The following is a 111458-nucleotide window of genomic DNA, read 5'->3' on the forward strand; positions in this document are numbered from 1 at the left end:
AGGTCCGCATCGAGGGATTTGGCCTCAAGGCCAATCTCACCGGCGACCTGCGGGTGGTCCAGCAGCCGGGCGACGTGACCACCGGCACCGGCGAGATCCAGATCGTGGACGGGTCGTACAAGGCTTACGGCCAGAACCTGGATATTCAGGAGGGCCGGATCCTGTTCGCGGGCGGGCCGGTGAGCGAACCGGGCCTGGACATGCGCGCCGCGCGCTACCCGGCCGAGGACATCACCGTGGGTGTGGAAGTGCGCGGCAGCGTGCGCAGCCCGCGCCTGACGCTGTTCTCCGAGCCGGGCATGAGCCAGTCCGAACAGCTGTCGTGGCTGCTGCTGGGCCGGCCGCTCGACGGCGCCAACAGCCAGCAGTCGAGTCTCGTCGCCCGTGCCGCTTTGGCACTGGGTAACAGCCGCGCCAACCAGACCCTGCAGAACGTGGGTGATCGCCTCGGTGTGGACGATATCGGCATCGGCAGCGGCGCTGGCGAGAGCAGCGACGAGGCCGCATTCACGGTCGGCAAGTACCTGTCGCCCAAGCTCTATGTGAGCTACGGCATCGGCCTGTTCAACCCGGTGTCGACCTTGTCCCTGCGCTATACGCTGAGTTCACGCTGGCGGCTGGAGACTCAGTCCAGCGGCGTGGCCACCGGCGGCGACCTGATCTACTCCATCGATCGCTAGCGAGCTGTTCGTGTCGGCCCGTTCGGGCCGGCACGGTTAGGACGTAGTGTTCCGCCGCATGCGGTAGTAACCGAAGGCGATGGCACCGCCGACGAGCACGACCGCGACCAGCACCTTCTCGATTTCCTGGATGTGATTGAGCGCGACGTCGACCGCGCCTGCCAGATGCACGCCGACGAAGGTAATGGTGCCGACCCAGATCAGCGTGCCGAGGGTTGCGAAACAGAAGAAGCGCAGCGGCGAGATACCCAGCGAGCCGAGCAGGAACGGCGTGACGTAGCGCAGGCCGTAGAGAAAACGAAAGCCGATCATCACCGGCGCGCCGTGGCGTTCCAGCAGGCGTTCGACCCGGGCGATCTTGGGTTGCCAGCCTGGGCGTCGATCCAGCGCCGGCCGGCCCATGCGGCGGCCGATATGGAAACAGACGTTGTCGCCGATGATCGTGCCGACGACGGCAGCGATCACCACGGCTTCCAGCGGGAACATGCCGCGATGCACGGCGAACACGCCGAGCAGGATGGCGGTTTCGCCTTCCAGCAGGCAGCCGATCGCAACCGCGATCGCGCCGTAGTCGCTCATCAAGCCCTGCAGCGTTTCAATCATGCCGGCAGGCGTTCGGTCAGCCAGCGGCCGATGGTCGCGATCTGCGGCATGCAGACCTGGTGCTGCATCGGATACTCGTGCCAGCCGACGTCATAGCCCGCTTCGAGCATGTGGTCACGGCTGGCCTCGCCAAGCTGCATCGGCACCACCGGGTCCTGGCTGCCGTGGGCCTGGAGAATGGACACGCCGCGATTGGCTTCGCTGGCTTCGGCCGGCAACGTCTCGGCCAGCGGCAGATAGGTCGACAGGGCCATGAGGCCGGCCAGCGGGCTGGCATGGCGCAGTCCCGCATGCAGGGCAATGGCGCCGCCCTGGGAGAAACCGGCGAGCACGATGCGCTCCGGGGCGATGCCGCGCTCGCCCTCGCGGGCGATCAGCTGCTCGATCTCGTCGGCGCTGGCGCGGATGCCCTCGGCGTCCTGCTTGTCGGCGATCGCCATGCCCTTGATGTCGTACCAGGCGCGCATGGGCATGCCGTTGTTGATCGTCACCGGGCGTACCGGCGCGTTCGGAAACACGAAGCGTACGCCGTGGTCGGCGCCCAGGCCGAGTTCGTCCACGATCGGCACGAAGTCGTTGCCGTCGGCGCCCAGGCCGTGCAGCCAGATCACGCTGGCGGTGGCGGGACCGTTCGGTTCGATTTCGATACAGTCGAGCATTCGCACAGGGTCCATGGAAATTCAGATGCGGAAGTCTGGACAGCGAACGTTGCCAGCGCAAGGAATTCTTTGGTTGCGTATAAGCCAGATCAATGCGCTAGACTCGAAACCCTGTAGATTACCGACATAAATGAACAGTCGACTAGTTGAATAACGAGGAGAAGCCATGAAAAGCCGTGCTGCAGTAGCCTGGGAAGCGGGCAAGCCGCTCACCCTGGAAGAGATCGATGTGGCGCCGCCGAAGGCCGGTGAAGTGCTGGTGCGTATCGTTGCCACCGGTGTCTGTCATACCGATGCCTTCACCCTGTCCGGCGCGGATCCGGAAGGCTTTTTCCCGCGCGTGCTCGGCCATGAAGGCGGCGGCGTGGTCGAAGAAGTCGGCGAAGGCGTGACCAGCGTGTCACCGGGCGATCACGTGATCCCGCTCTATACGGCGGAATGCGGCGAGTGCAAGTTCTGCAAGTCCGGCAAGACCAACCTCTGCGGCGCCGTGCGTGACACGCAAGGCCAGGGCCTGATGCCCGATGGCACCACCCGCTTCACCAAGGACGGCACCGAGCTCTACCACTACATGGGTACCTCGACGTTCTCCGAGTACACCGTCGTGCCGGAAGTGTCGTTGGCCAAGGTGAGCAAGGAAGCGCCGTTGGACAAGGTCTGCCTGCTGGGTTGCGGCATCACCACCGGCATCGGCGCGGTGTTCAATACCGCGAAGGTCGAGGAAGGCTCCACCGTGGCCGTGTTCGGTCTCGGCGCTATCGGCTTGGCCGTGATCCAGGGCGCGCGCATGGCCAACTGCAGCCGCATCATCGCCATCGACATCAATCCGTCGAAGTTTGAGTTCGCCAAGCAGCTGGGGGCGACCGAGTGCGTGAACCCGAAGGACTACGACGATCCGATCCAGCAGGTCATCGTCGAGCTGACCAGCGGCGGCGTCGACTACTCCTTCGAGTGCATCGGCAACGTGAACATCATGCGCAGCGCGCTCGAGTGCTGCCACAAGGGCTGGGGCGAATCGACCATCATCGGCGTAGCCGGTGCCGGCGAAGAGATCTCCACCCGGCCGTTCCAGCTGGTCACCGGTCGCGTCTGGCGTGGTTCCGCCTTTGGCGGCGTGAAGGGCCGCACCCAGCTGCCCGGCTATGTCGAGCGTTACATGAACGGCGAGATCAATATCGACGATTTCGTCACCCACGATCTGCCGTTCGAGAAGATCAACGAAGCGTTCGATCTCCTGCATGAAGGCAAGGCCATTCGTTCGGTCCTGCACTTCTAGACGCCACAGACGATCGTCATAGCGCCGTGGTGTCGAGACCCGACATCGCGGCGTTTTTTTACGACCCGATCCGAAGAGAGCCGACCCATGGAAAAGATTGACGAACACCGGGCATTCGGCGGCGTGCAACGCCGCTATACCCACGCCTCGAGCACCTGCAACTGCGACATGACGTTCGCGGTCTATCTGCCGCCGCTTGCCGATACCCGGCGTGTGCCGGTGGTGTACTGGCTCTCGGGTCTGACCTGTACCGACGAGAACTTCGTCAACAAGGCCGGCGCGCAGCGCGTGGCCGCAGAACTGGGCATTGCCATCGTCGCGCCTGACACCAGTCCGCGCGGCGAAGATGTCGCCGACGAGGACAGCTTCGACATGGGCAAGGGCGCGGGCTTCTATGTCAACGCCACCGAAGCGCCCTGGGCGAAGCATTATCAGATGTACGACTACGTGGTCAGCGAATTGCCGGCCCTGCTGGCTGACGAGCTGGGCACTACACTGGACCTGTCGCGTGAAGCCATCTTCGGCCACTCCATGGGCGGCCATGGCGCGCTTGTGATCGGCCTGCGCAATATCGATCGCTTTGCCGCGATTTCGGCGTTCTCGCCGATCTGTGCGCCGACCGAGGTGCCGTGGGGCCACAAGGCGTTTCCCAAATATATCGGCGACGACAAGCAGGCATGGCAGCAGTACGACGCCACCTATCTGCTCTCCAATGCCGACAACGCCCAAGCGCTGCCGCCCATTCGTGTCGAGCAGGGTTTGGCAGACAACTTCCTCGACGAGCAGCTGCACCCGCATCGGCTGGAAGAAGCCGCCGATCAAGTCGGCGCCGATGTCACGGTCCATCGCCGTGAAGGCTATGACCACAGCTACTTCTTCATCGCCAGCTTCATGGAAGATCATCTACGCTTTCTGGCCAAGCATCTGGGCGTCTGACGGACTGCTAGACTAGGCGTTCAATCCACGGTTGCGAACGACAATGAAGGCGTTTTCCAGCGCGCTGTTCCTGGCGCTGTTCTCGGTACTCCTGCTGGCCGGCTGTGGTCAGAAAGGGCCGTTGTATCTGCCGGGCAATGCGCCCGAATCGCAGACCGACGGGCCGTTCGGTCTGGATGAAGACCAGAACGACGAGCAGTCCAGCACGCCGGACCAGGCGGCCGACGAAGACAGCAACGCGCAGTAACCATGGATCATTTCGAGTATCGCGACGGCGTTCTCCACGCCGAGGACGTCGCTTTGTCTGCTATCGCCGAGCGTTTTGGTACGCCCTGCTATGTCTATAGCGCGGCGACCATCCGCCGGCATTACCGGGTATTCGACGAAGCGCTTGCGGGTATCGATCACGATATCTGCTATGCGGTGAAGGCCAACGGCAACCTGGGCGTGCTTGGTCTGCTGGCCGATCTGGGCAGCGGTTTCGATATCGTGTCGGTCGGCGAACTGGAACGGGTCATCACGGCCGGCGGCGATCCGGCGCGGGTGGTCTTTTCGGGCGTCGGCAAGCGGGTCGACGAGATCGAACGCGCGCTGGAAGTCGGGATTGCCTGTTTCAATGTCGAATCCGAAGCCGAACTCGAGCGCATCGACGCTGTGGCCCAGCGCATGGGCGTACGCGCACCGATCTCGCTGCGGGTGAATCCCGACGTGGATGCCCAGACCCATCCCTATATCGCCACCGGGCTGAAAGAGAACAAGTTCGGCGTCGACATCACCCGCGCCGAGACGCTCTATGCGCGCGCCGCAGGCATGGAAGGTCTGGCCATTCGCGGCGTTGACTGCCATATCGGTTCGCAGCTGACCCAGCTTGCGCCGTTCCGGGATGCGGTCGAACGCGTGCTGGCGCTCATCGATCGGCTCGCCGATCAAGGCATCGCCATCCAGCACCTGGATGTCGGCGGCGGCCTCGGCATTCGCTATCGTGACGAGCAGCCGCCGTCGCCGGCCGCCTATGCCGAGAATATCCGCGATCTGGTGGCCGGACGTGATCTCAAGCTCGTCTTCGAGCCGGGTCGGGTGCTGGTCGGTAATGCCGGCGTGCTGCTTACCCGGGTCGAGGTGCTCAAGCCTGGGGCCGAGGACGCAGACAAGCATTTCGCGATTGTCGATGCGGCCATGAATGACCTGCTGCGGCCTGCGCTTTACGACGGCTGGCATGCGATCGTGCCGGTGGCCGAGGCCAGCGACACCGTGTCGCGTACGTGGGAGATCGTCGGCCCGATCTGTGAGACCGGCGATTTTCTCGGCCACGACCGCGACCTCGCGCTCCAGACTGGTGATCTGCTGGCGGTGCGTACCGCCGGCGCCTATGGTTTTGCCATGGCATCGAGCTACAACGCGCGCCCGCGTCCGGCGGAAGTGATGGTCGATGGCGACGCGGTTCATGAAGTCCGCGCCCGCGAGACCGTGGCGGATCTCATGCGCGGCGAGCAGCGGCTGCCTTTCGCCTAGCGACTGCCAACGCGCAATCCGCGCGTTAAGCTGTGCCCAGCCATTTTCCCGTCGTCGGCATGGCCGGCGACCGCCAGGGCTTTATTGCCATGTCGAAAGATTCCAACACACCCCGCGGCCCGTTGATTCTCATCGATGGCTCCTCGTGGCTGTATCGCGCTTATCACGTGCTGCCGCCGCTCACGAACGCCGCGGGCGAGCCGACCGGCGCGATCTACGGCATGACCAACATGCTGCGCAAGTTCCTGCGCGAGTACGAGGCCGACCGTATCGTGGTGGTCTTCGATCCGCGCGGCGGTACTTTCCGCAACGAGCTGTTCGCCGACTACAAGGCCAACCGCCCGCCGGTACCCGAGGAACTGTCGGCCCAGTTCGAAGGCATTCGTGACGTGGTGCGTGCGCTCGGCCTGCCCCTGCTGCAGGTGCCCGGCGTCGAGGCCGACGATGTGATCGGTACGCTGGCGTCACGCGATGATGGCGAAGTGCTGATCGTGACCGGCGACAAGGACATGGCCCAGTTGGTCAACGAGCGCGTGAACCTGCTCGATACCATGCAGGACAAGCGCACCGACGTGGCCCGCGTGCACGACAAGTTCGGCGTGGGCCCGGATCTGATCACCGACTATCTCGCCCTGGTGGGCGACAGCTCGGACAACATCCCGGGCGTGGCCAAGGTCGGGCCCAAGACGGCCGCGAAATGGCTCGAACAGTACGGCTCGCTGGAAGCCGTGATCGAGCACGCCGACGAGATCGGCGGCAAGGTGGCTGAGAACCTGCGGGCGACGCTCGACCAGCTGCCGCTCTACAAGGATCTGACCACGATCCGCTGCGATCTGGATCTTGATGGCGCCGACGCGGTACTCACGCGTAGCGAAGCGGACGCCGAAACCCTCGCTACGCTCTATCGCAACTACAAGTTCCATCGTTTTCTCGACGATCTCGATGCTCCGCCCGCCGAATCTGCGGCCCCTGCTGCGCCGGTCGAGACGAACTACCAGACCGTACTCGACACTGAGGCGCTCGAGGCCATGATGGCCAAGCTCGAGGCGGCCGCGCTGATCTGTGTGGATACCGAGACTGATGCGCTGTCGGCGATGCAGTCCGGCCTGGTCGGCCTGTCGTTCGCGGTCGAACCGGGCGAGGCCTGGTATGTGCCGGTGGCCCACGACTATATGGGCGCGCCGACGCAGCTGCCGATGAAGACCGTCATCGAACGCGTACGGGGCGTGCTCGAGAATCCCGCTATCGCCAAGCTCGGCCAGCACATCAAGTACGACATCAACGTGCTCAAGCGCCACGGCATCGATGTCGCCGGAGCCGATCACGACACCATGCTCGAGTCCTATGTGCTCAACAGCACGGCCACCCGTCACGATATGGACTCGCTGGCGCAGAAGTATCTCGAACGCAGCACCACCAAGTTCGAGGAGGTGGCCGGCAAGGGCGCCAAGCAGATCACCTTCAATCAGGTGTCGCTCGAGGAGGCCACGCCTTATGCCGCCGAGGATGCCGATATCACCCTGCAGCTGCATAACCGGCTGTACGGCGAGCTGGCCGAGATTCCGCGGCTGAAACATCTCTACGAAGAGATCGAGATGCCGCTGATGCCGGTGCTGGCGCGGGTCGAGGCCAACGGCGTGCTCGTTGACCGCGAGCTGCTCGGCCGCGTCAGCCAGCAGATGGCCGAGCGCATGCACGAGATCCAGACCGCGGCCTTTGAAGCCGCCGGCGGCGAGTTCAATCTCGGTTCGCCGGCCCAGCTCAAGGACATTCTCTTCGATCGTCTCGAACTGCCGGTGATCCGAAAAACACCCAAGGGCGCGCCGTCCACCGCCGAGGACGTGCTGCGCGAACTGGCCGACCAGCACGAACTGCCGGCGCTGATCGTGTCATGGCGCGAGTTGTCCAAGCTGCGTTCGACCTATGCGGACAAGCTGCCGGGCCAGATCAATCCGCAGACCGGTCGTATCCACACCTCGTATCACCAGGCGGTGGCCGCGACCGGGCGGTTGTCGTCGTCCGATCCCAATCTGCAGAACATTCCGATTCGCACCGAATCGGGCCGGCGGATCCGTGAGGCGTTCATTGCGCCCGAGGGCCATCAGATCCTGGCGGTGGACTATTCGCAGATCGAGCTGCGGATCATGGCCCATCTGTCGGGTGATCCGGGGCTGGTCACGGCTTTCAACGAAGCGCGTGATATCCATGCGGCTACCGCTGCGGAAGTGTTCGACACCCCGCTGGATGAAGTGAATACAGATCAGCGCCGCGCGGCCAAGGCGATCAACTTCGGGCTGATGTACGGCATGTCTGCCTTCGGGCTGGCCAAGCAGCTCGACATCACGCGCGAGAATGCCGGCCGGTATATCGATACCTTCTTCGAGCGCTTTGCCGGCGTACGCCGCTATATGGACGAGACCCGAAAGCTCGCCAAGGCCGAAGGCTATGTCGAGACGCTCTACGGCCGCCGTCTCTACCTGCCGGAAATCAATTCACGCAACGGCGCGCGTCGCCAGGGCGCCGAACGGGCCGCGATCAACGCGCCGCTGCAGGGCACGGCGGCAGATCTGATCAAGAAGGCGATGATCGATGTGGATGCCTGGCTGCACGAAACCGGCGAGCCGGCGCGTATGATCATGCAGGTGCACGACGAGCTGGTATTCGAGGTGCCGGATGCCGAGGCCGAGCGTCTCGGCAAGGCAATCAGCGAGCGCATGGGCGCGGTCGCGAAGCTCGATGTGCCCCTGCTCGCAGAGGCCGGCGTCGCGGTCAACTGGCAGCAGGCGCACTAGGCTGTCCTGCGGCGGTATGCGCCAACGAAAAAATTTTGAACCGATTGGGAACTCGGCTCGGGAAGCCGGGTCTGACCTTCCATGAGCGTCGTGCAACGCTCGACCGCTTTTCTCCCTGAGCGGTAATCCAAATCCGGTTTCCCCCAAGAACCGGAAGACTTACCCCGACGGCGTTCCCCCGCGCCCTCGGGGTTTCTTTTTTGCGCGTTCTCAATAGCCCCGCGCTTGCAGGCGCTGTAGCCAGTCGTGGGTAGGGTCGTTCGATATTGCGCCGTCTTTCAGGCGTCTTGGCATCAGGCAGAAAATTTCTGCGCCGCTCGCGGAACTCTGTCGATCCGAGCGCGGTCTGAACCTGAGCAAGCAACAGGCTTGCCCGCTTTTCTCCCTGAGCGGTAATCCAAATCCGGTTCCCCCCAATGACCGGTAGAATTGCCCCGCCAGCATCTCCCCCTTGCTGACGGGGCTTCTTTTTGTCCGGGTTTTGCCCGCCGTTCGAACGCCGCGAAGCCCCCTTGCGCCGCGTTCGACCTGCCGATCGGAAATTCGTGAAAATTTTTTTCGAATTTCCGGAACAAATACCCGAAGGCCCGGTCTGACCTTATGTAAGCGCAATGCTTACCCGCTTTTCTCCCTGAGCGGTAACCCGATCCGGTTCCCCCCAAGGCCGGATCACTCGCCCCGGCGGTATTCCCCCTACCGCCGGGGTTTTTTATCCCTGAGCAATCAGACCCTTGTTGGACATACTTTATGCCATAGAAAAACCGGCGCGTCGATTCGACACCCCGGTTTTCCGATAAGTGGTCATTTTGTCTAGATGAGTGCGTCAGCGGCGCGGCAAGGCACGGTCCATGCGGGTGAGTTCATCGCGCACGCTCAGCAACATGAGATCGTGAAACAGATCCTTGATCGCCCGCGAGCGGTCGCCGCGACCATCCCAGGCCACGCGCACGCTGCCCGAATCGATATCGATGATCTCGAGCTGCGGGGTGCCCTCGCGATCAAGCCATGCCCGTATGTCGTATCCCATCGTGTCGGCCCTGTTGAGACATCGCTCTTCGAGCATATATGGGAATGATTCTCATTTACAAGTCGGATTCCGTGGGCAGACTATTGGCAAGTTCCGCAATGGCGTTGCGGGCTTCGTCTACGCCCAGGCGCTTGAGAGCAGAGAAAAGCTGTGCCGTTGCCTCGGGCATCTCCCGTTCGACCGCGCGCAACGCCTTGATCTGTTGATTGCGCGAGAGCTTGTCGGCCTTGGTCAGCACCAGATGAAAAGCCAGGCCCTGTTGTGAGCCCCAGTCGATGAGCTGGCGGTCGAAGTCCATGAGAGGCCGACGCGCGTCCATGATCAACACCACGCCCGCCAGCGTTTCGCGGCTGCTCAGGTAGCCCTCGATCAACGCCTGCCATTGTGCCTTGACCGCCGGCGGCACCCGCGCGAAGCCGTAGCCGGGCAGATCCGCGAACTGCAGGCTTTCGCTGGTGAAGAAATTGATCGCCTGGGTGCGCCCGGGCGTTTTGCTGGTGCGCGCCAGCCCGGTCCGCGAGCAGATGGTGTTGAGCGCGCTCGACTTGCCGGCATTCGAGCGACCGGCAAAAGCCACTTCGGCAACGCTGGGCGCTGGAAACGCCCGGGGCGTCGGCGCGGAGCACACGAATTGCATCGCGTTGAAATCGGCTGGCGTAATCGCTGTCATGGGCAAGGACCGGATGTGGCGGGTCTGGCAGGTGGAGTCGAGCGCTCGGGTGCGCACTGTGGCGCGCGCACCGGGTGGTATACAATAAAGGCTATTTCCAGTGGGCAGCCAAAATCCGGTACGGGCATCGGATAGCGCCATTGTGCTGCCGTTTTGCGTCGGGGACGACTACGACATGACCAAGCGCTTTTTTGTGTTGTTCGGTTTGATGATCTGTGCAGGGGCAGTCTCTGCCGAGCCGCTTGTGGACGGAGACGTCGAGGCGGGCAAGACCAAATCGGGCCAATGCGCGGCCTGCCATGGCCCACAGGGCAACATGCAGTCCGGTCAGTTTCCGAAGCTTGCAGGCCAGGGCGCGCCCTATATCTACGAGCAGCTCAAGCTGTTCAAGTCCGGCGATCGCCAGAACGGTGTCATGGCCGGGCAGGTCGCGGGCATGAACGACCAGGACATGAAGGATCTGGCCGCCTATTTCGCTGATCAGCAGACTCGCCCCGGCGCGGCAGATGTGAAGGTGGCACCGGCTGGCGCCGCGATCTATCACGGCGGCGATCCCGAGAACGATATCCCTTCCTGTGCCGGCTGCCATGGCCCGAGTGGCCTGGGTAATGCCGCGGCGAAGTTCCCGCGCCTGTCCGGCCAGTCACCGCAGTACGTCGCGGCCCAGCTCAAGGCGTATCGCGACGGCAAGCGCAGTGGCTATCGTAACGCTACGATCATGAATGGCGTAGCCGAGAACCTGTCCGACGACGACATTCAGGCGCTGGCTTCGTATGTCGCCGGTCTCGGGCCGATGACCGATCAAAGCAAGGGCAAGGAGTACGGCGCGCTGATGCAGAACGCGGGTGGCCCGGCTGCGGCGGCCGGCGCAGCTGGTGGCGACACGGGCGGTGACGCATCCGGTGACGGTGGCGACACGTCGCAGGCCGATGAGCAGGCAAGCGACGAGGAATCGGGCAAGGCCGACGCTGCCAGCAAGGAAGAAGCTGGCGCGGCAGCGGGCGAGGATTCGTCTGCCGATGACCAGGCCACCGACAGCGCTTCAGGTGAACAGGCAGAGTCCACAGGCGAAGACGCGCCCTCGGACGGCGACTCGTCGTCATCGCAGGATCAGCCGGCCTCGGATGCCGCTCAGAACAACGACAACTCCGAAGACAACGCGGACGCCTCAGCCGACGACTCGAACACGCAGTAGCCGTTGGCGGCGCCCGCCGCAATCGAAAGGCAAAGCATGAGAGCATCCCGCATCGCGGCAGCCGCTGTGCTGTTATTGGCCGTGTTCGGCGTGGCAAGCGCGCAGGGCCTGGTGTCCCGCTATGTTGCCGGCGAGCATTACCGAGCCGCCGAAGAACCCGTGGCCCAGCCTGACGACGGTAAGATCCATGTCGTCGAGTTCTTCCTTTACAGCTGTCCACACTGCGAAGATCTTGAGCCCGACGTCGAGGAATGGCGTGAATCGCTGGCCGATGACGTCGAGTTCTCGCGCGTGCCGGTGCTGTTCGGTGCAGGCGGTCAGGCCTATGCGCGGCTGTATTACGCCGCCGAGAAGCTCGGCGTGCTCGAAGACGTGCACGGCAAGATCTTCAGTGCCATCCATGATGACGGTCGCCGTCTGCTATCGGAAGCCGATATGCGAGCATTCATGGAAGATCAGGGCGTCGACGGCGAGCGCTTTGTCGAGGCCTTCGAGAGCGACGAAGTCAGCGCGAAGGTCCGTCAGGCGGGCGAGACCATGCGCGGCTATCGTGTGACTGCCACGCCGAGCCTCGGCGTGGCCGGGCAGGCTTACGTCAGTGGCCGTACCGCCGGCAGCAATGATGAGATGTTCGACGTCGCGGACTTTTTGATTCGCCAGCAGCGGCACAAGAACGGCGGTTGAACCTGCGGGGTGGCGCGGCCGGCTGTGGTCGGCTTCGCCACAACGTCTTGAATGCGCCGGCTGTGCTGGTGATATCCGGCGTTTTCCACGACGCCTCGTTCGAAGCTCGCTGTTCGCCGTGCGACTGGCCTCGCTATCCTTCAATGCTTGTCGATCCCGCCTGTCGGGCGTCGCGGATCACGGTAGCGGCGCTTGATGGCGGCGTGAATCCTGTTCGAGCGATCGCCTGCGTTCGTAGACAGACGGGCCAGGGTCGACTCAGTCCCTCTCGGTCTCGAGAACGATCTGCCAGTCGCCATCTTCGCTCTGCTGCCAGTACTGGGTCTTGCGGTCTTCGGCCTGGTAGTTGTTGCTGGTGTAGTTCTGGTTGAACGTCACCTTCACCATGCGATCTTCGCCGGGGTAGCGGAAGATGCTGATATTGTTCAGATCGACCGAGATATCGGTTTTCGACGCATTAACCTGCTTCTTGTAGGCAGCAAAAGCAGGCTTGTCCCGGCCATCGTCGCTGACGAAATCTGGCGAGTAATAGGTCAGATAGGATTTGGTATCGATCGCCTGCCAGCTGTGACGCCAGGACTCCACCGCTGAAAGCACTTCCGTGCGGCGTTTCTCGACGTCCGCAGCCGGCACCCAGTCGATCCCTGTGGTCAGCAGTACAGGCGTCGTACCCACGTTGACATGGTCACGGATGGATTCGAAGTCATCGTTGGCGATCACCACGCAGCCTTCGCTGGCGCGCGGCGTGCGTGAATAGGTCGTGCGAGGCACGCCGTGCAGCCAGATGCCGTAGCCGGTGCGGCCGCGGGCGCGATCAAGCGCATTCGGGTAGTTCACCGGCAGCGCGCCCACGCCGTAGAGCTCGGGCAGGCCGTTATCGTTGATATAGCGGGTGATGTGGTAGATGCCGATCGGCGTACGCATATCGCCCTCGACCTGCTTGCCTGCACCGCCACGGCCGATGGTTGTGTAGAAATCGGACACCAGCCGCGGCACGCCCTGCTCATTGGCAAACAGATACAGGCGGTTGTTTGCCAGGTCGACCACGATCGCGTGCTCGTATTCCGGTGCCATCTGCAGGATCGCAGCCGGTACCTTGCCGTCGGTGGCGGCCGACACGCGGTGGGCCCAGCGGGTCTTGGCCTCGTCGAGCAGCGCCTCGCGCTGGTCGCGCATCTGGTCGCTTATGGCGGGTTCGATACTGCGTCCCGAGCGGGCGACCATGAGCTCGCCGTAGACGAGCTGTGCCAGACGGAAATTCGGGCGCGCCTCGATCAGATCCGACAAATCGTTGATTGCCGTGTCGTATTCACCTTGCTGGGCCAGGTTGAGCACCGCCAGCAACTGCGACTCGGCATTCGAATGCACGCGCGCATCGGCCGCGGCTGCCTCGGCGCCGGCGATCGCGAACAGCGACCATAGACAGCAGGCGATCAGTACACAGGTACGGGCGTGAAGGTTACGCATGGGTTCAGTTCTTGCCACTGGCTTCCCGCAGGATGCGCCAGCCAGCGTCCTTGCGGACCAGGATCATGTGCTTGTCGACTCGATCACTGTAGCGCGGTGATTCGTATTCCTGGGTGAAATCCACACGAACGGTGCCGTTCGCCAAGCGTGTGATCGACGGATCCTCCAAGCGGATATGAATATCTTCGGGCGTACCCAGGCGGGCGCGCCGCAGGCTCAACCACTGGGCACGGCTCATGCCGTCCCCCGGGTCGTACTCGTCGGCGTAGAAATCCGTGTACGCATCGAAATCCTGCGATGACCACGCCAGCGCCCAGGCTCGTATCGTCTGTACGATGCTCCGGCTGTCCTGGTCACTGATCTTGTTCTTGTTATCCGATTCAGGCGTGGCGGGTCGTTTCGCCGGCGCCGGTGCCGGCGCGCTCCCAGGTGCAACCGACTCCTGTGCGTAATATAGACGATCCAGCATCGTCAACGGTAGCCGCTTGTCGCTGTCGTCGCTGCCCAGTGCCTTGCGATAGGCCAGCTGCGCGAGTGCGGTGTAGACGTCGCCGAGATTACGGTGCGCGGTGGCATAGGCCGGCTGCGTGGCGAGTGCTTTTTCCAGCCATGTGCGGGCCTTGTCGTATTCGCCCTGATCGGCGTGGAGAACCGCCAGGTTGTTGGCCGGCTCAACGCGCAGCGGGAAGTCCGCAGCCAGTGACTCGTATGCGGCGATGGCCTTGTCGGTATGGCCCTGTCCGGCGAGCGCACGGGCGTGCAGGAAACGCGCGTCTCGATTGCCGGGGTGCGCATCCAGATAGCTCTGCGACTGACGCGCGGCGGCGTCGAATTTCCCGGCATCGATCTCTTTCTGCAGATCGTCGAGGGTCACGGCCGCGGCCACCGACGTCACGAAGATCAGCACGCCCAGCAGGGGCGCGAATGGCTTCGTCGATGTTCGTCGTGTCACGAGTACGTTGTCCTGTGCTGCATGGTCGCGTCCAGGCCGGCCTGCTCTGATGCGAAACCGTCCCCCAGCCTTCGCCTTGGGAAATTATACTAGACAAGTTGGCCGGCCTCGTGGGACGCGCGCGTGACCGCAACGGTCTGTTATAAAACCCGCTTCGGGCCGCGTGCCCGGGCGCTGCGATAATTTCATGCCACGGGTTCCGCGCACGCGAACCCACGGGAGAGTAAATGCTGGTACCTGTTCTGCTCGCCGGCGGTGCCGGCACCCGCCTGTGGCCGCTTTCCCGCGAAAGCCGCCCCAAGCAGTTTCTATCTTTGACAGGTGAGACAAGCTTGCTCGACCAGACGCTGTCGCGTCTGGTCCGGCTGCGCGATCTTGGCCCGGCGCTGTTGGTTGGTAACGCCGAGCATCGCTTCGTCATGGCCGAACAGCTGCGCGCCTCAGGCGTGGAAGGCAAGGTGCTGGTCGAACCCGCGCGCCGCAATACCGCGCCCGCTGTGGCCGCGGCCGCCTTCGACGCGCTCGCCCAGCACGGAGAGGACACCGATCTGCTGGTACTGCCAACCGACCATGCCATAACCGACGACGAGGCCTTCGTGGCCACGATCGAACGGGCGCGAGAGAGTGCGGCCGCCGGGCGCCTGACATTGTTTGGCGTCAGGCCGGATCGCGCGGAAACGGGATATGGGTATATTAAGGCCGGCGAGACCGTCGCGCCCGGCGTGCGCGACGTGAACGCATTCGTGGAAAAGCCGGATATGGAGCGAGCCAAGGCTTATGTCGCGGATCGAGACTACTACTGGAACAGCGGCATGTTCCTGTTCCGGGCCCGCGATTATCTGGACGCGCTCGAACAACAGGCGCCCGCCATCCATGCCGCGGCGCGCAGCGCACATGCGCAGGCCCAGACCGACATGGACTTTCTGCGCCTCGACGAAGCCGCGTTCGCGGCTAGTCCCGTGGATTCGATCGACTATGCGGTGATGGAAGGCGCGGATCGGGCCGTGATGGTCGAACTCGACGCCGGCTGGAGCGACTTGGGCAGCTGGTCGGCCGTCGCGCAGGCTAACGGAACGGATGCCGACGGCAACAGCGTGCACGGCGATGTGATGCTTGAGAACACGCAGAACTGTTTCGTGCACAGCGAAGGCCGGTTGATCGCCGCGCTCGGCGTGCGCGATACGATCATTGTAGAAACCGGCGATGCCGTACTGGTCGCCGATCGCGGCTGCGAACAACAGATCCGCACACTAGTGGGTCGTTTGACCGATGAGGGCCGGGAAGAGGCGACCCAGTACCGCAAGGCCTACCGGCCCTGGGGCAGCTACGAGCAGATCGCTGTCGGCGCGCGTTTTCAGGTCAAGCACATCCGCGTGAAGCCGGGTGGGCGGCTGTCGCTGCAGAAGCATCATCATCGCGCCGAGCACTGGGTGGTCGTACACGGCACGGCCCGTATCACCTGCGACGGCCGTGAGAGCCTGCTCACCGAAAACCAGTCGACCTTCATCCCCCTGGGCGCGGTGCACCGGTTGGAAAACCCCGGCAAGGTCGATCTCGATCTGATCGAGGTGCAGTCGGGCAGCTATCTCGGCGAGGACGACATCGTGCGCTTCGACGACGTGTACGGGCGCAGCGACGCTGAACCCGACACGGAAATTGCTGTCGACTCCACGTCGAACAACGTGCCGGACGCGAACGCGGCCGGCCGCAAACCAGACTGAATTCGGTAACCAAGGAGCGACCCGATGGGTGAGTACTACCCGTTCTTCAAGGCCTACGACGTGCGTGCGAAAGTGCCCGACGAACTCAATGCGGACCTCGCGCGGCGTATTGGCCGCGCCTTCGTCGCCGAAATGGGGGCCGAAACGGTGGTAGTCGGGCGCGACATGCGTCTGTCGAGCGAGGAACTCACCGATGCCCTGATCGATGGTCTGACCACCGGCGGCGCGGACGTGCTCGATATCGGTCTGTGCGGCACGGAAGAGGTTTACTACGGTACGTTTTCGCAGAACGCGGATGGCGGCATCATGGTCACCGCCAGCCACAATCCCAAGGATTACAATGGCCTGAAGTTCGTGCGCGAACAGGCCAAGCCGATCTCGAGCGACAGCGGACTGTTCGATATCGAGAAGCGGGCGTACGACAACGATTTCCCCGAGCCGGCTCGTAAAGGCGAACGCAAGCCGCTCGATCAGCGCGCCGACTATGTGCGTTTTCTCCTCGACCAGATCAAGCCGGAGAATCTCAAGCCGCTCAAGATCGTCGCCAACCCGGGCAACGGCTGTGCCGGCCTCGTCGCCGAAGCGCTGGAGCCGCATCTGCCGTTCGAGATCGTGCGCAAGCACTTCGAGCCGGACGGCAATCTGCCCAATGGCATCCCCAATCCGCTGCTGCCGGAAAACCGCGAAGCCACCGGCTCGGCCGTGCGCGAGCATGGCGCCGACTTCGGCGTGGCCTGGGACGGCGATTTCGATCGTTGTTTCTTCTTCGACGAGCGCGGCGAGTTCATCGAGGGTTATTACATCGTCGGCCTGATCGCCGAGATGCTGCTGAAGATGAATCCGGGGGAAGCGATCGTTCACGATCCGCGCCTGACCTGGAACACGCTCGCTCAGGTCGAGGAGAACGGCGGCAAGCCGGTGCAATCCAAGTCGGGCCACTCCTTCATGAAGCAGACCATGCGCGACGCCGATGCCCTCTACGGCGGCGAGATGAGCGCGCACCATTACTTCCGCGATTTCTCCTATGCCGACAATGGCCACCTGCCCTGGCTGGTGCTGGCCCAGCTGGTCAGCGAGACCGGCAAGCCGCTATCCACGCTGGTGGAAGAGCGCATCGCTGCGTACCCGGCCTCGGGTGAAATCAACCGCGAGATCGGCGATCCGGATGCCGCGCTGGCCGACCTCGAGTCGCATTACGGCCCCACCGCGCAGGCGGTCGAGCACGTCGACGGATTGTCGATGGACTTCGGCGACTGGCGTTTCAACCTGCGCAAGTCGAACACCGAGCCCGTCGTACGCCTGAACGTCGAGACGCGTGGCGATATTGCCCTCATGCAGGAAAAGACCGACGAACTGCTCGAACGCCTGTCGCAGCACTAGCGCGGGCGCCGCGTTTACGGAGGATCAATGCAGGATCGTGAATGCCTGGCGCTGCGATTGCAGAGCGACCGGCTGCAGCTGCTCGACCAGTCGCGCCTGCCGCAGGTTCAGGATTGGTTCGCGGTCGACGATGTCGACACGCTGATCGAGGCCATCCATGCGCTGCGGACCCGCGGCGCGCCAATGATCGCGATCGCTGCGGCGCTGCTGGTTGCCGTACGCGTACAGCACGGCGACGAGCACGCCGCGATTGCCGATGCGATCGAACGCTTGCGCACCGCTCGGCCGACCGCGGTCAACCTGATGCACGCCATGGACGCGCTGCGTGCCGCACTCGACGGCGACGACTGGCGCGTCGCCGTCGTGGCGACTGCCGAAGCGCTGTTCGATGACGACCGTGCGTTATGCAACGCCATGGCCGAGCACGGCGCGGCGCTGGTCGCGCCCGGCGAGCGCATCCTCACGCACTGCAACACCGGCGGGCTCGCCACGGCCGGCATCGGCACCGCGCTCGGCGTGATCCGGCGCGCGCATGAGCAGGACAAGGGTATTTCGGTGTGGGTCGACGAGACCCGGCCGCTGTTGCAGGGCGGACGCCTGACCGCCTGGGAGTTGGGCGAGCTCGGAATCGACTATCGCCTGATCGCCGACAGCATGGCCGCCAGCTTCATGGCCGCCGGCCAGGTCGATCGCGTGATCGTCGGCGCCGATCGGATCGCCGCCAACGGCGATTTCGCCAACAAGATCGGCACCTACGGTCTGGCGGTACTCGCCCGTCACCACGGCATTCCCTTCGCCGTGGTCGCACCGCATACGACGGTCGACCCGGCCTGTTCGAGTGGCGACGCGATTCCGATCGAGCAGCGTGATGCAGCCGAGGTTCGGGGCGTGACCGGCGCCGCCGGCGAACTGTGCTGGGCGCCGGCGAATGCACGCGTCGCCAACCCGGCCTTCGATGTTACGCCCGCTGCACTGATCGACCACTGGGTGCTCGATACCGGCGTCTACGAGCATGCCGCGGTAGCCGAGGGCGTGTTCGGACCAAAGACGACGGCCGCCAGGCGCAATATGGGCTGAGCATCGTCATGCGTTGCGTCAGGCTGTGGACGTTTCGTCGAGCAGGCCTCGCTCGGCGAACACATCCTTGGCGACCGTCATGCCGTTGAGCGCGGCCGGAAAGCCGGCATAGACCGCCATCTGGATGATGACTTCGATAATCTGTTCGGGCGTCACGCCGACGTTGAGCGCGCCGTGGATATGTACCTTGAGCTGCGGCGCGCAATGGCCAAGCGCGGTTAGCGCCGAGACCGTCGCGAGCTCGCGGCTTTTCAAGTCCAGCCCCGGGCGCTGGTAGATATCGCCGAACGGGAATTCGATCGTGTAGTGGGCCAGATCCGGCGCGATGATCTGCAGGCTCTCGATAACGGCTTCGCCGGCAGCGCCGTCGATCTCCTTGAGCTTGGCCAGGCCGGATTCATAACGCGTGTTGTGCATGATCACTCTCGGTAGCGGGATGTCGAAACAGGACAGCCTCAAGCTACAAGTTGGAGTGAACTCCAGGTCAAGCACGGCCACAAGCGCCGTCTAGCACTGGCCTAGCGTCGTTTATAGAAATCGATCTTGGCGTGAATGCCGGCGAGATGGCGACGATCTTCGGCAATACGCGCTTCCAGGTCGCGCGCATGGGCTTCGAGCAATGCCTGGCGCTCGCCCGCGGTCGCCGTGCCTTGGCTACGCAGTTCAGCATACCGGCGGATATCGGCCAGCGGCATGCCGGTCGCCTTGAGCCGCAGTACGAACGCGATCCAGTCGAGATCGCTGGCGTCGAACTGCCGATGGCCGCTTGGGTTGCGCCCAATACGGCGCAGCACGCCAATCTTTTCGTAATAGCGCAGGGTGTCGGTCGAGACGCCGCTGCGCTGGGCAAATTGCCCGATGTTCACGGCAATGGGTTCATGAAAACGGACGGGCGTACGCGATGACGCCCATCCAGAAGGACTGTCTCAGCCCTGGCCGAGCATCTGTTCGCCGGACGGCCGGAAATCCTTGGCGATCTCCGTACCGGTGAAGTTCGCCACCCAGCCTTCCTGGTTGTTGAACAGGCGGATCACCTTGAAATGCGGCTTGTCGCCCATGTCGAACCAGTGCCGGGTGCCGGCGGGCACGCTGATCAGGTCGTCGGCTTCGCAGAGCGTTGCATACACCTTGTCGCCGATATGCAGGGTGAAAAGGCCGGCGCCATCGACGAAGAAGCGCACTTCGTCCTCGCTGTGGGTATGTTCGTCGAGGAACTTGGCGCGCATGGCGTCTTTCTGCGGATGTTCGGGGTGCAGGCCGATCACGTCCCAGGTCGCGTAGCCGAACTGCTGCTGCAGACGTTCGATGTCGTCGGCATAGGCCTCGCCGATTTGTTCGGGCGTGGCGTCAGCCGGTAGCGCGTGGCTGGCGGGCCAGCGCTCGAACAGCACGCCCACGGTATCGAGCTCGCGCGCGATCTCGTCGGCGTCGCGGGTCTCGAGGATCGGGGTGTCGGTATCGTTTTCGTTATAGACGGTCAGTTGGCTCATCGCATCGCTCCGCGCGTTGGTCCAGTCCAGCGTTGTGGCCATCCACGTCAGATCAGTTCGATATCCTCGAACGAGGCGACCACGGGATGTCTTTCATTCATTCTAGCTTTTTCCTGCGTGTCTTCATCACGCGCGACCCAGCAGGTCTGCAGGCCGGCCTCGGCCGCGGCATCCAGTTCGTCGCCGACGTCCGAGAGGAACAGCAGCGACGACGGTGGCTCGCCCAGTTCGGCGGCGATCGCCTTGTAGCTGCGGATCTTCTTCTTCGGCCCGATCCGGGTATCGAAATAGCCGGAGAACAGATCGGTGAGATCGCCGTGGTCGCTGTAGGTGAACAGTAGTCGCTGTGCGGTCACCGAGCCGGAGGAATAGACATACAGCGCGCGCCGGTCGTCGGCCCAGGCCTGCATGCTGGCGACGGCATCGTCGTAGACATGGCCGGTGAAATCGCCGTCGGTATAGCCCTGTTGCCAGACCATGCCCTGCAACGCCTTGAGGGGCGTGGACTTCCGATCCTCGTCCATCCACTGGCCGAGGATATCGATTACGCGGTCGAGATCGACGTCGGTGGCGTCCGCCTCGTTGCGCACGTCCTCGACCAGCGCCGCCACTTCGGGGTCGTCGGCGCGGGCCCGCACGAACTCCGGCAGGTATTCGCGCGCATAGGGAAAGAGCACGTCGTGGACGAAGGCGATATCCGAAGTTGTGCCTTCGATATCGGTGATGATCGCGCGTACGTCCGGCGTGGGCTCTTCCAGGCGCAGACGGTCGGGATCGTTCATGTATTCATTCATCGGATGTTCTCCAGTTGCCGGCGCTGCAGTTCGCAGGCGAGCAGAAATTCCCAGCCCTCCAGATGGCGGCGGGCGCTGGCCAGATCGGCGCCCCAGGCATAGATGCCGTGGCCGCGGACCAGAAAGCCGTAAGCCGGCGTGGCCTCGTCGTAGCGTTGTGCGAGCGCGCTGGCGAGTTCGTCCATGTCCTGGCTGTTATCCAGCACCGGCAGGGTGATCCGTGTCGCGTGGGTATGGTTACCGGTGATCGCCTTCTGCATCTCGTAACCTTCGAAACGCAGCTGCTGCGGCATGCCGATACGCGACATCAGCGTGTTCGCGATCGAATGCACGTGCAGTACCGCGCCGATTGCCGGGTCGCGCTGGTAGAGCGCGAGATGCAGGCCGGTCTCAGCCGACGGCTTGCCGTCGCTCAGCAACGCGCCCTCGACGGTCATCGGCAGCAGGTCGGCCGGTGTGAGTGCGGTCTTGTCCACACCGGAGGCAGTGATCAGTAGACGTTCGTCATCCACGCGCAGCGAGAAATTGCCGCCGGTGCCAGGGCAATAGCCGCGTTGCGCGAACCAGCGCACGGTTTCGCAGAGGGCTTCGGCGCCGGCGGTCGTCGCCGCGTCTTGGGTCATTCGGGTGGCTTTTATCGAACGTCAGGCGGGCATGCTAGCGCTGTGTTGGCAGGGTGGCCAATGGTGGCTTTTCGACTGGCCTAGGTGGCTCTTAAAAGCGGGCCTGAGTGGGGGCGTGTTTGCGTCGGTTCGGCTTGGAGTTTCGTTCAACTGGTGAGTGGGGAAGACGCTCTGGCTGCGGTTCAACGGTTCTTGAATCAACTACCTAGGCGAGCGTTGCTTGGGGTTTCGCACTGCTGTGCGAGTGTCTTTTATTTGCTTGTCCAAATAAAAGGCACCAAAACAAAGGCCCCCCCGTCTTGCCCCGATGCTTCGCATCGGTGCCCTGCGCGGCTCCGGCCGAAAGCGGGCCAGCCGGAACCTCGCCGCGCTACGCGCGACTCAGACATCCGGCTGTCTGATCCGCTTTCGGCCTCCACTGCTCGGCGCTGCGCCCAAGGGGCCCCAATACAGGCAAGCTCGCTGAAGGTCGCCTCTCGATCTATGTAGGCCGGATTAGCCCAAGGCGTAATCCGGCCGGAACGAGGCACCCGCGCCAGCTTCAACTTCGCAGTTGCTAGGGCTTGGGGTACGGCTGTATCGCCTGTATTGACCCCCTTGCACGGCGACGGAGACGCGCAGTGGCGAAGGGTGTCCGGCGCACTGCGCCGGTGCGGCCAGCTGTCTGAGGATCGCCAAAGCGATCCGAGTTCTGGCCGCATCCCTTCGGCGCGAGCATCGGAGTGCGCCGGCGCCGTGCCGGGTGTCTTTTTCTTTGCTTACTTTCTTTTGGACAAGCAAAAGAAAGGGAGTCGCACAGCAGTGCGAAACAAAAGGTGCGATTTACTCGTGAGTGCCGAAAAACTCGTGGCCCGAACCCGCTGATTTTTTAGTTAACGCCCGAGACTCAATCGACTTGAGGTTTCGCACCGATGCCCCGCGTTGTTCGCCCGGCATCGCGCAGCAGGAACGCGCTAACGCTCAAACGTGCAGCTGTTTCAGGCTGGTCTCTCTGCTGCTCAGCGCAACGCCAGGGGGAATACAGACAAAGCCTGCGCGCCGTCGCGTCGAGACGGCTCGCTGCTTCACCCCCTCGGCATGCGGCTATTTTCAGGCCTTAGCGCTCGCCCGCGCCGAAACGCTATCGTGCCAGCGCTTGAGATGGGTCTGCTCCTCGCCGATACGCAGCTTCACCACGCGGGCAAAGTCGACCGTACACAGCGCCGTGATATCGGCCACCGAGTAGGACTCGCCGGCGATGTATTCGCTATTGGCCAGATGCTTGTTTAGAAAGCCGAACATCTTGGTAGCGCGTTCGAAACTGATCTCGCCGTATTCGGTCGAGCACGTTTCGCGATCCTCGAAGGCGCGACTGAGGTTGCGGAAGGCCATGGCGACCGGGAACAGGAGATTCAGCTCCATGCGCCGGTTCCACATCTCGATGATGGCTTTTTCTTCCGGGTTGGTGCCCATCAGCGGCGGCTCGGGGTGAATTTCCTCGAAGTAGCGGCTGATCGCCATCGACTCGGCGATGCAGGTGCCGTTGTCGAGTTCCAGCGTGGGCACGCCGCCCAGCGGATTCTTTGTCTTGTATTCGTCGGTGAGGTTCTCGCCGGCCATGATGTCGAGATTGATGATCTCGACCTGGTCGAGGTCGATGCCTTTCTCCGCCATGAACATGCGCGCGCGGCGCGGATTCGGGGCGCGGTCGCTCTGGTACAGCTTCATATCGATACTCGCGGTGGGTTCGTCGTTGTTCTAGGTGTCGCGTGGGCGTTTCAGGCGGCGTCGATCACGCGCTCGCACTGGTCGTGCAGCACGTTCACGGCATGGCCGAAGCTGGCGAAGCGCTTGTCGGCGGTCTTGCCTTCCACATAGCGCTTGTAGATCTGCTGCAGGATCACGGCCAGCCGGAACAGGCCGAAGACCTGATAGAAGGGCCAGTCTTCGATGGCGTGGCCGGTCTTGTCGCGGTAGCGCGCGAGCATCTCGTCACGCGTGAGCATGCCGGGCAGATGGGTCGGGCCCATGCGGATATCGAGCATCGGCTGCGGGTCGTCGGCCTGCACCCAGTAGGCCATCGAACAGGCGAAATCCATCACCGGGTCGCCGAGGGTCGCCATTTCCCAGTCGAGTACGCCGATGATGTCGTTGAGCGACTCATCGAAGACGACGTTGTCGAGCTTGTAGTCGTTGTGGATGATCGCGCGCCGGGTGACGTCGGGTATGCGCGCCTCGAGCCACTGCATGAGCGCTTCGCAGTCAGGGACATCGTCGGTGCGCGCGTTGCGATAGCGCTTGTTCCAGCCGGTGATCTGGCGCTCGATATAGCCTTCGGGCTTGCCGAAGTCGGCCATGCCGGCGGCGTCGACATCGGTGGTGTGCAGGGCGGCCTGCACGTCGAGTAGCTGTTCGCACATCCGCGTGGCGGCGGCCGGCGACAGCGATACATCCTCGGGCAGGTCGCGACGCAGAATCACGCCGCGCAGGCGTTCCATGACATAGAACTCGGCGCCGATCACGTCTTCGTCGGTGCAGTGCACGATCGGCGTCGGGCCGTAGTCGTAGACGCCGTCGAGACGCGACAGCACGCCGTACTCGCGGCCCATGTCGTGGGCGGATTTCACCTGACTACCGAAGGGCGGCCGGCGCAGCACATACTCGCGGTCGTCGACCTTGAGCAGATAGGTCAGGTTCGACGCGCCGCCCGGGAACTGGCGGATGATCATATCGCCGGATGCCGGCACCAGCGTCGGCGCGTGCTCGCGGCACCACGCGGTAAGCCCGGCGGCGTCGATATCCTCGCCTTCGCGGATGGTCTGCGCCTGATCGATAGCGGTCATGAGATCTCCTCGTTATTCGGTTTGCTGCCCAGGCCCGGAATGGCCAGCATCGCCTGAGCGGCCGCGGTGACCGTGTCGGCATAGGCGGCGACATCCAGGCCGCGTTCGGCATGTTTGTTCCGCTTGAGATACCAGTCCTGGAGCATGGCCTTGATCAGGCCCGCCGCGATTTCGGGCTGCACGCCGGCATACAGCGACTGCGCCTGACCGGCGCGGATGATGTCCGCGAAGATGCGCTCCGATCCCTGCTCCATCACCACCGCCTTGCGGCGTTCATCGGGCGCCAGGTGATGGGCTTCCATATAAAGAAAGAAAAACCATTCGCGCAGGGCTTCCGTAGTCAGCAGGTGCGCTTCGATGGCGGTCGCCAGACGTGCGTGGTTGTCCTCGATATCCTCCAGCGCGCTGTCCATGACCTGACCGAGGGTTAGCGAAATACGCCGCTGGATCAGCCGTGCGAGTTCGTCCTTGCTGCCGATATAGGCATACAGACCGCCGAGTGACAGGCCGCTTTCACCGGCGAGTTCACGCAGCGTCATGGCAGCGAAGCCCTTGCGGTTGGCCAGCCGCAGCGTTGCCTCGATGATGCAGGTGAGGTTGTCGGTGGCAGCCTGTGGGCTGCGTACCGCGATCGAACCCTCGCGGGCTTCCACAATCGCGGCGCACAGGGCGCGGCTGTTGAGATGGTGGCGGGCGATGAAGGCGTCGAGCGTGAGGCGGTCCACGAATAGCCCTAGCGGAAGGTGATCAGGGAGGCATCGTCGGCTGCGTGCAGCGCCGCGATGTCGTTGAAACCGAGCATACGCCAGCCGTCGCGGGTCGAACGCAGTTCGCTGATCGCGGCGTTGTACACGCTCCAGTTGAGCTCGATGGTCTTGGCGTGGCTGGCGTCGGTGGCGGTCGCGATCGAAACCGCGATGGGCCCGCCGGAGCTGAACACGCCGATCCGTGCATCGCGCGGATAATCGCTGCGTAGCCGTTCCAGGCCGCGCTGTACCCGGGCCCGGAAATCGACCCACGATTCACAGTTCGGTGTGTCGTGCGGGGTGCCGGCCAGCCAGTGGCGAGTGACCTTTTCGAAGACTTTCTGGAACACGCGCCGATCGGTCTTCAATTGGTCGCGTGCCTCGCCCAGTTCCGGATGCTCGTCGAAAACGCGCGGCACATAGGCCTTGAAGATGGCGTCGGCGTCGTATTCGTTGAAGTCCGTGTCGGTCGCCAGCTCGGGCGCGTCCGGCAGGGATTCGCGGGCGAGCTCGCCGGTACGGCGCTGGCGCTGCATGTCGCCGGCCATCAGCACGTCGAATTTCTGGCCGCGCGCGGCCAGATGCCGGCCGACCAGACGGGCCTGTCGTTCGCCGGTCTCGGACAGGCGGTCGTAGTTCGCCGCGCCAAAGCTGGCCTGGCCGTGGCGAATAAGAATGAGTTGAGTCATGGACGCGACTATAGGCAGCCCCTGATTACAGGGTCAACGGGAAACGGACGTTCGTTCGTTATACTCGCCGGCTGTCGAATCGATCGGGCGCACACGGCGCGTCATCAGCATGGGCCAGGCATGGCTCACACATGAGCTACACATGAGCAATGACAGCACATCGGACCGGCTTGCCGGCAAGCGTATCGCGATCACCGGCGCCGGCAGCGGCCTCGGTAGAGAACTGGCGCTGCGTTATGCCCAGGAAGGCTGGCGCGTGGCGGTGACCGATATCCAGACCGGGCGCGCCCGTCGCGTCGCCGGCGAAGTGAACGAGGCCGGGGGCGAGGCCATCGCGCAGACGCTGGACACCACCAAGGTCGAGGATTTCGATGCCCTGCTTGCTCGGATCGAGCAGGAGTGGGGTGGGCTGGACGTGTTCGTGAACAACGCCGGGGTATCGAATGCCGGCTCGGTGGTCGATACGCCGCTGGCGGACTGGGACTGGATGCTGGATATCAATCTCATGGGTGCGGTCCGGGGCAGCCGCGCCGCGCTCCCGATGCTGCGCGCCAGCCGTGGCCATCTGATCAATATCGCCTCCTTCGCCGCGGTTGCGAACGCGCCCGGCATGGCGGCCTACAACGTCGCGAAATCGGGCGTGCTGTCGCTGTCGGAATCGATCCGTGGCGAGGAGCACGACAACGGCGTGGGCGTGACCGTGGCCTGTCCGGCCTTCTTTGCCACCAACCTGCTGGAATCGTTTCGCGGCACCAACGATCGCCAGCGCGCGATGGTCGACAAGCTTATGCAGCGGGCCAAGGTCAGCGCTGCCGACGTGGCCGACGATATCCACCGTGCCGTACGCGAGAACGAGTTTCTTGTAATCTCGCACCGCACCGCCCGCTGGCAGTACCGCATGAAGCGCCTGTCCCCGGACACTTTCTTCAATGCGGTACTGAAAGCGACGCGCTCCTTCACCCGCTAGAGCCGCGGTCCGGCCCCGCCGTCGACCGCCCGCTCGATTCGAGACCGACGATGACCAACCCCGTGTTCATGATCTATGGCGCCTACGGCTATACCGGCGAGCTGATCGCGCGCCAGGCTGTTGCCCAGGGCCTTTCGCCCGTGCTGGCCGGCCGTAGCGAGGACCAACTCAAGCCGCTGGCCGATTCACTGGGGTTGGGTTACCGGGTGTTCGCCATGCGCGAGGCCGGCGATATCGCCCCGTATCTCGACGGTATCGATGTGCTGCTGCACTGCGCCGGGCCGTTCTCGGCGACCGCACCGCAGGCGATTGCGGCCTGTATTCGCTCGCAGACGCACTATCTCGATATCACCGGCGAGATCAACGTTTTCGAGCACGCCTTCGGCCGCCACGAGCATGCTGCCCAGGCCGGCGTGGTGCTGTGCAGCGGCGTGGGTTTCGACGTGGTGCCGACCGACTGTATCGCTGCCTATCTCATCGAGGCCTTGCCGGACGCGGCGGAACTGGCGCTGGGGTTCGACTCGCGCTCGGGCTTTTCGCCGGGCACGGCCAAGACCTCGGTCGAAGGCCTGGCCGACGGCGGCAAGATCCGCCGCAACGGGCGCATCACCACCGTGCCGCTTGCCGCGAGTGTGCGCGAGATCGATTTCGGCAACGGCGCCAAGCAGGCGATGACCATTCCCTGGGGCGATGTCTCCACGGCCTGGCATACGACCGGTATCAGCGATATCGAGGTGTATATGCCGATGTCGCCCAAGCGCATCAAGCAGGTCCAGCGGCTGAACTGGGTTCGCCCGCTGCTGGGGCTTGCGCCGGTGCAGTCGTTCCTCAAATCGCGCGCCGCGCGCGTGGCCGGCCCGGACGAAACCAAGCGCGAGAAAGCGACCACCCATGTCTGGGGCGAGGTGGTGAACGACCGCGGCGAGCATCGCGTGGCTCGCGTGCATGTCGCCAACGGCTACGAAGTCACCATCCACGCCAGCCTGGCGATCGCTGAGCAACTGTTGGCCGGCGCGCCGGCCGGCGGCGCCTATACGCCATCGCGGCTGGCGGGCAAGGAACTGGTCGAGCGCCTGCCCGGCAGCGGCCGGGTGGAGATCAGCGAGGAGTAGACGCGCTGAAGTCGGGCGCCGTGGCTGCCGTGTCGAGATCGAAATAGGCGGCCATGAGCTGATGGATGGCCGGGTGGGCTTCTTTCAGTGCCGCGCCGCGCTGGAAGAAGGCCTCGACCGCCACGGCAAAGAACTCCGTGGGGTTCTCGGCGCCGTAGATATCCAGCACCGGTGAGCCTTCATCGCGAAGCTGTTCGAAAGCCGCGCCGAACGCCTGCGACCAGCTGTCGACATCCGCCATCGGCGGAGCGCCCTCGTTCTGCGGTGCGGCGAAATCCAGCAGGTGCGCGAACTCGTGCAGGATCACGTTGTGGTCGGCGCCCGCCAGCGCCTGTTCGATCTCGGCCCAAGCCAGAATCACGCGCCCGCTATCCCAGGCCTCGCCCGAAGCGAGCATGGGCAGATCGTCCACCAGGCCCTGTTCATCGGGCAGCGTCTGGGGGATATAGAAGGCGTCCGGGTAGATCAGGATCTCGCCGGGCAGATCGAACACGCCGGGCTGGGCCCCCAGACACAACAGGCTGGCCTGGCTTGCGATCACCAGCTCCATGTCGCGGGTGACGTCGAGCCCGTTGCAGCCGACAAAGCGCACCTCGGCGAGCATTTGCGCGGCGAGCATGGCCAGCCGATCTCGCTGACGGTCATCCAGCAATGCGGCCCACGGCAGTCTTTCGAACAGGCGGGCGTGTTCGTCACCGGCCAGCGTTGGCGTGCCCCGCCCGAGCGCACGCAAGCGCGGATAAGCGATAATGCCTGCAGCAACGACCAGCGCGCCGGCCAGGACAAGGGTCGCGCCAGCGATATTCATTCAGAGGCTCCGACAGCGCTGTGCGCGAGGTGCGGCCATACAGACAAGGGACGGTGACCGCTCGTGAGCTGGTTCGAAATAGGGCAAAGCATTCTCGGCACGGTGACCTCTTTCGTGATCTGGTCGATGCTGGTCTATGCGTTTTATGTCCTGCGTAACCGCAGCCTCGAGTACAAGCTCAAACAGCTCGTGCAGCCCGAGCGCAGCGACCCCGACGAAGACCGCGTACACATCATCTGCGCTAACGGTACCGGCGTTCGGGTAACCATCCGGGACGTGCGCCTGATCACCGATGACGACGTGCATGTGAGCCTGACCTATATCGGCGATACAGGCGACGTCATCCGGCCACGCAAGCCCAACGACATCATTGCACGCCGGCGTAATCCGGCGACAACCCAGCACGAGAAGGCCGGCCTCATCGAGCGCAACTTCGTTGCGCTGCCGGCCCAGACGGCGGGGCTTTGGGCGTTGACTGCCCAGCAGGTGGAAAACGCGCGCTGGAATTTCACGAGCTGCCTGCTGGTGATCGATTACCCGACGCTGCTCAATACCCGAAAGCTGATGGTCGTCTATGCCAAGCCGGATATCGTCCAGGCGCTGAACGACGACTTCAATCGGTATATCGTCAACGCCCGCCGGCGTCATGAGGAATAACGCGCGCGCCTGCCTTGGTTATTCGTTGGCCACGCCGTGGGGCACATGCCCGGCCGCGATCCGGCCGGCGGCCTTGCCGATATGGGTCGCCTGATCGTCGAAGAAGATATCGGCACCGAAGGCCTCCAGGAACTCGGCCTTGGTCATGCCGCCCAGGAAAAGCGCCTCGTCGATACGGATATGCCAGGCGCGCAGCGTGCGGATCACGCGTTCGTGCGCCGGTGCACTACGAGAGGTCACCAGCGCGGTGCGAATCGGGCAGTCGGCAGGGTCGAATTCGGCCTGGATGCGCGTGAGCGCTTCCAGGAACGCCTTGAACGGCCCGCCCGGCAGCGGGTCGCCGGCCGAACTGACTTCGCTGGCCGCGAAGGCTTCCAGACCCTGTTCCTTGAAGATGCGCTCGGCGTCGTCCGAAAACAGCACCGCGTCGCCGTCGAAGGCGATCTTGAGCGCGCCGTCCGCGCCGGCCAGCGAGTGGCCGGGCACGATGGTGGCGGCAGCGCAACCGGCCTTGAGTGCAGCGCGCACGTCGTCCGGGTCGGCCGACAGGAACAGATCCGCGCCGAAGGCGCCTACATAGCGATACGGCGAACTGCCGCTGGTAAAGGCCGCGCGGGTGATCGGCAGCTTGTGGTGGGCGATGGAGTTGAACACGCGCAGCCCGGTATCGGCGCTGTTACGCGACAGCAGGATCACTTCCACGCGTTCGCTTTCCGCCTCGTTGAGCGACAGCAGCTTGCGTACCAGCCCGAAGGCGACGCCCGGTTCCAGCACGTCTTCCTCGTGCTGGATCTGGTAATTGCAGTAGGCCTCGCGGCCGTCGGTCTCGAATACTCGGTGGCTTTCCTCGAGATCGAACAGCGCGCGCGAGGAGATGCCGATGACCAGCTTGTCGGGGTGTTTGCTCATGGCGGCAAGTGTAGCGTTCGTTGCGGTGACTGTATCCCCGCGGGCGAAAAGGCGCCTTTCAGGCTTGGTCAGCTGCTTTTCTATCGGCTGAGACTAAAGTCTCAAGCGTTGGCGGATCCGATATTTCAACGGATTCAGCAGCCTGGCCAGAGGCCTGTTTTTAGCAAAATTCGCTGATTGTGTGAGAAATCAGGTCATTTTTCGCCTGTAAATGCCCCTTTTGGCAGGTTGTTTGCTTTACACTCGTCTTCGAGCTTATGGCTCGGGTAACCGGCCGACCGTGGCGTACGCGCTCGCGGTGGGGTACGGTCTATATAGCCGGTTCGTGGTGGGACACGAACCGTGGGGAACAAGCTTTTCAGGGAGAAAACCGATGGGGACTCATCCGTTCAATTCAGGCAAGGTGCGCGCGTCTGTGCGTAACGTGATCGGTACGGCAGTCGCCGTTCCGCTGCTGTTCTCGGCAATGCCCGCCATGGCGCAGAGCCAGCAGGAAGAGATGCAGGATCTGCGTGACCAGATCCAGCAGATGCAGCAGCGCTTCGATGAGATGCAGCAGCAGCAGGAACAAATGGCGCAGGAACAGTCGTCGCCGCGTTCCGACGACCAGTTGGTATCCAAGTCGGAAGACGGCGAAGGCTTCATGGTCGGCGACACCAACATCAAGGTGAACGGCTACTTCAAGTTCGACGCCATCTACGATTTCGAAGACGACCACGACGCCTTGCTGGGCCCGTCTGATGCGATCGGCACCCTCAACGCCAAGGGCACCGACTCGCCCGGTGACGGCGATTTTGGCGTTACCGTCAAGCAAACCCGTCTCAAGATCGCGACCACCACTCCCACTGAGTTTGGCGATCTGGGCGGTTATATCGAGATGGACTTCTATGGCAAGCCCTACGATGAGTCGTTCGACAGCGCCCCTTCTCCGCGTGTGCGTCGTGCCTATCTGACGTTTGGCAACTGGTTGATCGGCCGCGACTGGTCCACCTTCTCGGACTTCAACTACGGCACCACGCTGAACTTCTACGGCCCGCAGGCGCAGCTGTTCGAGCGTCAGGCGCAGGTCCGCTACACCATGGACGCGGGCGAGAACACGACGGTCGATTTCTCGCTTGAGAATCCGGGTGGTGGGACGGTTCTGGCTGGTGATGACACCGACGTGGACTTCCGCGGCCTCGAGGATGGTACGGCCACGGAGAACACCGTTCCGGACATGGTCGTTCGTCTCCAGAGCTCGAGCGGCCCGCTGAGTGTCCAGGCAGCGGCCATCGGCCGTTATTTGAAGGCCGATATAAATGACGTCACCGGCACTGGCGATTCTGATGAGGATTCCGTGGTGGGCTACGGTCTTGATCTAGGCGGCTCGTTCACGATGCCGACCGGCACAACGATCATGGTCTCGGGCGTCTACGGCGAAGGCATCGGCAAGTACTTTTATGCCCCCGCAGGTGGCGCCGATGCATACGTGACTACCGACGGCCAGCTCGAGGCCATCGAGCGCTACGGCTTCATCGGTACGATTTCGCAGGAGCTCACCCCGACGCTGACGACCAATGTCATCTACGGCAAGGGCTTCTCCGAAAGCCCAGATGACTTTGTCGGCGCTACGGATGAGCTGCATGACGAGTCTTCGACTCTGGCCGTCAACCTGCTGTACACGCCGGTCGATCCGCTGACCTTCGGTATCGAGTACAACCGTGCCGAGTACGAGCAGCAGAACGGCGTCGATGCCGACGCGCAGAACGTGCAGTTCTCGACGATCTACAACTTCTAGTAGCCGTCGCTGCGTGATTTTGCCCGGCCTTGTGCCGGGCGACTTGAAGCCCCGGTTCGCCGGGGCTTTTTTGTGTCCGCTCGTTCTTCAGCCAAGTTAGGATGAACGGATGAGCCGTCATGCATCCTCTCGTTCCCAGGCCGGGGCCAAGGTCGCGTCATCTGCCCTCAGTGAAGGCGTGGCGTTGCACCGCGCCGGCCAGCTCGATGCGGCCGATGCCTGCTACCGACGCGTCAAGCGTCGTGACCCGGATCACGCCGAAGCACTACGCCTGCGCGCGCTGATCGCCCATCAGCGTCGCCAGCCGGAGGCGGCGATCAAGCTGCTGCGTCGGGCGGTCGAGCACCAGCCGGCGAATCCGGTCTATCACCACAGCCTGGCCGAGCTGCTGCGTGTCAGCGGCGATAGCCGCGCCGCCATTACGGCCTACCGACGCGCGTTTGCGTTGCAGCCCGAGCGCGTGCAGAACGGTCTGGATCTCGGGGATGCGCTCTCGGGAGCGGGCTTCAGCGAGGACGCCCTGGCGGTCTATGCCGATGTCGCCAATCGCCATCCGGCGCATGTCGCGGCCTATCTGCGTCGCGCGATGCTGATTTTCGAGCGCGGTGATCCGGCCGGCGCAGGGGCCGAGCTGGAGCAGGCGCTCGCGCACGTATCAAACGATGCGGGTACGCAGTGTGAACTGGCCGCGGCCTGGGGCGGCATCGAAGAATATGACCGGGCCGCCGAGCGTTACGAAGCCATACTGGCTGATGCGCCCGACAACGTGCGTGCACTCGCGGGCCTGGGCAGTGCCTGCCAGAGCCGCGGTCAGTTCGACGCATCGGCGAGCCACTTCGAGCAGGCGCTCGATCGCGATCCGGGGCTGGGCTGGGTCTATCCGGCGCTGATGAATAACCGCCGTTATGCGATGAGCGGGCACCGTATCGATGCCATGAAACGGCAGGTGGCGGACAACAGCGTGGGCGACACGGTGCGCAGTCATCTGCATTTCGCGCTGGGCCACCACTACGATGTGCAGCAGGCGCCCGAGCAGGCGTTCGCGCATTTCGAGGCCGGCAACCGGCTGCACGCGCGGCGCCACGTGTTCGCGCCACAGATGTTCGACGACCGGATCGAGCGCATCGTGCAGCACTGCGATCGCGAATTCTTGGCGGCGAACGCGCATGCAGCCGATGGCTCGGCGGGTCGCAGTGAGCGGCCGGTTTTCATTGTCGGTATGCCGCGCTCCGGCACCAGTCTCGTGGAGCAGATAATCGCAAGTCATCCGCGCGCTTTCGGCGCCGGCGAGTTGAACGATATGCGCCGCATGTCGCGCGAGCTGCCGGCCCTCGTGGGTAGCGACGGTTCCTATCCAGAGCCTCTGAGCCGCCTGACGCCCGCCCAGGCCGACACGCTCGCGCAACGTTATCTCGGCGCGCTGTCGGCACGTGCGCCCGAGGCCGAGCGTGTGACCGACAAGATGCCGTTCAACATGCTCTGGCTTGGCCTGATTGCGCGGCTGTTTCCCAATGCCCGCGTGATCTATTGCCGGCGCGAGCCGATGGACAACTGCCTGTCCTGCTATTTCCAGCTGTTCAATCAGGGGATGCGCTTCGCCTACGATCTGGAACATCTGGGCGGTGTCTATCGCCAGCACGAACGCCTCATGGCGCACTGGCAGACCGCGCTGCCGTTATCCATGCTCACGGTGGACTACGAGGCCCTGGTTGCTGATCCGGAAGCTCAAAGCCGACGGTTGATCGAATTCACGGGCCTGGACTGGGACGACCGCTGCCTGGATTTTCATCGCGCCAGGCGCGATGTGCGTACCGCCAGCGTCTGGCAGGTGCGCCAGCCCGTATACCGGTCGTCGGTCGAGCGCTGGCGCGCCTACGCGCCGTGGCTTGGGCCGCTGGAGGCTGCGCTGGCGGATTAGTGCCGGCGCCCGATGTTCCATAGGAGACCGCGATCGCCATGCCTGCCGTTATCGAGCTCACCGACAAGGGCCTCTATTGCGCGGCCGGCGATTTTCATATCGACCCGTGGCGACCGGTCGAGCGCGCCCTGATCACCCATGCCCACGCCGATCATGCGCGCAGCGGTCACGACCACTACTGGGCGACAGAGCAAAGTGCGCCCATTCTCTACAAACGCCTGGGCCGCCAGATCGAACTGACCCCGGTGGCGTATCAGGAGCCGTTGACGTTTGGCGATGCACGGGTCTCGTTTCATCCGGCCGGGCATGTGCTGGGCTCGGCCCAGATCCGGGTCGAGGTGAATGGCGAGGTCTGGGTCGCCTCGGGCGACTACAAGCGCGATGCCGATCCGACCTGTGCCGACTTCGAAGTCGTGCCCTGCGACACCTTCATCACCGAGGCGACCTTTGCGCTCCCGGTGTATCGCTGGGCAGACACAGCCGAGGTGGCAGCCGACATCCATGCCTGGTGGCAGGCCAACGCCGCGGCAGGGCGCACCAGCGTGTTGTTCTCGTATTCGTTGGGCAAGGCACAGCGCCTGCTGGCGGAGCTCGCGCGCTATACCGACGAGACGGTCTACCTGCACGGTGCCCTGGTCCCGTTGACCGAGATCTATCGCGAGGCGGGCGTGCATATGCTGCTGACCGAGCCGGTGAGCGCACAGGATCGCAAGGCAGATTTTGCCGGCTCGCTGGTCATGGCGCCGCCGTCGGCGGCCGGGTCGCGCTGGATGCGCCGCTTCAAGCATCACGAAACCGGCTTTGCCTCCGGCTGGATGCGTATCCGTGGCAATCGGCGCCGGCGTGGCTACGACCGCGGTTTCGTGCTGTCCGACCATGCCGACTGGCCGGGACTGATCCGTACCATCGAACAGACCGGCGCGACGCGGGTGCTGGCCACTCATGGCCGCACCGATGTTCTGGTCGCCTATTTGCGCAATCGGGGGCTAGATGCCGCGCCGCTGGCTACCGAATATGCCGACAGTCTGGAAGCCGAAGACGGCTGAACACGCCGGTACGAGACTGCCAGCGGCGCGTGTGTCTGCGTTATGCTGGCGAAATAGTTCCCAATCAGGAGGCGCGCCGTGGCGCTAGCCACCTTTGCCATGGGCTGTTTCCGCAAGCCGGCGCTGTTGTTCCGTGATGTCGATAGGGCGACTGACGTCGCGATCGGCAATGCCGGCGCTGTGAACACCGCCGCCCATGGCCGCCACCCGTTCGACCGCATCGGCCGCGTGTGTTGCTGAGCGGCGCAACAGCGAAGCCGCGTCTATTGGGGGCTGGCCGCATCGCAGGGGGCATGACATGAGCAATGCCCCCGCCGCTGTGGTTGGCACGCGCTCGACCGATCCGGTCGCGGTGGACCGCGACGAGCGGGAACGGCTGCAGCTGCAACGCATGGAACGTGCGCTTGTACGCGCCTGGCTGGCCGCGCCGGAGGCCATGCCGCAGGCAGACTATGAATGCCTGCGCTATGCCTTCGGGTTGGCGAAGCTGCATGTGTTTCGTGTTCCCGGTACGCGCCACGAGATCACGGTCGACGCATCGCGTATCGCGCCGCTGCGCGCCTGGCTGCTCGAACACCTCTACGACCGCCTGCGTGGCTCGGCGACCGCGGACCAGAAGCTCGCTTTCTGTCTCGAGGCGGCGCCGGATGCGCGCCGGCGTTGTATAGAACTGCGTCGCGACCTGCTAGCGCTGCACGGCGACGAGTTCAGCGCCGAGGATCTCGACCGCGAGGCGGGCAAGCGCGCGTTGGTAATCGTCGCCGGCGGTGGTGGCGGTGCCGGCTATGTCTATGCCGGCGCGTTCGCGCGTCTGATGGAAGCCAACCTCATACCCGACTACATGGTCGGCAACTCGATCGGTGCCATTCTCGGTCTGTTCCGGGCCCAGCGCCGGCACGGGGACGTGAACGACTATCTCGACTTCGCCAGCAAGCTCAAGAACGGCGATATCTTCACCGGCGCACGTCGGCGCAGCGAGTTCTGCCTTCCCGGGCTGCTGCATCTGCACCTGCGTGCGCTGCACCAGCGCATGGCCACCGGTGATCTACGCCGCCCGCTGCGTCTGGACGAGATGGAGATCCCGCTGGATCTGGTCGTCGCCGGGATCCGGCGCCGTCCCTATGAACGGCTGCCGTCCGATGTGCGGGCGCCGAGCCAGGGCGCCGAGCGCTGGCTGCCGATGTGGATGCAGGTCGCGGCACGATTCGCGCGGTTATTGCAGTTCTTCAGCGCCGATGTGGTGGAGCCCATCGTGCTTGGCCGTGATACCGACACCCGGCAGGTTCATGCGGTGGATGCTGCCGGTTTCTCGGCGGCCGTGCCCAGTATTCTCCAGTACGAACCCGGCCCCGGCGCGGGCGTGACGCGCGAGATATTCTCCGAGCTGATGGCGACTCGCGAACTGGCCGCAATCGTCGACGGCGGCGTGGCAGACAACGTGCCCGCGCGTGCCGCATGGCGCGGTATCGCCGCCGGCCGCGCGGCGACGCGCAACGCCTACTACCTGGCTTTCGACTGCTTCTTTCCGCGGGTCGATGCCAAGAACTTCTGGCTCTGGCCGATCACCCAGACCGTGCAGATGCAGATGCGCGTCAACCGCGTCTATGCCGACACCATGGTGCGCTTCGATCGCACGTTGTCGCCGCTGAATATCGTGCCGAGCCCGAGCGCGCTGCACCTGTCGGTCGGTTGGGGCTATCAGGAGATGGATGAGCGCATGCCGGAAGTCGAAGAGATGTTGCGCCCGGTGAGTCTTTTTTCGAAGCAGGCAGAGGCGCGCGCGTCATGAGCGACGAACCCACGCAACGCGAAGGCAGCAGCCCGTTCGATCTGGTTTCGGGCGACCGCACCTTGCGCGAGCGGCTGTTTCTGTTCTGGGATCTGGGCATTATCGCGCTGGTGTCGCTCAACCTGGCGCTGATCATCTTCGATACGCTGTTCGCGATCGGCCCGCTCGCCAACGTGTTCGAATCGGTCTGGTCGTCGGGCCACGGTTGGTACGAAAGCAACGTTCACGAGAATTTCGTGGCCATCGACCTGGTGTTCGTCGCGATCTTCATCACCGACGTGCTCGCCGGCTGGGCCCTGGCTATTGCGCACAAGCGCTACTACCGCTGGTATTTCTACCCGTTCGTACGCTGGTACGACGTGCTGGGCTGTATTCCGGTCGCGGGTTTCCGTTTCCTGCGTGTGTTGCGCGTGATCACCATCACCATGCGCCTGCAACGCCTGGGCGTTATCGATATCCGTAACTGGGCGGTCTACAAGACCGCCATGGTGTATTACGACATCGTGGTCGAAGAGATCTCCGACCGGGTCGTGATCAAGGTGCTGTCGGGCGCCCAGGAAGAAATGCAGAGCGGCGGCCAGGAGCTCTCGCATCGCGTGGTGCGCGAAGTGATCCAGCCGCGCCAGCAGCGGCTTGTGCAGGCGGCCAGCACGCATATCGAGAACGCCATCACCAGCGCCTACCAGGCCAACCGCGAGGAACTGCAGGCCTATATCGCCAACGTGGTCAATCGCGGCGTGGACAACAACGCTGCGCTCAAGAACCTGGAACGCGTGCCCATGCTGGGCAGCTTCGTGTCGCGCGCGCTCGACGAGGCCATTACCGACACGGTGAACAACGTGCTCGACGAGGCCGTCAACGGCCTGTCCTCCGAGGACTTCGACGCGCTCGTGCAGAACATCACCGACAGCGTGGTTTCACGCCTGCTCGCCGACGATATCGGCCAGACCTCGGAAGTGCGCGACGCCGTTGTCGAGATCCTCGATCTGGTCAAGGAACAGGTCGCGGTGCAACGCTGGCGCGAGCATTTCGAGTAGGATCGAGAACGATAGAAAACAGCGAGGTCCCGTCGCGATGTATTCATGTTCGACTCGGCGCAAGACGCCCCGCGCCATTGCCGTGCTGTTGCTCTGCCTGCTGGTACTGGCGGTCAGCGCCTGTGAATGGACCGATCTCGTCGACGGTGATGACGACGAGGACGACGACAGCAACAGCGACAACACGCCGCCGGCCACCGAGACCCGCGTTCCGGGCCTGAGTGTGGCCGTATCCAGCTCCGATTTTCAGACCACGTCGGACACGCTGGTCGACTCGATCAACGCGAGCGCGAATTTCGTCGCGCTGGCCCGCATCGACCACCAGGCGAATGCCGGCAGCAGCTCGAGTCTGCGGCCGACGACGGTCGTGTTGTTCGACGATGCCAACCGTTCGTCGCCCCTGATCCTCGCCGACCCGCGCGTGGCGCTCGACCTGCCGGCGCGCGTACTGGTCTATCGCGACAGCGAAAACGATATCGGCGTGGCGTATACCAACGGCGACTATCTCGACGCGCGCTACGATCTGGGTGACGCAGAGGATGGCGCGCTTGACGGCTTCGATGCCGATATCGAGACGCTCGTGAACGATGTGGCCGGCGACGACCCGAGCAGTGGCGCGGCCAGTGGCGTCAGCGAGGGCGAAGGCATCGAGAGTGTCGAGAGCAGCCAGGATTTCAATAGCACGATCAATGCCTTGATTGACGCCATCGAAAGCCGTACCGAGCTGACCCGGCTCGACCCGATCGATTTTCAGGCGCGCAGTACTCGCAACGGGGTGAACCCGAATACCCTGATGATCTTCGGCAACCCGGATGCCGGCACACCGCTGATCCGAGCCAGCCAGACGACCGGCGTCGATCTGCCGCAGAAGATGCTCGTGTCCCAGGCCGACGACGGCACGGTAACGATCTATTACAACGACCCAGGCTTTATTGCCGATCGCCACGACATTACGGGCCGCGATGACGAGATCGACGCGATTGGCGACCTGTTGGCGGATCTGGCCGACGAGGCGGCCGGCAACGGCTCGACGTCCGGTAGCGCGAGCACGAACGCTGCGAACGGTTCAACGAATGCAACAGAGGCGGCTACCACGGATCAGTCCGGCGCTTCCGCCACGCCCTAGCCGGGCGTTGGGTCATCCGCGCCGCTGGGACGCGCTCGTCTACCAGCGCGCCGGCACGCCGCGCACGTCGATATGCACGAACGGCCCGTGGCGGCTGTTGGCGGGGTAGACGCTCAGCCCGCCCTGCAGTGCCGGCGTCTCCGCGGTGATCGTTTCCACGAGGTCGGCCAGCCAGCGCGCGTCGGCGCTATCGATCGTGCCGTCGCCGTTCAGGTCGTCCATGCGATCGTCGCCATCGGCATCGACGAAGATATCCGCCGCGCTGCCAAAAAGATGCTGGCTGTAGACCGTAGTGTTGCCGATATCCGCGTTGTACCAGGGCGTGCGAAAACCGCTCATCACCGTGATTGACGGCGCCGTGACGCCCGCCGCGACCAGGGCTGAATGCAGGCGTTCGAGCTTGTCCAGCAGCAGTGGTCGAACGAGTACGTACTTCGGCCAGTGGTCGGGTTGCTGGTGGCAGAGAAATTGGCCGAGGGTGAAATGCGGTGAGATTCGTGTATCGCGGTTTTCCGGGGTGACTTGCACCAGCCCGGGCGGTGGCGCGCTGGCCGCATCGCCCGGCCGTGGCTCGGGCACGTACCCGCCGATGCGGTATTCATCGAGCGTGTCGCGCGTGTTGTCGAACGGCGTCTTCACGAAGACATTGAGCCGAAGTCGGGCTCGTCTTTCAGCGTCGTGGATCGTGAGCGTATACAGGCCCGGCGTGGCCGGTGCGCGCCAGGTCCAGCCTTGCGCCTGCGCGGTCTCGATCACGCCGTGGCCGCCGGTTTCCAACGTAAGCCGGGCGTTTTCGGCTGCGCCTTGAGCATGGAGCGTGAGTACTGCATCCGGCATCACGAACGCCGCGGCGACCTGGCCCTGGGTTTCTCGCGAATCGATACGCAGGCCGAAGCCCGACGTAACGCTCGAGTCGTCGGCGGCTGACGACGCTGCGGCGACTGGCCCGCTCAGCACGAGGGCGAACAGCAGCAGCCAGGCTATTCTGGTTATCACGGCGTTGATGATTCGCAGATCGAACACGAAGCTCGCGAGAACGCCGCTCTAGCCAAGTCGGTCAGCTGGCGTTGTCGATCTCGACCATCGGCCGGATACGACGCAGGCGCTCGAGCGGGTCGTTGGTGGCCAGCAGGTCGTGCTTGGTGGCGGCATCGAAAGGCAACAGCTCGGTAAGCCGCGCGGACAGCCAGCTGGCCGAGTCGTAGGCGGTGCCGCGTTGTTCGTAGGGCAGGCCGATCTCTTCGATGAGGGCGGCCGCGACCTGTTTGAGCTGCGAGAACTCGATCGGGCAGGCGCTATCCGCCGCTTCGTCGATGAATTCGACATTGCCCCACCACAGGCCGTTGTCGGACTGGCGTGTCGCGTTCACTTCGAACCGGCGCCGGCCTTCCACGGTAATGCCCAGCGTGCCGTCGTCGAGCCGGTCGAAATCGATGATATCCACCAGCGTGCCGACCGCACGGGGCCGGCTGAACTCGTGGTCCTTTTCCGCCGGCTCGGCCGCGCAGACGCCGAACCCGGTCTGGCCCTTCATGCACATCGAGACCATGTCCAGATAACGCGGTTCGAAAATGCGCAACGGCATGATGCCGCCGGGGAAAACCACGGTGGTCAGCGGAAAGAGCGCGTAATCGGGTTGGTCCATAAGGCCGTCAACAGGGCAGTCGTGGGCATGGCGCGGCGGTGGCCGCTCTTGTTTCATCTTACGCGCTTGAGCTTTCGGGCGTTTTCGCCCGGTTCAAGATGCGTGGACAGTCGCGCGGGTGCGGGCTATGGTCGCGCTGCATGAATGACCACACTGATCTGCGCGACCCGGCCGTACGCGAGCGCGTCGCGGCTGGCTTCAACCAGCGTATTGCCCATAATCAGGCCATCGGCCTGCGCGTGGTCGATGTGCAGACCGATCGTGTGGTGACGACACTCGCCTATCGCGAGGAATTTCTCGGCGACCCGGTGGCCGGGCTCTGGCATACCGCGATCGGTACCACGGCCGCCGACAGTACATGCGGTCTGGCCGTCTTTCTGAGCCTGCCCGCGCTCGAATCGATCGCCACGCTCGATCTGCGCATGGACTATCTGCGTCCCGCGGTGGCAGGCCACGATCTCTGGGTCGAGGCCGAGTGCTATCACCTGACCCAAAGCGTGGCCTTCGTGCGCGCCACGCTGCACCAGAGCGATCGCGAGAAAGCCGTATCGCTGTGTACTGCCGCCTTCATGCGCACCGGTCGGCCGCCGGCCACGACGGCATGAGCGAGGTCGCCGAGAGCCTGCAGAAGGCGCTGGATACGGGCGATCACGAGGGCGTGGTCGCTTGTATTCCCTATGCCCGCTATCTGGGTATTCGTGCCGAACAGGACGATTCAAGCGGCGGGCGGATCTATCGCATGCCCTTTCGCGACGAGCTGGTGGGCAATGCTCGGCTACCCGCCTTGCATGGCGGCACCGTCGCGGGGCTGCTGGAGCTGGCCATGCAGATCGAGGTGCTGATTTCAGAAACCCAGCCGCGGCTGCCGTACCCGATCGATTTCTCGATCGACTACTGGCGTTCGGCCGGTGCGCAGGATTGTCTGTGTCGCTGTCGGTTGATCCGGTCCGGCCGGCGTATCGCCCAGGTTCAGGCCGAATGCTGGCAGGAGGACGCCGAGCGTCCGGTCGCCTTTGCCCGCGCCGATTTCCTGCTGCGTGCGGTGGACGACGCCAGCGTCTGAAGCGAGGCGCGCATCCCGCGCATTCCCGGATTGCATGCACGATGAATTAGACTAACGGCTTAGACGGCGGCCGCCGGCCGTCGAATCCGGCATTGCAAGACACAGTCCGGCCCGCATGACGGACCGGCAGGGAACGAGACGCGTTATGGCAGGGGATGGGGAACGCCTGGTCCAGGATCTGCTCGACCAGCTCAATCTGGAAGCACTCGAACAGCGGTTGTTCCGCGGCAGTTCGCGGGATATCGGCGGCAAGAGCGTGTTCGGCGGTCAGGTCGCCGGGCAGGCCATGGTCGCGGCTACGCGCACGGTCGATCCGGCCCAGCAGGCGCATTCGATGCACGGCTATTTTCTGCGTCCGGGCGACATGCAGGCTGCGATCGTCTACGAGGTGGACAACATCCGCGATGGCCGCAGCTTCGCGACCCGCCGCGTGCAGGCGATCCAGCATGGCCGGCCGATCTTTTCCATGCTCGTGTCGTTCCATGTCGCCGAGACCGGCTACACCCATCAGATGGCCATGCCGGACGTGCCCGGCCCGGAAGAGCTGACCAGCCACGACGAGCTGCGCCACGCCTGGGTCGATTCACTCGACCGGGTGCCGGAGTCTCTGCGCGAGGCGGTCGGCCGCGAGGTCGCGATCGACATGCGCGCGGTCAAGCCGTGGAACATGCTCGACCCGGACGAGCGCGAGCCGGTCCAGCACGTCTGGTTCAAGGCCAAGGCGCCGTTGCCCGACGATCAGGCCCTGCATCGCGCGGTGCTGACCTATGCCAGCGATTTCGGCCTGCTGGCCACCTCGCTGTTTCCGCATGGCGTGTCGTTCTTCACCCCGGGCATGCAGATGGCCAGCCTCGACCACGCGCTGTGGTTCCATCGCGATCTGAAGGTGGATGACTGGCTGCTCTATGCCATGGACAGCCCGGGCGCCCAGGATGCGCGCGGCCTGTCGCGCGGGCTGATCTTCAATCGAGAGGGCCAGCTGGTGGCCTCGGTCGCACAGGAAGGCCTGATTCGCCAGCGCGAGCCGCAGCCGAAAAAAGACCCCTAGCAAGCCGGCACGGCGGGTCATCGGCCCGTCATGCCGCGCGGCTAGCGTGGATGGCATCGACCGGAAAACCCGAGGTTCACGATGCGTTCAAAGGCCCACTTTTCGCTCCACGCTGTCCTGCTACTGTTGCTGCTGTGCACGGCGTTGGCCGCCAGCGCGGCGCCGCCGGCCAATGCGCCCGCCCACGGCCGGCATGACGGGCCGGGCAAGCATCACGGAAAACATCCGGGCCAGGAGCGTGGCATGAAAGACGACAAGATAGTGATCGCCCATCGCGGTGCATCCGGCTACCTGCCCGAACACACGCTGCCGGCCTATGCGATGGCCTATGCGCTGGGCGCCGACTATGTCGAGCCGGATCTGGTGATGACCGCCGACGAGCAGCTGATCTGCCTGCACGATATCCATCTCGAATCCACCACCGACGTCGAGCAGCAGTTCCCGGATCGCGCCCGTGCCGACGGCCGCTGGTATGCCGCCGACTTCACCCTCGACGAGATCCAGCAGCTCAATGTCACCGAGCGCACCAACCCGGATGGCACGCGCGTGTTTCCGGGCCGGTTCAAGGCCGACGCCAAGGGCTTCAAGGTGCCGACCTTCGTGTCGATGGTCGAGCTCGTGCAGTCGCTCAATCGCGAGACCGGTCGCGATGTCGGCATCTATCCCGAAACCAAGGACCCGGTCTTCCACGACAACGAAGGTCTGCCGATCGAACGCGTACTGCTCGACACGCTGGCCGAGTACGACTATGCAGGCCGCGATGCCAGGGTCTATATCCAGAGTTTCGGCTTCGAGAACCTGCGCGAGATGCGCGAGGCGATGGGTTCCGATCTGCCCATGATCCAGCTCATCGGTGGCGGCGAAGCCTTTGACGATCTGGTCACGCCGGCCGGCCTCGACGAAATCGCTACCTATGCCGACGGCATCGGCCCGGACAAGAACCGGATTGCCGATACCGACGGCGCGCTGGTCACGCTTGCCCATCAACGCGGTTTGAAGGTGCACCCCTATACCTTCCGTGCCGATCAGCTGCCCGACGGCACGCGCCGGCTCGAAGATGAACTACGGCGCTACTATTATCGTTATGACGTGGACGGCCTGTTCACCGACTTCACCGATATCGCGGTCGGCGTGGTTCACCCGGAACGCCGGGTTCGGCTCTACCCGAAATAGGGTGGCTGGATTGCGGCGCGTCCCGGCTGCTGGTGGTCAGCGGGCGCGTCGGGCCAGATTCTTGCGCCATTCCGGCGCCAGTGTGGGCAGGGCGGCAAGCGTCATCATCACCCGGCGCTGATCGGCATCGGGTCGGCGTGCGCCACAGGCCTTCCACATCATGGCCAGGGTGATGCCGTGATCGGCCCGCTCGATCCGCTTGAGCGTATCCCCGGCCTGTACATGGCCGGGTTCGAGCACGCGATAAAGCCAGCCAGCCCGTCCTTCGCCGGCCACCGCCCGGGCCAGCCCGGCGACGCCGGTACGTGCGCCGATCTTCCAGCAGGGCTGGCGTGGTTGGGCGATCTGGATCACCGCCTCGCCGAGCGCAAACACATCGCCGATGCCGACATCGTCCTCGGTGATGCCTTCGGTGGTGATGTTCTCGCCGAACACGCCGGGCACGAAGATATCGTCGTGGCCGGGGTATCGCTTGCGCCACACGGCATAGTGCTCGGCGGGGTAGTGGTTGAGCGCACGCTCGGCGCCGCCGTGATGGACATGGTCGGCCTGTACGTCGCCCGCTACGCCGTTCGCGTCGAGCCAGCGCGCGTCGCTGACCCCACGCTTGTCGATGCCGGTCGCCGCGCCGTCACAGGCGAGCGGGCCGAGCGCGCCGACCATCAGCGCATCGACAGAAACGGCGAGTTCGTCGGCGGTAATGTCCATGACCTGATCCTAGCAGGCGCGTGGGCCGTCCGCGCCTGTTGCTGCGGGAAGCGTTGCAGCGACAGGCATGGCACACTCGCGGGCCTCGATTGCTGTACAGAACAACGATGAATCGAATATCGGCCCACCAGCTCGGCCTGGCCGGCGGCGTCTGTACGCTGATCGGGATCGGCATGGCGCGTTTTGCCTATACGCCGCTAATCCCGGCGCTGGTGGAGGCCGGCTGGTTCTCGCCGCACGACGCAGCCTATCTGGGCGCCATCAACCTGTTGGGTTATCTGATCGGCGCTGCGACTGCTCATCGTGCGACGCTGATCTTTGGCGTGCGTGCGGTGCTCGGTGCCTGTCTCGCTATTACCGTAATCAGCTTCTATGCCTGCGCGCTGGACGCCGGCGTGTACTGGTACGGCTTCTGGCGTCTGGCCTGTGGAATTACCGGTGCGATGCTCGTTGTGGTCGGCGCGCCGGCCGCGCTATCCCGTGTATCGATCGCCGAGCGTGCCGGCACCAGCGCGCGCGTGTTCACCGGCATTGGCCTGGGTGTGATGGCCAGCGGCACGCTGGTGCCGTGGCTGGCCGATATCGGCGTCGCCGCGACCTGGATCGCGCTGGCGCTGGTGGCGACCGCCCTGAGCGCCTGGGCCTGGTTTGCGGTATTGCGTGATCTGCCGCCGCTGCCGGCCACCGACAGCCGTAACGGAGCGTCGACGCGCCTGCCGTGGCTTGCGCTCTGGCTGGTGATCGGCGCCTACGGGCTGGATGCGATCGGCTTCGTGCCGCATACGCTGTTCTGGGTCGATTACATCGCCCGCGAACTCGGCCAAGGCCTTGGGACCGGCAGCGGCTACTGGGTGGTGTTTGGCGTGGGCGCGATGTGCGGGCCGATCGTGGCCGGCATGCTCGCCGCGCGGGTGAATTTCCGACCGGCGCTGGCGATCGCGCTGACGATCAAGACCGCGGCGGTGAGCCTGCCGCTGATCTCGAGCCATTATCTGTCGCTGGGGTTGTCGTCGTTTCTGGTCGGGCTTCTGGTGCCGGCCACGGTGACGCTGACGTCAGGCTCGGTCGCGTCCCTGTCCACGCCCGAACGCCAGCAACAGCTCTGGGGTTGGGCCACGCTGGCGTTCGCGCTGGCCCAGGCGGCGTCGGCCTATGGCATGTCCTGGGGCTATGAGCAGTTCGGCAGCTATCGGCCGTTGTTCGTGATTGCGGTCATCGCGCTGGCGGCTGCCGCCGCGAGTGCGGTCGGCGGCGCGGTTCGGCGGGTGCCGTGAGCGCTCGCGCGGCTACCCGCAGCGAAGCGATCGAATCCGGCGGCTGGCGTCTGCCATTGGCCGGCGCGGTCGCGCTGCTGCTGGGGATTGGTCTCGGGCGTTATGCATTCACGCCGCTGATCACCCCGCTGGTCGAGCAGCACTGGTTCAGCGATGCCCAGACCGCGCGCCTGGGGGCCATCAACCTGTTGGGCTATCTGTGCGGCGCGGCCAGCGCGCATCGAATTGGCCGCCGTTTCGGCGAGCGCCGCACGATCGCCGTCTGTCTGATCGCGGTGGTGGCCAGCCTGTTCGCCTGTGCGCTGGACTGGGGCATGGTCTGGTATGCGCCCTGGCGGCTGATTGCCGGCTGGGCCGCCTCCACGCTGACCATCGTTGTCACGCCGGCGATCATGGCGCGTATGCCGGCGCGTGCCCGCCCGGGCGCCTCGGCGGTGATCTTTACCGGCATCGGCGTGGGCACCATCGCATCCAGCCTGATCGTGCCGTGGCTGGCGGATGCGAGCATCGCCGCGGCCTGGTGCGCGGTGGGCGTGGTCGGCGGTCTGCTTGCGGCATGGAGCTGGTTCGCCGTCTGGCGCACGTTGCCGGACCTGCCGGCGCGCGAGACCGGTACAGCGCACGCCGTGTCTGGCGTGGCCGTGCCGTGGCTGGCGATCACGCTGATCGTGGTGGCCTACGGGCTGAGCTCGGCGGGTTACGTGCCGCATTCGCTCTACTGGGTGGACTATATCGCCCGCGAACTGGGGCGCGGCCTGGGCAGTGGCAGTGCCTACTGGCTGTTGCTGGGTGTTGGCGGTGTGGTCGGGCCGGCCGCGGCCGGCATCACGGCCGCACGACTGGGCTTTCGTCCGGCGCTGGTGGCCTCGTTCGTGCTGATGACGCTGGCCACGGCCTTGCCGCTTGTTTCGACGCAGCCGTGGGCGCTGACGTTGTCGTCATTTTTCGTCGGTGCGATGGTGCCGGCGATCATCACGCTGACCGCTGGCGTGGTGGTCGATCTGGTCCCGATGGGGCGCCAGCAGCAGATCTGGGGTTGGGCGACGCTGAGTTTTGCTGCGACACAGGCCATCGGCGGTTTTGCCATGGCCCGGTTGTACGAACAGATCGGTCGTTATATCGACCTGATCGGTATGGGTGCTGCGATTCTGGTGATCGGCTGTGCCTGTGCGATGGCTGGCGCCGTTGCCGCGGCACGTGCCGAGCGTTAGGTTTGCCAGACGAGCGATAGCGCGGGACCCGAAATGTTCGATTATTCCTATGCCCACTGGCTGGCGTTTTTCGGTGCCGCGGCGCTCCTGAACCTGTCGCCCGGGCCGGATATGGCCTATATCCTCGGCCAGTCCGCGCGCCGCGGCGTGCGTTCGGGATTTGCCGCCATGCTGGGTGCCTGGAGCGGCACCTTCGTGCATGTGCTGCTGGCGGCACTCGGTCTGTCGGCACTGCTGGCCGCGTCGGCGCTGGCGTTCGGCATCGTCAAATGGGTCGGGGCCGCCTATCTGGTCTGGCTGGGTATTCAGGCCTGGCGCTCCGGCGGCGACACGCTGGTGGTCAATATCGACAATGCGCCGATCACCGATGCCGCCATCCTGCGCCGCGGGATACTGATTGCCGTGCTCAACCCCAAGGTCGCCGTATTCTTTGTCGCATTCCTGCCGCAGTTTGTGGTGGTCGGCGCGGGCCCGGTGCCGGCCCAGTTGTTTCTGCACGGCAGCCTGATCATCGCGGTGGCCGCATTCATCGAGCCGCCCATGGTTCTGCTCGGTGGACGGCTGGCGCGGACGGTACGCAATCATCCACGTGTCGGGCAGTGGATGGATCGTGCGCTGGGATCATTGTTCATCGCGCTGGGACTGCGCCTGGCGGCCAGTGGGCGCGCGGTCTAGCGTTCTCCGTTAGCGCTTCGGGCGGCGGATCTGCGGTCGAAAGCCCGCTGGCTTGTCGGCCAACCAGTCGATGAACGTGGCGATCTCGGGATGTTCCCGAAGAGCGGCGCGGCTGTTGTAGGTCTCGGCCAGTTCCTTTTCGCCGAGTACCGCATGGATATGGCTGTGGCAGGGCCGGCAGATATGCAGGATCGCGGTCAGGCGCTCCTCGCGGTCGAAGCGTTTGCGGATGCGCTTGAGCCGGTGGGTGCGGCGCGGGATCAGGTGGTGGCGCGTCGTGCGCACGCCGACCCGGCCGCAGAGTTCACAGCGCTTGTCGGTATCGGGCGGTGTGTCAGCCACCGTCCGCAGCGACGCCGTCGCGTCCGGTGTGGGCGAGGTCGGTGGGTTCCAGGTCGTCCAGTGCGTCGGACAGGAACTGCAGCATGTGCTGCATGCTGGGCACCGAGCGCCGGCAGGCGATCAGGCCGAATTCGAGTGAATCCCGATAGCTGACCATGCTGATATTGAGCGCCTGGCCGTCGAGCACGATCGACACCGGATACATGCCTTCGAGCGTCGCGTCGCCGTAGTAGAGCGTCTCGCTCGGCCCCGGCACGTTGGAGATCACCACGTTGAAGGACTGATGTTTCGGCGCGATGCCCGTGAGCAGGTTCATGCCCATCGGGGTGCCGAGTGCGGCCGTGAAGCCCAGGATCTGTTCGCTGGTCATGGCCTTGTAGCGACGTTTCCAGTGATCGACCGAGCGCTGGATGGTGGCCAGCCGCTCGATCGGATCGGCCACGTCGGTGGCGAGGCTGGCAAAGATCATGGCGATGTTGTTGCCGGCATCGCTATCGGCCGTGTGCAGGGACACCGGCAGCATCGCCACCAGCGGCGCGTCGGGCAGGGCGTCCTGTTCGATCAGGTAGTCACGCAGCGCGCTGGCGCACATCGCGAGCACGATGTCGTTGACTGTGGCCTCGTAGTGCTTGGCCAGCCGCTTGATCCGGTTAAGTGAATAGGACTGGGCCGCGAAACGCCGCGAGCCGCTGATACGCCGGTTGAGCATGCTGCCCGGGGCCTGGCTGATCGAGGTGAAGTCCGGGCTCTCGCGCGAATCCTGCCAGGCGCGCAGGATCTCCTGTCCGACGCGCGGCATCGCTGCCACCTGCCGGCCGGTGGCACCGAGAGCTTTGACGGCCGAGCGCCAGGGCGTGGGTCGGCTGCTCGGCTTGTTGTCTTCGCGTGGCAGATTCCAGGGCACGCACAGGCTGCCGGGTGTGGCCTGCTCGTTGAGTGATTTGCGTAGGACCCGCATTGCGCTGACGCCGTCCATGATCGAGTGGTGGAACTTGGTATAGATCGCGAAGCGATTACCGGTCACACCCTCGATGACATAGGTCTCCCACATCGGCCGCGAGCGATCCAGCAGCGCGCCATGCAGCATGGACACGAGTGCGAGCAGATCACGGATCGCGCCCGGCTGCGGCAGCGCCAGATGGCGCACGTGGTATTCGAGGTCGAAGCTGTCGTCGTCGACCCAGAACGGCTGGCCAAAGCGATATTTCAGCCGTCGATTGAACGGCGGCTGCACATCGGTGAAACCGCGCGCGGCATCCACGACTTCGCGGACGTATTCGCTGCCCGCACCCTCGGGTAGCGAGAACAACTGCAGCCCGCCTACATGCATGGGCTGGTTGCGTCGCTCGAGGCGCAGAAAGATCTGGTCGACGGGGTTGAGCAGCCGCATGGCGCGCCTCCTGACTGGAATCGTGCGAGCGTAGCGCCTGCACCATGGTCGCGCATAGCCCGAGCGATTACCGAGCGCGCGGCATGGCGATCAGGACAGGTCGATCGCGTGCGCCTTGAGGTCGGCCATGTCGATGATTTCGAGCGCGGCTTCGTCGGTCGCCGTCAGTGCGACTCGCGGCGCGACGCCGGCCTCGTGAGCCTCGGCCCAGCGATCCGCGCACAGGCACCAGCGGTCACCGGCCTTGAGGCCGGGGAAATCGAACTCGGGGTGCGGCGTGGCCAGGTCGTTGCCACGACTGGCAGAGAACTCGAGGAAGTCGTCGGTGACCACGGCACAGACGACATGCCGTCCGATATCGGCTGTGCCCGTGCGGCAGTATCCGTCGCGATAGAATCCGGTCAGCGGTGCATCACAGCAGCCGGCCAGTGGCTCGCCGAGAACATTGCGGGCCGGGGTGTCGGTCATCGTCTGGCTCATTGTTGCTGCATCTCCTGCTGACGCATGGGCATCTGGTCGATTTCGCCGAAGAAGGCGTCGACATCGAGTTCCTCGGTCTGACGCGATTTCACGCCGCCGTCCTTGCCGACCAGTACCGCCTCGAAACCGTCGGCTTCGTGCAGCGCCGTCAACGACGCGCGATCGATCGACCGGGATTGGTTGGATTGCACGGCCTCGGGGGTGACCACAAACCACGCAATATCGCGATTCTCGATACCGGTGGTGCGATTCAGCGTATCGGCCGCGTTCTGGCCGGCGGTCTGTGTGGGCGTGAATACCGCAATCACGCGGTAGTCCCATTTCAGGCTGTCCAGCGTTGCGGCTCCGGCCGTACCGGCACCGGCTATCGCGGAGAACAGGCTCGCGAACAGGAATCTACGCATGGCGGGTCTCGCGGATCGGGACAGGTTCGAGCCGGGCGGAACGGGTGCCGGGGACCGGCGCGTTGTCGCTGCCGTAATAGGTGGTGACCATCGACAGCTTGCGTTCGTCGGTGGTGTTCGCGCCGGCCGCATGCAGCAGGCCAGCATCGAAGAACAGCACGTCGCCGGGGGCAAGCTGTGCGTCGATAGCGCTCTCGATGAGGCGGGCGTTGTCGTCGCGGTCTTCGCGCAGGAACTGGTCGGCGTCCATCTGCTCGGCATCGAACGGCATGCGATGGGTGCCCGGCAGCACGCGCATGCAGCCGTTGGCCGGGGTCTCGTCGCCGAGTGCGAGCCAGGCGTTGACCAGGCGCGGGGTCTCGAAGGACCAATAGCGCAGATCCTTGTGCCAGGCCGTGGCCGTGGAATAGCGCGGCGACTTGGTCATCACGCAGTTGTGGTGATTACGGCTGAGCCAGACGTCGTCGCTGTCCAGCAGTTGGGCGACGATGGCGCTCAGACGCGCGTCCGCGGCCCAGTCGGCGAACAGCGGATCGCGGTCGTAGGCCTGCAGCAGGCGCCGTGGCGTATCGCCGCCTTCGGCGTCGCGGCTGGCCGGTGCGCCGGGGTAGGCGACATCGGCCTCGTACTCGATCGGCGCGACATGGGCGCTGGCGTGTTCGACGGCGGTGGTGCGCATGGCATTCAGGCGCTCGGCGCTGGCCAGTCCACGCATGATCAGAAAACCGTCGACCTTGAACAGTTCGCGCTGGGCCGGCGTGAGTGCCGGCTGGGTGGGCCTATCGATCGTCGCATTCATGCTCATGATTGTAGACTTGCGGGCTCACCAACGCCTACGCAAGGACAGACAATGAAGTTGCCCGACATCCGCTCGATCTATGCGCTGCCGGGCGGTCGGCGACTGTTGTCTCGCGGGATCGGCTGGGTGGCACCGTACTCGGGCAGTATCGGGGCGAAGGTCGAGGCACTGGCTGATGGACATGTCCGGCTGCGCATGCCGGATCGCCGTGCGAATCGCAATCATCTCAACAGTATTCATGCCTGTGCGATGGCGACGCTGGCCGAAACCACGGCCGGGTTGTCGGTGCTCTACAGCCTGCCGGCCGACATGCGCGGTATCGCCGTACATCTGGGCACGGATTATCACGCCAAGGCGCGCAGGCCGATCACCGCGACTGCGCGCTGGTCGGTACCGGCGGCGGGCGAGACGGTCGAGCGCGATATCGAAGTGCTCATGCACGATCGCAACGATGTCCTCGTGGCAGCGTCTATCGTGCGTTATCGCATGGGCCCACGCGGCTAGCGCGGACGGCGCGCTCATCCGTTGCGGCGCGGTTGACGTAGAGTCATACAAACCCCTTCCACGGCGGTGTGGATATGAAACGACGTTATTTTCTGGGTGCGATGGGCTCGGCTGCGGTCGGCGCGACCGTGATCGGTCGTGCACTGGCCGGTTCGTCCGAGGCGCCTGCCGGTGCCAAGACGGGCGACGCGCCCTCGGATGTGGAGGTCTATACCGTGGAGAAAACCGAAGCCGAATGGCGGGAACAGCTTTCGCCGGAAGCATTCGACGTGCTGCGCAAGGCTGGCACCGAAGCGCCCGGATCGAGCGAGCTGAACAGCGTGAAGGCCGACGGCGATTACATCTGCGCCGGCTGCGATCTGCCATTGTTCAAGAGTGAGTGGAAATACGAGTCCGGCACGGGCTGGCCCAGCTTCTACGAGTTCGTCGAGGGCCATCTCGACTTCAAGACCGACTACAAGCTGATCTGGCCGCGCAAGGAATACCACTGCGCGCGTTGTGGCGGCCATCAGGGCCATGTCTTCGACGATGGCCCGAAGCCGAGCGGCAAGCGCTACTGCAACAACGGCGTGGCGTTGAAGTTCGTGCCCGCGGGAAGCGGCGCCACCGGCTGAGCGGCGGCCGCTGCCTGATGAGCGCTGGCTGAAACGAAAAAGCCCCGGCCGAACCGGGGCTTTTTCATGTCCGTCGCGTCAGTAAATTACTGGCTGGCGCCGGCCGATTGCAGCAGATCCTTGTGCACGTTCGGCGCATCGGCCTCTACGCGCTTCCAGGTCTGCGATTTGCCGATCAGGCTGATGCCCATATAGCCGCGCACGTCCAGCGAATCGGCGCCGGTCTGGGTGGCCTTGGCCTTGTAGGTCTTGCCGTTGTCGGGCGAGTAGATATTGCCGCCCTCGAACTTGCCGTCGCCGACGTATTCGAGTCCCTTGAGCACGGTAACGCCGAGCAGACGGCGATCCTGCTTGGATTCATCCGGATTGTTCTTGTCGTAACGGGCTTCGCCGCTCTTCGAGCCCACGATGGTGCCCTTGTAGGTGCCGCCGTCCTCGTAGACTTCCACATAGCCGCCGGTGGCGGTTTCCCAGACGCCTTCGGCATCCGAGGCCTTCATTTCGGCGGCCATCGCGGTGCCGGCGGTGAGCAGCAGGGCGCTGGCCAGAAATGCACTCTTGAACATGGTTTTCCTCCTCATTGAAAACTGAAGATAGCATGCCGTACGAACCCGTACGGAAGATGAACGAAACGCGCTTGATAGCCGTCAAATGCCCGTCAATACAGCAATGCTAGACTGCGCGCTCATTCTGGCCGTGCCGTCTTCGTGGTGCGTGCCGCAGTAGGAAAGCCCATGTCCGGCGAAGCGCTGATTGCCGTATTCATCGATTTCGAGAACCTCGCCCTCGGCGTGAAGGATCTGCCCGGCGGCGAGTTCGACATGGGGCTTATCCACAAGCGCGTGCTGGAAAAAGGTCGACTGGTGTTCAAGCGCGCCTATTGCGACTGGAGCGCCTACCGCAACCAGATGAAGTCGTTTCACTCGATGGGCATCGAGATGATCGACATCCCGCAGACGCGTATCTCCGGAAAGAACAGCGCGGATATCCGCATGGTCGTCGACGCGCTGGATCTCTGTTACGCCAAGGACCATATCGATACTTTCGTGCTGGTCTCGGGCGATTCCGATTTCTCGCCGCTGGTCTCCAAGCTCAAGGAGAACAACAAGCGTGTGATCGGCTGCGGGGTGAAGTCCTCGACCTCGGAACTGCTGGTCGCCAACTGCGACGAGTTCATCTACTACGATGACCTGGTGCGCAAGTCCGGCCGGGCGCGCAAGCGCAAGGCAGAGTCCGGCCAGAAGCAGGACAAGGGGGCGGAAGCGCGCGACAAGCTGCTCGAGATCGTGTCGTCGCTGGAATCCGACTACGACCCGGTCTGGGGGTCGTTGGTGAAGCAGACGATCAAGCGTGTCTACCCCGGCTTCAACGAAAGTTACTCCGGCTTCAAGAGCTTCACCGATCTGCTCAAGTCGGCCGAGCAGCACGGTCAGATCACGCTGGAGTACGACGCCGAGCGTGGTAACTACAAGGTCGCGGTAACCTAGCACCGCACGACGGATTGGCGCTTTCTTTCAGCCGCCCGTAAAAAAAGCCCGACGCCGGTCTCGGCGTCGGGCTTTTTGTTATCCGGTCCTAAAGCCGGAACGCCGTGACTACATGGCGTCTTCGCCGCTCTCCATGCTCGAATCCGAGCCGGATTCGGCCGAACCCGAGGCACTGCTGCCGGATTCCATGCTCGAGCCGCTGCTGTCGCTCGACGCATTGCCGGACTGCGGCTCGGCGATGCCGACCACACCACAGGCCTGACGCGAACCGGCAGCGCCGATCGGCGGCTGGCTCGGATCATTGGCTTTGGCGTGGATGATCACACCGCGGCCGATGATCGCCTTGGCACCGGTGAGCGAGGCGCCGTCGAGCATGCCTTCGTGAGTGGCGCTGCCGTCTTCGCCGGCGTTCAGGTCGCCGAGATCACCGGTGATGTGGTCGATGTCCTCGGGCGGGTTCTTCGAGCTGCCCTTCAGGTTGAAGTGCGTGCCGGCCGACTTGCCGTCGCCGGACGAACAATCGCCATAGAGATGGAGATGGTAGCCGTGCTTGCCGGGCTCGAGACCTTCGGCCTCGGTTTTATAGGCCAGGCCGCCATCCTTGGGCGTGAAGCGGATCGTGGCCGACACGCCGTCGTTGCCGTTGGTGGCGTTGAGCACCGCGACCGCGGCCCGAGGCATGTCCTCGCTCGTGGCGCCGCCCGAGGCGCTGGCGCTCTCACCTGAAGCGCTGTCGTCGCTGGTCGCCATATCCGAGGACATGTTGTCCTGCGATTCGCCGGCGGCATCATCGCTCATCTGCGAGTCGTTGCCGCTTTCCATGGCGTTGCTGTTCTGGCTCGCGGTGTTGGTTTCAGGCGCTTCGCCGTTGTTGGCGGCGGCGTTGTCCTGTTCGTCGTTGTTGCCACATGCGGTCAGGCTCATGGCCAGAAGCATGGCGGCCGAGATGGAGACTACGGATTTCATCGTTTGCCTTCCTTTTCGTTTGAAAACATATGCGTGGTGGCGGTTCTAGCCACGTCGCGCGGCAATGCGGTCAACCATTGCCGCGGCATCGGTGTCGTCGGCGAACAGTTCGCCGTAATGGGCCTGCATCCATGGACCGAGATCATTGTCTTCACCGTCGCCGAGCAGACTGGCCAGCGCGTCGATATGCTCGCCGCCGCCGGTCGCGGCTTCACGGCTGAGCGGGTCGCGCTGGGAATCGACAAAGGCGACCGCCTGTCGATGGCGCGGGGTGTTCGGCTCGGTGACCGAGGCATCGGTGGAGGCGCGGCTAGAGGCCAGCATGCCTTTCGTGGCCGTGCGGGCCACATCCGCGGCGGTATTTGTCGTACTCGTCACGGCCGAGCAGCCGCCCAGCAAGAACGCGAGCATGGCCGCCGCCGCGGCGAGGTACAGGCGTTGCGGCCTGAAGAGAGAATAGCTGATCACGATAACCCTGATGACTGTTGTATTTTCTGACACGCTAGCGCCTGCGTCGTGCCAGCACAATACGTGGCTTTCGCCAGTCGCGCTGCGGCAAAACGCTTTCGAGCGATGCGGCTCGCGGTTTAATGTGGCGTTCAGCACAGGCCCGTCAACTTGATGGCGGTTCGCATGTGTTCGCTTACTCGAGTCCAACCGCCCGAGCCCAACCGCCAAGGAGCCCGCGTGACGCGAGAGGTCTTACGTACCCCCGAGGAACGCTTTTCCCGCCTGCCGGGATTCGCCTATGCGCCGCACTATGTCGAGGTGGACGGTCTGCGCATGCACTACGTGGATGTCGGTCCGCGCAATGGCCCGGTCGTGGTGCTCATGCATGGCGAGCCGACCTGGGCGTATCTCTATCGGTTCATGATCGAGCCGCTGGCGGCGGCCGGCTATCGCGTGCTGGCGCCGGATCTGATCGGCTGCGGGCGCTCCGACAAGCCGGGCGCTGTCGCGGATTACAGCTACGCCAAACACGTGGCCTGGACATGGGCCTGGTTCGAGCAGCTCGAACTCGCCGACGTCACGCTGTTCTGTCAGGACTGGGGCTCGTTGATCGGCCTTCGCCTGGTGGCCGAACATTCGGATACCTTCGCCCGCGTGTTCGTCGGCAACGGCTTTCTGCCGACCGGCGATCAGACCATGCCCAGGGTGTTCTCGCTCTGGCGGGGATTTGCCCTGCGCAGCCCAGTGTTTCCGGTGGGCGCGATCCTGCAGGCCGGCAGCAAGCGCTGGCTGTCACGCGACGAACGCGCCGCCTATCTCGCGCCGTTTCCCGACAAGCGCTATATGGCCGGAACCCGCGCCTTTCCGGCGCTGGTGCCAATCGCTCCGGACGACCCGGCCACGCCGGACAACCGTGCGGCATGGGAATCGCTGGAGAAATTCTCGCGCCCGTTTCATACCTGCTTCGCCGATGGCGATCCGATTACGCGAGGTGCCGACAAGGTCCTGCGCCGGCGGGTGCCGGGCGCGGCCGATGCCGAGCACACCACCATTCGCGGCGCGCGGCATTTCCTCCAGGAAGATCAGGGCGCGGCGATCGCCGAATTCATGCTCGCCCAGATGGGGCCTGCACGCTGAGCCGGTAGCCGCTCTGCGATCGCGCGAGTCAGTGCCAGCGCTGAATCAGCGGATTTCCTTGTAGAGCGCCTTGTACTGCGCCGCTGCCCGGCTGCGCGGTGCGAACGCTCGGACCGGCGCACGATGCGCGCCCATCTGTTCGACATGGGTGCTGTAGTCGATGAACGTCTTGGGCGCCTTCTTCATGATGTCCGGCGGCGATTCGATCATTTCGCGATGCATCTTGCGACGCCGGTCGGCCATGGAGAAGAAAGGCGTGACGCGCGTCTTGCCCACCTTCTTGTCGTCGACGTGCTCGAGTACTTCGTCGAGCGCACGTAGCGACAGCGGTGTGGGTACCGTCGGTACCAGCACCCGATCGGCTGCCCGCAGCACCGAAGTGGCCAGCGCACCGATGCCCGGTGGGCAGTCCAGCACCAGCACGGAATAACTTTCAGAGAACGGTTCGATCAGGCTTTCGAGCACCTTGCGGGGCTGTTTTGCCGCATGGATCTGTGCGTCCCAGTCGCGATAACCGCGGTCGCCCGGCAGGACCGACAGGCGGTCATGTTCGGTCGCCTGCACATGCCGGCCGAGCGCTTCCTTTCCCGAGACGATGCGTTTTGCAGACATCTCGGGGGACGAGTCGACACCCAGGTACCAGCTCGCCGCGCCCTGCGGGTCCAGGTCCCAAAGCAACACATGCTTGCCGGCTGCGGCCGCTTCATAGGCTAGATTGACCGCAGCGGCAGTCTTGCCGACGCCGCCCTTGAGGCTGTAAATCGCGTAAGTCTTCATGCGCTGAATCTTAACCAGAAAATCAGCGACGCATCTATCGCGCGCGCGTGACGCGGGCGTGTCGATTGACTGCCGCCGCGCAGCGGTTAGTCTGCCGTCCATGCGAATAGCCTTGATTGCCGATACCCACGGCATGCTCGACACGCGTATTGCCGAAGCCGTGGCTGGCGCCGACGTGCTGGTTCATGCCGGCGACGTCGGCAACGACGTGGTCGCCGCGATGACGCCGTTGTCTGAGCGACTGGTGATCGTGCACGGCAATAACGACCCCCAGGATTCAGGCTGGCCGCAAAGTGAAACGCTCGACCTGCCGGGTGGCCAGCTCGTCGTCATTCACGGGCATCAGTGGCCGGCCAAAACCCGTCATCGCAAACTGCGCGAACAGTTTCCCGACGCCGGGGCTGTCGTCTGCGGCCACAGTCACCGCCGGGTCATCGATCAGGACGTCGAACCGTGGGTGCTTAATCCAGGAGCGGCCGGGCGTACGCGGGCCTATGGCGGGCCGGGTTGGCTCGAGCTGATTGCCGGCACCGATGAGTGGCAAGTACGCGGACACGACTTGGCGCCAATGAAAAACAAACGGCGCTGATCAACCAGTTCGTTACGTTTCGCAGCCTAAAAATAGACGGGCGGCCAAGAGGCCGCCCGTCTATCACTCGATCGCCAAGGCGCCCTGAGTCAGGAACCGTGGCTCTGGTATCTATCTATGACGGCGACGGGACATGGCGACGAATCCGACACCGAAAAGTCCCAGGCCGAGTAGCGCCAGGGATGACGGCTCGGGGACGTCGTTCATTGCCACGTTGCCCACGTTCACTCGAATGGCCGACTCACCGAGCAAGGCGCTGTTCATATCGAATGCCCGCAACGAGAACGTGTACAGGCCAGCGACTGTCGGATCAAAGGGAGTGAACGAGGGCGCCCGATCCAGGAAGGGGTCGCCCGAAAGATAGTCGAATCCGAGATTCTGCGACCCTTGCGCAACGCTCGTGCTCGCGGCGAAGGCACCGGCATTGAAGAGGCCGTGTTCGCCTTCATCCGTGCCGCCCGCCGGATCAAAGTCATAGAGTAGATCGAAAGAGTAGTCCGCCAGTGATCCGTTGCCGCCGTATACCTCGCTGAAAAAGCTGAAGTTCCAGAGGGAACGGTTCTGGTCGCCGGTCGGTTCGGACGATCCGGGGTCGGCAAAAAAAGTACCTGCCCCGTCATTGGTTACCGGCGGTGCGGTCGATCCGCGAGGCGTAGCCGTCAGGCCCAGCGTGATGTTGTTGCCGTTGTTTTCGATACGCGTGATCGACACGGCGTCGTTGGGAATGCCGTCACCGCCGAATTCGACGTTGTCGCCCGTGCTGTCGTTGAGTTCGCCGAAGGTGTCGAATTGCGGTGTGATGGCCGCGGCCTGTGCAGTCACCGCAGCGCCTGCGCTCAAAACAAGCGCGAGCGCGCTGCCGGCTAGATAGCGGATACCTGAGTTGGTCATGATGCCCCCTGTGCATGGTGTAGAGGCAAGAACCATCGTGGGTCGCCTGCCGCGTTTTGTACGTCGCCTCGGGATGGAGGCGAACAAGGGGTTGCAAGAAACAAGCCTTGTGGAAATATCGTTAAATATCAGATTCTTGAATATAATTTTCAGTTTTTCTGACAAGGGTTGTAATCGTATCCGACGTCTAATTGGTCGAAAATTCCCGCCAAACGTGCTCGTGCCGTTTATCGGGTCGAAAGCGGGTGCAATAATTCCCGACAGGCGCGTCAGCTGTCGTCTGGCTCGAACGGATTGAGTCGCACTCACGGATCAGGACAAAGAAATCTTTTCGGCTTTTCCCGGAATCGGTCCGGCATGCGTCGCGTGGTGTGACAGGTGCAACTTGCACACTCGAATCCCGGTCTGGAGCGTGCGCCCAGGCGTTTGGACGTTGCATCCGGCCCTTGCGCGATGACTCAGACCAGCGCGTTGAGCGATTGCCGCAGCTGGTCGGCTTCACCGGGCGCGAGCGCGGCTTCGAGTTTGCGGTGAGTCTCGCGCCAGATGGGCACCGCCTCAGCTAGGAGAGTGCTGCCTTCCGCGGTGAGCGACAGGCGACGTGTGCGGCGGTCTGTCGGGTCGGGCTGTATCTCGATCAGGCCGCGTCGTTGTAGCGGTTTCAGATTGGCGGTGAGCGTCGTGCGGTCCATCGCAAGCAACTCAGCTACAGCACCGATCGGCGGCGGCTCGGGCCGATTCAACGCGATGAGCAGCGAAAACTGGCCGTGCTTGAGTGAGACGGGTCGTAATGCCTGGTCGAACCGCCGCGCCAGCGCACGGGCACTGCGTTGAGCGTGAAGACACAGGCAGGTGTCGCGAACTTCGAGCGTGGTTCCATGAGGAACATGTGTATTCGTTGACATGCGGTAATTATGTTGATATCAACATTAATGTACAAGCTGAGATCAACGCTTGGTTGAGGCAGTGGTTGGGTGAAGCGGGCGCCGAGCCCGTATGAAGTGCCAAGGGGCGTTCGGCCCCGCAGGAGGCTGTATGGGTTATATCCAAGGCTTTGTCATGGCAATCCCCGCGGAGAACCGGGATGCGTTCTCCACGCATGCGGGTCGCGCCTCGCCGCTGCTGCGCGAATTCGGCGCCGCCCGTGTGGTCGAGACATGGGGCGACGACGTGCCCGAAGGCAAGATCAACGATCTGCACGGCGCGGTGGCGGCAACCGCCGACGAGACCGTGTCGTTTGGCTGGATGGAGTTTCCGGACAAGGCAGCACGAGACGCCGCGTTCGACCAGATGATGTCTGATCCACGCATGCATGCGATCGGCGACATGCCGTTCGACGGCCACCGTATGATTTTCGGCGGTTTCGAGCCGCTGGTCGATGTCGGTGACGCCGGCGTGCCCGGTTATATCGACGGCTTCGTGTTGCCGGTACCGAGAGACAACAGGCCGGCCTATAAAGCCATGGCCGAACAAGCAGCGGTCGTCTTCCAGGAACACGGCGCCAAACGCGTGGTCGAGGCCTGGGGAGACGATCTGCCGTTAGGCGAGGTGACGGACTTCGCGCGTGCAGCCCATGCCGAGTCGAATGAAGAAGTGGTCTTCGCGTGGATCGAGTGGGCCGATCGCACAGCCCGCGATGCCGGAATCGCGGGCGCGATGGCGGATCCGCGGTTGGGCGAGACGCCGCCGGACATGCCCTTCGATGGCAAGCGGCTCATCATGGGTGGCTTCGAAGTGTTGCTTGTCGACGCCGATTGAGCCATCGACAGCAGGTGTTGCCTAGTAAATGCGATCGTCGCTGACCGGCGCGGCCGCTTCCCGCCCGGTCGCTCGGCCCGCGCTTTCTCCAGTGCAACCCAATGCATCGAGCACGAAGGCGTAGATCAGCGCCGTTTCCTCGAGCGCGGTGAAGCGCCCGGGCAGGCCGCCATGGCCGGCAGCCATATGGGTCTTGAGCAGCAGGGCGTTGTTGTCGGTCTTGTGGGCGCGCAGCTTGGCGACCCATTTCGCCGGTTCCCAGTAGGTGACACGCGGATCGGAGACGCCGGCGATCACCAGCGTCGGCGGGTAATCCTGCGCGCTGACGTTCTGGTAGGGGCAATAGCTGCGAATGGTCTCGAAGGCCTGTGCGTCGTCACGCGGGTTGCCCCATTCGGGCCATTCCGGCGGCGTGAGCGGCAGGGTTTCGTCCATCATCGTGTTGAGCACGTCGACGAAGGGTACGTCTGCGATCGCGGCGCCCCAGAGATCGGGGCGCTGGTTGAGCACCGCGCCCACCAGCATGCCGCCCGCGCTGCCGCCGTGGGGCACGATCGCGCCCGAATGCGTGTATCCGGTTTCGACGAGATGCTCGGCCACGGCGACGAAGTCGCTGAAGGTGTTCGGCTTGTGTTCGAGCTTGCCGTTGGCATACCAGCGATAGCCGCATTCCTGGCCGCCGCGCACATGGGCGATGGCGTGCACGAAGCCGCGGTCGACCAGCGAGAACCGGCTGGAGGCGAATGCCGCGGCTTCCGAGATGCCGTAGGCGCCGTAGCCGTGCAGCAGACAGGGAGCGCTGCCGTCGATGGGCGTATCCACATGATGGATCAGCGTAATCGGCACTTCCGCGCCGTCGGCGGCGGTGGCGTGCAGGCGCTTGACCACATAGGCGGCGGGCGTGAAGCCGCTGGGCACCGTGCGGCGCTTGCGCAGGCGCCGGGTGCGCTCGCCCATGTCGTAGTCGTAGGTCTCGTCCGGTGTATTCGGTGCGCTGTAGACGAAGCGCAGCGTATGCGTGTCGTGCTCGTAGCCGGGATCCACGCCCAAGCTGTAAGCCTCGGCGTCGAAACGGATGGCGTGATCCTCGCCATAGTTCTGGCCGCTGCGCTTGTCGGTCAGCACGATGCGCGGCAGTGCGTCGGCACGTTCCATACGCACGCGAAAATCGGCGAACTCGATATGATCGAGCAGCAGACGGCCGGGTTCGTGGGCGACGATCGTTTGCCAGTGCTCGCGGCCCGGGGTGGCGATCGGCGTGCGTACGAGCTTGAAATCCTCGGCGCCGTCGGCGTTGGTCATCATCACGAAGTCGTCGCCGTCGTCTTCGACGTCGTATTCCTGCCCCTCGATGCGTTCGGCAAGCAGGCGCGGTGCATCCCATGGCGAGGCCGAGTCGATGAAACGCGTTTCGCTGGTCGCGTGATCGTGGGCGTTGATCAGGATGAAGCGATCGCTCTGGGTCGTAGCTACGGAGACGAAAAAGCCCGGATCCGGTTCGGCATAGACCAGCTCGGCGGCCTCCGGCGCGTCGCCTAGGGCCAGCCGCCAGACCTTGCAGGGCCGGTGGTTGTCGTCGAGCGTGGTGAAGAACAGCGTGGCGCTGTCGGCCGACCACATCAGGTTGCCGGTGGTGTTGGTGATCGGCGGCTGGATTTCCTCGCCGCTTTCTATATCGCGGACATGCAGGGTGTAGGCCTCGGAGCCGCGCTCGTCGAGAGCGAAGGCGAGCAGCTTGTGGTCACAGCTGTGATTGACCGTGCCGAGGCTGAAATAGGCGCGGCCTTCGGCTTCTACGTCGCCGTCGAGCAGGATCTGTTCGTCGGGCAGCGGCTCGCCGGCCGGCGTGTCGGCGCCGCCGGTACGCGGGGCGCGACAGAAGATCGGGTGCTGGCCCGATTCGCGAAAACGCACGTAATAGAACCAGTCGCCGTCCGGCGTTGGCACGCTGGCATCGCGCTCCGCGATACGCCCGCGCAGTTCGGTGACCAGCGCCTGGCGCAGCGGGGCGAGCGGCGCCATATGCGCGTCGGTATGGGCGTTCTCGGCATCCAGATAGGCGGTGATGTCGGCGCCGAGCAGCTCGGGCTCGTGCATGGCCTCGCGCCAGTTCTCGTCACGCAGCCAGGCGTAGTCGTCGACAAGCGTCACACCGTGGCGGGTTTCGCTTACGCGCCGGCGCTCGGCGACGGGCGGCAGGCTGGAGGCGTGGCGGTTGTCGGTCGGTTGGGACATGCGGCGTCGATTGGGAACAGCGAACCGCCGATGATCGGGCCCGGGTCGGCGGTAATCAAGCCGGCCGATCGGACGTTTGCTCCGCTAGACGGCGTTGCGCTGTGCCAGCAACCGAAGCGCGCGCCGATAGGCCTGTTCCACGGCCGTACGATCCAGTGCGCTGGTCATGGCCTCGCCGGCGGCTTCGTAAAGCGCTTCGGCCTGTGCCTGCATGAGTTTGCGTTGATCGGCGTTGCGCAGGAATTCGCCGCTGTCGCCGATGCGCTTGAACATGTGCACGGCGGCGTTGCGGTCGCCGGCGAAGTATGCCCGCAGCTGGTCGAAGACAGCCGAGACCAGCGCGGCGAAATCGAAACCCCGCGCCCACACGCGCAGCTTGTCGTCGCTGTCGAAGCCGTGGCGACTGGAGATGTCGTCGCGGGCAACGCGATTGATCGCCACGCTCAGCCAGTCGAGACAGCCCATGGCGGTATACGGGTCGTTGATGCCGGGCGACAGCGCGCGGGCGGCGATCTCGACGAGTTCGTTGACCAGAAAGAACACGTCCTGCGACTGGGTGCGCTGGCGGCCCCAGGCATAGGCGTCGATGAGCCCGCTGGTCACGTCGTCGTCCACCCGCGCGGCCGGCCAGGCCCAGAGCAGCGTCTGGCCCGCGGCCACGAAATCGCCCGGCGAGCGCTCGATACGCAGCACCAGATCGTGGGTCGCCGCCTGGCGCACCAGCGAGCCGAAGATCAGGTTCTGGATATAGCCGTCGCCATCGGCGCGCACGGCGACCGCTTGCTCGGCAAAATCCGCCGGCAGATTGGCCGGCGGCTTGTCGCGGTCGGCTTCGACCCGGCGCTGGTATTCGTCTATGGCGCCGTCCAATTCGCTGGCGACATTGGCGACCACGTTGGAAACGTGCAGCGACTCGGTGATGTGATGAATGAAATAGATCAGCACCGCGAGGCTCGCCACCGCCATGCCCACCGCGAACAGCAGCGACAGATGCGGCACGAATGCTGCGCTGCCCTCATGGCCGGCCTGTACCACGCGCAGCAACAGCAGGCAGTACACGAACGTCGACACGAACGTACCGAGGGTGATCTGGTTGCCCCGGTCGTGCATGAAATTGGTCAGCAGGCGTGGGCCCAGCGTCGAGGTCGTGTAGGACAGCGCCGCGATGGTGATCGAGAAGGTCACGCCCGCCACACCGATCATCGAGCCGGCTACCGTGGTCAGCAGTCCGCGCGCGCCCTCGGCCTGGATGCTGTAGATCCAGGGGATGTTGGTGACCCAGGCCGCGCCGATGCGGCTGTCGATCGCGGTCAGCGCAAACGACAGCAGCGCCGCCATGATCGACATCACGGTGGGGATGAACCAGTAGCTGCCCTTGAGCGTGTTCCAGTACTTGATCAGTTGCGCCACTTGGCCTGATCCAATCGCTTGCGGATGATGGACGCACCTTACCCCATGCGAGGTCGAATCATGCAGCACGCCACGCAACGTCAAGTCGCCGGCATCACTATCGAATGCATCAAGGGCGACATCACTGACCAGCCGGATATCGACATCATCGTCAACGCCGCCAACAAGCAGCTCAAGGGCGGCGGCGGTGTGGACGGCGCGATCAATCGTGCCGCGGGGCCGAAGCTGGTCGAAGCCAGCCTCAAGCTCGCGCCAATCGAGGCCGGCGAGGCGGTGATCACCGAGGCCTTCGAACTGCCCAATCGACACGTCGTGCACTGCGTTGGCCCGGTCTACAGCCAGAGTCAGCCGGTGGCGGCACAGCTCGCCAGTTGTTATCGAACTGCCATGCAGCTCGCCGAGGACAACAGCGTGGGCTCGATCGCCTTTCCCGCGATCTCCTGCGGCGTCTACGGCTACCCACTGGACGAGGCTGCGAATATCGCCATCGACACCATCGTCGACTACGCATCCCAAGCCCAAAACGTCGAGACCGCGCGGTTCGTGCTGTTCTCGGACGACGCGCTGGCCGCCTTCGAGCGAGCGCTCGACGCGCATTGATACGTAACGCCGGGTGGCGCCAGCGCCGGCTTCACCGAAATGTCATGCAAGCCGTCTAGCGTGCGGTGGGGCTGCAGCGTGCCGGAAGTGCGCGCGCAGGCATTCCACCGAACAACACCACCGAGGGCGGGCCATGAGCGAGGAAATCGAAGACCATCGTTTGTTCAACCAGAGCGAGAACGAGCCGTTCTCTTCTGTGCTGGAGCGTCGCATCGCGCGTCGCAGCGTATTGCGTGGCGGCCTGGGCGTCGCGGCCGCGACCATGCTGGGCGGCTTTGGCCTGGCTGGTTGCAGCAGTGACAGCGATGGCGGCAACGACGATGCCGACGACGACATGGCCGCAGCCATGAGGCTCGCTTTCGAGGCCATCGCCGGCTCCCAGCAGGATGCCGTTGTCGTGCCGGCCGGTTATACCGCCCAGGTGCTGATTCCCTGGGGTACGCCGATCAACGCCTCCGCGCCGGCGTTCAGCGAGGAGCTGAATTTCACGCCCGAAATCCAGGCCAACACGGTGGGCATGCATCACGACGGCATGTACCACTTCCCGCTGAGCGAAGAGACCGCGTCGAGCGACTTCCTGCTCGCGATGAACAACGAATATATCGACCAGGGCGCGCTCTGGGCGCCGCAGGGTGGGGCGACCAACGCCAGTAGCGGCGTACGCCCGGCCGACGAGGTCCGTACCGAGATCAATGCCCACGGCGTGACGATCGTACGCATCACCAAAGACGACAATGGCAGTTGGGGGCTGGCCGACGACACCAGCTACAACCGTCGTATCACCACCGCCACCCCGATCGACCTGGCCGGGCCGGTTGCCGGCAGTGCGTACGCGGTAACCGCCTACTCGCCCACGGGCATGGCCACGCGCGGCACCAACAACAACTGCGCGAACGGCTACACGCCCTGGGGCACCTACCTGACCTGCGAAGAAAACTGGCCGGCGGTGTTCATCAAGGACAGCGATCGCGAGATCGACGATAACCGTATCGGCGTGTCCAGCGGGCGCGGTCGCTACGCCTGGGAAACGGCCGCCGGCGATGCCACCGAAGTCGATGGCGAGTTCGCTCGCTTCAACGCCACCCCGAGCGGCGCGACGGCCGCCGACGACTATCGCAACGAGCCGCGTACCTACGGCTATAACGTCGAGATCGACCCGTACACCAACACCTCGCGCCCGGTGAAGCGCACCGCGATGGGCCGTTTTCGTCACGAAGGCTGCTGGGTCGGCAAGCTGGTCGAAGGCGAGCCCGTCGTGTTCTATTCCGGCCACGACGCACGCAACGAGTACATCTACAAATACGTTTCGGACGTGATGTGGAGTGCTGCCGACGCGGTTGATCCAGCCGCTACGGGCGTGGATCGCCTGGCGCTGGGCGACAAGTACCTCGACAACGGCACGCTCTACGCCGCCCGCTTCAACGCCGACGGCAGCGGCGAATGGCTGGCGCTCACGCCGGAAGCGATGACCCAGGCCGGCGACCAGACGCTGGCGGCCGCGCTCGGCCTCGAAGCCGACGACCTGGCGGGCATCATCATCAACACCTGTGACGCGGCCGATCTGGCCGGCGCCACGCCGATGGATCGGCCGGAATGGGGCGCGGTCGATCCGGTCTCGGGCGATGTCTACATGACGCTCACCAACAACTCCGACCGCACGGCCGAGGGAACCGACCCGACCTATACCAACGATGGCAGCAATATCGAGGAAGCCGGGGTCGGGTTTGCTTCGGCACCGGTGAATGCGGCGAATCCGCGCACGTTGACGACGTTCGATGATGACGACGAGCCGGATGGCGAGAACAACCGCGACGGGCACGTCATCCGCTGGCGCGAACCGGCGCCGGGCGAGACCACGTTCAACTGGGACATCTTCGTGTTCGGCGCGCTGGGCCTCGACAACGAGCCCGACGATTACAACCAATCGGGGCTGACCGCGCAGAACTATTTCTCCAGCTGCGACGGCCTCTGGTATGACGATCGCGAAGACGGCAACGGCATCCTCTGGATCCAGACCGATACCGGCGGTACCGAAGTGACCAACGATCAGGTCCTGGCTGTCGTGCCACAGGGGCTGAACAGCGGCGATAGCGCTTCCGTGATCAATGCCGGCAATCAGGAACAGCTCAAGCGTTTCGCTGTGGGTCCGAACGGCTGTGAAGTCACGGGCATCTTCGCCACGCCGGACAAGACCGCGCTGTTCATCAACATCCAGCATCCCGGCAACTGGCCGGCCAGCGATTCTGACGACGCCACCGCCGAAACCAGCGGCAGCGTGCGCCCGCGTGCGTCGACCGTGGTGATCCAGAAAAGCGACGGTGGTCAGATCGCGGTCTGATCTGTCTGTTCGTTGACGATATCGGGGCCGCCTTCGGGCGGCCTTTTTCGTGCGGCTCCACGTGGAACCCCATGGAATCAAGTAGCTGCGGCGTGCGCAGCTCAATCGAGCAGGGTGAGAAGGCGTTCAGAGCCTGATCGATGCCAATGGGGTTTTGGGCTCGGTCAGCGCGTAAATCGCCAGCCCCGGCACGGCAGGGCTGCAATTGCGCCCGTGGCGATTCGCTCGGTCTAGTAGAGAAAACAGCGTGCCGTATGCCCGTCGCCGAAATCGCGGGCTTCCGGGTCCTCGCGTTTGCAGCGTTCCATCACATGCGGGCAGCGCGGATGGAAATGACAGCCCGTCGGCGGGTTGGCCGGTGAGGGCAGATCGCCCGCCAGACGGATGCGCTCGCCGTCGCGCTGATTGACGCTCGGCATGGCTGACAGCAGCGCCTGCGTGTAGGGATGCTTGGGTTCGCGCAATACCTGCTCGGCGGGGCCACGCTCGACGATACGGCCCAGATACATCACCGCGATATCGTCGGCGAGATAACTCACCACCGCCATGTCGTGGGTGATGAACAGGTAGGCTAGCCCGCGCTCAGCCTGCAACCGCTTGAGCAGATTGAGCACCTGAGCCTGCACGGACACGTCCAGCGCACTGGTCGGCTCGTCGCAGATCAACAGGCTGGGTTCGAGCGCCAGTGCGCGGGCGATACAGATACGTTGACGCTGGCCGCCCGAGAATTCGTGCGGATAGCGATCGAGTGCGGCTTCCGGAAGGCCGACGTCGGAAAGCAGATCGGCGGCGATCGCGCGCCGATCCGTCGCGTTCTTGCCGATACTCTGCGCGATCAGGCCTTCGGAGATGATCTCGCCGACCAGCATGCGCGGGTTCATGGCCGAGAACGGATCCTGGAACACCATCTGCAGATGTCGGCGAGCCTGGCGCAGGCGCTTGCCGCGCAGCGCGGCCAGATCCTCGTCGCCAAACCGCATCGTGCCGCGGGTCGGGTCGAGCAGCCGCGCGAGCGCCCGCCCGAGGGTAGTCTTGCCGCAGCCGGATTCGCCCACGAGCGCGAGAGTCCGGCCACGTTGAATGGTCAGCGATACGCCGTCGACTGCGCGCACATGGCCGACCGTGCGCTTGAAGATGCCCTTGGTGATCGGGAAATGGACCGCCACGTCCTGGGCGTCGAGCAGCGTGTCCGGTGCCGCTTCGCGCTGCGCATCGTTGTCGCGTACGGCTTCGGCCTGTTCCAGCGCCGCCGGTAGCGGCGCGCCTTCCTGCGCCGGATCGTAAAGGTGACAACGCACCCGCGAGCCCGAGTCCTCTCGCCAGGCTGGCGGCGTTTCGCGACAGGCCGCCCATGCATGTTCACAGCGGTCGGCGAAGCGACAGGCCGGCAGATTCGTGGTCAGCGGCGGCACGGTGCCGGGGATTGCCGCCAGGCGCTGGCCGCGCTGGGCCGCGCCCGGCAGCGAGGCGAACAGCTTGCGCGTGTACGGATGGCGCGGCGCGGCAAACAACGTGTCGCGATCGGCCAGCTCCACGATATGCCCGGCATACATCACCGCCACGCGATCGGCGACTTCGTTGACCACGGCCAGGTCGTGGGTGATCAGCAGCAGCGCCATGCCGCGTTCGCGCTGCAGGCGCGCTAGCAAGGCGAGAATCTGGGCCTGGATGGTGACGTCCAGCGCGGTTGTCGGCTCGTCGGCGATCAGCACGTCCGGCTCGCCGGCCAGTGCGATTGCGATCACCACGCGCTGCTTGAGCCCGCCGGAGAGCTGGTGCGGATAGGCATCCCAGCGCCCGGCCGGGTCCGGCATGCCCACTTCTTCGAGCAAGGCGAGCCCGCGTTCGCGAATCTTTTGGCCGCGCAGTTTCAGATGCGTGCGTAGCGCTTCGCCGATCTGCTGGCCGACCGTGAGCACCGGGTTGAGCGCGCTCATCGGCTCCTGGAACACCATGCCGATCCGCGCGCCGCGGCGTTCGCGCATGGCGGCTTCGGACAGTGCGAGCAGATCCTCGCCGCCCAGGCGCACGACGCCGTCGAGTACCCGCGTCGCCGGCTGCGGCGCCAGCCCCATGAGCGACAGCGCGGTCATCGACTTGCCGCAGCCGGATTCGCCCAGCAGCGCCAGCGTTTCGCCGGGTGCGATGGAAAAACTCACGTCATCGACCGCGCGCAGCACGCCGGCCGGCGTATCAAGGTGGGTTCGTAGCGCTTCGACTTCCAGTAGTGGCGGATTGCGCGTCATATCAATGCGCTCCGCCTGCGGGCGTTGCCGGTGCCTTGCGCTTGAGCGCGCGCCCGCCCTCGTCGCCGCGCAGGCGCGGGTCGAATGCATCGCGCACCACGTCCGCAAACAGGTTGGCGGCCAGCACCAGCACGAGCATGAACACGAACGCGCCGCCCAGGCGCCACCACACGATCGGGTCGCGCGCCATCTCCATGCGCGCGGCGTTGATCATGTTGCCCCAGCTGTCCATGGTCGGGTCCACGCCCACGCCGATATAGCTGAGTACCGCTTCGGCGAGCACCAGCGCAGAGAAATCCAGCACGACCTGGATCAGCACGATGTGCATCACATTCGGCAGCATATGCTTACCCAGGATGCGCAGCGGGCCGGTGCCCAGTCCGCGTGCCGCGTTCACGTAATCCAGCTCCGATAGCTTGCGGGTTTCCGCGCGCAGCAGCCGGCATAGACCCGTCCAGCTGGTGATGCCGAGAATCAGACACAGAAACAGCAGCCGCAGGTCCGCACGCGCAGTGGTGGAGCCGAACGCCTCGGCGTTGTTCTCCATATAGACCTGCATCATCAGCACGGCGGCGGCGATAAGCAGCACGCCGGGAATCGAGCTCAGCGTCGTATAGAGATACTGGATGACATCGTCCACCCAGCCTCGGAAGTATCCGGCCAGCGTGCCCAGCAGCAGGGCAAAGGGCAGCATCACCAGTGTCGTCAACGTGCCGATCGCCAGCCCGGTGCGAATGCTCTTCACGGCTTGATAGAGCACGTCCTGGCCGACCTTGTCGGTGCCGAGCACGTGGTATTCGGCCGCCAGCGAGGCGGTCACGCCAACGATCACCGCGAGTATGCCGGCGGTGACGAGTGCGGCCCGCCAGGCCAGCGGCGTGGTGTCGCGGGCGATGTCTCTGACGACATTCCTCGGCGAAGTTCGACAGTGCGCCGCGATCAGCCCGATCAACGGCACGCAAAGCGCCAGCCAGGCGGCCAGGCCCCACGCCGCCCCCTTGGCCGCGCGACGGGTGATGTCCTCGCCGCGGGTCAGCCCGCTTTCATCGAGCGACGTGCCCGCATGGGTCAGCCGTGGATAGACCTGTGCCTTGCTGCCGTCGGCCGCGGTCACCACCTGCTGCACGTAGGAGCGCAGCGCGAACGGTGCGGAGTAGGTGTATTCGGTGTCCTCGATCAGCGGCGCGGCGATGGCGTCGAACACGCTGATCACCTCGCCCGACACGCGCGTCTCGCCGGCGTCGTTGGTCACCGTCGGCCGGTAGTGAATGCTGTCGAGCACGCCCACCGCCGTATACGCCAGCAGAATCACCAGCGTGATCATGCCCACCGGCCGCGCAAACACCCGCAGCCACGGTACCCGCAACGGCTTGCTGCGCGACGCAACCACCACGAACACCGCGATCGCAATCAGCAGCAGGTAGATCAGCGCGTCGGTGTAGAGGAGGACGTACATCAGTTGGTTCAATCTTACCCAGTGAGAGAGCAGGTCTACGCGTGCGCGAATCAGGACGCAGGAAACGTGCCTCGACAGATTTAGGTATAGTTTTTATCCATGTTCGAATTCGATGAGGCGAAGAGCGAATCGAACCGTGCCAAGCACGGCATTAATTTTGTCGAGGCCCAAGCGCTCTGGAACGATCCTACCCTGCTGGAGATTCCGGCTCGGGCCATGAATGAGCCTCGGTTCCTCCTGATCGGTTTGATCGAAGGCAAGCACTGGTCGGCAGTGGTGACGTATCGAGACGAAAACATTCGGATCATCTCTGTGCGCCGGTCGCGCGAAGAGGAGGTAGCGTTATATGAAAGCTGAATCGTTCGACAAGAAATTCGATGCTGGCGAAGATGTAACCGCCGATCTCGACCTGTCCAAGGCGCGCCGTCCGAACCAGAATGCGCGACGCGTGAACGTTGATTTTCCAAGCTGGATGGTTGACGAACTGGACCGCGAGGCACGGCGTCTGGGCGTAACCCGGCAGTCGATCATCAAGGTCTGGCTGTCGGAGCGGCTGGAACAGGCCGCCGCGAACAAGCGCGCCTAGCTGAGATACGTTTTCGCGAGAGATCATAACCGTATCCGCGGATCAAACAGCGTATAGCTGATATCGGTCAGCAGCAGGCCGACGATATAGAGCACGGAGCCGAGAAAGACCATCGCCCGCACGATGGCGAAGTCCTGCTGGTTGATGGCTTCGATGGTGTAGCTGCCCAGCCCCGGGATGCCGAAGAAGGATTCCATGATCAGGCTGCCCATGAACAGCAGCGGCAGCAGCACGACCACGCCGGTGAGGATCGGGATCATGCCGTTCTTGAGTACGTGCACGAACAGGATGCGCAGGTCGCTCAGGCCCTTGGCGCGGGCGGTGCGGACATAGTCCTTGCCGTATTCCTCCATGAAGATGGTGCGATACCAGCGGGTCCCGGAGCCGACGCCGCCAACCACGCCGATGATCACCGGCAGGATCAGGAACTTGGCCATGTCCCAGCCGGCGTCGAAGCCGGAAATGGGCACCAGATTCATCAGCTTGCCGGCGACGTACTGGCCCGCGATGATGTAGAACAGCGGCGAGATCGACATCAGCAGCACGCAGAGCACGACGCCGCCCCAGTCGATCGCGGTGGATCGGAAAAACACCAGCAGCAGCCCGAAGGTGATGTTCACCAGCATGCCGACGATGAGCGTGGGCACCGCCAGCGCCAGGCTCGGGCCCATGCGTTCGAGGATGTCGGACGAGATCGAGCGACCGGCATCCGAGCGACCGAACTCGAAGGCGATCACCTTCACCGATTTCTGAAAGAACAGCGTCTGCGTGACGGTGTCGAGGCCGTCGGCCTCTTCGTTGTAGATATAGGGCAGGTCGTAGCCGTGGGTGGCCTTCCAGGTCTGGATTGCCTCGGGCGTGACACGCTTGAAGCCGAGCTGCATGCGGGCGATGTCGTCCGGCGTGTTCACCACGAAAAACAATAGGAACGTGATCAGGTTCACGCCGATGAGCACCGGAATGGCATAGAGCGCGCGGCGGATGATGTAGGCGAGCATGGCTAGCTGTGCCCCGTCTGGCGAACCGCGCGCCGTTCGCGCCGGCGATATATCCACAGCCCCGGCGCCAGGGCGACGACCAGGAACAGCAGACCCAGGCCCACCGGCCAGAGCACCGGATTGTTCCACTCGCGCCGCTTCTCGGCGCGCTGGGTGGTGTCCAGGCGCAGGTATTTCAACGAACTCTGCAGCATGCCGTTGGGCTTGGTGTTGTGCAGCCACTGGTGGTACAGCGCGTACTGGCGTGGGAAGAAGCCCCAGGACCAGGGCGCGTCGCGGCGCACGATCGCCAGCATGCGATCGATCACGGCCTGGCGCTCGGGGCCGTTCTCCATGTTGCGCATATCGCGGAACAGGCGGTCGTATTCGGGGTTGTCGTAGTTGGCGTAGTTCGAGCCGGAATGCTCGGCGGTGCCGTTCGGCCCGTAGAGCTGGGACAGGAAGTTTTCCGGGTCCGGATAGTCGGCCATCCAGCCGCTGCCGAAATAGATCTGCGTGTTGCCCTCGGCGATCTTCTGCTGGAAACGCGGCCAGGTGGTGGCGCGCACCACGAGCTGGATGCCGAGCTCGTCGAACTGCTGGCGCATCCAGTCCATCTGGGTCTTGAACTCGGGGCCGGTGGCGGGGGTGTCGATATTCACCAGAAGGGACTGGCCGGTGTCCGGATCGATGCCGTTCGGATAGCCGGCCTCGGCGAGCAGTTCCCGCGCGGTGTCGATGGACTTGCGTACGCGCTCGCCGTCTTTCCAGTCGTAGACGACCGGATTCATGCCGGCCTTGCCCTCTTCGTAGCCGAACAGCCCGGGCGGGATCGGCCCCTGGGCGACGATGCCGCGGCCGTTGAGGAACAGCGGGATGTAGTTCTCCATGTCCAGCGCGATCGATATCGCCTGGCGCAGCTTGCGCCCGGATTCGTCGCGGCCGCCGACCACGTTGTCGTTCATGTTGAAGCCGAGATAGTAGATGCCCGGCAGCACGGTGGTGGCGAGATCCATGCCGTGTTCGCGCATCGTCTGCGTGAGGTTCGGGTTGCCCTCCTCGTCGATACGAATCGCCTGACCAAAGGCGTCGTCGCTGATGCCGGAGGTGTCGTAGTAGCCCTGCAGGAACTTGTTCCAGTAGGGGATTGATTCCTTCTCCAGCGAATAGACCGCGCGCTTGATGAAGGGCAGCGGCTTGCCCGCGTCTGCCAGCAAGCCGGCCGCGCGGTCGCCGTCCTCGCCTTCGCGCGGATAACGCTGGCCATGAAAGTTGGGATTGGCCTCGAGCACCATGCGCCGGTTCGGGTTGTTCTCGGTAAGCATGTAGGCGCCGGTGCCGACCGGGAAGGTGTCCAGCGTGATGTTTCGGGTCTTGAGGGCGGGCTGATCGTAGAAGCGCGTGACCTCGGGGGCCACCGGGGCGAAGAAGGCCAGCGCGAGCCAATAGCGCAGCTGCGGATAGACGCCGTCGACCCGGATTTCGTAGGTATGGTCGTCGATGACCTGTGCGCCTTCGAAATCGAAGGCGGTGAGATCGAGCGATTCGCCCGGTTCGAGTTGCTTGCGCGCGGCTTCCAGGCGTTCGCGCAGGTCGGCCAGGCCGACGATATGAGAACTCATCAGCCCGAAGATGGGCGAATTCACCTCCGGGCTCGCCAGTCGCTTGATTTCGTGGACGTAATCGCGCGCATGCAACTCGCGCGTGCCCTGGTGCTCGAAATCCGCCGGCGAGGCGATGCCGGCCATATCGGCCTTGGTCAGGTCGTCATAGCGCGGGTTGCCGTCGTCGTTCTGCGCGAACGCGGGATGCGGCTGGTAGCGAATGCCGGGCTGGAGTTCGATGGTGTAGACGCTGGTCGCGACCTGGTCGGCCGGCGCGTCGTCCGGAAGCGGGTTGTCGTCGGCGTCCAGAAGCTGTGGCTCGGGGACTTCGGTCGCGGTGGCCGGAATCAGCGTATAGGGGCGCTTGAGATAGTGATACTGAAGCGGCGGTTCGTAGATGGCGCCGGTGAAACTGGCCTCGTCCGTGGCGTAGGAGCGCGCCGGGTCGAGATGGCGCGGCGACTCGCGAAACGAGCTGTAGTAAATATCGTTTTCGGACTCGGCTTCGGGGTAGGGATTGTTCCACGCGCCGTCGCAGCCGCCGAGCAGGCACAGCAGTAAAACAATGATCAGGCGGCACGGGGCCGCCAGCGAACCGAACCGGCGGCGGACGTCAGGCATGCCGGCAATCTAGCCGATGCAAGGCCCTGAATGCACGCGCCGATTTTGGCGGCGGCCCGGTGAGGCCGCCGCCGTGGCGTGCCGGTCAGTGCTTGTCGGCGTAGCGCTCGGACAGTTCGTCGAACAGCGGCTTGTTGACCAGACGTTGACGCTCGGCAAACGGCGCAACGATCTCGGGGTCTTCATCCAGCCGACCATCGTCGCGCAGCTGGGTCAGGGCACGTTGCATACCACAGACCGCGCTCTGCAGCGCGGCGTTGGCATACAGCGTCAGCCCGTAGCCGAGGTCTGCCAGTTCGCTCTGTGACAGGGTCGGCGTCTTGCCGCCGATCACCACGTTGATGATCAGCGGGATATCGAACAGCGCAGGCAGGCGTTCGATATCGGCGCGGGTTTCGGTGGCCTCGATGAACAGCACGTCGGCGCCGGCCTCGGCATATAGATGGGCGCGCTCGATGGCGTCGTCCATGCCGTGCACGGCGGCCGCGTCGGTGCGTGCGATGATCTGGAAGTTCTCGTCGTCGCGCGCATCACAGGCCGCGCGGATCTTGTTGACCATTTCCTCGGCGGGGATGACTTTCTTGCCTTCGAAATGCCCGCATTTCTTGGGCAGAACCTGGTCTTCCATCTGGATCGCGTCCGCGCCGCAGCGTTCGAACGTGCGCACGGTCTGGCGCACGTTCAGCGCGTTGCCGAAGCCGGTGTCCGCATCGACGACCAGCGGCAGCGAGACCGCGTCGCGTACGCGTGCGGTCTGTTCGCTCATCTCGTGCAGGCCGACGAAGCTCAGGTCCGGGAGCGCGAACGACATGTTCGTCACGCCCGCGCCGGTGAGATAGACGGCTTCAAAGCCGGTGTCCTCGATCACGCGCGCGCTCATGGCGTTGAAGGCGCCGGCAATAAGCAGGGCATCGCGATCGGCGATCCGTGCGCGGAATTGGGCGCGGCGGTCAGCAGCAGTGGTCATGGTCATACCTTGGCAGTAAACGAAACAGGTGGTGCGACAGGTGATTACCGGGGCGGACGGGCCGTAGCCAGTGGCAAGCCAATCCGTCGGTTAGCAATCTTGATTGTCGACAATGCGACAAAAGTATGGCGATTATGCATTCCGTTTGGCAACCGATCTGCTAGGATTGTCGACAATGAGTGAGGCCGAAGCGAAACTCGAGACCGCGCCGCGCACGCTGGCGGACCGCGCGCTGGATGCGCTCCAGGACGATATTGTTCGCGGAGTGATCGCGCCGGGTACGCGTGTCAGCGAGTCGGATCTGGCGGCCCGCTATGGCGTGAGTCGCGGGCCGATGCGCGAAGTCATTCGCCGGCTCGAGTCGCGCAAGCTGCTCGAGCGCAAGGTGCATGTCGGTACTCGCGTTGCCGCACTCGATCCCGCGCGCCTGGCCGAACTGTATTACCTGCGCGAAGCGCTCGAGGGCATGGCCGCGCGCATGGCGGCCACCGCGATGGGCGACGACGAAATCGCCGGCCTGTACCGCCTGCTGGCCGAGCACGAGCAGCAACAGGACCTCAAGGAAGACGTCGCCTATTTCCAGCGCGAGGGCGATCTGGATTTTCACTACCGCGTCATCCAGGGCAGTCATAACGCGGCCCTGGCGGACATGCTTATTGGCGAGCTGTATTACTTGATCCGCATGTCGCGTTACCAGTTCAGTGGCGTGGCCAAGCGTCCGCTTCAGGCCCTGAAGGAGCATCGTCAGATCGTCGAGGCCATCGAAGCCCGTGACGGTGAGCTCGCCGAAATGCTCATGCGCCGCCATATCAGCCGCGCGCGCCGTAATATCGAGGTCGACAATCGGCCCGCCCCACAGAATCGAAACCTGAAAGAGGAGAGAACATGAGCGAGAAGAAGACCAACACGGCTGGCCTGCGCGGCCAGGTCGCCGGGCGCACGTCGCTATCGACCGTCGGCCAGAGCGGCTCGGGGCTGACCTACCGCGGCTACGACATCCAGGATCTGGCCGAGAAATGCGAGTTCGAGGCCGTGGCCTATCTGCTGCTCAAGGGCGAACTGCCGAGCGCTGATGAACTCGAGGCCTACAAGAGCCGCCTCAAGCAGCGCCGTGCGCTACCGGAAGCGCTGCGCGAAGTGCTCGAGCGTATTCCGCGCGATGCCCACCCGATGGACGTGATGCGCACCGGCTGCTCCATGCTCGGTCATCTCGAAGGCGAATCCAGCTTCGAGGACCAGCAGGAATGCACCGATCGCATGATGGCCGCGTTCCCCGGCATCGTCTGTTACTGGTATCGCTACAGTCACGACGGCGAGCGGATCGATACAGAGACCGACGCCGATTCGCTGGGCGGGCATTTCCTGCAGATGCTGCATGGCAAGAAGACGAGCGCGCTGCACGCGGCCGCGATGAACACCTCGCTCATCCTCTATGCCGAGCACGAGTTCAACGCCTCTACTTTCAACGCCCGTGTCTGTGCCTCGACGCTCAGCGATATCCACAGCTGTGTGACCGGCGCGATCGGCACGCTGCGTGGCCCGCTGCACGGCGGCGCGAACGAGGCCGCGATGGCCATGATCGAGCAGTTCAGCGATCCGGACGACGCAGAGCAGAAGATGCTCGCCATGCTCGAGCGCAAGGACAAGATCATGGGCTTCGGGCATGCGATCTATCGCGAGTCCGACCCGCGTAACGCGATCATCAAGCAGTGGGCCGAAAAGCTCGCCGCGGACGTCGGCGACACCACGCTCTACCCGGTGTCGGTGCGCTGCGAGGAAGTGATGTGGCGCGAGAAGAAGCTGTTCTGCAACGCCGACTTCTTCCATGCCTCCGCTTATCACTTCATGGGTATCCCCACGAAGCTGTTCACCCCGATCTTCGTGATGAGCCGGTTATCGGGCTGGGCCGCGCATGTGTTCGAGCAGCGTGCGGACAACCGCATCATCCGGCCGAGCGCCGAGTACGTCGGCCCCGCGCCGCGCCCGGTGCCCTAAGCGACCTGGTTACCGGCCGCGCCCCTTTTTTTGGGTCGCGGCCGGCGAATCGAAACAGCGATATCAACGGAGACAGCCCCATGAGCGAACAATCATTCAAGGCGCTGGTGCTGCGCCAGGAAGACGAGAAGACCCAGGCTGCGATCGAGAGCCTGACCGACGCCGACCTGCCCGAAGGCGACGTGCTGGTTGCGGTCGAATATTCCGATCTCAACTACAAGGACGCGATGGCGGTCACCGGCGCGGGCCCGATCGTGCGCACCTGGCCGATGGTGCCCGGCATCGATCTGGCCGGCGCCGTGGTCGAGTCCAACTCGGACGACTACGCGCCCGGCGACAAGGTTGTGCTTACCGGCTGGGGCGTAGGCGAGCGCTACTGGGGCGGCTATGCCCAGCGCCAGCGGGTGAAGTCCGAATGGCTGGTGCCGCTGCCCGAAGGCCTGGATACGCGCACGGCCATGGTGATCGGCACCGCCGGCTTCACCGCCATGCTGTGTGTGCAGCGTCTCGAAGACGCGGGCCTGACGCCTGCCGACGGCCCGGTGCTGGTCACCGGCGCGTCCGGCGGTGTCGGCAGCGTGGCGATCGCGATCTTGGCGCATCTGGGCTACGAGGTCGCAGCGCTGACCACCTCGACCGACGAGGATTTGCACGCCTATCTGCGTGAGCTTGGAGCCTCCGAGATCGTGCCCGCGCCCGATGCCGACGCCAAACCCAAGCCGCTGGCGAAAGGCCGCTGGGCCGGCGCGGTCGATACCGTCGGCAGCAAGGTGCTGGCGCATGTGTTGTCGGAGATGGCCTACGGCGGCCGGGTCGCGGCCTGCGGACTGGCCGCGGGACCGGATCTGCCGGCGACCGTCATGCCGTTCATCCTGCGTAACGTCAGCCTGTTGGGCGTCGATTCCGTGGTCTGCCCGATCGAACCCCGGCAGCGCGCCTGGCAGCGCCTGGTCAAGGATCTGCCCGAAGCCGCGCTGGAGGCGATCACCGATACGGCCACGCTGGAGCAAGTGCCCGAGCGCGCCGCCGACATGATGGCGAACCGCACCCGCGGTCGTATTCTCGTCGACGTGGGCGCCAGCAGCTAAGCCATTCCCGGCCCGGTGTGCGCGCAAACGCCGCCGGGTCGGCAGCTGCAATGACCGACTGATACGTTCGCGTTGTCGATGACATAAAAAGATACGAACATTTGAGGAGATGTCATGAGTCCGCAAACCCCCTACCGCGACCAGTTCGCTGCTGCCCGGGATAATCCGACCGAGTTCTGGCGCGAAGCCGCCCGAGCCATCCGCTGGAGCCGAGAGCCACAGCAGATTCTCGATGACAGCCGTGTGCCGTTCTACCACTGGTATCCGGACGGCGAGCTCAACACCGCCGACAACTGTCTCGATCGGCACGTGGATGCCGGCCGGGGCGACGTGACAGCACTCATACACGACAGCCCCGTCACCGATTCCCAGCAGCGCTATACCTATGCCGAGCTGCGCGATGCGGTGGCAAAGTTTGCCGGCGTGATCCGCAATCAGGGCGTCGAGAAGGGCGATCGCGTGATCATCTATATGCCGATGATCCCGGAAGCGGTCATCGCCATGCTCGCCTGTGCGCGCATCGGCGCGGTGCATTCCGTGGTGTTCGGCGGCTTTGCCGGCGCGGAGCTGGCCAAGCGTATCGACGACGCGACGCCGAAACTCGTGCTGTCGGCGTCCTGCGGTATCGAGCCGAGCCGCGTGGTCGAATACAAGCCGCTGCTCGACCGCGGTCTGGAACTGGCCGAACACAAGGTGGAGCGCTGCGTGATCTTCCAGCGCGATACGCAACGCTGCGAACTGATCTCCGGTCGCGATATCGACTGGAACGACGCGCTGGCGGAAGCCGAGCCCGTCGACTGCGTGCCGGTCGCTGCGACCGATCCGCTCTATATCCTTTACACCTCCGGCACCACCGGCAAGCCGAAAGGCGTCGTGCGCGACAACGGCGGCCATGCGGTAGCCATGCACTACTCCATGCGCGCGGTCTACGGGCTGGATCAGGACGACGTGTTCTGGACGGCTTCCGATGTCGGCTGGGTGGTCGGCCACTCCTATATCGTCTACGCGCCGCTGCTGCTGGGCTGCACCTCAGTGATGTACGAAGGCAAGCCGGTCGGCACGCCGGACGCGGGTGCGTTCTTCCGGGTAATCGCCGAGCACAAGGTGGACGTGTTCTTCACGGCGCCGACGGCGTTTCGCGCGGTCAAGAAGGTCGACCCGAACGGCGAGCTGGCGAAGCAGTACGACGTTTCCAACCTGCGCGCACTGTTCCTGGCCGGCGAGCACACCGACCCGGACACCGCGATCTGGGCCGGCGAGAAACTCGACGTGCCGGTGATCGACCACTGGTGGCAGACCGAGACCGCCTGGCCGATGAGCGCCAACCCGCTGGGTATCGAAAACCTCGACGTGCCGCTCGGCTCGGCCGGTCGGCCGATACCGGGCTACGACACCCACGTGCTCGGCCCCGACGGCGAGGAAGTGCCCAACGGCGAGATGGGCGATATCTGTGTGAAGTTGCCGTTGCCGCCGGGCTGTTTCCCCAACCTCTGGCAGAACGACGAACGCTACAAGTCGTCGTATCTGGAGGACTTTCCGGGCTATTACCGCTCGGGCGACGCGGGCTATTTCGATGCTGACGGCAATCTCTGGGTGATGAGTCGGGTGGACGACATCATCAACGTCGCAGGCCATCGCCTGTCCACCGGCATGATCGAAGAAGTCATCGCCGCCCATCCGGACGTGGCCGAGGCCGCGGTGGTGGGTGCGGCGGATGCCGACAAGGGCCAGCTGCCGGTCGCGATGGTGGTGCTCAAGTCGAGCGCCACGCGCGCTGCCGACGAAATCGTCGCCGAACTGATCGCCAACGTGCGCGAACAGATCGGGCCGGTGGCCGCGTTCAAACACGCGGCTATTGTGGATCGCTTGCCCAAGACGCGTTCCGGCAAGGTGGTACGTGCAACCCTGCGCCAGATCGCCGACGGCAAGGAATGGACCACGCCCGCGACCATCGACGACCCGGCGATTCTTACCGAAATCGAGGATCAGCTGAGCAACATCGGCTATGGAAACAAGCGCGCGGACTGAAACGCGCGCTTTTCCGATCGGCGCAAAACAGGTGTCCGACTGTCGCAGTTGCGCTAACGTAGCGGCGTGATGGGTTTCGATTCGAGGGGGCCGGGCTTGCGCCTGACGGGGTGGATCGTCGTTTCGACGGTTCTGGTGACGCTGTGTCTGTCGGCTACGCTGGCCATCGCGGCTGACGGCTATGCCGATGGCGCGCGGGCTTTCGCGCGCAACGACTATGCGGCTGCGCGCGGGGCTTGGGCGCCGCTGGCCGAGGCCAACGATCCGCGCGCGCAGTACGGCCTCGGCCTGCTGTATTCCAATGGCTGGGGCATCGAGCGTGACGCATTGCGCGCCCAGCACTGGTACACCATGGCCTCGGAACGCGGCCATCCGGGCGCGCAATACAACCTGGCGGTCATGCGCGATACGGGCAATGGTGTGCCTCGTGATTCCGCACAGGCCGCATTCTGGTACACGGAAGCCGCCAGTCAGGGGCTGCCTTCGGCGGCCTACAATCTCGCCCTGATGACGCTGGCCGGTGACGGTCTCAAACGCGAGCCGGCCAAGGCAGTCGCCTGGCTGGATCGTGCCCGTCCGATGGATCGGGCGCGGCTGATCGCCGCGTTGCCGACGGCGGAAGTGGCCGTGCGCGCTGCCAACATTCGTGCGACGCCAGCAAGCGACGCTGAGATCGTGGGAAGCGCTCGGCGCGGCGCGCAACTGCGTGTATTCGCCCGTCAGGGCGATTGGAGCCAGGTATGGCAGCACGCTGCCGATGGCGGGCCTGACGTGATCGGCTGGGTCGCATCGCGGTTGCTCACGGGGCTGCCGGCGGCCGGCGCCGCGCCGGTGCGGCTCGACCGCTTCGAGTTCGGGGCGCTAACCGGTCTCAACGCCCGCCGTGCACGCCGCCCCGAGTCGCGCACCGTAAGCACGACGACCTCGGGCAGTATGGACGCGAATACGCAATCGGGCCGGTTGCTGCGCAACTCCGGCTGGTTGGTTGGTATCGACAATATCGATCTGGGCGAACGGCGCGGCAGCACGGTGCGTGTCGCCACCGACCGTTTGAACGTGCGCGCCGCGCCTTCGACGGGCGCGCCCGTGCTTATGCAACTCGGCCATGACGATACCGTGCAGGTGATCGGTCGACGCAGCGGGTGGCGACGCATTCTCCTACCCAACCGCGCCGGCAGCGGTTGGGTTGCGGCCTTTCTGCTCGGCGACCATCAGCCACCTCCCGGTGAACATTTGCCCGGTCGCGCGGCGCGCATTGGCGCGCGCGACGTGAACCTGCGTGCCGGTCCGTCGATGGCTGAGCAAGTACTCGGCCAGCTCACACGTGGCGAAGCCGTGCGCGTGATCGATGAAAATCGTGGCTGGCGTGAGGTGATGGTGCCGGGTACATCCCGTACCGGCTGGGTCGCGGCTTTCCTCATTGCCGGGGAGACGGCGGCTCCGGTCGCCACGGCGGATAATGCGCGCGCTGGCGATCCGGTCGGCCAAAGCGGCGGCTGACCCCATCCGGCGGCGTACCAACAACCGGGCGCGCTTGATGGCGCGCGTGTCGGCGGTAGCCGCGTTGCTGTTGCTGGCGGCGCTGCCCGCAACTGCGGATTTCGATGCCGGCGTGGCGGCGTTCCAGCGCGGCAATTATGACGTCGCGCGCGATGAGTGGCGTCCACTCGCCGAATCCGGCCAGTCGAATGCCCAGTTCAACCTGGCGCTGCTGCATGCCAACGGATTCGGCGTGCCGCGATCGCCCGACGAGGCGCGGCGTTGGTTCGCGGCTGCCGCCGAGCAGGGAAACACCCAGGCGCAATACAACCTGGCGCTGATGCTGCAGGCCGGCGACGGGATCGAGCGCGATATCCGCGGCGCGCGGCGCTGGTACGAAAAGGCCGCCCGCGACGGTCTCGCGGCAGCGCAGAACAATCTCGGCCTGATGTATCTCAACGGCGACGGCATGCCGGCGGATACGGCGCGCGCCATACGGTGGCTGGGCCGGGCGGCCGGCACCAGCGCCCAGGCGCAGCGCAATCTCGACCAGCTGGCTGAAAGCCTGCCCGGCGCCCGGGTCACCGGCAGCCGTGTGAACGTGCGCGCCGGCCCGTCGCGACAGTCCCAAGTGCTCGCCCAGGTGGGGTCGAGTGATGCTGGCCTGTTGCTGGATTCTCGAGCGGGCTGGTCGCGGCTCTGGTTTGTCGAGCGCGAAACGATTGGCTGGATCGCCGATCGGCTGCTCGCGCTGGACGGCGATGCGCCGCAGGCCAAGGCCGAGCAGACAACAGCCGTGGGCTCGACAGATCCGGCGGATGTGCGAGAAAAGCCGGTGGCTTCATCAGCGGTTGAAGAAGCGCCGGAAGAGTCTGATGAGCGCACCCGATTCAAGGTGGCCAGTGCCTCGGCACAGCTACGCGAGGGGGCGGCTCGGGATGCGTCGGTAAGTGAGCGACTGACCTACGGCACCGAAGTCGTCGTGCTTGGCCACGATGGCGGCTGGCGCCGGATTCGCGTGCCGACCACCGGTGCTGAGGGCTGGGTGTCGGCGTTCGTTCTCGCCTGGGACGAAGCCGCCGAGGCCGAAGTGACGGCGCGCCGTGCCAGTGCGCCGCCCGCCACGGGCAGCGGCGGCGGCTGAGGGGCTAGACCGGGCGCTGCATGATGTAGTCGTCCATGACGTAGCCGTTGCCGATCGGCTTGACGTGCTCGCTTTCGACGACGAAACCCAAGCGCCGGTAGGCCTCGACCGCGCCCGCGTTGTCGCGGTTCACTCGCAGCTTCATCACGTTCGCTTCCCGCTCGGTTGCGGTGCGTAGCGCCCATGCCATGAGTTGGCTTGCAATGCCCTGGCCACGCGCCTCGGCCTTTACATAGAGCTTATCGAGCCAGGCGATTGTCGGATTCTCGATGTCTGGTGAGACCGCGGCAAAGGCGAGCGTCACCTGCTCTCGGCAGGCGAGCACGAAGCGGGTGCCGGCGGCCTGTTCCGCGGCGAGCGTGTCGAGATCGTAGCCGTTGGCGAGCATGTAATCGATCTGCCCGGTCGAGATGATGCCCGGATAGTGTTCGTGCCAGATCTGGCGTGCGAGATCCGCGAGCCGTTCGTGGTCCTCGGTTCGGGTGGCGGCCTGGAGTTCACATGCGGTCATCGGTCGGCGTCGTCTTGTCGTTCACTTAGCCGGTCGCGGACTGCCGGGCCATAGGCATGATCGGCCATCAGAGCACGCCCGCGCCGCGTGGCGCGCAGCCGGGTTTCCAGCCAGCGCAGCCGGCGCGACAGCCGCTCGGACTCGTCGCTTTCGGGGCGCGCCATGCGCAGAAGATCCTCGATATCACGAATTTCGCGTCGGGCCGCGATCTCGGGCGGTACGAAGCCGGCGTTCTTGAGCAGCCGGTAGCCCGCACGCAGCTCGGCGGGTACGCCGGGAGCGTCGTCCAGGACGAGCGGTCGTCCGGCGCCGGGCAGGTCGTCGAACTCGCCGCGCTCGGCGGCCGCCTCGATATGCGCGTCGGCCAGTCGTTCGAGTAGGCTCATGGGCTTAAAATAACGCCTTTGCCAGCGGCGCGCAGCCGTTGGCGGCAACCGTCGCCTTCAAGGATCTTGCATGAACGAATTTCTGCCGCCCGCACTGGACGGCGCGGATCTGGCCGACCGGGTCGAGGCCAATGGGCTGGAGCTGGCCTACGAGCAGTTCGGCCGCGACGCGGACCCCGCGCTGATCCTGATCATGGGTCTGGGCACCCAGCTGACTGGCTGGCCGGACGCTTTCTGTCGTGCGCTCGCCGATACCGGGCTGCGCGTGATCCGTTTCGACAACCGCGATATCGGCCTGTCGACCAAGTTCGATCGCGGCCGGCATTACGACGGTGCTCGCAAGGCATTCATCAAGTCGTTGTTGCGTCGGCGTATCCGCACCGCCTACACGCTGGACGAGATGGTGGCCGATACCATCGGCCTGCTCGACGGCCTCGGTATCGACAAGGCCCATCTGGTGGGCGCGTCGATGGGCGGCATGATCGCCCAGCTGGTTACCGCGCAGCATCCCGACCGCGTGGCGACGCTGACCTCGATCATGTCGACTTCGGGCGCGCGCGGTCTGCCGCGCGGACGCATGAAAGTGCTCATGCGCCTGGGCAAGGCGCCGAAGAACAACGATCCGGACACCATCGCCCGGCATATGGCCAAGACCATGCGCATGATCGGCAGCCCCGAATACGGGCGCAGCCTCGAGGACTGGACCAGCGAGATCCGGCGCAACGTCAAGCGCAGCCACTACCCTGCGGGCACGCAACGCCAGATGCTGGCGGTGATGGCCGCGCCGTCGCGGGTGGCCATGCTCGGCGAGATCGATCACCCGGCGCTGGTCATTCATGGCAAGGCGGACCCGCTGCTGCCGGTCGCGCACGGGCGCGATACCGCAGACAGCCTGCCGAACGCGCGCTACGAGGAAATCGACGGCATGGGCCACGATCTGCCGCCACGGCTGCTGCCGCGTTTCGTTGAATGGATCGCCGAACTGGTTCATGCCGATCCGTCGCAGCCGGCCGGTGAGCCCTATATCTAGCCGAAGTCGAGGGTGTGCTGATCGCCGGCCGCGGGCGGGCAGCGAAACCGGCTGCTGTCGAGCGGCAAGCGCCGACGCGCGCCGATACCGGCGCGCTTGCAGGCGAGCTCGAAGCGCCGCCGGAGCAGCTGCGCATGCACGCCGGTCCCACGCATGCGCGCGCCCCAGCGCGAATCGTAGTCCTGCCCGCCGTGCATCTGCTGGATCAGGCTCATGACGTGATCCGCACGCTGCGGGTAGTGGGTATCGAGCCATTCTCGGAACAGGCCGTTGATGCTGTGCGGCAGGCGCAACAGCACGTAGCCCGCGGTGGCTGCGCCCGCTGCTGCGGATTTCTCCACCAGCGACTCGAGCTCCTGGTCGGTGATGGCAGGGATGACTGGTGCGATCAGCGCGCCGACCGGAATACCGGCTTCGGCGAGTGCGGTGATGGTGCGCAGCCGTTGTTGTGGCCCGGCCGCACGCGGCTCGAGCGTGCGTTTTATGCCCGCATCGAGGCTGGTCATGCTCATCATCACGCTGATCAGGCCGCGCTCGGCCATGGCGGCCAGAAGGTCGATATCACGGTTGATCAATGCACCCTTGGTGATGATCGATAGCGGCTGGTTGTAACGATCGGCGACTTCTAGGAGCTCGCGGGTCACGCCGAGCTGACGTTCGTCCGGCTGGTACGGGTCGGTATTGGCGCCGAGAGTGATCGGTTCGCAGCGATAGCCGGGGGCGCGCAGCTCGGCTTCGAAACGAGCGGCCGCGTCGGGCTTGTAGTAGATCTCGGTTTCGAAATCGAGGCCGGCGGAATGATCCAGATATTCGTGGGTCGGCCGTGCGAAACAGTAGATACAGCCGTGGCTACACCCCTTGTAGGGGTTGATCGACGCGTTGAAGGGTACGTCTGGCGAGTTGTTGCGGCTGATGATCCGCCGCGCGGGATCGACATGCAGGCGTGTGGCTGGCCGCGCGTCGTCCTCGTCCTGTTCAAGGCTGGCCCAGCCATCGTCGAAATCGACCGCGTGTGACGCTGAAAAACGTGATGCACGGTTCGTCAGTGCGCCGCGGCTTTTGTGATGAACGGGCCCGTGCGTCATCCATAAACTGTATAAATAAACAGTTTATATCGCAAGAGCCGCCGGCGGGTCTCAGGGCGCGATGGGCTTGCCGGCCCAGTCGAACACCTGCCCGCTGTCCTCCGCCGAGAGATGAGCGATCACGTCGAGCAGATGGCTCGCTGCGGTGTTCGCGTCCTGCAGCTGTTTTTTCGGCACGTTGTGCTGAAACGGCTCGGACAGGCCGGTATTCACCGTGCCGGGATGCAGGCCTATACAAATAAGCTGTTTCGAGCGACGGCGCAGTTCGATCGCGGCCGTGCGCGTGAACTGGTTCTGCGCGGCCTTGCTGGCGCGATAGGCATACCAGCCGCCCAGGCCGTTGTCCGAGATCGAGCCCACGCGGGCCGACAGGCTGGCGATCACGGCCCGCTCTCCGTGGCAGAGCAGATCGTGGAAGTGCTTGATCATCAGCAGCGGGCCGCTTGCGTTTACCGCGAACGCCCGCGCGAGATGCTCGGGCTCGACATCGGCGAGCTTTTTTTCCGGCCACATGCCGTTGTCGTCGTGCAGCAGGCCGCCGCAGATCATCAGCAGCGTGAGCCGGTCGGTGCGGCGGCCGACCGTGTCGCGGGCGGCGCGAATGCTGTCCTCGTTGGCGAGATCGAGGGCTACGATCTCGAGCCGCGAGGCGCCGTGCTCGCGCGCCAGCGATTCGAGCGCCTCGGCGTGGGCCGGATCACGCACGCTGGCGATCACCCTGGGCTGTTTGTCGTCGGCCAGCAGCTGCTCGACGAGTGCCAGCCCCAAGCCGCGGCCGCCCCCCTGTATGAAGTAAGTGTTTGCTGGCATAACGTTCCGGTTCTGCAAATATGGCCGTCTAGGTCTATGGTCTGGATGCGCTGCGATGCCGGCATGCGGCACACTCGGCGCTGCGCTGATTTTCCAGCGCAGGGCGGCGATGCATGAAATAATGACATTGCGGGGTAAAATGAAATTGTCTTCCACTGACTTATATAGCCTGAATCTGACTGCTTCGATGCAGCCCGCCGATGCAGCGGAGCAGGCACCGACGCGGTTGATCCAGCGCCAGATCGATCGCGGCTTCGCCAGCCTGCGGTTCATGCCCGCGCTTGAGCGCGAGTTCCATGATTATCTGCGTCAATCCAGCCGGCTGAGCCGGGCGAGCCTGATCTTCCTGGCTGTGGCCGGCGTGCTGTCGTCGGCGCTCATCGATTCGACTTGGCTGGGCTTGCCCTTCGAGCTGGTGGGCACCACACGGGCTATTCAGTTCACGGTGATGATGCCGATGGCGCTGATCTGTACGCTGCTGTGCCTGCGTCATCCGACCTCGCGGTCCATGGAAGTGGGCATGCTGCTGCTGTTCATCGTCATGGTCGCGGGGATGATGGGCCAGCGCGTGGTGGATTCGCAGCAGGGCTTCGATCTGCCGCTCGAGCTGGTGGGCGTGACGGCCGTGGCCATGTTCTGCCTGTCGCGGGTGCGATTCTGGATACAGCTGCCGCTGCTGCTGGCGCTCATCGTTGCCACCGTATTGGTCGAGCTCACTCTGGTGAGTCTGGGCAACTCCGGCAATTACGACATGTTTTCGACCGGGATCCTGTTCATCGTGGCCGTGGTCGCCGGTTATTCGTCCGAATACACGATTCGCTGGACATGGCTGAATGCCACGCTGCTGCGCTATCTGTCGCGCCTGGATCGGCTGACCGGTCTGCTCAATCGGCACGCCTTGGAGAGTACGCTCGCCGGCGCCCATGCTCACGGCCAGCGTGAAGGCAAGGCGTATGCAGTCGCAATGATCGATATCGACGCTTTCGGCGCCTATAACGATCACTACGGTCATCAGTATGGCGATGCGGCGTTGCAGCAGGTGGCCGATGCGCTGGCTGATCATGCAAGGCGGCCGCTCGACACCTGCGGCCGCTATGGCGGTGAGGAGTTCGTGCTTCTATGGATGGACTGTGGCGTCGAGCAGGCAAGCGCGCTGGCCGAGTCGGTACGCGAAGTCGTCGAGCGCGAGCGCATCGCCCATGCCGAGTCGCCGGCTGCGCCGTGGGTTACGGTCAGCGTGGGCCTTTGTCATGTCGAAGTTGAGCACGCTGACGCGCCGATTGAATCGGTGCTGCGGGAAGCCGATCGTGCGTTGTATAAAGCCAAGCGAGAAGGTCGTAACAGGGTGGTATCTACCCGCTATCGCAGCGACAGAACGGACGAGGAGAACAGCGCCCTACCGCAGCCCTGGCCGCAGCAGGCGAGTAGCGGCCGCCGTTAATGGATCAGCCAGCTTAGAACGATGACGCCGAGCACCGTCCATAACAGCGTCGCGACGACGGAACGGCGCATCAGCGCCCGCACCGCGCCCCAGAGCATGGCGATGCCGATCAGCAGGATCAGCAGGCTGAATATCGAGGCATTGATGCCGAGCGCACCGGTCAGTCCGCGTACGAAGCTGTCGATCGCGCCGTAGAGGTTATCGAACAGCCAGCCCAGGCTGTCGACGATGAAACGGATCGCGGCGCCAAGCTGCTCGCCGATCCAGTGGAAGAAATTGTCGATTTCCATGCGCGCGTCAGGCCGGGTGGTCGGTGGGGCGTGGCCCCTGAGCGATCAGTGTAACGGCTAGGGCAGAGCGCAGGCGCTTCCCATCGTGACGTGCGGGGGGCGCAGCAGCCGGCGGCCGCCGCGCCCCGCTCGGGTCTTGCGAGCCTACTCCGAGGCTTCTTCCTGGACTTCCTGGCCCGCCTGTTCCATGTCTTCGCCGGCGCCCTGGATGGTGTTGCAGCCGGCCAGTAGCGTGATCGAGACCACGGCCAGCGCGAGCAGGCTGGCAATTTTGGACTGATTCATTCTTGAACTCCCTTGTGGATGGTCGAGCATGACCGTGAGCGATTCTGGCCGTACGTCGGCTGAATATAGGCCATCATGAGTGACAGGAACTAGCGTGGCGGCAGCACCCGGTCGTGCAGGACGCGCCGCAGCACGAAGCTCGAATGCACACCGGATACGCCCTCGATCCGGGTGATATGTTCGAGCAGCAGGCGCTGGTAGTCGTCCATGTCGGTGACCGATATCCGCAGCTGGTAGTCCGCCTCCTGGCCGGTGATCAGCAGGCATTCCTGGACTTCCGGCAGGGCCTCGACCCGCGCTTCGAAGTTCGCGAAGCGCTCGGGGGTGTGCTTGTCCATGGAGATGAGCAGCAGGGCGGTGAGGCCATAGCCGAGCGCGCGGGCATCGACCCGGGCGTGATAGCCGGTGATCAGCCCGGCTTCCTCGAGTGCGCGCACGCGACGCAGGCACGGCGAGGGCGACAGGTTCACCTGCTCGGCGAGCGCCTGGTTGCTGATCCGGCCGTCCGCCTGAAGGGTCTCCAGAATCTGGCGATCAAAACGGTCGAGCTGCAGCGTTTCACGGCTGTTCTTCATGATGCGCAACAAAAATAGCGGTTAATGCTTTATTTTTAGCATTAAATTGCGCGACGGGCGAATACTTCGAAATATTGGCAATCCGCTGCCAAGGCCTGCGCGTTAGACTGTTGTTCGGGCATGCCGTATCGCCGATACGGTGTCCCGGATGAATCATTCAGTGCGAGGACAATCATGAGCCGTTTCGACCACCGCAAGTATCGCCCCGCCCCGCGGGTGCCGGCCTTCAACCGCACCTGGCCGGACCGCGATCTTCAGAAAGCGCCCATCTGGGTGAGCGAAGATCTGCGTGACGGCAACCAGGCGCTGCTTGAGCCGATGACGGTGGACCAGAAAAAACGGCTCTGGAAGCTGCTGGTCGATGTCGGCGTAAAGGAAATCATGGTCGGCTTCCCCTCGGCGAGCCAGCCGGACTACGACTTCGTGCGCTGGCTGATCGACGAGGATCAGATTCCGGAGGATGTGACCATTGCAGCGCTCACCCAGTCGCGCGATCACCTGATCGATCGGACCTTCGACTCGCTGGAGGGCGTGAACAAGGCGATCATCCATCTCTACAACTCGACCTCGACCGTTCAGCGCGAGCGCGTTTTCGAGATGGACGAAGAAGGCATCATCGATATCGCCGTCAAGGGCGCGCAGCGGGTCAAGGAAAACGCCGACAAGCGGCCGGGCGTGAACTGGCGCCTGGAGTACTCGCCGGAGAGCTTTTCCTCAACCGAGGTCGACTTCTCGGTACGGATTTGCGAGGCCGTGATGGACGTCTGGCAGCCGACGCCGGACAACCGCATCATCTTCAACCTGCCGAACACGGTAGAGCTGGCCGGCCCGCACCATCACGCGGACCAGATCGAGTATTTCTGCCAGCACGTGAAGAATCGCGAGTCGGTGATCGTGTCCGTGCATACCCATAACGACCGCGGCGGCGCGGTGGCAGCGGCCGAGCTGGCCATGCTGGCCGGCGCGGAGCGCGTGGAAGGCACGCTGCTGGGCAACGGCGAGCGCACCGGCAACATGGATATCGTGATCCTGGCGATGAATCTCTACGGCCAGGGCATTGATCCGGAACTGGATCTGTCCAATCCGGACGAGATCATCCGCGTGGTGCATGAATGCACGGGTATCCCGTTGCACCCGCGTCATCCCTGGGTGGGCGAACTGGTCTATACCGCGTTCTCCGGCAGCCATCAGGACGCGATCCGCAAGTCGCTGCGCAAGCAGGGCGAGGACGAGCACTGGCAGGTGGCCTATCTGCCGATCGATCCGCGCGACATCGGCCGCGATTATCAGGCCGTGATCCGGGTGAACAGCCAGTCCGGCAAGGGCGGTATGGCCTTCCTGCTGGAGCGCGATTTCGGTATCAACCTGCCGCGCTGGATGATGCTCGCACTGGCCCCGCACGTGCAGGCCGAAAGCGAACGCACGGCCGGCGAGCTGTCCAGTGGACGTATCCGTGAGCTGCTGTTCGAGAATTTCTCGCGCCAGGCGCCGCTGACGCTGGTCGACTACGGCCTGCGCCGCAATGAAGACGGTCAGACGCTCGACATCACCCTGTCCGACGGCCGCCAGAACATCCAGCTGCAGGGCCACGGCAACGGCGCCATGTCGGCGTTCATTGATGCCTGGCATGCGCATACCGGCGAGGAGATCGCGGTGGCGGACTATTCCGAGCACGCGCTGTCGACCGGTAGCGATGCCGATGCGATTGCTTTCGTGCAGTTGCGCAAGGACACGGTACGGATTCCGGCGGTCGCCGAGGACAGCGATACGGTCAGTGCCGCGCTCAAGGCGATTATCGCGGCGCTGAATCTGTCCCACGAAGACGACGAAACCGGCCAGCGCGGTGGCCTGACGGCACTCGCGAGCTAGGCGCGCCAACCCAGGCGTCGAAGCAGGGCGGTGGTTTGACCACCGCCCTTTTTCATGCGCGCTGCTGTGTCAGCGCCGTAGGTTGGTCGCTGTGACCGGTGCGGCGTCGTTGCCCCAGCTGCCGCGGATATAGCTGAGCACCGCGGCCAGCTCGCGGCTGTCCAGATCGTAGAACGGTGGCATGCCGTGGGGGCGCGGGTTGTCCGCGGTGGCGGCGGCAAAACCGCCTTCGCGGATCATGTTCGCCGCGTTGAGCGGGTAGTCCATGGTCACCGCCCGGTTACCGGCAAGCGCCGGCGCGCCGTTGCCGCCCTGGCCATCGTCGCCATGGCAGCCGGCGCATTGGTCGGCATAAATTTCGCGGCCTTCGGACATGGCGGTCTGACGGCCATCCTCGGACATGCGGATCAGCCGCAGCGGCGAGTCGACGCTCTGTTCCGGTAGCGCGGTCAGGTAGGTGGCCATCGCCCGCGCGTCGTCTTCGCGCAGGTATTGCAGGCTTTCGAAAACGACGTCCGCCATCGGGCCCAACATCGCGGCGTGTTCGCGTTTACCGCTTTGGAGAAAGGCCGCGGCGTCGGCGATCGACAGGTGCTGCAGTCCGGCCTGGCTTGGGTCGGTCAGGGGCGGCGCATACCAGCCGTGGATCTGGGCGCCCGGCGCATCTGCCGCGTCGTTCATTGCGCCGAAACGCCCGCGCGCCCGATGACAGGCATCGCAATGGCCGAGGCCTTCGACCAGATAGCGCCCGCGATTCCAGTCCTTGCTTTTCTGTTCGTTGGCTTCCGTATCGGCCGGCTCGAAATACAGCGCCTGCCAGACAGTGAGCAGGCTGCGATAGCGATAGGGAAAGCCCAGATCGTGATCGGGCTGATCTTGTTCGACCGCCGGCACGCTTTGCAGATAGGCATGGATCGCGTCGATATCGTCGCGCGCCACGTGGCTGTAGTTCGGGTACGGACAGGCCGGATACATGGGCGAGCCGTCGGCACGCTGGCCTTCGTGCATCGCGCGGTAGAAGTCGTCGGCCGACCAGGCACCGATGCCGGTATCGGCATCGGGCGTGATGTTGGGTGTGATGAATGTGCCGTAGTCGCTGGACAGACGCAGGCCGCCGGCAAAAGCTTCGCCGCCGGGCGCGGAATGACAGCCAGCACAGTTGCCGACGGTGGCCAGATATTCGCCGCGTTCGAGCGTGGCCTTGGCCGGTTCCGCAGCGCTGGCCATGCTGCCCAGCATCAGTGCGGCAGATAGCAGGATTTTTAGAGGCAGGCGGGACAAGTTCAGGACTCCGGTGGCGATACGCTGCCACATTTCATCGGCGGTTCGTCGATTGGCTGTGCCACCGGTCGGGTGTTGGCCGGTATGGGCTGGGCGGCGAGCCAGGCTGCCACGGCCTCCACGTCGCGGCCTTTCAGCCGATCTGCAATATCGGCCATGCAGTCGGGGGCGGCCGCGTGTCGGGTATCGACCCGCCAGGCACCCAGCTGAGCCATGATGTACTGGCGCGGCAGGCCCACCAGCCCCGGCGTATTGGGCTGTACGCCGGTCAGACGCTCACCGTGGCAGGCGGCACAGGCGGGAATATTGGCGTCTGGGTCGCCTTCGCGTACGAGTTGGCGCCCGCGGCTGGCCAGTGCGGCGCTCGGCGCGGCAGCCGGTGCCGGATAGGGCGTGTGCTGGTCGGCGAAATACTGCGCGATCTCGAACAGATAGGTCGACGACAAATGCGCGACCATGTGATTCATGCTCGTATTGCGGCGCCGATAGTCCTGGTAGTTCACCAGCTGGTTGTAGAGATAACCCGCTGGCTTGCCATCGATACGTGGCACATAGCCGTCTTCCAGCTCGATACCCTGCGGCCCGTGGCATGAGCTGCAGGCGGCCATGCGATCCTTCATGGTGCTGTCATCCGGCTCGGCCGCGCTGGATGCCGGCAGAGTCAGGATCGTTGCGAAAATCGCCAGCCAGACGGCCGTCGCCATGCGATTGGCATAACGGATCATGCTCTAACCCCTCGCCGGATGTTGCGCCTGTCCTCGCTTTGGTCGATAACTTTACGAGGGGCGATAAAAACCGGCTGCATGATAACGCGTTTTCGCCTGACGAGCAGGTCGTGGCTCGGCGTGTCTGGCCGCTCCTGTGCACTACGGATGGCGGCCGTTGGCGGCGACACGCTAGGCTAGCCGCGCTATAGGCACATGAGGCCGATCCAATCGAGGGAGAGCCAGTTGAGCGAGACGACAGTGACGCCGGACGGCGAGGAGCCAAACCCGGGGCAGGACGACAGCCATGTGATGCGGCTTTTCCAGCGGCCGATCCAGATTCGTTCTTTCATCATGACGGCGCTGCTGGTGCTCGCAGTGTTGTACACGCTGTACTTCGCGCGGTTCATCTTCATACCGATTGCGCTGGCACTGATCTTCAATCTGCTGCTCGGTCCGCTCGTGACCAAAATGCAGCGGCTCTACGTACCGCGCTGGATCAGTGCGCTGCTGCTGATTGGCAGTTTCGGCGCGGTTGTCGTCTACGGCGTCTATACGCTCATGGGCCCGGCCCAGTACTGGCTCAATCACGCGCCGCAGGCGTTCACCTCCTTCGACGAGAAGACCACTCAGCTGCAGAAGCAGATACAGGAGATGAACGAGAGCACGGAGCAGATCAAGGAGGCCGCCACCAAGATGATCGGCAAGGCGGCCAATCAGCAGACCATCACCATCAACGAGGAAGGCCTGCGCGACCAGATCGTGGCCAATCTGCAGTGGACGGGCGGCATCCTGTTCATGACCCTGATCATGCTCTACTTCATGCTGTGCAGTCGCGGCTTCGTGTTTCGAAAATTGCTGATCATGACGCGAACCGGGCGAAGTCGGCGCAATGCGGTGCGCATCGTGCGCCATCTGCAGAGCGATATCAGCCGCTATCTGGTCACCGTCACGGTGATCAATGTGCTGCTCGGAGCGAGTGCCGGTGCGGTTCTGTGGATGATCGGGCTCACCGATCCGATCCTCTGGGGCGTGCTGGTGGGGGTGCTCAACTTCGCGCCCTATGCGGGCGCTGCGATCTCGCTGGCGGCGATTACGCTCGCGTCTTTTGCCACCTTCGACACGCTCGGCCACGTACTGGCTGCGCCGGCTGCGGTGTTCGCGCTTAATGTTCTGGAAGGCAACTTCGTCACCCCCTCGATCCATGGCCACCGCTTCGAGATGAGCCCGCTCACAGTATTTTTCGCCCTGTTCTTCTGGGGCTGGTTATGGGGCGTGGCCGGCATGCTCATGGCGGTGCCGTTGCTGGTGGTCTGCAAGGTCACCTTCGATCATATCGAGGAGCTGCGGCCGATGGGCCGCCTTCTTGGTCGCTAGGGCTAGAGCGCCTCTGCTCCTTGCGATCTATTGGCGCAGGAACAGGAAATAGCCGAGAAAGACCACGGCGAGCGCAATCATCAGGGGATGGATCTCGCGGTGGCGGCGGGCCGCGACCATGGTGATCGGGTAGGCGATGAAGCCCAGCGCGATGCCGGTGGCAATCGAATAAGTCAGCGGCATCAACAGCACGGTGAGAAATGCCGGCGCGGCGGTTTCGAACCGGTCCCAGGCGACATGCTTGAGCGATGCCGCCATCAGCACGCCGACCACGATCAGCGCGGGCGCGGTCACGGCCTGCGTGACCACGGCCAGCAGCGGCGAAAAGAACAGCGCCAGCAGGAACAGCACGCCGACCACGACCGCCGTGAAGCCGCTGCGCCCGCCGGCGGCCACACCCGAAGCCGATTCGATATAGGCCGTCGTCGACGACGTGCCGATCAGCCCGCTCGCGGTGGTCGCCAGGGCGTCTGCGAACAGCGCCCGGCCGGCGCGCGGCAGCTTGTTGTCGCGAATGAGGCCGGCCTGGCGGGCCACGCCCATCAGCGTGCCGGCGGAGTCGAAGAAATCCACGAACAGCATGGTGCCGATCACCACCGCCATCTGCGGGGTGAACAGTTCCGGCAGGCGCGAAATCGCCGCACCCGCGACCGGGCTGATATCCGGTACCGGACTGACGATGTGATCCGGCAGGCCGACCAGCCCCGTAAACATGCCCACGATGGCAGTGACCACCATGCCCAGGAAGATGGCGCTGCTCAGGCGCAGCGTCATCAGCACCACGGTCACGATCAGCCCGAATATGGCGAGCAGCGTATGCGGATCGGTCAACGGCGCGAGGCCGACGAGCAGGGCATCGTCGTTGACGATGATGCCGGCGTTGGTCAGGCCGATGAAGGCGATGAACAGCCCGATGCCGGCCGCCACCGCATGCTTGAGATCATCCGGAATGGCGTTGATCACCCGCTCGCGCAGCCGCGAAACGGTGAGCGCCATGAAGATCAGGCCGGATACGAAAGTACCGGCGAGTGCGGTCTGCCAGTCGATGCCCATGCCGAGCACGACCGAGAAGGCAAAGAACGCATTCAGGCCCATGCCCGGTGCCTGCGCGATCGGGTAGCGCGCCAGCAGCCCCATCACCAGCGAGCCGAAGGCGGCCGCGACCGCGGTGGCCGTGAACACCGCATCGCGCGGCATGCCGAGGCCTTCGGTATCCGGCACCGAGGCCAGTGACAGCACGGCCGGGTTCACGAACAAAATATAGGCCATCGACAGGAAGGTCGTCAGCCCGGCGACGGTTTCCGTGCGCAGGTTCGTGTCGAGCGACTCGAAGTCGAAATAGCGGGCGATCGCGTTCACGGCGGCGGCTTCCGGTAGAGCACGTGTTCAGGGCGCGCATGATACAAAAAACGTGCCCTCAAGGCGCCCGATTCGGGTTTGTGCGTGCCGACCTGCCCTAAATCAACTCTCGCGCCGGCGTTCCATCTGTCGTGCAAGACGACTGCTGCGGGCTACGTCGGACAGCGTGAGTACGCCCTCGACCTCGCGCGGATGGCCCATCGTGCCGTCGGCGGTGACCAACGCGACTTCGCATTTCGCGGCGCGCAGACGGCCGACAATATCGAAGATCATGTCGTCCGCGCCGACCACGATGTAGTCAGTCTCCATATGCTCGTCGGCCCAGCTGCGGATACGTGCGCGGCGCGTGAGCCGATAATGCCGGCGCGAGGAGAAGATCGCCTGGATCTGCTGTTCGTCATCCATCACCAGCACGTTCGGCGCCTGGCGGCCGAAACGACGAAAACGCCGGCGGATTTCGGCCAGCCCACGCCCGCTGCCGACCCGTACCACCCGCGGGTCGTAGAAGTCAGACGCCTTCTGCAGCATGAACAGATTGGTCTCGAGCGACCCCGGCACCGGATGATTGCGCCGCGACAGCTTGAAGGTATAGATCGTGTCCGCCATCAGGAACTGGCGTACGTAGTAGGCGATCGAGACCACGATGATCATGGGGATGATCACGTGATAATCGCGGGTCATCTCGAAGATGATCACGATCGCGGTCAGCGCCGCGCCCGTAGAACTGGCCACCACCGCAGCCATGCCCAGCACGGCCATGGTCGCCACATCCAGATGGAACCACGGCGCGATATGCTGCATGCCCACCGCGAAGGCGCCGCCGAGCGTCGCGCCCAGATACAGCGCCGGCGAGAACACGCCGCCGGATGCACCCGAGCCGAGGGTGAGCGAGGTGGCCAGCATCTTGGCCGCGAACAGAATCAGCAGCAGCCCCGGCGCGGTCAGCGCGTTCTCGAGGATGTCCTGAATCGTGGCGTAGCCCACGCCCTGGACATAGTAATGCCCGCTCAGCGACACGAAGGCGTACATCAGCACGCCGACCAGCCCCATGCCGACCACATGCCGAATGTAGTCGTTGCCCGGCATTCGCTCGAAAGCGCCCTCGAATAGATAGATGCTGCGAGTAAACGCGAGCGCGGCCAGCCCCATCAGCACCCCGAAGACCACGTAAACACCGAGCAGCTCGGGCGAGTTCAGATCCAGCGCGTTGTTGGCGAGTGCCGGAATATCGAACGAGGGCGTGTTGCCGAACAGCGCTCGGCCGACGAACGAGGCCGCGCCGGTGGCGAGCGCGACGGGTATTAACGTGCGGCCGGAAGTTTCGGGCAGGATGATCTCGATCGCGAACAGCAGCCCGCCGAGCGGCGCATTGAAGGTGGCTGCGATACCCGCTGCAGCGCCCGCGGCGATCAGCGTGTTGCGCTGCCATTCGCGCAACATCGTGGCCTGGCCAAGACTCGAACCCAGGGCCGAGCCGATCTGGATGATCGGCCCCTCGCGCCCCACCGCGCCGCCGGTCGCGATCGAGATCGACGAGGCCAGCGCCTTGGTCGCCGCCACGCCGGGGCGGATGCGACCGCCCTTGTAGTAGATCGCGTCGATCACTTCGGGCACGCCGTGGCCCTTGGCCTCGGGCGCGAAGTTCTGGATGAGAAAGGTCACCGCGACCGCACCGAGCATAGGCACGATGATGATCCAGGCCCCGAATGGGCTCGCCGCGGTATGGACGTTCGCGTCGTAGACCAGCGATAGCTCGCCGAAGAAGGCGAGGTTATGGAACAGGGCGATCAGATCGCGGAATATCGAAGCGCCGTAGCCCGCCGCGACGCCCACGCCCACGGCGAGCAGGCTGAGCACGAGGCTGGAACGTTCGATAGTGCGCGGCCGAGCCACTGTCTTCCTTTGGTCAATGAGCGCGTCAGGCAAGCTGTCGAGCGCTGTACTCGCGCACTCGTCGAGGCCTTTCGACATCGGCGATTGCGGCGCCGGCGTCGCCGCCTGAATTGCGTGGAGTATACAACAATATCTACGCCTATCGAAGGCGTGGGATGGCCTCGAGCGGAGGTTTCTGGCTGTTAAGCTCGCCCAAGGATGAATACCGCAGATCAGATCAAGCGCCTGCGCCACCGACTGACGGCACCGGTAGTGAAATGGCTGGGCAAGGAATCACGGCCGCTCGGCATGCCGCGCAACGACTTCGCGCGTCTGTGCGAGCATCTGGTACCTGCCGATGTGGTGCTCGTGGAAGGTCGGTCCCGCGTGTCCGGCGTAATTCAGAGCGTGACGCTGAGTGCCTGGACCCACGCGGCGCTGTATCTCGGCACGCTCGAAGAGGTCGCGGCCCGCGGTTCGGATGTGGAGGCTTTGCGCCGCGACGGCGTAGCCGATAACACGCCGATCCTGCTCGAGGCCGAGCTTGGGGAGGGTGTGCACCTGTCGCCGATAACCCGTTATCGCCACGAGCATCTGCGTCTTTGCCGACCGCGTGAACTTACCGCCGAGGATGCAGAGACCGTGGTCGCGTTCTGTCTGGAGCGACTCGGCACGCCCTACAACCTGCGCCAGATCACCGATCTGCTGCGTTTTTTCTTTCCTTACGGCCTGTTGCCGCGCCGTTGGCGCTCGACCCTGTTCGAGGTGGGGCACGGCGAGATGGCGCGCACCATCTGCTCCACGCTCATCGCTCGTGCGTTCGCCAGCGTGCGTTATCCGATCCTGCCCACGCTGCACCGCGGCAGCGACGGCGGCGTCGTCTTTCATCGGCGTAACGCCCGGCTGATCACGCCGCGTGATTTCGATCACTCGCCGTATTTCGACATCATCAAATACCCGTTCTTCGGGGATGACGTCGCGCGCTATCGCGAGCTGCGCTGGGACGACGAGACCGCGCCCTAGGTCGGCCCGGTCTCGACACGCCGGCTACTTTTCGAACATATGCGTGGCGTGGGTTATGGCGCCACCGGCCCGGATGGCGGCGGCCACGACCGCGGTTTCGCTGAGTTCCTCGTTGGTCGCGCCGGCATCGCGAGCGGCTTTGGTGTGCAGCTCGATGCAATAAGCGCACTGCGTGGTCAGCGCCACGGCCAGGGCCAGCAGCTGTTTGGTCTTGCCGTCGATCGCACCTTCGGCGAACGCGGCCTTGTCGAAGGCCCAGAACGCTTTCATGCCGTCCTTGGCGCCCGAGTCGAGCTTGCCCAGTTTCTCCAGGTTGCTCATGTCGTGCATGGTCTCCTCCAGTTCTAATTGGCTGTTAATGCTTGTGTTTATTCTCGTCGGCGAGGCGCCGACCCATCGACACTGCGCCCGCGCTTGAATGCTGTCAACGCGCGCCGCGGGGTGCTTTCGCTGAACGTCACCCGGCCCTTGCTGTCCCTGTTGCAGACGCTTCTATAGAGAGCATGGCGATGCGACACCGTGAAAACGAACGCAGACATTGGCGGCTAGGGCGGGCCGTACTTCTGAGCTGCGGCATGGGATTTCTCGTGTTGAGCGGCGCGAGCTGTACCAGCCACGGGGCGCAGGACAGACCGGCTGTCGAAAGCCAGGCCGCGTTCGAGCACTACCGAAATACGCGCTACGACTATCAGCTCGACTATCCGGCCGGTTTCGAAGCCGAACCGGTTGCCGGTAACGGCGATGGCCGCGTGATCCGATCCGATCAGGCCACGCTGCGGGTATTCGGCGTCCAGCTGGAGGGCCGTTCGCTGCGCGCGCTGGCCGCGAGCGAGATTGCCGATCCGACCGCGGCGAGCGAGATTCAGAACAGCGAAGGCAGTGTCGTGCTCGTGCAGGAACAGGCGCGAGCCATGCGCACGGTGAAAACAATCGCCCTGTCTGATGACCGGGCGGCCGTGCTGGTCATTGATGGGTCGATGGCGCAGCCCGACAGTCGCGAGCGCGTGCTGGCCAGCTTCAAGCCCGTGTCGCGTCAGGCCGCGGACCGCAGCGAAACCGACGCCGATCGCCGCTATCGCAATCCGGAGCTAGGTTTCTCGATCGAAAAACCCAAAGGCGCGCGCGTTTCTCGCGACGGGGCGGATAGTGTCTCGTTTGCTGTGCTCGGCCCGAAAAACGAGGCGGCGAGCGAGATCAGCGATGGGTTCACGCTTACGGTGATTCGAGACCCGCAGGCCGAGGCAGCGACGCTCGCCGAATATGCCGAAGCCACGCGTCCGGATGGCGCGCCTTCGGCCGAGCGGCTACGTGTGGGTGGCCAGGAAACACTGCGGTACGAGAGCCAGTCGGAGATGGGCGGCAGCGTGACGCACTGGCTGTTCATGCCGGACCGGGGCGGCCATTACCACGTGAGTGCGACCGTCAGCGGCCCGACCCGTGATTACCCGGCACAGATCGAGGCCATGCTTTCGAGTCTGCGTTTCAGCCCGGACTAGGGCCGAACTCAGGGCTGGCGGCTGGGGTCTGCGCGCGGTGTCGGCCGGGTTGCCAGGAAGATGGCGATCAGGCATAGCCCGGCGATCACGCCGCCGGCCAGCGGCCGGTAATCGATATGCCACCATACGATCACCGCGCTTGCCGCGATCATCGCCAGCGCGGTGCATTTGGTGCGTAAGGACAAAGCCCGCTCGCGTTCCCAGCTGACGATCGCCGGGCCGGCATAGCGGTTGGCACGAATCCATGCTGCAAAGCGCGGCGAGCCTCGCGATGCCAGCGCTAGAGCGGCCAGCATGAAGGGCGTGGTCGGCAAGAGCGGCAAGAAAACGCCCAGCACCCCGAGCGCGAAAAGCACCGCAGCGGCAGCGACTTGCAGGCGCTGGAGGAGCGTCATGCCGGAGCGCACCGAAGCAGGGCGGCCGTGATGCGGTTGTGCGCGCGGGATCGAGGCATGGCGCGATGCTACGCCGCGCGCCTATCGGCTGTCATGCGCTCATCCCCGCCGGTGGGTTGGCCGTATACTCGGAGTCGACCCCTGCCAGGACTGAGGTGATGGTGCACCGTCGCAACGCTAAGAAACTCTCGCCCGATGAACCGGTCCGGCGCGATGGCCGCGGGCGCCGCGCGGGCACGCCGGTGAACATACCGTTCAAGGGCTGGCGCGACGTGGTCATGCGTGTCTATCACGCCTTCAACGACAACAATCTGTCGATCATCGCGGCCGGCGTGTCCTTCTATGGCCTGCTGGCGATCTTTCCCGGCATCGCGGCGTTCGTCGCGATCTATGGCTTCTTTCTGGACCCGACCGGCGTGGTCGATCAGATGAACCAGCTGCAAGGCGTCGTTCCGCCCGACGTAATCAGCACGGTTACCGGGCAGATGACCCAGGTCGCTTCCAAGCCACAGGCGTCGCTGGGTTTTGCCGCGCTGTTCACGCTCGCGCTCGCGCTATGGAGCGCGCGCAAGGGCACCACGGCGTTGATGATTGCGCTCAACGTGGTCTATGCCGAGCGCGAGACGCGCAATTTCTTCGTGAAGATAACAGTCTCTCTGGCCCTGACTTTCGCCATCGTGCTCGGCCTGAGCGCGGTCGCTGTGCTGGCCGCTGGCGTACCGCTGTTGCTGGCGGGTCTTGGTTTTGGCGACTGGATTGTCTCGGTCGGGCGTGGGCTCGGGCTGGGTGCCGCGGCCTTGTTCCTGATGGTGGGCATCGCCGGGCTTTACCGCTACGCGCCCAGTCGCCGGCCGCCGAAATGGCGCTGGGTGATGATCGGCGCGGCGGTGGTCACCGTGTTCTGGATTCTCGGCTCGCTCGGTTTCTCGGTCTATGTCGCGTTCTCGAATTCCTATTCGGCGACCTACGGTTCGCTCGGCGCGGTCGTGGTGGTGCTGACCTGGCTGTATATCACCGTGCTGATCATGCTCGTGGGCGGCGAGTTGAATGCCCAGCTGGAATTCCAGACCTCGCGCGATACGACCATGGCCAGCGATCGGCCCATGGGCCAGCGCGGTGCATTCGTGGCCGACAACATTGCCCAGCGCGCCGAGCAGATCGACTTCGAAGAAAACAAGACAGGACCCGGTTGATGGCACAGCTTGAAGACTTGCAAATCGAGAGTAGCGCCGCGCCCGGCGAGCATATCCACCTGCGTGAAAAGCGCGCCGGTGACGATCCGGCCAAGGCCGGCAAGGCCTTGCTGTTCGTCCACGGCGCGACGTATCCCGGCGTGATGTTCGATGTGCCGGGCAGCAGCTGGCTCGATCATGCGGTCGCCGACGGCTATACCGCCTATGCCATGGATGTACGCGGTTACGGGGCCTCGACCCGCGGCGCCGCGCTCGATGCGCCGGCCGCAGACAATCCGCCGTTCGCACGTGCCGAGAGCGCCGTCGCCGATATTGCCGACGTGATTGCGCGCATCTGCGAGCGCGCCGGGGTCGAAACCGTGGATATCGTCGGTTGGTCCTGGGGCTCGATGACTACCGGCATGTATGCTGCGGCCCGGCCCGGCACGATCAACCGGCTGGTGCTGTTCGCTCCGGTGTTCTGCTGCGAACAGCGCGCGCGTATCGCGGCCCTGGCCGATCCGGCCGACGACCTGCGGCTACGCCCGCTCGGCGCCTACCGTACGGAAACGGCCGAACAGGCGCGCGAACGCTGGGATGCCGAAATCACCGTCGAAGACCCGACGGAATGGCGCGACCCTGAAATTCTCGACGCCTGGTTTACGGCCATGCTGGCCAACGAACCGGGCGACGCGGTGCGCGCGCCCAACGGGGTGCTGGTCGATCTCTGGGAGGCTTTCAACGGCCGCGCTCGCTACGAACCCGGCGATATCGACGTGCCGGCGCTGGTGATCCGTGCGACGCAGGATGCTACCGCCGTGCGCGACGACGGACTGGCACTGTTCGACCGGCTGGGCAGCACCCACAAGCAGTACGACGAGATCGGACGTGGCACGCATTTCCTGCTGCTTGAACGCCGCGCGCCGCAGTTGTTCACCCGCGTGAGCCGTTTTCTCGACAGCCCGCTCTGATCGAGTCGGAGGGCGAGCCGGCGGCGCGGCCGATCAGCCCAGTATCGCGCGCAGCAGGACGTAGAACACGGCAGTGAACAACGCTGCGCCGGGCAGGGTGAGCAGCCAGCCCAGAAATACCCCGCGGAGCACCGACAGATCGAGCGCGCGCAGCCCGCGGGCCATGCCCACGCCAAGCACGCCGCCGACGAGCGTCTGGGTGGTCGACACCGGCAGGCCGAAGAAGGTGGCCAGGACCACCGTGCTCGCCGCTGCCAGCTCGGCCGAGAAGCCGCGTGTCGGCGTGAGTTCGGTGATACGCGAGCCGATGGTGCGCATCACCTTGTGACCGTAGGTGGCCAGCCCGAATACGATGCCGCCGCCGCCGAGGATCAGCACCCAGCCGGGCAACTCCGAGCTTTCGGCGACCGCCTGCGGATCGTTCAGCACGTTGATGATCGCCGCCACCGGCCCGACCGCGTTGGCCACATCGTTGGAGCCGTGGGCGAAGGCCATGGTCGCCGCAGTGAACACCTGAGCCAGCGCGAAGATGCGCTCGACGTTGCGGTAGCGGTCGGACGCCCGTGCTTCCGGCGACAGGTCGATCCGTCGCAGCAGCACCGCGCTGACCGCCGCGCCTGCCAACCCGAGCCCGATGGCGCCTGCCACCCCGGCACCGGTGCTCAGTTCCAGGCCGATATGCGACAGGCCCTTGAGCAGCGTCACCAGGCAGATTACGAAGACCGCAAGAAACACGTATCCCGGCAGGTAACGACGCGCGCCCACGGCGGGGTCCGGGTGGTTGAACACCAGCCGGCGAATGGATTCGAACAGCAGGAAAGCGATCGTGCCCGCAAGCAGTGGCGACACCACCCAGCTCGCCGCAATCTTGCCGATCTCGCCCCAGTTCACCGGGTCGGCTCCGAAAGCGACCAGGGCAAAGCCGAGGATGCCGCCGACGATCGACTGGCCGGTGGATACCGGAACCCCACGCATTGAGGTCACCAGCAGGAAACTGCCCGCGCCGAGCAATGCGGCGAGCATGCCGGTCACCAGCATGTCCGGGTCGTCGGCCACGATCTGTGGATCGATCAGCCCGCCGCTGATGGTTTCGGTGACTTCGCCGCCGGCCAGCCACGCGCCGAGGAATTCGAATACGCCGGCGATGATCACGGCCTGGCCCAGGGTAATGGCGCCGGAGCCTACCGACGTGCCCATGGCGTTGGCGACGTCGTTCGCGCCGATGCCCCAGGCCATGAAGAAGCCGAAGACACAGGCCAGGATCAGCAGCAGTTCGGCGTGTTGCGTGACGAGCGACATGCTGACGGCCCTAGCGTGCGCCGTACCCGGCGTTGAAGAGATCGCCCAGAGTGGGCCGGCTCACGCCGGTTACAACGGCGGCAGCGCGGCGTTTGGTTTTAACGATGGCGGCTCTCCCGAGGTGTCGCTGCGTGCGCAGGGTAGCGCAAAGCAAGTGTCAACGGGCCATCATGATCTGGAGGCGCGCGCCCACGGCTTCCGCGCGGTCGGATATGCGACCGATCCAGTGAATCACGCGATAGAGGAATATCACTTCCAGCGGCGGCAGCTCGGCCTCCAATGCCAGCAGCTCGCGGCGAATCCCGACCTGCGCCTCGTCGGCGCGTTTTTCCAGCCGGCCGAGTTCCACGACCATGTCCGCGATCATCTCGCTGACGTTGCGCCCGAAACCCGAGTCCAGCAGTTCATCGATCTCTTCGAGTACCTTGCGGGCCTGATGCACGGCCTCGATCGAGATCTGCAGGTAATCGCGGATCGACTGGTCAAGGCTGTCCGGGAACTGCATCCGGCGGCCGGTCATCAGCCCGGAGATGTCCTTTACCTTGTTGATGATCTTGTCCTGCACGTCGATCAGCACGAGCAGGTCGGAGCGCGAGATCGGCAGAAACAGCGTGCTCGGCAGATTGAGCCGGATCTTGTCCTTCAGATCGTCGGCGTTGTGCTCGCACTCGGAGATGCGCTCGTGCACCGCCCCGGCTGCCGTCCAGTCGTTGGCGCGGCTGGCATCGAGAAACTCGACGAGTAGCTCCGTGCCGCGATCGACTTCGCGGATGTGCTCGGTCAGGGCGCCGAACGGCGAGCGGCCGAACAGGCGCGATAGCGGACTGGTCTTGCTCGGATCCATGGCCTTCTCCTTGTGCCTCGAACACCCATGATAAAGGCAACGCTGTGGTCGGGGACGCGATTCGCGGCTGCGTTGCGGCCGATCGGGCGGTATTCAGTCGTTGTCGTCCAGATGGGCGGCGCGGCGCGAGCCTTCAGCGAGTGCGGCCAGGTCGAGATCGCCGTCGCCGGCTGCGAGCGCTTCGCTCAGGCGGTCGCGCACCGTCGAACCCACCGGCAGCGGTACGTTTTCCGCTTTCGATGCAGCAAGCGCCAGATCCATGTCCTTGGCGCCGAGCGCGAGCTTGAAGCCTTCCGGGTTGTCGTATTCGCGGTTGGCCATCGCGCCGGAATAGCCGAGATAGGCCGGGGCGCCGAACACGGAGTTGGTGATGATTTCCAGGAAATCGGCGCGCTCGATGCCATAGGCCGAGGTCAGGCTCGTGGCTTCGCCCATGGCCTCCACCGCCGAGACGAGCATGAAATTGGTCGCCAGCTTGATGGCGTTGGCCTTGTAGGCGGCCTCGCCCGCCGGCCAGACTTTCTGGCCCATCGCCTCGAGTGCCGGGCGGGCGCGCTCTATGGCGTCGTGATCGCCGGCCGCGACGATATTCAGCTTGGCGGCCTTGGCGATATCCGGGCGGCCGAGCACTGGCGCGGCGACATAGTGGCGGCCGGCGTTCTCGTGGCGCGCGGCCATGCGCCTGGCGCACTCGATCGAGCAGGTCGCCATGTTCACGTGCACGCCGTTTTCCGGCATCGCTTCGATCAGGTCATGTGCGTCGACCACCGTGGTCAACGCGTCGTCGTCGGCGAGCATGGTGATCAGCACATCGCAGGCCGCAGCATCGGCTGCCTGTACGGCACGAGTGGCGCCGGCCTCGACGAGTGGCGCGAGCTTGTCGGACGAGCGGTTCCAGACGGTCACGTCGAAGCCTGTCGCGATCAGGTTGTGCGCCATGTGCTGGCCCATGGCGCCGAGGCCGATGAATCCGATACGCATCGATGAGACCTTTAAAGAGTTACCTGTAGAGTGAAGATTAACATCGTGGTCGAGACGTGATCGGCCGCGATCGAGTCGGAAACGGGAACCTTATGCATCCTGTGTGTCATATAGCCCACAAGCACATTTTTCTTATAAATCCGTCTCTTGATGCTCAATCCCATCACGCCGGGAGCGGGTCGCGGCGCGCTATTGCGCTGGCTCGCCTGGCTCGTTATTGCCAATACCCTCGTGCTGTCGCTTGTAGCGGCGCGTTATCTCGACGTCGGCGATCTGTCGACAGGGCTGGTCGCCCGCGTGTTTGGCGTGGCCATGTTTCTGGCCCATTTTCTGTCGGTGGCACTGATACCGATGTTGCCGGTCATGCTGCTCGCGCTGCTATGGCCACAGCGCCAAGTCGTCGTACCGCTGGCCTGGCTCATCAACGTCGCGCTGACCTGCTTGCTGCTGGTGGATACGCTGGTTTTCCAGCAGTACCGGTTTCATCTCAACGGTGCGCTGGTGTCGCTGTTCTTCTCGGGCGCTTCGGACGAGACCTTCGAATTCTCGTCGATGATGAAAGTGCAGGCCGGACTGTTGGGTCTCGCGGTCGCGCTCGCGCATTGGGCGCTGGCCTGGGCCGTATGGCGTTTTCTGGTGATACGTCGAGGGCCACGCCGTATCGCCGGTTTCGCCGCGGCGGCCGGCTGCGTCGTACTGCTGTTGAGCACCAATCTTTTCCATGCCTGGGCGGATGCCACCGGGCAAAGAGAGGTCACCCGCCAGACGCGCCTGCTGCCAGGCTACGAGCCGTTGACGGCTAAGGGCTTTCTGGAAGAACAGGGCTTCGATGTCGCGGACTCGACGTGGGGCGGCGCCGAGGCGCTCGAGGGCTCGGTTGATTACCCGCGCGAACAATTGGCCACCGAGGCCCCGGCAGACAAGAAGAACATTGTCTTCATCGTCATCGATTCCTGGCGTTTCGATGCCATGAACGGCGAGATCACACCGAACATCGCCCGCTTCGCGGATGAGAACCAGCGCTTCATGAACCACTACAGCGGCGGCAACGCCACGCGCATGGGCATGTTCAGCCTGTTCTACGGCATCCCCGGCACGTACTGGCACAGCATGTTGCAGACCAACACGCGGCCGGTGCTGGTCAGCCGGCTGCTGGATCTCGGCTACGAGTTCGGCATCTTCCGCAGTGCGCCACTGTCGTCACCGGAGTTCCATCGCACTATCTTCTCTGGCATGTCGCATCTGCGTATGGAGTCCGAAGGCCACGATTCGCCCACGCGCGATATCGACGCCAACCGTGATTTCATCGATTACCTGAAACAGCGCGATCCGGCATCCGACAAACCGTTCTTCGGCATGGTCTTCCACGACTCACCGCATGCCTACGATCTGCCGGACGACGCGCCGCGTCCTTTCCAGCCCAGCTGGGACAGCGTGAACTATCTCACCCTCGATGAGGACACCGACCCCACCGGCCTGCACAACCTCTATCGCAACTCCGTGCATTTCGTGGACCGGCTGGTCGGCGAGACGCTCGACGAACTCGAGGCGCAGGGCCTGATGGACAACACCATCGTCGTCGTTACCGGCGATCACGGTCAGGAATTCAACGATCTCGATCAGAACTACTGGGGCCACAACGGCAACTTCAGCCGCTACCAGACCAAGGTGCCGATGATCGTGCACTGGCCCGGCCGCGACGAGGCGGGCAAGCAGGTCGATCATCTCACCAGTAGTTTCGACGTCGCGCCCACGCTGCTCGACCATGTGCTCGGCGTGGACAACGCCTACAGCGCCACAAGCGTTGGCCACGATCTGTTCAAAAAGGCGGATCGCCTGCCGCTGGTAATGGCCAAGTATCGCGGCCATGCCGCGATGACGGACGACGGCTTCGTCGCCTTCCACCCCTTCGGCCCGGTCGAGGCGCTCGACGCCGACTACCGCCCGCGTGAAGGCGGCCCGTCACCAAAGGTCATCCAGTCGACGCTCGATCAGATGCAGCGTTTTCGCAAGACGAGCGACTGACGACGCCCGCCCGCGCTGGTCTCGTCAGACGAACGGCGACCAGACATGCGGCAGAAAGCGATAGCCATCGCCGTCGGAGACGACATGGCCGATGCCGGGGAAGTCGATATGGTGGCCGGCGATCATCTCGCCGGTTGCCGCGACTTCGGCGAACAGCGCCTGGCGCGAGCGCACCGCCTGTTCCGGGTCCGTATCGAATATCACGCGGGCGTCCGGGCGCGGAAACTGGATCTGCGGCAGATGCACGATATCCGCCGCGATCAGCAGGCGCTCGCCGTTCGACTCGATGCGATAACCGCTGTGGTCCGGCGTGTGGCCAGGTAGGGGCATGCGCGTGATGCCCGGCTGGATCGCATCGTCATCGATCGCGCGCAGGTTCGTCTCGCAGGCATCGAACACGCGCTGTGCATTGGCGAATTGATTACGCAGCATGTCGCTCGTATCATCCGGCACCGCCCCACGCCAGAATTCCAGCTCGCCCACCGGCACGAAAATCTCGGCGTGGGGAAAGACGGGGTTATCGTCGTCATCGATCAACCCGCCCAGATGGTCGGGATGGCTGTGCGTGAGAATCACGCGGTCGATATCCGCGACCGTGAGGCCCATCTCATCGAGCCCGGCGTCGAGGCGTGCACCTTCATCGCCCACCAGACCACCCAGCCCGGTATCGATGAGAATCCGCTCTTCGCCCGTATTCACCAGATAACAGTTAAGCGTGATCTTCGGCGGCGTCGGCCGCTGGCTCGCTGCATGCAGGTTCTGCACGGTGGATTTATCCAGATTTGTGATCAGCCCGAACCCGCCCTGCAAATAAGCGTCCTGAATCGTCGTCACGACGAAATCGCCCACGCGTAGGTGGTGGACATTCGTGGACTGACTCTGGGGTTGTTGCTGCGGCATGTTGGTCTCGAGTCTTCCAAGTGCGTAGTAGATGACTTGGTGATACGCCTTGCGCTTTAAAAGCGTCTGACTCTTACGCAGGTTTGTTGGGGCAGAAGAGGTCGACAGTTCTGTTGCTCATATCTTCCATTCTGTAAATTACAAACGAGTTTGTTGTTCACGCGTCATCGGCAAAAGCGGTTGTTGATCATTTGCTGTCTGATATGAGCAACAAATCTTTATCGTTTCGAGCCTTTAATGGAACGCTTGCGCGTCTAGATCGCAAGCGAACGATATCGGTATATCCCTTCGCTGCTGGCCGACAAATTAAGCCCGCTTAATTAGCAACGTGCTAAATAAACGAAATGCCGGTTTGCTTTATTAGGCCATCCCATGCGATCGAGGCGGACCTGCGGTCACTGCCTGTGGGTGCGTGTCGCCTCATTGTTAGAGCGGAAGAATTTTCGAGTAGGTTTGTCGCGAGCCGACGTGGAGGCGTTATTTTTGACGCTTTGGCCTTACTGAAAATTGGCTAATCGCCGTTGCCGCGAACGTTATTGAAAATCTCGGCAGCTAAATGTTCGTGAGCGGCGGAACGGAACGATTGGTCGCCCATTACGCGCGAAAAGATTTCCTCATTGCCTTCCATGCGTTCGATGAACAGTTCGTCCATTACGCGTTCGAGATACGATTTGAAATTAGGCCACGTATTGGCTTTTGCCGCTTCGCTGATTTTGTCGTCCTGTTCGGCGGAGACACGAATCTGATCGAAGAAATACTGGTCCGCTTCGGTGAAATTAGTGCCGAACCGTTCGTTGAGTTTTTCGACGAGGGTCGACAACGGTACCTCTTGATCTTTGATGCCGGCGGTGCCGAGCTCTGTTGGGCCTTTGAGCGCATAAGGCTCGCCTTCTCCAAGCTCGATCGACCCGTCGGTAAGCTGTTGCATGCGGTAATAGCGCAAGACCACGTCGTCTTCGAGCGTAAACGGTGCGCCGTCGTCCGGTAGCGGCAGTTTTGTCATCAGGTTTCGGGCGAACGTATAGAACTTTTCCAGTTCGCTGTCCTGGTAGGGAATGATCTGCGATAGGAAAGAGTACAAATTACGAAAGGCGGTGAGCTGGCCGCGAAAGCGGGATTGCTCCTCCTCGCTCAGCTCGTTGAAGCGAGCAACGACGCGGTCGAGAACGCTCGACATCTGCTGATGTTCGCGCCCGCTATGTTCACGTTTGCGCAAGTACCAGATCGCCGCGAAAGCGCTGACGTCTTCCGGAGAAAACACGGCCCACTGCAATAGCTCGTGCTGTAGCTCGCTGAGCCGCTGCGGGTCGACATTGTCTTCGACCGGCGTGGTCTCGTAATAAGGTTTGAACGCCTGATAGATATCCGCTTCGTCGTTGACGAAGTCGAGGACGAACGTGCGTGCCTTGCCCGGCGCCATGCGGTTGAGGCGCGAGAGCGTCTGCACGGCCTGCACGCCGGCGAGGCGTTTAACCACATACATCGTTTGTAGCAGTGGCTGATCGAAGCCGGTCTGATATTTGTCGGCAACGAGTAGCACACGGTAATCGTCGCGCTCGAATGCTTCGGGCAGCTCCCGCTCAGGTAGCCCGTCGTTCATCGACACCTCGGTATACGAAGCGTCCCAGTCCGGGTCATCCACCGTGCCGGAAAAGGCGACCAGCGAGCGAATGCCTGTATAACCGTGATCTTTCACATACTTGTCGAATGCCTTCTTGTACTTCACGGCCGCCAAGCGTGAGCCGGTCACGACCATGGCACGCGCACGGCCGCCAATCTCGTGCATGACGTTCAGCCGAAAATGCTCAACGATCACGGATACCACCTGATCGATATTGACCGGGTGCAGCTCCATATAGCGCGAAAGTGCCTTCGCCGCTTTCTTGCGTGGCACCTCCGGGTCCGTCTCAGCCTGTTTTACGAGGCCGTAAAATCGCTTATAGGTCGTGTAGTTCGCCAACACGTCCATGATGAAGCGCTCTTCGATGGCCTGGCGCATCGAATATTCATGGAAGGGCGAGGTGCCGTTCGGTCCGGGCTCGTCGAACAGCGCTTTGGTTTTGAATTTGGGTGTGGCCGTGAACGCGAAAAAGCTGAGGTTGGGTTGACGCTTGCGCCGCGCCGCATCACGCAGCAGATTAGCCTTGGCATCATCCGATAACTCGTCGTCTTCCTCATCGGATAACTGTGCCGCGATGCTTGATTCGATGCCGGCCTTGTTCAGCATGCCGCGCAGTGCGCCGGCCGTTTCCCCGCTTTGTGAGGAATGCGCCTCGTCAACGATCACCGCGAAGCGTTTGTTGGCCGTATCGATCCGAAGGCCTTCGCCTTTTTCATCCAGCTTTTCGAGCGCCTGCGCGATGAACGGGAATTTCTG

109 protein-coding genes and 1 pseudogene (2 of these 110 running past the window's edge) are annotated in these 111458 nt (G+C 64.2%); 53 read left to right on the plus strand and 57 right to left on the minus strand.

Going from position 1 to position 111458, the window contains the following annotated elements; translation table 11 throughout:
• Positions 1-680 carry the 3' portion of a translocation/assembly module TamB domain-containing protein gene (locus tag SADO_RS08495; protein ID WP_353110747.1) on the plus strand. Its footprint begins 3238 nt before the window's first position, so 680 of the gene's 3918 nt are visible here — the last part of the coding sequence; the start codon falls outside the window, past its left edge; the stop codon is at positions 678-680.
• A 36-nt stretch (positions 681-716) separates the two neighbouring features.
• On the opposite strand, the gene SADO_RS08500 is transcribed toward SADO_RS08495, so the two are convergent.
• Both SADO_RS08500 and SADO_RS08505 read right to left on the minus strand, forming a co-directional pair.
• A complete protein-coding gene (locus SADO_RS08500) occupies positions 717-1283 on the minus strand; it encodes a DedA family protein (RefSeq protein ID WP_353110748.1) in 567 nt (188 codons plus the stop codon).
• Positions 1280-1942 (minus strand): alpha/beta hydrolase, encoded by a 663-nt coding sequence (locus SADO_RS08505; protein ID WP_353110749.1) that lies wholly within the window; start codon positions 1940-1942, stop codon positions 1280-1282. The genes SADO_RS08500 and SADO_RS08505 overlap by 4 nt, the downstream gene beginning before the upstream one ends.
• Before the next feature lie 166 nt (positions 1943-2108).
• Here SADO_RS08505 and SADO_RS08510 point away from each other — a divergent pair, with 166 nt between their 5' ends.
• The 5 genes from SADO_RS08510 to polA all read left to right on the plus strand — a co-directional run bounded on the left by SADO_RS08510 (position 2109) and on the right by polA (position 8458).
• Positions 2109-3218 carry an S-(hydroxymethyl)glutathione dehydrogenase/class III alcohol dehydrogenase gene (locus SADO_RS08510; RefSeq protein ID WP_353110750.1) on the plus strand — a complete coding sequence of 370 codons (1110 nt, stop codon included), beginning with the start codon at positions 2109-2111 and terminating at the stop codon, positions 3216-3218.
• Positions 3219-3305: 87 nt separating this feature from the next.
• The gene (gene fghA, locus SADO_RS08515) at positions 3306-4154 is read left to right on the plus strand and encodes an S-formylglutathione hydrolase (protein WP_353110751.1); all 849 of its coding nucleotides are present in this window, start codon (positions 3306-3308) and stop codon (positions 4152-4154) included.
• Positions 4155-4197: 43 nt separating this feature from the next.
• Positions 4198-4401 (plus strand): LPS translocon maturation chaperone LptM, encoded by a 204-nt coding sequence (gene lptM, locus SADO_RS08520; RefSeq protein ID WP_353110752.1) that lies wholly within the window; start codon positions 4198-4200, stop codon positions 4399-4401.
• Between the two features lie 2 nt (positions 4402-4403).
• Positions 4404-5666 carry a diaminopimelate decarboxylase gene (lysA, locus tag SADO_RS08525; protein ID WP_353110753.1) on the plus strand — a complete coding sequence of 421 codons (1263 nt, stop codon included), beginning with the start codon at positions 4404-4406 and terminating at the stop codon, positions 5664-5666.
• Positions 5667-5755: 89 nt separating this feature from the next.
• Positions 5756-8458, plus strand: coding sequence for a DNA polymerase I (polA, locus tag SADO_RS08530; protein WP_353110754.1), 2703 nt, complete (start codon positions 5756-5758; stop codon positions 8456-8458).
• A gap of 823 nt (positions 8459-9281) precedes the next feature.
• On the opposite strand, the gene SADO_RS08535 is transcribed toward polA, so the two are convergent.
• Positions 9282-9485: a hypothetical protein gene (locus tag SADO_RS08535; RefSeq protein WP_353110755.1), complete on the minus strand. Its 204-nt coding sequence runs from the start codon at positions 9483-9485 to the stop codon at positions 9282-9284.
• A 55-nt stretch (positions 9486-9540) separates the two neighbouring features.
• Positions 9541-10155: a ribosome biogenesis GTP-binding protein YihA/YsxC gene (gene yihA, locus SADO_RS08540; RefSeq protein WP_353110756.1), complete on the minus strand. Its 615-nt coding sequence runs from the start codon at positions 10153-10155 to the stop codon at positions 9541-9543.
• Positions 10156-10330: 175 nt separating this feature from the next.
• On the opposite strand from yihA, the gene SADO_RS08545 reads away from it, so the two are divergent.
• Both SADO_RS08545 and SADO_RS08550 read left to right on the plus strand, forming a co-directional pair.
• Positions 10331-11350 carry a c-type cytochrome gene (locus tag SADO_RS08545; RefSeq protein WP_353110757.1) on the plus strand — a complete coding sequence of 340 codons (1020 nt, stop codon included), beginning with the start codon at positions 10331-10333 and terminating at the stop codon, positions 11348-11350.
• 36 nt (positions 11351-11386) lie between these two features.
• Positions 11387-12034: a thiol:disulfide interchange protein DsbA/DsbL gene (locus tag SADO_RS08550; protein WP_353110758.1), complete on the plus strand. Its 648-nt coding sequence runs from the start codon at positions 11387-11389 to the stop codon at positions 12032-12034.
• 258 nt (positions 12035-12292) lie between these two features.
• Here the strand turns inward: SADO_RS08550 and SADO_RS08555 are convergent, their stop codons facing one another.
• Both SADO_RS08555 and SADO_RS08560 read right to left on the minus strand, forming a co-directional pair.
• Positions 12293-13501 carry a L,D-transpeptidase family protein gene (locus SADO_RS08555; RefSeq protein WP_353110759.1) on the minus strand — a complete coding sequence of 403 codons (1209 nt, stop codon included), beginning with the start codon at positions 13499-13501 and terminating at the stop codon, positions 12293-12295.
• Positions 13502-13505: 4 nt separating this feature from the next.
• The gene (locus tag SADO_RS08560; RefSeq protein WP_353110760.1) at positions 13506-14453 is read right to left on the minus strand and encodes a L,D-transpeptidase Cds6 family protein; all 948 of its coding nucleotides are present in this window, start codon (positions 14451-14453) and stop codon (positions 13506-13508) included.
• A gap of 227 nt (positions 14454-14680) precedes the next feature.
• Between SADO_RS08560 and SADO_RS08565 the strand changes: the two genes are divergently transcribed.
• The 3 genes from SADO_RS08565 to mtnA are packed head-to-tail and all read left to right on the plus strand — an operon-like array spanning position 14681 to position 18631.
• Entirely contained in the window at positions 14681-16174 is a 1494-nt protein-coding gene (locus SADO_RS08565; RefSeq protein WP_353110761.1) for a mannose-1-phosphate guanylyltransferase/mannose-6-phosphate isomerase, read from the plus strand.
• Between the two features lie 24 nt (positions 16175-16198).
• Entirely contained in the window at positions 16199-17554 is a 1356-nt protein-coding gene (locus tag SADO_RS08570) for a phosphohexomutase domain-containing protein (protein ID WP_353110762.1), read from the plus strand.
• A 27-nt stretch (positions 17555-17581) separates the two neighbouring features.
• Complete coding sequence (mtnA, locus tag SADO_RS08575) at positions 17582-18631, plus strand: S-methyl-5-thioribose-1-phosphate isomerase (protein ID WP_353110763.1); 1050 nt, start codon at positions 17582-17584, stop codon at positions 18629-18631.
• An 18-nt stretch (positions 18632-18649) separates the two neighbouring features.
• Here mtnA and SADO_RS08580 read toward each other — a convergent pair whose 3' ends face one another.
• The 9 genes from SADO_RS08580 to SADO_RS08620 form a co-directional block, all read right to left on the minus strand.
• Positions 18650-19048 (minus strand): carboxymuconolactone decarboxylase family protein, encoded by a 399-nt coding sequence (locus SADO_RS08580; RefSeq protein ID WP_434547892.1) that lies wholly within the window; start codon positions 19046-19048, stop codon positions 18650-18652.
• A gap of 101 nt (positions 19049-19149) precedes the next feature.
• Positions 19150-19497, minus strand: a complete 348-nt coding sequence (locus SADO_RS08585) for a MerR family transcriptional regulator (protein WP_353110764.1) — start codon at positions 19495-19497, stop codon at positions 19150-19152.
• A 60-nt stretch (positions 19498-19557) separates the two neighbouring features.
• Complete coding sequence (locus tag SADO_RS08590; protein ID WP_353110765.1) at positions 19558-20121, minus strand: 1,2-dihydroxy-3-keto-5-methylthiopentene dioxygenase; 564 nt, start codon at positions 20119-20121, stop codon at positions 19558-19560.
• A 47-nt stretch (positions 20122-20168) separates the two neighbouring features.
• A complete protein-coding gene (gene mtnC / locus SADO_RS08595; protein WP_353110766.1) occupies positions 20169-20915 on the minus strand; it encodes an acireductone synthase in 747 nt (248 codons plus the stop codon).
• Positions 20912-21538 carry a methylthioribulose 1-phosphate dehydratase gene (locus SADO_RS08600; RefSeq protein ID WP_353110767.1) on the minus strand — a complete coding sequence of 209 codons (627 nt, stop codon included), beginning with the start codon at positions 21536-21538 and terminating at the stop codon, positions 20912-20914. The genes mtnC and SADO_RS08600 overlap by 4 nt, the downstream gene beginning before the upstream one ends.
• A gap of 1089 nt (positions 21539-22627) precedes the next feature.
• Positions 22628-23245 (minus strand): glutathione S-transferase family protein, encoded by a 618-nt coding sequence (locus SADO_RS08605; RefSeq protein ID WP_353110768.1) that lies wholly within the window; start codon positions 23243-23245, stop codon positions 22628-22630.
• Between the two features lie 50 nt (positions 23246-23295).
• Positions 23296-24360 carry a phosphotransferase family protein gene (locus SADO_RS08610; RefSeq protein ID WP_353110769.1) on the minus strand — a complete coding sequence of 355 codons (1065 nt, stop codon included), beginning with the start codon at positions 24358-24360 and terminating at the stop codon, positions 23296-23298.
• Positions 24357-25085, minus strand: a complete 729-nt coding sequence (locus tag SADO_RS08615) for a TetR/AcrR family transcriptional regulator (protein WP_353110770.1) — start codon at positions 25083-25085, stop codon at positions 24357-24359. The genes SADO_RS08610 and SADO_RS08615 overlap by 4 nt, the downstream gene beginning before the upstream one ends.
• An 8-nt stretch (positions 25086-25093) precedes the next feature.
• Entirely contained in the window at positions 25094-25795 is a 702-nt protein-coding gene (locus SADO_RS08620) for a histidine phosphatase family protein (protein WP_353110771.1), read from the minus strand.
• Between the two features lie 142 nt (positions 25796-25937).
• Here SADO_RS08620 and SADO_RS08625 point away from each other — a divergent pair, with 142 nt between their 5' ends.
• On the plus strand, positions 25938-26762 hold the full coding sequence (locus tag SADO_RS08625) for an SDR family oxidoreductase (RefSeq protein ID WP_353110772.1): 825 nt from the start codon (positions 25938-25940) through the stop codon (positions 26760-26762).
• A gap of 50 nt (positions 26763-26812) precedes the next feature.
• Positions 26813-27874: a saccharopine dehydrogenase family protein gene (locus SADO_RS08630; RefSeq protein WP_353110773.1), complete on the plus strand. Its 1062-nt coding sequence runs from the start codon at positions 26813-26815 to the stop codon at positions 27872-27874.
• Here SADO_RS08630 and SADO_RS08635 read toward each other — a convergent pair.
• Positions 27861-28682: a M90 family metallopeptidase gene (locus tag SADO_RS08635; protein WP_353110774.1), complete on the minus strand. Its 822-nt coding sequence runs from the start codon at positions 28680-28682 to the stop codon at positions 27861-27863. The two genes, SADO_RS08630 and SADO_RS08635, sit on opposite strands and share 14 nt — an antisense overlap.
• A gap of 63 nt (positions 28683-28745) precedes the next feature.
• On the opposite strand from SADO_RS08635, the gene SADO_RS08640 reads away from it, so the two are divergent.
• A complete protein-coding gene (locus SADO_RS08640) occupies positions 28746-29339 on the plus strand; it encodes a hypothetical protein (RefSeq protein WP_353110775.1) in 594 nt (197 codons plus the stop codon).
• Positions 29340-29357: 18 nt separating this feature from the next.
• Here the strand turns inward: SADO_RS08640 and SADO_RS08645 are convergent, their stop codons facing one another.
• Positions 29358-30248, minus strand: a complete 891-nt coding sequence (locus tag SADO_RS08645) for a 5'-nucleotidase (RefSeq protein WP_353110776.1) — start codon at positions 30246-30248, stop codon at positions 29358-29360.
• Between the two features lie 373 nt (positions 30249-30621).
• Between SADO_RS08645 and SADO_RS08650 the strand changes: the two genes are divergently transcribed.
• The 7 genes from SADO_RS08650 (at position 30622) to SADO_RS08680 (ending at position 38941) form a co-directional block, all read left to right on the plus strand.
• Positions 30622-32025 (plus strand): DcaP family trimeric outer membrane transporter, encoded by a 1404-nt coding sequence (locus tag SADO_RS08650; protein WP_353110777.1) that lies wholly within the window; start codon positions 30622-30624, stop codon positions 32023-32025.
• Positions 32026-32134: 109 nt separating this feature from the next.
• Positions 32135-33943 (plus strand): tetratricopeptide repeat-containing sulfotransferase family protein, encoded by a 1809-nt coding sequence (locus SADO_RS08655; protein WP_353110778.1) that lies wholly within the window; start codon positions 32135-32137, stop codon positions 33941-33943.
• 38 nt (positions 33944-33981) lie between these two features.
• Positions 33982-34989 carry a ligase-associated DNA damage response exonuclease gene (locus SADO_RS08660; protein ID WP_353110779.1) on the plus strand — a complete coding sequence of 336 codons (1008 nt, stop codon included), beginning with the start codon at positions 33982-33984 and terminating at the stop codon, positions 34987-34989.
• A 78-nt stretch (positions 34990-35067) separates the two neighbouring features.
• Positions 35068-35229 carry a hypothetical protein gene (locus SADO_RS08665; protein ID WP_353110780.1) on the plus strand — a complete coding sequence of 54 codons (162 nt, stop codon included), beginning with the start codon at positions 35068-35070 and terminating at the stop codon, positions 35227-35229.
• A gap of 58 nt (positions 35230-35287) precedes the next feature.
• Positions 35288-36778: a patatin-like phospholipase family protein gene (locus SADO_RS08670; protein WP_353110781.1), complete on the plus strand. Its 1491-nt coding sequence runs from the start codon at positions 35288-35290 to the stop codon at positions 36776-36778.
• Entirely contained in the window at positions 36775-37815 is a 1041-nt protein-coding gene (locus SADO_RS08675) for an ion transporter (RefSeq protein WP_353110782.1), read from the plus strand. Before SADO_RS08670 ends, SADO_RS08675 begins: the two co-directional genes overlap by 4 nt.
• Positions 37816-37852: 37 nt before the next feature.
• Complete coding sequence (locus SADO_RS08680; protein WP_353110783.1) at positions 37853-38941, plus strand: DUF302 domain-containing protein; 1089 nt, start codon at positions 37853-37855, stop codon at positions 38939-38941.
• Positions 38942-38980: 39 nt separating this feature from the next.
• Here the strand turns inward: SADO_RS08680 and SADO_RS08685 are convergent, their stop codons facing one another.
• Together SADO_RS08685 and SADO_RS08690 are read right to left on the minus strand one after the other, a co-directional pair.
• Positions 38981-39964, minus strand: a complete 984-nt coding sequence (locus tag SADO_RS08685) for a hypothetical protein (RefSeq protein WP_353110784.1) — start codon at positions 39962-39964, stop codon at positions 38981-38983.
• 34 nt (positions 39965-39998) lie between these two features.
• On the minus strand, positions 39999-40586 hold the full coding sequence (locus SADO_RS08690; RefSeq protein ID WP_353110785.1) for an LON peptidase substrate-binding domain-containing protein: 588 nt from the start codon (positions 40584-40586) through the stop codon (positions 39999-40001).
• Between the two features lie 140 nt (positions 40587-40726).
• Between SADO_RS08690 and SADO_RS08695 the strand changes: the two genes are divergently transcribed.
• The 4 genes from SADO_RS08695 to glpQ all read left to right on the plus strand — a co-directional run bounded on the left by SADO_RS08695 (position 40727) and on the right by glpQ (position 43870).
• Positions 40727-41191 carry a PaaI family thioesterase gene (locus tag SADO_RS08695; protein WP_353110786.1) on the plus strand — a complete coding sequence of 155 codons (465 nt, stop codon included), beginning with the start codon at positions 40727-40729 and terminating at the stop codon, positions 41189-41191.
• Positions 41188-41649: a PaaI family thioesterase gene (locus SADO_RS08700; protein WP_353110787.1), complete on the plus strand. Its 462-nt coding sequence runs from the start codon at positions 41188-41190 to the stop codon at positions 41647-41649. Before SADO_RS08695 ends, SADO_RS08700 begins: the two co-directional genes overlap by 4 nt.
• Before the next feature lie 145 nt (positions 41650-41794).
• Positions 41795-42697: an acyl-CoA thioesterase II gene (tesB, locus tag SADO_RS08705; protein ID WP_353110788.1), complete on the plus strand. Its 903-nt coding sequence runs from the start codon at positions 41795-41797 to the stop codon at positions 42695-42697.
• A gap of 81 nt (positions 42698-42778) precedes the next feature.
• Complete coding sequence (glpQ, locus tag SADO_RS08710; RefSeq protein ID WP_353110789.1) at positions 42779-43870, plus strand: glycerophosphodiester phosphodiesterase; 1092 nt, start codon at positions 42779-42781, stop codon at positions 43868-43870.
• Between the two features lie 36 nt (positions 43871-43906).
• Here the strand turns inward: glpQ and SADO_RS08715 are convergent, their stop codons facing one another.
• Positions 43907-44578, minus strand: a complete 672-nt coding sequence (locus SADO_RS08715) for an MOSC domain-containing protein (RefSeq protein ID WP_353110790.1) — start codon at positions 44576-44578, stop codon at positions 43907-43909.
• Between the two features lie 107 nt (positions 44579-44685).
• Here SADO_RS08715 and SADO_RS08720 point away from each other — a divergent pair, with 107 nt between their 5' ends.
• The 3 genes from SADO_RS08720 to SADO_RS08730 are packed head-to-tail and all read left to right on the plus strand — an operon-like array spanning position 44686 to position 47738.
• Complete coding sequence (locus SADO_RS08720; protein ID WP_353110791.1) at positions 44686-45852, plus strand: YbfB/YjiJ family MFS transporter; 1167 nt, start codon at positions 44686-44688, stop codon at positions 45850-45852.
• Positions 45849-47063, plus strand: coding sequence for a YbfB/YjiJ family MFS transporter (locus SADO_RS08725; protein WP_353110792.1), 1215 nt, complete (start codon positions 45849-45851; stop codon positions 47061-47063). The genes SADO_RS08720 and SADO_RS08725 overlap by 4 nt, the downstream gene beginning before the upstream one ends.
• Before the next feature lie 33 nt (positions 47064-47096).
• Complete coding sequence (locus SADO_RS08730) at positions 47097-47738, plus strand: LysE family translocator (protein ID WP_353110793.1); 642 nt, start codon at positions 47097-47099, stop codon at positions 47736-47738.
• Positions 47739-47747: 9 nt separating this feature from the next.
• Here SADO_RS08730 and SADO_RS08735 read toward each other — a convergent pair whose 3' ends face one another.
• The 5 genes from SADO_RS08735 to SADO_RS08755 all read right to left on the minus strand — a co-directional run bounded on the left by SADO_RS08735 (position 47748) and on the right by SADO_RS08755 (position 51159).
• Positions 47748-48080: a hypothetical protein gene (locus SADO_RS08735; RefSeq protein ID WP_353110794.1), complete on the minus strand. Its 333-nt coding sequence runs from the start codon at positions 48078-48080 to the stop codon at positions 47748-47750.
• On the minus strand, positions 48073-49470 hold the full coding sequence (locus SADO_RS08740) for a WS/DGAT/MGAT family O-acyltransferase (protein WP_353110795.1): 1398 nt from the start codon (positions 49468-49470) through the stop codon (positions 48073-48075). Before SADO_RS08740 ends, SADO_RS08735 begins: the two co-directional genes overlap by 8 nt.
• Positions 49471-49560: 90 nt before the next feature.
• The gene (locus tag SADO_RS08745; RefSeq protein WP_434547893.1) at positions 49561-49950 is read right to left on the minus strand and encodes a DUF2237 family protein; all 390 of its coding nucleotides are present in this window, start codon (positions 49948-49950) and stop codon (positions 49561-49563) included.
• Positions 49947-50354, minus strand: coding sequence for a DUF4174 domain-containing protein (locus tag SADO_RS08750; protein WP_353110796.1), 408 nt, complete (start codon positions 50352-50354; stop codon positions 49947-49949). The genes SADO_RS08745 and SADO_RS08750 overlap by 4 nt, the downstream gene beginning before the upstream one ends.
• Positions 50347-51159, minus strand: a complete 813-nt coding sequence (locus tag SADO_RS08755) for a phytanoyl-CoA dioxygenase family protein (RefSeq protein WP_353110797.1) — start codon at positions 51157-51159, stop codon at positions 50347-50349. Before SADO_RS08755 ends, SADO_RS08750 begins: the two co-directional genes overlap by 8 nt.
• Positions 51160-51204: 45 nt before the next feature.
• Between SADO_RS08755 and SADO_RS08760 the strand changes: the two genes are divergently transcribed.
• The gene (locus SADO_RS08760) at positions 51205-51657 is read left to right on the plus strand and encodes a DUF4442 domain-containing protein (RefSeq protein ID WP_353110798.1); all 453 of its coding nucleotides are present in this window, start codon (positions 51205-51207) and stop codon (positions 51655-51657) included.
• 74 nt (positions 51658-51731) lie between these two features.
• Entirely contained in the window at positions 51732-52271 is a 540-nt protein-coding gene (msrB, locus tag SADO_RS08765; RefSeq protein ID WP_353110799.1) for a peptide-methionine (R)-S-oxide reductase MsrB, read from the plus strand.
• Positions 52272-52357: 86 nt separating this feature from the next.
• On the opposite strand, the gene SADO_RS08770 is transcribed toward msrB, so the two are convergent.
• A complete protein-coding gene (locus tag SADO_RS08770; RefSeq protein WP_353110800.1) occupies positions 52358-52837 on the minus strand; it encodes a DUF2147 domain-containing protein in 480 nt (159 codons plus the stop codon).
• Between the two features lie 168 nt (positions 52838-53005).
• Here SADO_RS08770 and SADO_RS08775 point away from each other — a divergent pair, with 168 nt between their 5' ends.
• Entirely contained in the window at positions 53006-53758 is a 753-nt protein-coding gene (locus SADO_RS08775) for an NYN domain-containing protein (RefSeq protein ID WP_353110801.1), read from the plus strand.
• Between the two features lie 108 nt (positions 53759-53866).
• Here SADO_RS08775 and SADO_RS08780 read toward each other — a convergent pair whose 3' ends face one another.
• Both SADO_RS08780 and SADO_RS08785 read right to left on the minus strand, forming a co-directional pair.
• Positions 53867-54724: a superoxide dismutase family protein gene (locus tag SADO_RS08780; RefSeq protein WP_353110802.1), complete on the minus strand. Its 858-nt coding sequence runs from the start codon at positions 54722-54724 to the stop codon at positions 53867-53869.
• Positions 54725-54769: 45 nt separating this feature from the next.
• Positions 54770-55330 (minus strand): DUF3015 family protein, encoded by a 561-nt coding sequence (locus SADO_RS08785; protein WP_353110803.1) that lies wholly within the window; start codon positions 55328-55330, stop codon positions 54770-54772.
• A gap of 81 nt (positions 55331-55411) precedes the next feature.
• Here SADO_RS08785 and SADO_RS08790 point away from each other — a divergent pair, with 81 nt between their 5' ends.
• Complete coding sequence (locus tag SADO_RS08790; protein ID WP_353110804.1) at positions 55412-56311, plus strand: haloalkane dehalogenase; 900 nt, start codon at positions 55412-55414, stop codon at positions 56309-56311.
• 45 nt (positions 56312-56356) lie between these two features.
• Here SADO_RS08790 and SADO_RS08795 read toward each other — a convergent pair whose 3' ends face one another.
• Positions 56357-57088 carry a ParA family protein gene (locus tag SADO_RS08795; protein WP_353110805.1) on the minus strand — a complete coding sequence of 244 codons (732 nt, stop codon included), beginning with the start codon at positions 57086-57088 and terminating at the stop codon, positions 56357-56359.
• A gap of 100 nt (positions 57089-57188) precedes the next feature.
• Here SADO_RS08795 and SADO_RS08800 point away from each other — a divergent pair, with 100 nt between their 5' ends.
• Positions 57189-57677, plus strand: a complete 489-nt coding sequence (locus SADO_RS08800; protein ID WP_353110806.1) for a metallophosphoesterase family protein — start codon at positions 57189-57191, stop codon at positions 57675-57677.
• Positions 57678-57788: 111 nt separating this feature from the next.
• Here the strand turns inward: SADO_RS08800 and SADO_RS08805 are convergent, their stop codons facing one another.
• Both SADO_RS08805 and SADO_RS08810 read right to left on the minus strand, forming a co-directional pair.
• Entirely contained in the window at positions 57789-58604 is an 816-nt protein-coding gene (locus SADO_RS08805; RefSeq protein ID WP_353110807.1) for a PEP-CTERM sorting domain-containing protein, read from the minus strand.
• A gap of 422 nt (positions 58605-59026) precedes the next feature.
• Positions 59027-59473, minus strand: coding sequence for a MarR family winged helix-turn-helix transcriptional regulator (locus tag SADO_RS08810; protein ID WP_353110808.1), 447 nt, complete (start codon positions 59471-59473; stop codon positions 59027-59029).
• Between the two features lie 130 nt (positions 59474-59603).
• Here SADO_RS08810 and SADO_RS08815 point away from each other — a divergent pair, with 130 nt between their 5' ends.
• Positions 59604-60326 carry a DUF1428 domain-containing protein gene (locus tag SADO_RS08815; RefSeq protein WP_353110809.1) on the plus strand — a complete coding sequence of 241 codons (723 nt, stop codon included), beginning with the start codon at positions 59604-59606 and terminating at the stop codon, positions 60324-60326.
• A 21-nt stretch (positions 60327-60347) separates the two neighbouring features.
• Here SADO_RS08815 and SADO_RS08820 read toward each other — a convergent pair whose 3' ends face one another.
• Both SADO_RS08820 and SADO_RS08825 read right to left on the minus strand, forming a co-directional pair.
• Entirely contained in the window at positions 60348-62561 is a 2214-nt protein-coding gene (locus SADO_RS08820) for a S9 family peptidase (RefSeq protein ID WP_353110810.1), read from the minus strand.
• An 84-nt stretch (positions 62562-62645) separates the two neighbouring features.
• On the minus strand, positions 62646-63971 hold the full coding sequence (locus SADO_RS08825) for a DUF2254 domain-containing protein (protein ID WP_353110811.1): 1326 nt from the start codon (positions 63969-63971) through the stop codon (positions 62646-62648).
• Positions 63972-64016: 45 nt separating this feature from the next.
• Here SADO_RS08825 and SADO_RS08830 point away from each other — a divergent pair, with 45 nt between their 5' ends.
• Together SADO_RS08830 and SADO_RS08835 are read left to right on the plus strand one after the other, a co-directional pair.
• On the plus strand, positions 64017-64571 hold the full coding sequence (locus SADO_RS08830; protein WP_353110812.1) for an O-acetyl-ADP-ribose deacetylase: 555 nt from the start codon (positions 64017-64019) through the stop codon (positions 64569-64571).
• 133 nt (positions 64572-64704) lie between these two features.
• A complete protein-coding gene (locus SADO_RS08835) occupies positions 64705-66909 on the plus strand; it encodes a PhoX family protein (protein ID WP_353110813.1) in 2205 nt (734 codons plus the stop codon).
• 230 nt (positions 66910-67139) lie between these two features.
• On the opposite strand, the gene SADO_RS08840 is transcribed toward SADO_RS08835, so the two are convergent.
• Together SADO_RS08840 and SADO_RS08845 are read right to left on the minus strand one after the other, a co-directional pair.
• On the minus strand, positions 67140-69155 hold the full coding sequence (locus SADO_RS08840) for an ABC transporter ATP-binding protein (RefSeq protein ID WP_353110814.1): 2016 nt from the start codon (positions 69153-69155) through the stop codon (positions 67140-67142).
• Position 69156: 1 nt separating this feature from the next.
• A complete protein-coding gene (locus tag SADO_RS08845) occupies positions 69157-70611 on the minus strand; it encodes an ABC transporter permease (RefSeq protein WP_353110815.1) in 1455 nt (484 codons plus the stop codon).
• A gap of 99 nt (positions 70612-70710) precedes the next feature.
• Here SADO_RS08845 and SADO_RS08850 point away from each other — a divergent pair, with 99 nt between their 5' ends.
• Entirely contained in the window at positions 70711-70968 is a 258-nt protein-coding gene (locus SADO_RS08850; RefSeq protein ID WP_353110816.1) for a BrnT family toxin, read from the plus strand.
• The gene (gene brnA / locus SADO_RS08855) at positions 70958-71197 is read left to right on the plus strand and encodes a type II toxin-antitoxin system BrnA family antitoxin (RefSeq protein ID WP_353110817.1); all 240 of its coding nucleotides are present in this window, start codon (positions 70958-70960) and stop codon (positions 71195-71197) included. Before SADO_RS08850 ends, brnA begins: the two co-directional genes overlap by 11 nt.
• A gap of 23 nt (positions 71198-71220) precedes the next feature.
• Here the strand turns inward: brnA and SADO_RS08860 are convergent, their stop codons facing one another.
• The 3 genes from SADO_RS08860 to SADO_RS08870 all read right to left on the minus strand — a co-directional run bounded on the left by SADO_RS08860 (position 71221) and on the right by SADO_RS08870 (position 75366).
• Positions 71221-72195, minus strand: a complete 975-nt coding sequence (locus tag SADO_RS08860; protein WP_353110818.1) for an ABC transporter permease — start codon at positions 72193-72195, stop codon at positions 71221-71223.
• Between the two features lie 2 nt (positions 72196-72197).
• Positions 72198-74399, minus strand: coding sequence for an ABC transporter substrate-binding protein (locus SADO_RS08865; protein ID WP_353110819.1), 2202 nt, complete (start codon positions 74397-74399; stop codon positions 72198-72200).
• An 85-nt stretch (positions 74400-74484) separates the two neighbouring features.
• Positions 74485-75366, minus strand: a complete 882-nt coding sequence (locus SADO_RS08870; RefSeq protein ID WP_353110820.1) for an isocitrate lyase/PEP mutase family protein — start codon at positions 75364-75366, stop codon at positions 74485-74487.
• A gap of 175 nt (positions 75367-75541) precedes the next feature.
• On the opposite strand from SADO_RS08870, the gene SADO_RS08875 reads away from it, so the two are divergent.
• The 6 genes from SADO_RS08875 to SADO_RS08900 all read left to right on the plus strand — a co-directional run bounded on the left by SADO_RS08875 (position 75542) and on the right by SADO_RS08900 (position 83100).
• Complete coding sequence (locus SADO_RS08875) at positions 75542-76255, plus strand: GntR family transcriptional regulator (protein WP_353110821.1); 714 nt, start codon at positions 75542-75544, stop codon at positions 76253-76255.
• Complete coding sequence (prpC, locus tag SADO_RS08880) at positions 76252-77361, plus strand: bifunctional 2-methylcitrate synthase/citrate synthase (protein WP_353110822.1); 1110 nt, start codon at positions 76252-76254, stop codon at positions 77359-77361. The genes SADO_RS08875 and prpC overlap by 4 nt, the downstream gene beginning before the upstream one ends.
• An 80-nt stretch (positions 77362-77441) precedes the next feature.
• Positions 77442-78449: an acrylyl-CoA reductase (NADPH) gene (gene acuI, locus SADO_RS08885; RefSeq protein ID WP_353110823.1), complete on the plus strand. Its 1008-nt coding sequence runs from the start codon at positions 77442-77444 to the stop codon at positions 78447-78449.
• 114 nt (positions 78450-78563) lie between these two features.
• Entirely contained in the window at positions 78564-80477 is a 1914-nt protein-coding gene (locus tag SADO_RS08890; protein ID WP_353110824.1) for a propionyl-CoA synthetase, read from the plus strand.
• Positions 80478-80546: 69 nt separating this feature from the next.
• Entirely contained in the window at positions 80547-81977 is a 1431-nt protein-coding gene (locus SADO_RS08895) for an SH3 domain-containing protein (protein ID WP_353110825.1), read from the plus strand.
• Positions 81978-82014: 37 nt separating this feature from the next.
• Positions 82015-83100, plus strand: coding sequence for an SH3 domain-containing protein (locus SADO_RS08900; protein ID WP_353110826.1), 1086 nt, complete (start codon positions 82015-82017; stop codon positions 83098-83100).
• Positions 83101-83104: 4 nt separating this feature from the next.
• Here the strand turns inward: SADO_RS08900 and SADO_RS08905 are convergent, their stop codons facing one another.
• Positions 83105-83611: a GNAT family N-acetyltransferase gene (locus tag SADO_RS08905; RefSeq protein WP_353110827.1), complete on the minus strand. Its 507-nt coding sequence runs from the start codon at positions 83609-83611 to the stop codon at positions 83105-83107.
• Positions 83608-83997: a DnaJ family domain-containing protein gene (locus tag SADO_RS08910; RefSeq protein ID WP_353110828.1), complete on the minus strand. Its 390-nt coding sequence runs from the start codon at positions 83995-83997 to the stop codon at positions 83608-83610. The genes SADO_RS08905 and SADO_RS08910 overlap by 4 nt, the downstream gene beginning before the upstream one ends.
• A 70-nt stretch (positions 83998-84067) precedes the next feature.
• Here SADO_RS08910 and SADO_RS08915 point away from each other — a divergent pair, with 70 nt between their 5' ends.
• On the plus strand, positions 84068-85027 hold the full coding sequence (locus SADO_RS08915; protein ID WP_353110829.1) for an alpha/beta fold hydrolase: 960 nt from the start codon (positions 84068-84070) through the stop codon (positions 85025-85027).
• Here SADO_RS08915 and SADO_RS08920 read toward each other — a convergent pair.
• Together SADO_RS08920 and SADO_RS08925 are read right to left on the minus strand one after the other, a co-directional pair.
• Positions 85024-86112: a PA0069 family radical SAM protein gene (locus tag SADO_RS08920; protein ID WP_353110830.1), complete on the minus strand. Its 1089-nt coding sequence runs from the start codon at positions 86110-86112 to the stop codon at positions 85024-85026. The two genes, SADO_RS08915 and SADO_RS08920, sit on opposite strands and share 4 nt — an antisense overlap.
• 51 nt (positions 86113-86163) lie before the next feature.
• The gene (locus SADO_RS08925) at positions 86164-86922 is read right to left on the minus strand and encodes an SDR family oxidoreductase (RefSeq protein WP_353110831.1); all 759 of its coding nucleotides are present in this window, start codon (positions 86920-86922) and stop codon (positions 86164-86166) included.
• Between the two features lie 187 nt (positions 86923-87109).
• Between SADO_RS08925 and SADO_RS08930 the strand changes: the two genes are divergently transcribed.
• The gene (locus SADO_RS08930) at positions 87110-88363 is read left to right on the plus strand and encodes a GGDEF domain-containing protein (protein WP_353110832.1); all 1254 of its coding nucleotides are present in this window, start codon (positions 87110-87112) and stop codon (positions 88361-88363) included.
• Here the strand turns inward: SADO_RS08930 and SADO_RS08935 are convergent.
• The 3 genes from SADO_RS08935 to SADO_RS08945 all read right to left on the minus strand — a co-directional run bounded on the left by SADO_RS08935 (position 88360) and on the right by SADO_RS08945 (position 89492).
• Positions 88360-88653: a hypothetical protein gene (locus SADO_RS08935; RefSeq protein WP_353110833.1), complete on the minus strand. Its 294-nt coding sequence runs from the start codon at positions 88651-88653 to the stop codon at positions 88360-88362. The genes SADO_RS08930 and SADO_RS08935 overlap by 4 nt on opposite strands.
• A 144-nt stretch (positions 88654-88797) precedes the next feature.
• Positions 88798-88938 (minus strand): entericidin A/B family lipoprotein, encoded by a 141-nt coding sequence (locus SADO_RS08940; protein ID WP_353110834.1) that lies wholly within the window; start codon positions 88936-88938, stop codon positions 88798-88800.
• Positions 88939-89027: 89 nt separating this feature from the next.
• Positions 89028-89492, minus strand: coding sequence for an Lrp/AsnC family transcriptional regulator (locus SADO_RS08945; protein ID WP_491731547.1), 465 nt, complete (start codon positions 89490-89492; stop codon positions 89028-89030).
• Between the two features lie 195 nt (positions 89493-89687).
• Between SADO_RS08945 and SADO_RS08950 the strand changes: the two genes are divergently transcribed.
• A complete protein-coding gene (locus SADO_RS08950) occupies positions 89688-91382 on the plus strand; it encodes a 2-isopropylmalate synthase (protein ID WP_353110836.1) in 1695 nt (564 codons plus the stop codon).
• A gap of 69 nt (positions 91383-91451) precedes the next feature.
• Here SADO_RS08950 and SADO_RS08955 read toward each other — a convergent pair whose 3' ends face one another.
• Positions 91452-92663 carry a c-type cytochrome gene (locus SADO_RS08955; RefSeq protein ID WP_353110837.1) on the minus strand — a complete coding sequence of 404 codons (1212 nt, stop codon included), beginning with the start codon at positions 92661-92663 and terminating at the stop codon, positions 91452-91454.
• Between the two features lie 2 nt (positions 92664-92665).
• Complete coding sequence (locus SADO_RS08960) at positions 92666-93388, minus strand: c-type cytochrome (protein ID WP_353110838.1); 723 nt, start codon at positions 93386-93388, stop codon at positions 92666-92668.
• Between the two features lie 225 nt (positions 93389-93613).
• On the opposite strand from SADO_RS08960, the gene SADO_RS08965 reads away from it, so the two are divergent.
• Entirely contained in the window at positions 93614-94744 is a 1131-nt protein-coding gene (locus tag SADO_RS08965) for an AI-2E family transporter (RefSeq protein WP_353110839.1), read from the plus strand.
• A gap of 27 nt (positions 94745-94771) precedes the next feature.
• Here the strand turns inward: SADO_RS08965 and SADO_RS08970 are convergent, their stop codons facing one another.
• Together SADO_RS08970 and SADO_RS08975 are read right to left on the minus strand one after the other, a co-directional pair.
• The gene (locus tag SADO_RS08970; protein WP_353110975.1) at positions 94772-96094 is read right to left on the minus strand and encodes an NCS2 family permease; all 1323 of its coding nucleotides are present in this window, start codon (positions 96092-96094) and stop codon (positions 94772-94774) included.
• Between the two features lie 111 nt (positions 96095-96205).
• Positions 96206-97996, minus strand: a complete 1791-nt coding sequence (locus SADO_RS08975; RefSeq protein ID WP_353110840.1) for a chloride channel protein — start codon at positions 97994-97996, stop codon at positions 96206-96208.
• A gap of 198 nt (positions 97997-98194) precedes the next feature.
• Here SADO_RS08975 and SADO_RS08980 point away from each other — a divergent pair, with 198 nt between their 5' ends.
• Complete coding sequence (locus SADO_RS08980) at positions 98195-98998, plus strand: YiiX/YebB-like N1pC/P60 family cysteine hydrolase (RefSeq protein ID WP_353110841.1); 804 nt, start codon at positions 98195-98197, stop codon at positions 98996-98998.
• Between the two features lie 24 nt (positions 98999-99022).
• Here SADO_RS08980 and SADO_RS08985 read toward each other — a convergent pair whose 3' ends face one another.
• Positions 99023-99328, minus strand: a complete 306-nt coding sequence (locus SADO_RS08985) for a carboxymuconolactone decarboxylase family protein (RefSeq protein ID WP_353110842.1) — start codon at positions 99326-99328, stop codon at positions 99023-99025.
• 245 nt (positions 99329-99573) lie between these two features.
• Between SADO_RS08985 and SADO_RS08990 the strand changes: the two genes are divergently transcribed.
• On the plus strand, positions 99574-100494 hold the full coding sequence (locus tag SADO_RS08990) for a hypothetical protein (RefSeq protein WP_353110843.1): 921 nt from the start codon (positions 99574-99576) through the stop codon (positions 100492-100494).
• An 8-nt stretch (positions 100495-100502) separates the two neighbouring features.
• On the opposite strand, the gene SADO_RS08995 is transcribed toward SADO_RS08990, so the two are convergent.
• Positions 100503-100889, minus strand: a complete 387-nt coding sequence (locus tag SADO_RS08995; protein WP_353110844.1) for a YbaN family protein — start codon at positions 100887-100889, stop codon at positions 100503-100505.
• Positions 100890-101047: 158 nt separating this feature from the next.
• On the opposite strand from SADO_RS08995, the gene SADO_RS09000 reads away from it, so the two are divergent.
• On the plus strand, positions 101048-102082 hold the full coding sequence (locus SADO_RS09000) for a YihY/virulence factor BrkB family protein (protein ID WP_353110845.1): 1035 nt from the start codon (positions 101048-101050) through the stop codon (positions 102080-102082).
• Positions 102082-103032 carry an alpha/beta hydrolase gene (locus SADO_RS09005; RefSeq protein ID WP_353110846.1) on the plus strand — a complete coding sequence of 317 codons (951 nt, stop codon included), beginning with the start codon at positions 102082-102084 and terminating at the stop codon, positions 103030-103032. Before SADO_RS09000 ends, SADO_RS09005 begins: the two co-directional genes overlap by 1 nt.
• Before the next feature lie 33 nt (positions 103033-103065).
• Here SADO_RS09005 and SADO_RS09010 read toward each other — a convergent pair whose 3' ends face one another.
• The 4 genes and pseudogenes from SADO_RS09010 to SADO_RS09025 all read right to left on the minus strand — a co-directional run.
• Positions 103066-104331, minus strand: a complete 1266-nt coding sequence (locus SADO_RS09010) for an inorganic phosphate transporter (RefSeq protein WP_353110847.1) — start codon at positions 104329-104331, stop codon at positions 103066-103068.
• A 157-nt stretch (positions 104332-104488) separates the two neighbouring features.
• Complete coding sequence (locus tag SADO_RS09015) at positions 104489-105175, minus strand: TIGR00153 family protein (protein ID WP_353110848.1); 687 nt, start codon at positions 105173-105175, stop codon at positions 104489-104491.
• A gap of 93 nt (positions 105176-105268) precedes the next feature.
• Positions 105269-105706: an NAD-binding protein gene (locus SADO_RS09020; protein ID WP_353110976.1), complete on the minus strand. Its 438-nt coding sequence runs from the start codon at positions 105704-105706 to the stop codon at positions 105269-105271.
• Positions 105701-106168, minus strand: a pseudogene (locus SADO_RS09025) (NAD(P)-dependent oxidoreductase); the annotation flags it as partial. The pseudogene SADO_RS09025 and the gene SADO_RS09020, both read right to left, overlap by 6 nt.
• Before the next feature lie 138 nt (positions 106169-106306).
• Here SADO_RS09025 and SADO_RS09030 point away from each other — a divergent pair.
• Entirely contained in the window at positions 106307-108181 is a 1875-nt protein-coding gene (locus SADO_RS09030; protein ID WP_353110849.1) for a DUF3413 domain-containing protein, read from the plus strand.
• A gap of 24 nt (positions 108182-108205) precedes the next feature.
• On the opposite strand, the gene SADO_RS09035 is transcribed toward SADO_RS09030, so the two are convergent.
• Together SADO_RS09035 and SADO_RS09040 are read right to left on the minus strand one after the other, a co-directional pair.
• A complete protein-coding gene (locus SADO_RS09035) occupies positions 108206-109081 on the minus strand; it encodes an MBL fold metallo-hydrolase (protein WP_353110850.1) in 876 nt (291 codons plus the stop codon).
• Between the two features lie 511 nt (positions 109082-109592).
• On the minus strand, positions 109593-111458 hold the 3' portion of the coding sequence (locus SADO_RS09040) for a type I restriction endonuclease subunit R (protein WP_353110851.1). It continues 1197 nt past the right edge of the window; the window shows 1866 of its 3063 coding nt (coding positions 1198-3063); the start codon falls outside the window, past its right edge; its stop codon occupies positions 109593-109595.

It is taken from the genome of Salinisphaera dokdonensis CL-ES53 (genome assembly GCF_040361215.1).
GTDB lineage: Bacteria > Pseudomonadota > Gammaproteobacteria > Nevskiales > Salinisphaeraceae > Salinisphaera > Salinisphaera dokdonensis.

What these genes read in the sequence shown, in the direction of transcription:
- SADO_RS08740 (WP_353110795.1), bottom strand. Translation starts at nt 49,470, where the DNA reads ATGCGGCTGCTCAACCCCGTCGACCAGATCTTTCTGCGCCTCGAGCGA.
- SADO_RS08910 (WP_353110828.1), bottom strand. Translation starts at nt 83,997, where the DNA reads ATGAGCCTACTCGAACGACTGGCCGACGCGCATATCGAGGCGGCCGCC.
- SADO_RS08565 (WP_353110761.1), top strand. Translation starts at nt 14,681, where the DNA reads ATGCTGGTACCTGTTCTGCTCGCCGGCGGTGCCGGCACCCGCCTGTGG.
- SADO_RS08835 (WP_353110813.1), top strand. Translation starts at nt 64,705, where the DNA reads ATGAGCGAGGAAATCGAAGACCATCGTTTGTTCAACCAGAGCGAGAAC.
- SADO_RS08715 (WP_353110790.1), bottom strand. Translation starts at nt 44,578, where the DNA reads ATGGACATTACCGCCGACGAACTCGCCGTTTCTGTCGATGCGCTGATG.
- mtnC (WP_353110766.1), bottom strand. Translation starts at nt 20,915, where the DNA reads ATGAATGAATACATGAACGATCCCGACCGTCTGCGCCTGGAAGAGCCC.
- SADO_RS08760 (WP_353110798.1), top strand. Translation starts at nt 51,205, where the DNA reads ATGAAGTTGCCCGACATCCGCTCGATCTATGCGCTGCCGGGCGGTCGG.
- SADO_RS09000 (WP_353110845.1), top strand. Translation starts at nt 101,048, where the DNA reads ATGGTGCACCGTCGCAACGCTAAGAAACTCTCGCCCGATGAACCGGTC.
- SADO_RS08845 (WP_353110815.1), bottom strand. Translation starts at nt 70,611, where the DNA reads ATGTACGTCCTCCTCTACACCGACGCGCTGATCTACCTGCTGCTGATT.
- SADO_RS08755 (WP_353110797.1), bottom strand. Translation starts at nt 51,159, where the DNA reads ATGAGCATGAATGCGACGATCGATAGGCCCACCCAGCCGGCACTCACG.
- SADO_RS08960 (WP_353110838.1), bottom strand. Translation starts at nt 93,388, where the DNA reads ATGATCCGTTATGCCAATCGCATGGCGACGGCCGTCTGGCTGGCGATT.
- SADO_RS08620 (WP_353110771.1), bottom strand. Translation starts at nt 25,795, where the DNA reads ATGACTCAACTCATTCTTATTCGCCACGGCCAGGCCAGCTTTGGCGCG.
- lysA (WP_353110753.1), top strand. Translation starts at nt 4,404, where the DNA reads ATGGATCATTTCGAGTATCGCGACGGCGTTCTCCACGCCGAGGACGTC.
- lptM (WP_353110752.1), top strand. Translation starts at nt 4,198, where the DNA reads ATGAAGGCGTTTTCCAGCGCGCTGTTCCTGGCGCTGTTCTCGGTACTC.
- SADO_RS08800 (WP_353110806.1), top strand. Translation starts at nt 57,189, where the DNA reads ATGCGAATAGCCTTGATTGCCGATACCCACGGCATGCTCGACACGCGT.
- SADO_RS09010 (WP_353110847.1), bottom strand. Translation starts at nt 104,331, where the DNA reads ATGTCGCTCGTCACGCAACACGCCGAACTGCTGCTGATCCTGGCCTGT.
- prpC (WP_353110822.1), top strand. Translation starts at nt 76,252, where the DNA reads ATGAGCGAGAAGAAGACCAACACGGCTGGCCTGCGCGGCCAGGTCGCC.
- msrB (WP_353110799.1), top strand. Translation starts at nt 51,732, where the DNA reads ATGAAACGACGTTATTTTCTGGGTGCGATGGGCTCGGCTGCGGTCGGC.
- SADO_RS08940 (WP_353110834.1), bottom strand. Translation starts at nt 88,938, where the DNA reads ATGAATCAGTCCAAAATTGCCAGCCTGCTCGCGCTGGCCGTGGTCTCG.
- SADO_RS08770 (WP_353110800.1), bottom strand. Translation starts at nt 52,837, where the DNA reads ATGTTCAAGAGTGCATTTCTGGCCAGCGCCCTGCTGCTCACCGCCGGC.
- SADO_RS08645 (WP_353110776.1), bottom strand. Translation starts at nt 30,248, where the DNA reads ATGAGCAAACACCCCGACAAGCTGGTCATCGGCATCTCCTCGCGCGCG.
- SADO_RS08980 (WP_353110841.1), top strand. Translation starts at nt 98,195, where the DNA reads ATGAATACCGCAGATCAGATCAAGCGCCTGCGCCACCGACTGACGGCA.
- SADO_RS08570 (WP_353110762.1), top strand. Translation starts at nt 16,199, where the DNA reads ATGGGTGAGTACTACCCGTTCTTCAAGGCCTACGACGTGCGTGCGAAA.
- SADO_RS08810 (WP_353110808.1), bottom strand. Translation starts at nt 59,473, where the DNA reads ATGTCAACGAATACACATGTTCCTCATGGAACCACGCTCGAAGTTCGC.
- SADO_RS08925 (WP_353110831.1), bottom strand. Translation starts at nt 86,922, where the DNA reads ATGCCAGCAAACACTTACTTCATACAGGGGGGCGGCCGCGGCTTGGGG.
- SADO_RS08600 (WP_353110767.1), bottom strand. Translation starts at nt 21,538, where the DNA reads ATGACCCAAGACGCGGCGACGACCGCCGGCGCCGAAGCCCTCTGCGAA.
- SADO_RS08905 (WP_353110827.1), bottom strand. Translation starts at nt 83,611, where the DNA reads ATGACCGCATGTGAACTCCAGGCCGCCACCCGAACCGAGGACCACGAA.
- SADO_RS08510 (WP_353110750.1), top strand. Translation starts at nt 2,109, where the DNA reads ATGAAAAGCCGTGCTGCAGTAGCCTGGGAAGCGGGCAAGCCGCTCACC.
- SADO_RS08865 (WP_353110819.1), bottom strand. Translation starts at nt 74,399, where the DNA reads ATGCCTGACGTCCGCCGCCGGTTCGGTTCGCTGGCGGCCCCGTGCCGC.
- polA (WP_353110754.1), top strand. Translation starts at nt 5,756, where the DNA reads ATGTCGAAAGATTCCAACACACCCCGCGGCCCGTTGATTCTCATCGAT.
- SADO_RS08610 (WP_353110769.1), bottom strand. Translation starts at nt 24,360, where the DNA reads ATGACCGCTATCGATCAGGCGCAGACCATCCGCGAAGGCGAGGATATC.
- SADO_RS08890 (WP_353110824.1), top strand. Translation starts at nt 78,564, where the DNA reads ATGAGTCCGCAAACCCCCTACCGCGACCAGTTCGCTGCTGCCCGGGAT.
- SADO_RS08650 (WP_353110777.1), top strand. Translation starts at nt 30,622, where the DNA reads ATGGGGACTCATCCGTTCAATTCAGGCAAGGTGCGCGCGTCTGTGCGT.
- SADO_RS08500 (WP_353110748.1), bottom strand. Translation starts at nt 1,283, where the DNA reads ATGATTGAAACGCTGCAGGGCTTGATGAGCGACTACGGCGCGATCGCG.
- SADO_RS08850 (WP_353110816.1), top strand. Translation starts at nt 70,711, where the DNA reads ATGTTCGAATTCGATGAGGCGAAGAGCGAATCGAACCGTGCCAAGCAC.
- SADO_RS08680 (WP_353110783.1), top strand. Translation starts at nt 37,853, where the DNA reads ATGTATTCATGTTCGACTCGGCGCAAGACGCCCCGCGCCATTGCCGTG.
- SADO_RS08860 (WP_353110818.1), bottom strand. Translation starts at nt 72,195, where the DNA reads ATGCTCGCCTACATCATCCGCCGCGCGCTCTATGCCATTCCGGTGCTC.
- SADO_RS08550 (WP_353110758.1), top strand. Translation starts at nt 11,387, where the DNA reads ATGAGAGCATCCCGCATCGCGGCAGCCGCTGTGCTGTTATTGGCCGTG.
- SADO_RS09015 (WP_353110848.1), bottom strand. Translation starts at nt 105,175, where the DNA reads ATGGATCCGAGCAAGACCAGTCCGCTATCGCGCCTGTTCGGCCGCTCG.
- SADO_RS08670 (WP_353110781.1), top strand. Translation starts at nt 35,288, where the DNA reads ATGAGCAATGCCCCCGCCGCTGTGGTTGGCACGCGCTCGACCGATCCG.
- SADO_RS08990 (WP_353110843.1), top strand. Translation starts at nt 99,574, where the DNA reads ATGGGATTTCTCGTGTTGAGCGGCGCGAGCTGTACCAGCCACGGGGCG.
- SADO_RS08815 (WP_353110809.1), top strand. Translation starts at nt 59,604, where the DNA reads ATGGGTTATATCCAAGGCTTTGTCATGGCAATCCCCGCGGAGAACCGG.
- SADO_RS08820 (WP_353110810.1), bottom strand. Translation starts at nt 62,561, where the DNA reads ATGTCCCAACCGACCGACAACCGCCACGCCTCCAGCCTGCCGCCCGTC.
- tesB (WP_353110788.1), top strand. Translation starts at nt 41,795, where the DNA reads ATGGCAGGGGATGGGGAACGCCTGGTCCAGGATCTGCTCGACCAGCTC.
- SADO_RS08840 (WP_353110814.1), bottom strand. Translation starts at nt 69,155, where the DNA reads ATGACGCGCAATCCGCCACTACTGGAAGTCGAAGCGCTACGAACCCAC.
- SADO_RS08930 (WP_353110832.1), top strand. Translation starts at nt 87,110, where the DNA reads ATGCAGCCCGCCGATGCAGCGGAGCAGGCACCGACGCGGTTGATCCAG.
- acuI (WP_353110823.1), top strand. Translation starts at nt 77,442, where the DNA reads ATGAGCGAACAATCATTCAAGGCGCTGGTGCTGCGCCAGGAAGACGAG.
- SADO_RS08895 (WP_353110825.1), top strand. Translation starts at nt 80,547, where the DNA reads ATGGGTTTCGATTCGAGGGGGCCGGGCTTGCGCCTGACGGGGTGGATC.
- SADO_RS08555 (WP_353110759.1), bottom strand. Translation starts at nt 13,501, where the DNA reads ATGCGTAACCTTCACGCCCGTACCTGTGTACTGATCGCCTGCTGTCTA.
- SADO_RS08745 (WP_434547893.1), bottom strand. Translation starts at nt 49,950, where the DNA reads ATGAGCCAGACGATGACCGACACCCCGGCCCGCAATGTTCTCGGCGAG.
- SADO_RS08630 (WP_353110773.1), top strand. Translation starts at nt 26,813, where the DNA reads ATGACCAACCCCGTGTTCATGATCTATGGCGCCTACGGCTATACCGGC.
- SADO_RS08875 (WP_353110821.1), top strand. Translation starts at nt 75,542, where the DNA reads ATGAGTGAGGCCGAAGCGAAACTCGAGACCGCGCCGCGCACGCTGGCG.
- SADO_RS09005 (WP_353110846.1), top strand. Translation starts at nt 102,082, where the DNA reads ATGGCACAGCTTGAAGACTTGCAAATCGAGAGTAGCGCCGCGCCCGGC.
- SADO_RS08605 (WP_353110768.1), bottom strand. Translation starts at nt 23,245, where the DNA reads ATGAAGCTGTACCAGAGCGACCGCGCCCCGAATCCGCGCCGCGCGCGC.
- SADO_RS08920 (WP_353110830.1), bottom strand. Translation starts at nt 86,112, where the DNA reads ATGACGCACGGGCCCGTTCATCACAAAAGCCGCGGCGCACTGACGAAC.
- SADO_RS08590 (WP_353110765.1), bottom strand. Translation starts at nt 20,121, where the DNA reads ATGAGCCAACTGACCGTCTATAACGAAAACGATACCGACACCCCGATC.
- SADO_RS08995 (WP_353110844.1), bottom strand. Translation starts at nt 100,889, where the DNA reads ATGACGCTCCTCCAGCGCCTGCAAGTCGCTGCCGCTGCGGTGCTTTTC.
- SADO_RS08870 (WP_353110820.1), bottom strand. Translation starts at nt 75,366, where the DNA reads ATGACCACTGCTGCTGACCGCCGCGCCCAATTCCGCGCACGGATCGCC.
- SADO_RS08545 (WP_353110757.1), top strand. Translation starts at nt 10,331, where the DNA reads ATGACCAAGCGCTTTTTTGTGTTGTTCGGTTTGATGATCTGTGCAGGG.
- SADO_RS09030 (WP_353110849.1), top strand. Translation starts at nt 106,307, where the DNA reads ATGCTCAATCCCATCACGCCGGGAGCGGGTCGCGGCGCGCTATTGCGC.
- SADO_RS08780 (WP_353110802.1), bottom strand. Translation starts at nt 54,724, where the DNA reads ATGAAATCCGTAGTCTCCATCTCGGCCGCCATGCTTCTGGCCATGAGC.
- yihA (WP_353110756.1), bottom strand. Translation starts at nt 10,155, where the DNA reads ATGACAGCGATTACGCCAGCCGATTTCAACGCGATGCAATTCGTGTGC.
- SADO_RS08950 (WP_353110836.1), top strand. Translation starts at nt 89,688, where the DNA reads ATGAGCCGTTTCGACCACCGCAAGTATCGCCCCGCCCCGCGGGTGCCG.
- SADO_RS08635 (WP_353110774.1), bottom strand. Translation starts at nt 28,682, where the DNA reads ATGAATATCGCTGGCGCGACCCTTGTCCTGGCCGGCGCGCTGGTCGTT.
- SADO_RS08795 (WP_353110805.1), bottom strand. Translation starts at nt 57,088, where the DNA reads ATGAAGACTTACGCGATTTACAGCCTCAAGGGCGGCGTCGGCAAGACT.
- SADO_RS09020 (WP_353110976.1), bottom strand. Translation starts at nt 105,706, where the DNA reads ATGGGCCAGAAAGTCTGGCCGGCGGGCGAGGCCGCCTACAAGGCCAAC.
- SADO_RS08535 (WP_353110755.1), bottom strand. Translation starts at nt 9,485, where the DNA reads ATGGGATACGACATACGGGCATGGCTTGATCGCGAGGGCACCCCGCAG.
- SADO_RS08695 (WP_353110786.1), top strand. Translation starts at nt 40,727, where the DNA reads ATGAATGACCACACTGATCTGCGCGACCCGGCCGTACGCGAGCGCGTC.
- SADO_RS08900 (WP_353110826.1), top strand. Translation starts at nt 82,015, where the DNA reads ATGGCGCGCGTGTCGGCGGTAGCCGCGTTGCTGTTGCTGGCGGCGCTG.
- SADO_RS08935 (WP_353110833.1), bottom strand. Translation starts at nt 88,653, where the DNA reads ATGGAAATCGACAATTTCTTCCACTGGATCGGCGAGCAGCTTGGCGCC.
- SADO_RS08750 (WP_353110796.1), bottom strand. Translation starts at nt 50,354, where the DNA reads ATGCGTAGATTCCTGTTCGCGAGCCTGTTCTCCGCGATAGCCGGTGCC.
- SADO_RS08580 (WP_434547892.1), bottom strand. Translation starts at nt 19,048, where the DNA reads ATGCACAACACGCGTTATGAATCCGGCCTGGCCAAGCTCAAGGAGATC.
- SADO_RS08505 (WP_353110749.1), bottom strand. Translation starts at nt 1,942, where the DNA reads ATGCTCGACTGTATCGAAATCGAACCGAACGGTCCCGCCACCGCCAGC.
- SADO_RS08655 (WP_353110778.1), top strand. Translation starts at nt 32,135, where the DNA reads ATGAGCCGTCATGCATCCTCTCGTTCCCAGGCCGGGGCCAAGGTCGCG.
- SADO_RS08660 (WP_353110779.1), top strand. Translation starts at nt 33,982, where the DNA reads ATGCCTGCCGTTATCGAGCTCACCGACAAGGGCCTCTATTGCGCGGCC.
- SADO_RS08915 (WP_353110829.1), top strand. Translation starts at nt 84,068, where the DNA reads ATGAACGAATTTCTGCCGCCCGCACTGGACGGCGCGGATCTGGCCGAC.
- brnA (WP_353110817.1), top strand. Translation starts at nt 70,958, where the DNA reads ATGAAAGCTGAATCGTTCGACAAGAAATTCGATGCTGGCGAAGATGTA.
- SADO_RS08985 (WP_353110842.1), bottom strand. Translation starts at nt 99,328, where the DNA reads ATGCACGACATGAGCAACCTGGAGAAACTGGGCAAGCTCGACTCGGGC.
- SADO_RS08700 (WP_353110787.1), top strand. Translation starts at nt 41,188, where the DNA reads ATGAGCGAGGTCGCCGAGAGCCTGCAGAAGGCGCTGGATACGGGCGAT.
- SADO_RS08625 (WP_353110772.1), top strand. Translation starts at nt 25,938, where the DNA reads ATGAGCAATGACAGCACATCGGACCGGCTTGCCGGCAAGCGTATCGCG.
- SADO_RS08690 (WP_353110785.1), bottom strand. Translation starts at nt 40,586, where the DNA reads ATGGACCAACCCGATTACGCGCTCTTTCCGCTGACCACCGTGGTTTTC.
- SADO_RS09035 (WP_353110850.1), bottom strand. Translation starts at nt 109,081, where the DNA reads ATGCCGCAGCAACAACCCCAGAGTCAGTCCACGAATGTCCACCACCTA.
- SADO_RS08730 (WP_353110793.1), top strand. Translation starts at nt 47,097, where the DNA reads ATGTTCGATTATTCCTATGCCCACTGGCTGGCGTTTTTCGGTGCCGCG.
- mtnA (WP_353110763.1), top strand. Translation starts at nt 17,582, where the DNA reads ATGCAGGATCGTGAATGCCTGGCGCTGCGATTGCAGAGCGACCGGCTG.
- fghA (WP_353110751.1), top strand. Translation starts at nt 3,306, where the DNA reads ATGGAAAAGATTGACGAACACCGGGCATTCGGCGGCGTGCAACGCCGC.
- SADO_RS08805 (WP_353110807.1), bottom strand. Translation starts at nt 58,604, where the DNA reads ATGGTTCTTGCCTCTACACCATGCACAGGGGGCATCATGACCAACTCA.
- SADO_RS08830 (WP_353110812.1), top strand. Translation starts at nt 64,017, where the DNA reads ATGCGAGGTCGAATCATGCAGCACGCCACGCAACGTCAAGTCGCCGGC.
- glpQ (WP_353110789.1), top strand. Translation starts at nt 42,779, where the DNA reads ATGCGTTCAAAGGCCCACTTTTCGCTCCACGCTGTCCTGCTACTGTTG.
- SADO_RS08675 (WP_353110782.1), top strand. Translation starts at nt 36,775, where the DNA reads ATGAGCGACGAACCCACGCAACGCGAAGGCAGCAGCCCGTTCGATCTG.
- SADO_RS08720 (WP_353110791.1), top strand. Translation starts at nt 44,686, where the DNA reads ATGAATCGAATATCGGCCCACCAGCTCGGCCTGGCCGGCGGCGTCTGT.
- SADO_RS08775 (WP_353110801.1), top strand. Translation starts at nt 53,006, where the DNA reads ATGTCCGGCGAAGCGCTGATTGCCGTATTCATCGATTTCGAGAACCTC.